Genomic DNA, 95,520 nt, shown 5'->3' with positions numbered 1-95,520 from the left:
ATCATGCTGCGTTGAAAACAGGCTCGGAATGCTCATTTGCAACCAGCAAACTCCGCTTCCTCGCCTGTTTTCGCCTTGCCTGATCGCCGCTCGGCGACTTTTCCTAAAAAGCCTAACGTCGGCGAATGGGCACAGAGTTGCGCATTATCCGAATCATTTGTGAAAAAAACGGCAAATGCCGCCAGCGCGGCGGCACGGCGATGGCTGCAAGGCCATCGCCGCTTCAGGATCAGAGCACGCGGCTTTCGAACCGGCAGACGCCCGGAAGTTCCAGCACCAGCTCGTCACCGACGTTGAACGGGCCCACCCCGGCCGGGGTGCCGGTGAGGATCACATCGCCCGCCTGCAGCGAGAAGCACGCGGCCATGTACTGGATGATCGGCACGATGGGGTTGAGCATCATCGCGCTGTTGCCGTCCTGGCGTACTTCGCCGTTGATGCTCAGGCGCACCGGAATGTCGGTGACATCTTCGAACGAGGCGGCCGACACGAACGGCGGCAGCACGCAGGCACCGTCGAAGCTTTTGCACAGCTCCCACGGCAGGCCCTTTTCCTTCAATTTGCTCTGCAGGTCGCGCAGGGTCAGGTCCAGCGCCGGGGCGTAGCCGGAAATCGCGTCCAGCACTTCTTCCTCGGTCGGTTTGGTCGACAGCGGCTTGCCCAGCAGCACGGCGATTTCGGCTTCGTAATGCACCGAGCCACGGTCGGTCGGGATCTTGAAGCCGCCTTCCAGCGGCACCACGCAGCTGCCCGGCTTGATGAACAGCAGCGGCTCGGCGGGGATCGGGTTGTTCAGTTCCTTGGCATGTTCGGCATAGTTGCGACCGATGCATACCACCTTGCCCAGCGGGAAGTGGATGCGGGTACCGTCTACGTACTGGTGCTGGTAACTCATGGCCGACTCCTGTGAATACTGCTTTTATTCGGGAGCGAAGATCTTACCCGGATTCATGATGCCGTTAGGGTCGAAGACGGCCTTTATCGCCTTCATGCAGGCGATTTCTTCAGGCGAGCGGCTGTAACCCAGGTAGTCGCGCTTGGTCATGCCCACGCCATGCTCGGCCGAGATCGAGCCGTTGTAGCGCTGGACGATCTCGAACACCCATTTATTGACCTTGGCGCACGAGGCAAAGAACTCGTCCTTGCCCATGTGCTCGGGCTTGAGGATGTTCAGGTGCAGGTTGCCGTCGCCAATGTGGCCGTACCAGACCACTTCGTAGTCGGGGTAGTGTTCGCCGACGATAGCGTCGATATCGCGCAGGAAGGCCGGCACTTTCGACACGGTGACCGAAATGTCGTTCTTGTACGGGGTCCAGTGGGAGATGGTTTCGGACAGGTACTCGCGCAGCTTCCACAGGTTTTTCAGCTGCGTCTCGCTCTGGCTCATCACCCCGTCCAGCACCCAGCCCTGCTCCACACAGTGCTCGAAGGTGGCCAGGGCCTGCTCGGCGACCTCTTGCGTACTGGCTTCGAACTCCAGCAGCGCATAGAACGGGCAGTCGGTGGCAAACGGCGCGGGCACGTCGCCCCGGGCCATGATCTTCGCCAGGCCCTTGTCGGAAAAGAACTCGAACGCGGTGAGGTCGAGCTTGCCCTGGAAGGCGTGCAGCACCGGCATGATCGCGTCGAAGTCCGGGGTACCGAGCACCATGGCGGTGAGGTTGCGCGGCGTGCGGTCCAGGCGCATGGTGGCCTCGACCACAAAACCCAGCGTGCCTTCGGCGCCGATGAACAGCTGGCGCAGGTCGTAGCCGGTGGCGTTCTTGATCAGGTCCTTGTTCAGCTCCAGCAGCTCACCCTTGCCGGTGACCACCTTGAGCCCGGCCACCCAGTTGCGGGTCATGCCGTAGCGGATCACCTTGATGCCGCCGGCATTGGTGCCGATATTACCGCCAATCTGGCTGGAGCCGCTGGAGGCGAAGTCCACCGGGTAATAAAGGCCGTGGTCTTCGGCAAACTGCTGCAGCTGGCGGGTGATGACCCCGGGCTGGCAGACCACCGTGCGGTCGAATTCGTTGAAATCGAGAATCTGGTTCATGTAGTCGAAGGCCACGACCACTTCACCGTTGGCTGCCACCGCTGCACCGGAAAGCCCGGTACGCCCGCCGGAGGGCACCAGTGCAACCTTGTGAGTGTTGGCCCAGCGGACGATGGCCTGTACCTGCTCGACGGTCTTGGGCAGCACGATGGCGCTGGGTGCCGGCGGGTAGTGCTTGGTCCAGTCCTTGCCGTAGGCCTCCAGCGAAGCCGGGTCGGTCAGCAGCTTGCCGGGGTCGACAAGGGCACTCAGTTCATCCAGTAATGCACGCTCGGTCATCGCGGGAACTCTCAACTAATTCATAGTGAGCCTGAATTCGTCTCACTGTCTGAAACAGCTCAGTAAGTGTCGCGTATGGTAGCATGGCGCCCCCGCTGTTCGTGCTAATGCCGATGCCGCGCCGCTTCACCCCCTCGCCATTTTTCTCCGGGATACAGGTTTAAGCAGATGAGCAAGACTTCTCTCGACAAGAGCAAGATCAGGTTCCTTCTTCTCGAAGGCGTCCACCAAAATGCCGTGGACACCCTCAAGGCTGCCGGCTACACCAACATCGAGTACCTCACGGGCTCGCTGCCAGATGCCGAACTGAAGGAAAAGATCGCAGATGCCCACTTCATCGGCATCCGCTCGCGCACCCAACTGACCGAAGAGGTCTTTGACTGCGCGAAGAAACTGGTCGCGGTGGGCTGTTTCTGCATCGGCACCAACCAGGTGGACCTGGGCGCGGCCCGCGAGCGCGGCATCGCCGTGTTCAACGCCCCGTACTCCAACACCCGTTCGGTAGCCGAACTGGTGCTGGCCGAGGCCATCCTGCTGCTGCGCGGCATCCCCGAGAAAAACGCTTCCTGCCACCGTGGCGGCTGGATCAAGAGCGCGGCCAACTCGTTCGAGATCCGTGGCAAGAAACTGGGCATCGTCGGCTACGGCTCGATCGGCACCCAGCTGTCGGTACTGGCTGAAAGCGTGGGCATGCAGGTGTACTTCTACGACCCGCTGACCAAGCTGCCGCTGGGCAACGCCACTCAGGTGACCAACCTGAACGAGCTGCTGGGCCTGGCCGACATCGTGTCGCTGCACGTTCCCGAGCTGCCATCCACCCAGTGGATGATCGGCGAGAAGGAAATCCGCGCGATGAAGAAGGGCTCGATCCTGATCAACGCCGCCCGTGGCACCGTGGTCGAACTGGACCACCTGGCCGCCGCGATCAAGGACAAGCACCTGATCGGCGCCGCCATCGACGTGTTCCCGGTGGAGCCGCGCTCCAACGACGAAGAGTTCGAAAGCCCGCTGCGTGGCCTGGACAACGTGATCCTGACCCCGCACATCGGTGGTTCCACCGCCGAAGCCCAGGCCAACATCGGCCTGGAAGTGGCCGAGAAGCTGGTCAAGTACAGCGACAACGGTACCTCGGTGTCGTCGGTCAACTTCCCTGAAGTGGCCCTGCCGGCGCACCCGGGCAAGCACCGCCTGCTGCACATCCACGAAAACATCCCGGGCGTGCTCAGCGAGATCAACAAGGTCTTCGCCGAAAACGGTATCAACATCTCCGGCCAGTTCCTGCAGACCGACGAGAAAGTCGGCTACGTGGTGATCGACGTGGATGCCGAGTACTCGGACCTGGCGCAAGAGAAGCTGCAGCACGTAAAGGGCACCATCCGCTCGCGCGTACTGTTCTGAGCGTGATTGCGGCATGAAAAGGGAGGCCCTGGTGGCCTCCCTTTTTTTGCCTGCAAGATTGGTGTCGCCTGCTTCGCGGGTAAACCCGCTCCCACAGGGCATCACAACATGACAAGGTTGTGCAGTACCTGTGGGAGCGGGTTTACCCGCGAAGAACCCAACGCTTACTTCACCTCGACCGTAATCTTCTTCGACTCGACGCTCGGCTTGAACGGCACGTGATACTGGTCACCCAGCACCAGCTGCAGGGTGTGCTTGCCCGGCGTCAGGGTAATGGTGGCCTCGGTTTGCGCCTTGCCAAAATGCAGCACCTGCGGGCCGGCCGGCAGGGCCACGCCGCTCTCGGGCATCAGGCTGGTGGGCAGCGGCATGTCGGCCACCGGGGCTTTGTCCACGTCCACCAGCAGGTGGTGGTGGCCGGTGTGCGGGGTTTGGTCACCGGCAGGCTTCAAGCCCATGCCCTCGATGCCGAACTTGACGGTGAAGGTCTTGTCGACCGTGGCGCCATCGGCGGGGGAAACGATGAACACCTTGGCGTCTTTCGGGGGTTCCTGGCTCTTCAATGCATCCGCTGCACTGGCCAATACCGAGGCTCCCATCAACAGACCGGCGACGGCAGCACGCGAAAATAGGCTTTTCATTCACTTCTCCTGTGATTCACTTCAATAGAGCGCTATGACTTAAACGAAGTCGTGCGGTAGTTCACCATAGTCCAGCCACAGCACCAGAGGTTCAAAAGCCGCTGCAGAAATATTTGCGTTTCGGTTAAACATAAGCGGCCTTGCAGGGTCATAGGCTGCGTTCGACCGGGGCGGGGAGAAACCCCCGGCGAATGAAATTCATCTGCCAAAAAAGAAAAGGGGCACCCATGCGTTTGACCATTGGCGTACTGCTGGCCGTACTTGTCAGCCCGCTGGCCCAGGCCGAACTGATCGACGAAATCAACGACCGCGGGGAATTGCGCATTGCCGTGCAAACCGACAACTCGCCGTATTCGTTCAAAGAAAACGAGCAACTGACTGGCTTCGATATCGAACTGGGCCAAGCCCTGGCCAAAGAGCTGGACTTGCGCGCCGAGTTCATCGAAACCGCAGCCGCCGAAGTACTGACCGGCGTTGAAAGCGGCACCTACGACATCACGGTCGACAAACGCAGCAGCGAACAGGCCGCCGACTCGCCGCTGACCACCAGCAAGCCCTTTGGCAACGAGAAGCTGGTGATCCCGTTCCAGAAGGACAACCCGGCCTTCGAAAGCGCGCTGAACAATGCGCTGCAGCGAATCAAGGACGATGGCCGGCTGGGGGCGCTGGAGCAGAAGTGGTTCAAGGGACAGACGCAGCAGGCTGCAGAAGGGCACTGAAACCGAGGCAGCCCCATCGCCAGCTCAATGTAGGAGCCGGCTTGCCGGCGATCACCGGCAACGCCGGTGCCAAATGTTACCTGGGCTGGCCCTATCGCCGGCAAGCCGGCTCCTACAGTCGATCGACAGAGCCGGCTCAGACTCAAGCGCCAAGCAACGCCAGCGAGGCCTCTTCCAGCTCCAGCTCACTGAACACCAGCACCCCCTCGCGGCGCAGCAACGCGGCAGTCACCCCTTCACCCGCCACCTTCACACCGCTGAAGCTGCCGTCATAGGTCAACCGGTTGCCGCACGAAGGGCTGCCGGACTTGAGCACCGCCACGCGAATGCCATGCCGACGCACCAGCGCCAGCGCCTGTTGCGCACCGCTCAAAAAAGCATCGCTGACATCCTCACCACCGACCGTGATCACCTGTGCCTGCCCGTCCAGCACCTGGCTGCCCTGCCCGCCGGGGATTTCCGCCGGGGGCCGGGGCGTCGGCAAGCCGCCGGCCACCTCGGGGCACAACGGCACCACCCGGCCCTCGGCCTGCCAGCGTTGCAGCACATCAGGGTGGCCACTGGCGCGCCCGTCGTAGCGCACCGGCTGGCCCAGCAGGCAGGCGCTGACGAGAACCTTGGGCAGCTCAGAACGGGTCATTGCCACGCCGGCGGAACCAACCCGTCAACGACAGCCGCTCACGCCCGGCCGCCAGCACTTCGTGGGGTACATCACCCGACAGGAACACCACCAGGGTGCCGGCCACCGGCTGCACGTCATGCACCTGCTCGCCCTCGAGGAACATGCGCAGCTGGCCGCCGTCCGCGGGTTGCCAGTTTTCGTTCAGGTAATACACCGCCGAGACCATGCGCCGGTCGTCATCGCGAAAGCGGTCGAGGTGACGACGGTAGAAGGCCCCCGGCGGGTACAGGGCGAAGTGGCACTCGAAATCCTCCAGGCCCAGGAACAAGCCCTGGTTGATCGCCTGGCGCAGGCTGTCCATGGCGCCCAGATACTGGTCGCACGGCGCCGACTCGCCCGGGTCGAGCCACTGGATCTGGTCGCCACGAATGGCTTCGCGCACTTCTTGCGCGGTGCCACGGCCCACCCCGGCAGGGTTCAGCTCGCCTTCGGCGTAGCGGCGCCGGCACTCGGCCGCGAGTGCCCGCGACAGTGCGTCGGGCAAAAACAGGGTTTGCTGCGACCAGCCACGGGTGGCCAGGTCGTCGACGATCGCCGACAGCAGTGAATGTTCGAGAGGAGTGTGCATGGCGCATCATAGCCATTCGGCCTGCGCACGCACAGCGCCACTTGGTCAGGAAGCGCCGCGTGCGTCTCGACAAAGCCCCGCCACGCCACGGACAATAGCGGCCTGCCGACAGGAGTCCTGAATGCGCCGTCTGTTTTCCCTGCTTCTGCTGATGATCTGCACCATGCCTGTCTGGGCAGACAACCTCGATCAGCTGTACAAGGCCGCCGGCTGGCCCGACCAGCGCGCCCATTTCAACGATGCCGTGAGCGCCGCCCAGCAGCGCTACCGCAACAGCCTGCCGCCTGCGGTTTACCAGGCGCTGGTCAACAACAGCAACCAGCGCTTCCAGGCCCAGGCCATGGACAAGCGCGCCCAGGCGCAGCTGCGCAGCACCCTGCAGAACCCCGCCCCGGCATTGGCGTTTTTCCAGTCGCCGCTGGGGCGCAAGGTGGTGGCGGCCGAGCTGCTGGCCACGCGTAAAGACCAACTGGCCAAAAACGCCAAGGGCCTGCCGAAGATGCAGGCCAGCGACAACCGCCTGCTGATCGTCGGCCACCTGGCCCAGGCCCTGCCGGCCCGCGAGGCCGGCGCCGAGGTCAGCCTGGCCATCGCTGGCGTTGCCGCCGACAGCCTCAGCTCGATGATCCCCGGCCTGTTCGGCGGCGGCCAGGCCCAGGGCCTGCTCGACGGCCAGCGCCAGCGCCTGATGAACCAGGTGGGCGAAGACCTGAACAACACCTTGCTGTATGTCTACCGCGACCTGTCGGACGCCGAGCTGGAAGAATTTTCGACCTTCGCCGAATCGCCCGAAGGCCAGGCCTACTACAAGGCTGCCGTGGCCGCCGTGCGCGCAGCCCTTGCAGTCGGCCAGCAGGCGTCGGACCTGAACTGATCAGCCCAGGCGCTGGCCGATGAAGTCGAAATAACGCTGGCGGATGCCCGGCAGCTCGTTGGCCAGGTGGTGCCGGGCTTCGGGCAGCATGAGAATCTGCGGCTCGGCGAACTTGGCCTTGAGCACCTGCAGGTTGTACGGCCAGTCCACCGTGCCGTCCGCCTCGCCCTGCACAATCAGCAGTTGCCGCGTACTGCGCGGCGCCACCTCGATACGCCGCACCCACTTCAGCAAGGCCCCCACCCAGGCGGTGGGCAGGCGCCGTGGTTGCAGCGGGTCGGCTTCGAGAAACGCCAGAAACGCCGGGTCGTTGGTGTTCTCGCTGAAACGCCGCTCGATGCCGTTGACGAAGTGGCGCAACACGCAATAGCTGAGCTTCGACCAGTGCCAGGCCCGCGGGCGTACCAGCGGCGCCAGCAGGATCACCTGGCCGTCGGCCGGGCTTTGCCCGTCGCAGTGCAGCAGGTGGTCGATGACGATCGCGCCGCCAGTGCTCTGGCCAAACAGGTGCCAGGGGCGCGGCAAATCGAGCAGCCGCGCCTGATTGAACAAGGCGTCGAGGGTCTGCTGGTACAAGCCGAAGTCCTCGATGCTGGCCCGCTCGCCGCTGGAAAGCCCATGCCCGGGCAGGTCGCAGCTGATCACCGCATAGCCCCGGGCCAACGCCCACTCGATCACATGGCGATACAGGCCCATGTGGTCGTAGTAACCGTGCAGCAGAAATAGCGTCGCCACCGGCTGCTCGGGCAGCCACACCTGCCCCACCAGGTCGAACCCGGCTGCCTGGAAGCCGCCCAGCCAGCTATGCGCCGGCAGGTCGAGGCCGTAGAAACGCTGATAGTCGTGGCCCTGGGCAGGCAACGGCTGGCGTTCGACAAGGGGTGAAAGGCTGGCGCGCAGCAGGTCGGGGTGGAAGGTGACAGGCATCGGGTAGATCCAGAAACGCAGCGGGTATTGATCTGGGATATTCAGGTCTGGGCGATGCCGTGGCAAGCTGCAACACCATTCAACGGCCGGCACGGGCCCTGTAGGAGCGGGTTTACCCGCGAATGCGTCAGTGGCCGCGCCATCGCATTCGCGGGTAAACCCGCTCCCACAGGGTTCCATGCCCACCCCAGGTTTCTCAGGCTGACCATGCCAACCCGAACACTCATCACCGCCATAGCCACCCTGCTCTGCGTCGCCGCGCTGTGGTGGGCCTACGACAGCTTCCAGGCCCGCTACCTGCGCCCCTTCGACAACCAGGCCACGCTGTTCGACGGCAGCCAGCTGCACCTGCCGCCCGAGCTCGCCGGCCCCGGGCCGATCCGTGTGGTGCACTTCTGGGACCCGGCCTGCCCGTGCAACGTCGGCAACCAGCAGCACCTGGGCGAGCTGGTGGCGCAGTTCGCCCCGCTGGGGGTGAGCTTCCATGTACTGCAAAAGCCCGGCAGCCATGGCCAACTGCCGGCCAGCCTCGATGCCCTCAAGCCCCTGGCCAGCCTGCCCGGCAGCGAGCACCTGCCCGCCACCCCCGCCGTGGCGATCTGGGACCATGACGGCCAACTGGCCTACTTCGGCCCCTATAGCGAAGGGGCGGTGTGCAATTCAAGCAACAGCTTCATCGAACCGATCCTCAAAGCCCTGCAGCAAGGGCGCCGGGTGCAGGCCTCCAACACCCTGGCGGTGGGCTGCTACTGCCCCTGGGCCGGCTGACGCACCCGCGCCGGGTTGCCCACCACCACCGCGCCCGCCGGCACGTCACGGGTGACCACGCTGCCAGCGCCGACCACCGCGTTGTCGCCAATGCTCACCCCCGGCAGGATGATCGCCCCGCCGCCAATCCACACGTTGTCGCCGATGCTCACCGGCCGCCCGCTTTCCAGCCCGCTGCGGCGCAGCTCAGGGTCCAGCGGGTGGTCGGCGGTATAGATCTGCACCGCCGGCCCGATCTGGCAGTCGGCGCCAATGCGCACCGGCAGCACGTCGAGGATCACGCAGTTGAAGTTCATGAAGGTGTTGGCGCCCACGCTGATGTTGTAGCCGTAGTCGCAATAAAACGGCGGGCGGATCACCACGCCCTCGCCAACACTTGCGAAGTGCTCGGTCAACAGCCCGTGGCGCGCCTGGTTGAGCAGCTCGACGCTGGTGTTGTAGCGGTGCATCCAGTGCTTGTTGGCGACCTGCTCCACCTGCAGTTCCGGGCAGCCGGCGTGGTAGAGCTGGCCGGCCAGCATTTTCTGTTTTTCGCTGAGGGCCATGGAAACTCCTTGTTGGGGGCTATGCTCAGTGCGCGAATACGCCGATGATCGGACCACAAAATTTCGCTCGAGTGCACAAGGAGTCTCGATGAAGCGCAGCCTGACCCTGCTGGCCGTGGTGATTGCCGTTGCCGCCGCCGGCACCGGTTACTGGTACGTGCAGGGCAAGCAGCCCGTGCGTGACGGCGAGGTGGCCCTGGCCGGGCTGCAGGCACCGGTCAGCGCACGCTTCGATGCCCGCGGCGTGCCGCACCTGCAGGCGCAGAACGAGCCCGACCTGTACCGCGCCCTGGGTTACGTACACGCCCAGGACCGCCTGTTCCAGATGGAGATCATGCGCCGCCTGGCCCGCGGCGAGCTGGCCGAAGTGCTGGGCGAAAAGCTGCTGCCCACCGACACCCTGTTCCGCAGCCTGCGCATTCGCGAGCAGGCAGCATTGATGGTCAAGCGCATCGACCACCAGTCCCCGGCCTGGCAGGCCCTGCAGGCCTACCTGGACGGCGTCAACCAATGGCAGGCCGGCCACCCCAAGCCCATGGAGTTCGACCTGCTGGGCATCACCCCGCGCCCGTTCACCGCCGAGGACACCCTGAGCATCGCCGGCTACCTGGCCTACAGCTTCGCAGCGGCGTTCCGTACCGAGCCTGCGCTCACCTACATCCGCGACCAGCTCGGCCCCGAGTACCTGAAAATCTTCGACCTCGACTGGCAACCCGGCGGCGCCCTGGCCACGCCCCTGGCCGCCGCCGACTGGCGCAGCCTGGAACAGTTGGCCAAGCTGAGCCACGACGCCCTGGGCGATGCCGGCATCCCGCAGTTCGAGGGCAGCAACGCCTGGGCCGTGGCCGGCAACCGTACCCGCAGCGGCCGCCCGCTGCTGGCAGGCGACCCGCATATCGGCTTTGCCGTGCCGGCGGTGTGGTACGAGGCCGAGCTGTCGGCGCCGGGTTTCAACCTGTATGGCTACTTCCAGGGGCTCAACCCGTTCGCGCTGCTGGGGCACAACCGCGACTTCGGCTGGAGCCTGACCATGTTCCAGAACGACGACCTCGACCTGATCGCCGAAAAGACCAACCCGGCCAACCCCGAACAGGTGATGGTCGATGGCCGCTGGCAAACATTGGAAAAGACCGAGCAGACTGTCGCCATCAAGGGTGAAAAACCCGCCACCATCACCCTGCAGCGCTCGCCCCACGGGCCCATCGTCAACAAGGTGCTGGGCGATACTGCCGGCCCCACGCCGATCGCCATGTGGTGGGCGTTCCTCGAAACCGACAACCCGATCCTCGAAGGCTTCTACCAGATCAACCGCGCCGACACGCTGGACAAGATGCGTGAGGCCGCCGCCAAGGTGCAGGCGCCCGGCTTGAACCTGGTATGGGCCAACGCCCGTGGTGATATCGGCTGGTGGGCGGCGGCGCGCCTGCCGATCCGCCCCGACGGGGTCAACCCGGCGTTCATCCTCGATGGCAGCACCGGCCAGGCCGCCAAGCCCGGTTTCTACCCGTTCAGCGTCAACCCGCAGCAAGAGAACCCGGCCAGCGGCTACATCGTCTCGGCCAACTACCAGCCGCCTGCCGTGGTGCCGGTGCCCGGTTACTACAACCTGGCCGACCGTGGCCGCCAACTCGACCGCCACCTGAGCAACCCGGACATCAAGTGGGACACCCAGAACAGCCAGGCCCTGCAGCTGGACACCAGCAACGACTACGGCCCGCGCACCCTGGCGCCACTGCTCGGCACCCTGCGCAACGTGGCCCAGGGCGATGAAGAGAAAGAACTGGTGGAACAACTGGCCGCCTGGCGCGGCGATTACCCGGTGGATTCCACCAGCGCCACGCTGTTCAACCAGTTCCTTTATGAGCTGGCCTACGCCGCCTTGCACGACGAGTTGGGCGACACCTGGTTCCCGGTGCTGCTCAGCACCCGCGCCATCGATGCCGCGCTGCCGCGCCTGGCCGCCGACCCCGCCTCGCCCTGGTGGCGCCAGCGCGGCAGCAACGAACACACCGACCGCACCGCCATCGTGTACCAGGCCTGGCAGCGCAGCCTTGAGCACCTGCGCAAGACCTTCGGCCAGGACCCGGCCAGCTGGCAGTGGGGCAAGGCCCATACCCTCACCCACAACCACCCGCTGGGGGTGCAGAAGCCGCTGAACCTGCTGTTCAATGTCGGCCCCTTCCCCGCCCCCGGCAGCCACGAGGTGCCCAACAACCTCTCGGCGAAAATCGGCCCGGCGCCGTGGCCGGTGACCTATGGGCCTTCGACCCGCCGCCTGATCGACTTCGCCGATGCCGGCGCTGCGCTGACCATCAACCCGGTGGGGCAAAGCGGCGTGCCGTTCGATGCGCACTATGCCGACCAGGCCGAGGACTACATCGAGGGGCGCTACCACAAGGCGCGCATGGGAGTGATCCCGGCGCAGAGCACGTTGCGGTTGGTGCCTGGGCGATGAGCGTCAGGCACATCGCCCCCTGTGGGAGCGGGTTCACCGGAGTGCCGGACCACCGCGAAGAAGCCTGCGCGGTTCTCTGCGCATGGCAAGGGCTTCGCCCTTGTTCGCGGGTAAACCCGCTCCCACAGGGCCCTGCCACGGCAACTGAATTTGTCATGCCATTCAAGAGATAGACCCCATGCAAAAACACTTCATCGAAATCGACGGCGCGCGCATGAGCTACGTCGACCAGGGCCAGGGCTTCCCGGTGCTGCTGGGCCACAGCTACCTGTGGTCGGCGGCCATGTGGCAGCCGCAGATCGAGGCGCTGTCGCAGCACTTTCGGGTGATCGTGCCCGAGCTGTGGGGCCATGGTGATTCCGACGCGCCACCGGCCAGCACCACCGACATGGCCGCGCTTGCCCGCCAGCACCTGGCGCTGCTGGATGCGCTGGATATCCCGCAATGCCACCTGGTCGGCCTGTCGGTCGGCGGCATGTGGGGCGCGCAGCTGGCTATCGACCACCCTGAACGCGTCGACCGCCTGGTGCTGATGGACACTTACCTGGGCGCCGAACCTGAGGCTACCCGGCTGAAGTACTTCGGCTTGCTGGATGCGGCCAGCGCCGCCGGCGCCTTCCCCGACCCGCTGCTGGATATCGTGGTGCCGATCTTCTTCCATGCCGGCGGGCAGACAGTGCCCGAAGTGCGTGAGCAGTTCCGCGCCGATTTGCAGGCCAGCAGCGCGCAGACCATTCGTGAAAGCCTCGACCCGATGGGCCGGGTAATCTTCGGCCGGCCCGACTTGCTCGGGCGGCTGGGTGAACTGCCGGGCGCCAAGACCATCGTGGTCTGCGGTGACCAGGACATTCCGCGCCCGCCCGCAGAATCCAACGAGATGGCGCAGATCATCGGCTGCCTGGCGGCGCAGATTCCGTTTGCCGGGCATATCAGCAGCCTGGAGAACCCGCAGGTGGTGAACGAGTTCCTGCTGAACTGGTTACCGCGTAACCACTGACTGCGCCCCACTCCCCTGTAGGGGCCGGCTTGCCGGCGATCACCTGCGCAGCAGGTGCCATGCACACCTGCACCGGCCCAATCGCCGGCAAGCCGGCTCCTACAAGGGAAGTGCGAACCTCACCCCTGCCACTTGCCGCCTTCGACGATCACGCTTTCAGGCTTGGTGTCATCGCTCAGCTCCTTGCGCACGTACTGGTCATACAGTTTCAGCAGAAACTTCTCCTCGCCCAGCTTGGCCAGCTCGGCGTTGACCCAGTCACGCAGCTCGGTATTACCCTTCTTCACCGCCGGGGCGATCGGCGCCTCGTCACCCAGCAACTGCGGCAGCACGCGGTAGCCCGGGTTCTGCTTGGCCCAGCTGAACAGAATCAGGTTGTCCTGGGCGTAGGCATCGCCTCGGCCATTGGCCAGGGCCGCCAGCGACTCGCTGTTCTTCTCGAACTTGAGCAACTTCCAGTCCGGGTGGTTCTTGGTCAGCCAGATATCCGCCGTAGTGCCGGTGGTGACGATGATGGTCTTGTCGGCCAGGTCGTCGAGCTTTTGCACCGGGCTGCCATCGGCGACGATGGCCTGCACCGCCACGCGCAGGTTGGGGTTGGTGAAGTCCACCGCCTCCTTTCGCTCGGGGGTGACGGTCATGTTGGCGAGGATCAGGTCGACCTTGTCGCTTTGCAGGAACGGGATGCGGCTGGCCGGCTCCACGGCAACGAACTCGACCTTGTTTTCATCACCCAGCAGCTCCTTGGCGAAGCGCCGGCCGATGTCGGTGTCAAAGCCCACGTAGCGCCCGCTTTCATCGACGAAACCGAACGGCGGCTTGTCGGTGAATACGCCAACGATCAGCTTGTCACGGGCCTTGATGGTTTCCAGGTAGCTGCTGGCCGGTGAAGCGGCGGCGGGTTTGGCCGGCTCCTCGGACTTGTTGCAGCCGGCCAGCAGGGCCAGGCCGAGCAGCGGGGCGAGCAGTTTGGCAAAGGGTGCGGTTTTCATGACAGTTCCTTGTGCAGTGTCTTGGGCAGGCTTTCGACGAAAGAGAATTTCTCCAGGAACTGCTGCGCGCGTGCGGTTTGCGGTTGGGTGAAGAAGCGCTCGGGGTGGTTCTGTTCAAGGACCCTGCCGGCCTCCATGAACACGATTCGGTCGGCCACCGCACGGGCGAAGGCCATTTCGTGGGTGACGATGAGCAAGGTCATGCCGTCGCGGGCCAGGCCCTGGATCACCTGCAGCACTTCCTTGACCATCTCCGGGTCCAGGGCGGCAGTGACCTCGTCGAACAGCATCACCTCGGGGTTCATGCACAGCGAGCGCACAATGGCGATGCGCTGCTGCTGGCCACCGGAAAGCTGGCGCGGGTAGGCGTCGCGCTTGTCCAGCAGGCCCACCCGGGCCAGCAGCGCCTCGGCCTGGGCCTGGGCTTCGGCGCGCTGGCGCTTTTGCACCTTCAGCGGGCCGAGCAGCAGGTTGTCGAGCACGCTCATGTGGCCGAACAGGTGGTAGCTCTGGAACACCATGCCCACCCGCTGGCGCACCTGGCGCCAGTCGGTGCCCGGCGCCAGCAGCTCCTGGCCGCCCAGGCGCAGGCTGCCGCCGTGGGCCTCCTCCAGGCCGTTGAGGCAGCGCAGCAGGGTGCTTTTACCGCAGCCGCTGGGGCCGAGGATCACCACCACTTCGCCAGCCTGCACCTGCAGGTCGATACCGGCCAGCACCTGCTGCTCGCCGAAGAACTTGTTGAAACCCTGAAACTCGATCAATGCGCTCATGTGTGGGCCCAGCGGCGTTCCAGCACGCGCGAGGCGGCCGAAAGCGGGTAGCAGACAAAAAGGAAGAACAGCAGCAGCACGCCGTAGATCAGCACCGATTCGTAGGTGCGCTCGATGATCTGCTGGCCGGCCTTGATCACCTCGACCACGCCGATCAGCACCGCCAGCGAGCTGGTCTTTATGATCCGCGTGTAGATGTTGATGGTCGGCGGGGTCATGCGCTTGAGCGCCTGGGGCAGCAGCACGTAGCCATACAGCTGCCAGCCGGCCAGCCCGATCGACAGCCCCGCCTCGCGCTGGCCACGTGGCAGCGAGCGCAGCGCGCCACGCACCACCTCGCCCACCTCGCTTGCGCCCCACAGGCCCAGCACCAGCACCGCGCACCAGAAGCTGGGGATGCTCAGCCCGAAGAAAATCGGCAGGCCGAAGAACACCAGGTACAGCCAGACCAGCACCGGAATCGCCCGGAACAGCTCCAGGTACACCTGCAGCGCGATGTTCAGCAGGCGGTTGCCGAGGCTCGCCAGCACGCCGTAGAGCACGCCGCCCAGGGTGGCGAAGAGAATGCCCAGGGCCGAGATGGCCAGGGTTTGCCCGACGCCGGCCGCCAGTTGCGGCCAGGACACCTGCAGCAGTTCAAGCCCCGTACTGGCCATGTTGCAGCCTCCTCTCCAGATAGCGCAGCAGCAGCGACAGCGGCAGGAAGATCAGCACGCACAGCAGCGTCAGCACGGCGAGCATCTCGTAGGTTTTGTAGTACAGGGCGATGTAGTTCTTGGTGGTGTAGAGGATCTCGGGTACCGCCACCGCCGACACCACGGTGGTTTCCTTGAGCAGGAACACGAAGTTGGCGAACAGCGCCGGCAGGCTGGCGATACCGGCCTGGGGCAGGATCACGTGGCGCAGCAGCTGGCCCTCGGACAACCCGATGGAACGCCCCGACTCCAGTTGCGCCCGTGGCACTGCCTCGACGCCGGCGCGCAGCACTTCGGTGAGGTAGGCGCCGCCCATGAAGGTCATGGTGATGATTGCCGCAGCGAAGCCGGACACCTTCACCCCAAGGCTTGGCAGGGCGAAGTAGACGAAGAACAGCTGGATCAGCAGCGGGGTGTTGCGCGCCAGCTCCACGTAGCCCTTGACCAGGCGCTGCAGGTACGGCGTGCGCAGCACCAGAACGGCTGCATTGAGCACCGCCACCAGCAACGAGGTGGCGATGGCGATCAGGCCGACCTGCAGGGTGACGCCGACGGCCTTGAGGAATGCCGGCAATGTGCTAAGCATGAAAGCGGTGTCGAAGTTCATGGAAGTCGCCTCGGCACCGGCGTTTGGAAGGACGGCATGGGTTATTTCCAGGTCGGCGCGAGGGTCGCTCGGCGCCGTTTCACAGTGGCTGGCGATGTGCCGGTAGGCACCTTGAATAGACTTTAAAGGTATAAAAATATTTTTCTAAATACCTTTATTGCATATCCATATCACTCAGTTCACGTTTCGGAAATTTCCTACGAAAGGTTGGGATCTTTCTAGCGAACGCCTTTTCCAAGCGGTTTCAAACTGTGACTTGCACGGCCCATCAAACCTACAAGGACGATAACGATGAACAGCCCCTGCTCGCCTGCTTCGAACGAACAACTGCTGTGGCTCATGGCTTTGCGCCGGGCGCTGGGTGACAAGCGCCAGGCATGATCCTTTGTAGGAGCCGGCTTGCCGGCGATGGCGTCAGCGGCCATGGTCTGGTGTTCAGGCTGCTGGCCCTATCGCCGGCAAGCCGGCTCTCATAGAACAAAACACAACTCATTGATTTAGCAGGGGCCTGTGGGAGCGGGTTTACCCGCGAAGCAAGCGACGCGCTGCTTGGCACCGGCTTCGCCGGTGTTCGCGGGTAAACCCGCTCCCACAGGGTACGCAAGCGCTCTCGAATTCTGTTCTCTGCGCAACAGCGCAGCCCGAAGGCGCTGGGTGATCTCCTACAGAGGCAGCGCCAGCATGGGTGTACGCCGCACAAACAAAAACGCCGACGCAAATGCGTCGGCGTTTTTCGTTGCGGGCCGCGTATCAGAACGCTGGCAGTACAGCGCCTTTGTACTTCTCGGCGATGAAGGCTTTCACCTCAGGGCTGGTCAGGGCCTTGGCCAGCTTCTGGATGGCTTCGCTGTTCTTGTTGTCCGGGCGGGCAACCAGGAAGTTCACGTACGGCGAGTCGCTACCCTCGATCACCAGGGCGTCCTTGGCCGGGTTCAGGCCGGCTTCCAGGGCGTAGTTGGTGTTGATCATGTCCAGGTCGACCTGGTCCAGCACGCGCGGCAGCATGGCCGATTCCAGCTCGCGGAACTTGAGCTTCTTCGGGTTCTCGGCGATGTCTTTCGGGGTGGCCAGGGCGTTTTTCGGGTCTTTCAGGGTGATCAGGCCAGCCTTCTGCAGCAGCAGCAGGGCGCGACCGCTGTTGCTACCCTCGTTGGGGATGGCAACGGTGGCGCCTTCTTTCAGCTCGGCCAGGGTCTTGACCTTCTTCGAGTAACCACCGAACGGCTCGACGTGCACGCCGATCACGGTTTCCAGGTGGGTGCCCTTGCCTTCGTTGAAGTTCTGCAGGTACGGCAGGGTCTGGAAGTAGTTGGCGTCCAGGCGCTTCTGGTCTACCTGCACGTTGGGCTGCACGTAGTCGGTGAACACCTTGATCTGCAGGTCGACGCCTTCTTTGGCCAGGGTCGGCTTGATCAGCTCGAGAATTTCAGCGTGGGGTACCGGGGTTGCGGCAACCACCAGTTTTTCGGCGGCGGATGCCAGGCCTGCGAAGGACAGGGCAGCGGCCAGGGCGGTGGTCAGCAGGGTCTTTTTCATGGTGATCCTTGTTATGGAGCTGGGCCATCGCTGATGGCGGCAAAGTCGGTTGCCCATCCGTTCGGGTGGGCGTGAAGCGGACGATACCGGGAATTTTTATTCCGTAACAATATCTTTTATTTAGCTGCTTATTCCAAAAACAAATTGCCACCATGGGGTTTGTTTATGAGCCCTGTAGGAGCGGCCTTGTGTCGCGATGGGGCGCGCAGCGGCCCCGGCATTTTTAAGGGCTACCGAGATCCCGGGGCCGCTACGCAGCCCTTTCGCGGCACAAGGCCGCTCCTACAGGTCCAGTGTTGCCAGCGCCGCACGCAATACGCTCCGCAACTCGGCCAGCGTCCGGGCCTCACGGCTCTGTGCCAACTGCCCAAGCTGCCGGGCCAGCGCATCCAAAGGCGCACGCTCCGGCAGGTCGAGGTGTTCCGGCAAAATTTCCTCACCCTCGCTGACCAGCAATGCAAAGTGAATGACGTTCTCCAGCTCCCGGGTATTGCCCGGCCAGGCATGGGCCTCCAGCGCCTGCTGGGCGGCCTCGCTGATCAGCGCCAGCGGCCGGTCCAGGCGCACGCTGTAGATGCCGACGAAGTACTCCGCCAGCGGCAGGATGTCACCGACCCGCTCGCGCAGCGCCGGCAGCTCCAGTTCGCCTTCGTGCAGGTAGTGGTACAGCCGCTCGTTGAAGCGACCCGCCTTTACCGCCAGGGCCAGGTCGATGCTGGAGGCCGCCACCAGGCGCACGTCCACCGGCTGCGGGTGGCTGGCGCCAACCCGGGTCACCTCGCGGTTTTCCAGCGCAGCCAGCAATTTGCCCTGGATCGCCAGGGGCAGGTCGGCGATTTCGTCCAGGTACAGGGTGCCGCCGTTGGCCGAGCCGAACCAGCCGGCGCGGCTGCTGGCGGTACCGCCCTGGGTGCCGGCGCTGTAGCCGAACAGCTCGGCATCGGCATAGGTGGGGCTGATGGCCGCGCAGTTGACCGACACGAACAGCCCGCCGCGATCACTGGCGCGGTGGATCTGCCGGGCCAGCAGCTCCTTGCCGGTGCCGGTCTCGCCGCGGATCAGCACCGGCAAGGGTTGCGGCGCCAGGCGCTCGAGTGCCTGGCGCAAAGCCTGGGAGCGCGGGTCGACGAACACCAGCGCCTTGGCGCGGATACTCAGCGGGCTCTTGTCCAGCTCGGGGAAGGTCAGCAGCGGCTGGCCGAAGGGGGCGTGAAACGTCATGGAATACTCCCGCCCCGACCAGCCGGCCGGGGCTCAAGGCAATACAGTGAAAGGCCGCTGGCTCAGGCGCGGCGCAGCGCGCGCTGGTCGATGCGGGCCTGCAGGCGGAACAGGTAGGCGAAGCCCTGCTCCCAGCGTTCATGGCGGGACTTGACGTTGATATGCCCGGCATTGGCCAGCAGCCCGGCCTCGGCGCCCCAGGCGCGGGCCAGGTGCAGCGCGCGGGGCACGCTCACCGCCGGGTCGTTGTCCGAGCTGACCACCTGGCTTGCGAAAGGCAGCGGCTGCTGCGGGATCGGCGCAAAGTTGCGCAGGGCCGGCGCGCAGGCCGGCCGCTCGACATCCGCCGGGGCCACCAGCAAGGCGCCGCGCACCCGGCGCAGCAGGCTTGGGCTGGCCTGGGCGGCCCAGTGGGCGACGGTAATGCAGCCCAGGCTGTGGGCGATCAGGATCACTGGCGAGGCGTCGGCGGCAATCGCCTGCTCCAACGCCTGCACCCAGTCGCGGCGCTGCGGGGTGAGCCAGTCCTGCTGCTCGACCCGGGCACTGTTGGGCAGGCTGCGTTGCCAGTGACTTTGCCAATGGTTGTCTGGCGATCCTTGCCAGCCCGGCACAATCAGGTAACGAATCGACTCATTGCGCATGGGGACGCCTCCGGAAGTTTGCGTGCTTGGGGTGCAAGTATAGGGAGGGGGTTATATTCGTAAAGGAATAAGAAGCTATTTATTAATAACCAAAGTGTCTTTTGAGTGTGTGGAAGCAATTGGCTTTGCTGCCTGTGCCGGCCTCATCGCCGGCAAGCCGGCTCCTACAGGTACAGCGCAGGGCCTGGGGTTGCTGCGGGCATAAAAAAGGGCCATCCCCTGCCAAGGAAAATGGCCCATAAGCACTTGCCTGAAGAGGGTGTTGCCGGTCAGCGCGCGGTGATCACCGCCAGCTTGCTGATACCGGCGCGTTCGATGGCAGCCATCGCCCGGGCGACTTCGCCGTAGTTCACGCCATCGTCGGCCTGCAGCTGCACGCGCAACTCGGCGTCCTTGCTCTTGGCGGCCTTGAGGCTGGTTTCCAGCAAATCGGGCTGGATCTCGTCCTTGTTGATGAACAGCTTGCCGCTGCCATCGATGCTCACCACCAGCGGGTCCTTCTGCTCCACCGGGGCCACGGCCTCGGTCTTGGGCAGGTTGATGGGGATGGCGTTGGTCAGCAGCGGCGCGGTGACGATAAACACCACCAGCAGCACCAGCATGACGTCCACCAGCGGGGTGACGTTGATTTCACTCAACACTTCATCGCTGTCCTGGGTCGAAAAGGCCATGTCAGGAAGCCTCCTTCACCGGCTGGGTGAACCCGGCCGCCTGGCGTTGGGCTGCGGGGTGCACCAGCACGCGGAAGGCACTCTTCTGCGCCAGGCTGTAGAAGTCGTGGGCAAAATCATCAAGGTCGGCTGCGGTGAGCTTGAGGCGGCGCAGGAAGTAGTTGTAAACCAGCACCGCCGGTACCGCGACGGCAATGCCCACGCCGGTGGCCACCAGTGCCGCGCCAATGGGGCCGGCGACGGTTTCAAGGCTGGCGGAGCCGGCTGCACTGATGCCCTTTAGCGCCTCCATGATGCCCCACACGGTGCCGAACAGGCCGATGAAGGGCGAGGTGCTGCCGATACTGGCCACCACTGCCAGGCCGGTTTCCAGCGAGCGGCGCTCACGCACGATCTGCTGGCGCAGGGCGCGCTCGAGGCGGTCCTGATGGTTGATGGCGTGGCTCAGGTCACTGGCCTGGCCGGGCTCGCCCACGGCAATCGCGGCGTAGCCGGCCTGGGCCACGCGGGCAGCGGGGCCGGGTTGCTCATCGCTGATGCCGGCAGCCGAGTCCAGGCTGGAGGCCGCCCAAAATTTCTGGTGGAAGCGCTTGTCCTGGTTCTTCAGGCGCACGAACTGCACCACCTTGATCAGGGCCAGCGCCCAGGTAGCGACAGAGAAGCCGACCAACAGCCAGATGACGGCGCTTTCAACGGATTCGAGGGGGGATGCCAGCAGGCTCATGATGTAGTCCTTCCTTAAGCGGGGGGCAAATTAACGAAGCTTGAAATCGATCGGTACGCTGACCCAGCCAGCCAGAGCCACGTCGCCCTGCTTGGCCGGCACGAAGCTCCAGCGCTTGACCGCGGCTAGCGCGGCGGCGTCGAGGGCGTCGCGGCCACTGCTTTTCTGTACCTGGATCTGCCCGGGCTTGCCGCTGGGCAGCACCTCCACACGCAGCAGCACGGTGCCTTCCCAGCCGCGGCGCTGGGCCATCTGCGGGTATTCCGGGGCCGGGTTCTTCAGGTACGCGGCGTTGGCCGAAGGTGGCGTCACCGGGGCCGGCGCAGGCGGTGCGGGCGGGGCCGGGGCTGCCACGGGGGCTAGCGGCGGCGCCTCGACCGGTTTGGGTGCAGGCTTGGGTTCGGGCTTGGCCTTGACCACCGGCTTGGGGGCAGGCTTGGGCTTGATTTTGGGCTTGGCAGCCAGTTCGTCGACCACCGGCGGCGGGGGCTCGACCACGGGTGGCGCCGGGGCCGGTGGTGGCGGTTCGACCACTGGCGGCGCGGGGGCGGCGAACTCGATGGTCATCGGCGGTACTTGTGGCGGCACGATCGGCAGCGCTGGGGTGGGCGACTGGCTGATCCAGTAGGCGGCGGCGCCGTGCAGGGCCAGCACCAGCAGGCCCAGCGCCAGCTTGTCGCGGCGCTTGAGGCCACTGGCCGGGGTGCGCTGCAGGCGCAACTGGCCCAGTGGCAGGCGCAACGTGCGCCCAAGCTCGACCAGGTCACCCGCTGCCGGGTGCCATGGCTGGTCGAAGGCTCTGGCGGCCGTCTGGACATTACCCATTTGCTCGAACTCCCTGTGGGCTGGATTCAGGTGTGTGGCTGAATCATCGGGGGTTGAGGCTTATGCTTTGAAGTAATGTTTGAAGTTAAAGTTAGATCTTTTGTGAATATTGTTTTTGGGTGGAAGGCTCAAGGCCGCGTATTTCGGGGGATTCGAAGAGGTGCGCGCGCGGCGATGCCTTGTGGGCATATGAAATATTCGTGCAAGGCATCGGATTGTTGCGAGGGCTGCGCCCTCGATCGCCGGCAAGCCGGCTCCTACAGGGGGCGGCGTTAGCCCGGGCAATAAAAAACCCGGGACCATGCCCGGGTTTTTTATTTGGCAAACAGCGGCTCAGATATCCGCTACCTTCTGCCATACCTTCGGCCGGAAGAACAACGTCTCGCCCCGCGCCAGCCCGGTCAGGCTGTCGTGGTCCTTGACCACTTCGGCCTCGATCAGCTCGCTCTGCCCTTCCACCTTCAGCGTCACCCGGGTGGTGGCGCCCAGCGGGCGGATATCGCGTACTTCGGCGGCGTGGTGGCCTTCGGTTTCGTGGCGTGACAGCGACACCTCGTGCGGTCGGAACAGCACATGGTGGCCTTCGCTCAGGGCCAGGCGGTTGGAATCCCCCAGGAAGTGGTAGACGAAATCGTTGGCCGGCTGCTCGTACACCTCGCCCGGCGAACCGATCTGCTCGATCACGCCCTTGTTCATCACCACGATGCGGTCGGCCACTTCCATGGCTTCTTCCTGGTCGTGGGTGACGAACACGGACGTGAGGTTGATGTCTTCGTGCAGGCGCGCCAGCCAGCGGCGCAGCTCTTTGCGCACCTTGGCATCCAGCGCACCGAACGGCTCGTCCAGCAGCAGCACCTTGGGCTCCACCGCAAGAGCCCGGGCCAGGGCGATACGCTGGCGCTGGCCACCGGACAACTGCTCGGGGTAGCGGTCGGACAGCCAGTCGAGCTGCACCATGTTCAGCAGCTCATGCACCTTCTCGGCGATCTTGCTCTCGCTCGGCCGCTCGCCCTTGGGCTTCATGCGCAGGCCGAAGGCGACGTTGTCGAACACGCTCATGTGGCGGAACAGCGCGTAGTGCTGGAACACGAACCCGACGTTGCGGTCGCGCACATCGTGGCCGGACACATCCTCGCCATGGAACACGATGCTGCCATCGTCCGGGGTTTCCAGCCCGGCGATGATGCGCAAAAGGGTGGTCTTGCCGCAGCCGGACGGGCCGAGCAGGGCCACCAGCTCGCCGCTGTGGATATCCAGGTTGATGTTGTTCAGGGCCTGGAAGCTGTTGAAGCGCTTGCTGACGTTACGGACTTCGATCGACATGAATCATTCCTCCGCGGCGCTGTGGCGCAGGCGGTTAATACGGTTCTCGCTCCACTGCTTGAGCAGCAGGATGAAGAGCGCCAGGATCAGCAGCAGGCTGGCCACGCTGAAGGCCGCGACATGGTTGTACTCGTTGTAGAGGATCTCCACGTGCAGCGGCAAGGTGTTGGTGACGCCGCGAATGTGCCCGGACACCACCGATACCGCGCCGAACTCACCCATGGCCCGGGCGGTGCACAGCACCACGCCGTAGATCAGGCCCCACTTGATGTTGGGCAGGGTCACATGCCAGAACATCTGCCAGCCGTTGGCACCCAGCAGGCGTGCGGCCTCCTCCTCTTGCGTGCCCTGCTCCTGCATCAGCGGGATCAGTTCACGGGCGACGAACGGCACGGTGACGAAGATGGTCGCCAGCACGATGCCCGGCAGGGCGAAGACGATCTGGATGTCGTGGTCCTGCAGCCACGGGCCGAACAGGCCCTGGGCGCCGAACATCAGCACGTAGACCAGGCCGGCGATCACCGGCGACACCGAGAACGGCAGGTCGATCAGGGTCACCAGGATGCTCTTGCCGCGGAAGCTGTACTTGCTTACGCACCAGGCGGCGGACACGCCGAACACCAGGTTCAGCGGCACCGAAATCACCACCGCCAGCAGGGTGAGCTTGAGCGCCGACAAGGCATCGGCCTCGAAGATCGCCTCGAAGAAGGTGCCAAAGCCGTTTTTCAGCGCCTGGGACACCACGATCACCAGCGGCAGCAGCAGGAACAGCGCGAAGACGATCCAGCCAAGGGTGATCAGCACGCGGCGCGAGGTGGCGCTGCCACGCCGGGCGGCGTTGGCGGCGGTGGTCGCGCCAATAGTGGATGAAGACATTAGCGGGCCTCCTTCAAGGGGTTTCGATGCGCCGCTGCAGCAGGTTGATCAGCAGCAGCAGGATGAAGGAAACCACCAGCATCAGCACGCCGATGGCGGTGGCGCCGGTGTAGTCGTACTGGTCAAGTTTGACCATGATCAGCAGCGGCAAGATCTCGGTTTTCATCGGCATGTTGCCGGCGATGAAAATCACCGAACCGTACTCACCCACGCCGCGGGCAAACGCCAGGGCGAAGCCGGTCAGCCAGGCCGGCAGCAGCGCCGGCGCCAGCACGTGGCGGAACACCTGCAAGGGTTTTGCGCCCAGGCAGGCGGCGGCTTCTTCGACCTCGCGGGGGATGTCCGCCAGCACCGGCTGCACCGTGCGCACCACGAACGGCAGGGTGACGAAGGTCAGCGCCAGGGTGATGCCCAGCGGGGTGTAGGCGATCTTGAAGCCAAGATCCGTGGCGAACTGGCCGACCCAGCCCGAGGGGGCGTACAGGGCGGTCAGGGCGATGCCGGCCACCGCGGTGGGCAGGGCGAACGGCAGGTCGATCATCGCATCGATGACCTTGCGCCCGGGGAAGGTGTAGCGCACCAGCACCCAGGCCAGCAGGGTGCCGATCACGCCGTTGATGATGGCGGCGAACAGGGCGGTGCCGAAACTCAGTTTCAGCGCGGCGATCACCCGCGGTGCGCTGATGATGGTCCAGAACTGCTCCCAGGTCAGCTGCGAGGCATGGATGAACATGGCCGCCAGCGGTATCAGCACGATCAGGCTGAGGTACACCAAGGTGTAGCCCAGCGTCAGCCCGAAGCCGGGTATGACGGGGGAAATACGACGTGACATAAAGGTCCCTGGTTGAACGCACGAAGCCCGGAAACGATCCCGGGCTGGTGCTAGCTTCTGAAATCCTGGGGCTGCTTTGCAGCCCATCGCGACACAAGGCCGCTCCTACAGGGGGTCGCGCTTTTCTGTAGGAGCGGCCTTGTGTCGCGAAAGGGCCGCAGAGCGGCCCCCGCTGTTTTCATGGCCGATCACTGCGCCTGGTAAATCTGGTCGAACACACCGCCGTCATTGAAGAACTTCGGCTGTGCAGTCTTCCAGCCGCCGAAGTCCTTGTCGATGGTCACCAGGTCCAGTTTCGGGAACTGCTTGCCAAACTCGGCGGCGACTTTTTCGTCACGCGGGCGGTAGAAGTTCTCGGCGGCGATCTTCTGGCCGGCCGGGCTGTACAGGTGCTTGAGGTATTCGGTGGCGATCTCGGTGTTACCCTTTTTCTCGGCGTTCTTGTCCACCACGGCTACCGGCGGCTCGGCCAGGATCGACAGCGAAGGCACGACGATATCGAACTTGTCGGCGCCGCCGTCTTCTTTCAGGGCCAGGAAGGCTTCGTTTTCCCAGGCCAGCAGCACGTCGCCCTGGCCGTTGTTGACGAAGGTGATGGTCGAGCCACGGGCGCCGGTATCCAGCACCGGCACGTGCTTGAACAGCTCCTGCACGTACTCTTTGGCCTTGGCTTCGCTGCCGCCGGCCTTCAGGCCATAGGCCCAGGCGGCGAGGAAGTTCCAGCGGGCACCGCCGGAGGTTTTCGGGTTGGGGGTGATCACCGAGACGTCCTTTTTGATCAGGTCGCCCCAGTCCTTGATGCCTTTCGGGTTGCCCTTGCGCACCAGGAACACAATGGTCGAGGTGTACGGGGTGCTGGCGTCCGGCAGGCGCTTCTGCCAGTCCTCCGGCAGGGTCTTGCCGAGCTTGGCGATTTCGTCGATGTCGCCGGCCAGGGCCAGGGTCACCACGTCGGCGCGCAGGCCGTCGATCACCGCACGGCCCTGTTTGCCCGAGCCGCCGTGGGATTGCTGGATCTTCACCTTGTCGCCCGGGTGGGCTTGCTGCCAGTGCTTGATGAACTCGGCGTTGTACTGCTGGTACAGCTCACGGGTGGGGTCGTAGGACACGTTCAGCAGTTCGTAGTCCTTGGCGATGGCGGAACCGGCAAAAACGGCACTGGCCAGGGCGGCGAGCGCATAACGGCGGATGGACATGGTGAAGCTCCCGATTGGCATTTTTCTAATTTATGGGTGGTGCGGTGTCAGCCGGCCTTGTTGCCGGGCTGCTGCAGGCGGAACTTCTCCTTGCGCTCGATCTGCACCACCTGGGCGTTGTGCACGGTGATTTCCACTGCGCCAAAGCGCAGGTCGCGCAGGGCGCTCTGGATCTCACGCAGAATGGTGGCTTCGTCCTGACCGTCGATGCTACGCAGCGATGCGCTCATGCTCGTTCTCCTGTGAGTAAGGGTGCCGGGCAGAGGTTCGAAGGGGATTTGCGCCTGGCTTGAGGGCAATAGTAGTGAGGCGCGGATATTCTTAAAAATACTGTTTAAGAATGTTTATATAACCATTTATCCATGTCACCACAGACCCTCTGTAGGAGCGGCCTTGTGTCGCGAAAGGGCTGCGTAGCAGCCCCAGCAATCTTGCATGAGGCAGAGATCCTGGGGCCGCTACGCGACCCTTTCGCGACACAAGGCCGCTCCTACAGGGGGGTCAGTGCTGGGTTTCAGGTTTGTTTTCCGGCTCTTTGATCTTGTACCAGGCCACATACAGCGCCGGCAGGAACAACAGCGTCAGCAGCGTTGCACTGATGATGCCGCCAATCATCGCGTAGGCCATCGGCCCCCAGAACACTTCCCGGGCGATGGGGATCATGCCCAGGCTGGCCGCCGCGGCGGTCAGCAGGATCGGCCGGCGGCGGTGGTTGGTGGCTTCCACCACTGCATCCCAGGGGGCAAAGCCCTGGGCTTCGAACTCGTCGATCTGGGTTACCAGAATCACCGAGTTGCGGATGATGATGCCGATCAGCGCCAAAATGCCGAGAATCGCCACGAAGCCCATGGGCGTGCCGGTGGGCACCAGCGCCAGCACCACGCCAATCAAGCCCAGCGGCGCCACGCTGACCACCAGAAACAGCTTCTGCACGCTGTGCAGCTGGATCATCAGGAAGGTCGCCATCAGGAACAGCATCAGCGGCACCACCTGGCGGATCGGGCCCTGGGCCTTGGCGCTCTCCTCCACGGTACCGCCGGTGGCCACTTCGTAGCCGGCCGGCAGCTTGCTGGCGAACTGGTCAATGGAAGGCTTGAGCTGGGCCACCAGGTCGGTGGGCTGGATCTCGCCGTTGACCGAGGCCTTGATGGTGATGGTGGGTTTGCGGTCGCGGCGCCACACCAGCGGCTGCTCCAGCTCGTAGCGCACGGTGGCGAAGGCCAGCAGCGGGATCGAGGTGCCGTTGGGGCTGACGATCTGCAGGTTCTGCAGGGTGTCGGGGGAGCCGCGCTCGCTGTCCTCGGCGCGGGCGACCACGTTGATCAGGTAGATGTTGTCGTTGACCTGGGTGATCGGCACGCCGCTGACGATGCTGTTCATCACGTTGGCCACGTCCTCGGACGACAACCCCAGCTGGCGCGCCTTGTCCTGGGCGATCTCGACCCGCAACACCTTGCCGGGCTCGTTCCAGTCGTAAATCATCTCGCCGATGTGTTGGTTGCTGTCGAGCAGCGTGGCCAGCTCGATGGCATGGGCGCGCACCTGGTCGATGTCCTTGCCGCTGACCCGGTACTGGATCGGCCGGCCCACCGGCGGGCCCATCTCCAGCGACTGGATGTTGGTGCCGATGCCGACGAAGTCGGTACGCAGGCGCTCCTTGAGCCGCGCCATCAGCTCGCCGCGCACCTCCAGGCCCTTGCTGACGATGACGAATTGGGCGTAGTAGGGGTTTTGCAGCTGCTGGTCGAGGGGCAGGTAGAAGCGGATGGCACCCTGGCCGATGTAGGTGCTCCAGCTGACGATGTCGGGGTCGCCCTTGAAGGTGGCCTCAAAGCGGTCGACCACCTTGCGGGTTTCTTCGATGGAGGCGTTTTGCGGGAGGTTCAGGTCGACGAGGATCTCCGGGCGGTCCGATGACGGGAAAAACTGGTTCTGCACAAAGCGCATGCCCACGACCGACAGCACGAACAGCACGATGGTGCCGATCACCGTCACCCAGCGATGGCGCAGGCACCACAGCAAGCCGTGCTCGAAGGCGCGCCCTACCCGGCCAGGCTCCGCTTCATGGGCCTTGAGTTTCTTGGCGTCGAGAATGTGCACACCGAGCACCGGGGCGAAGAACACCGCAACGATCCACGACACGATCAGCGCCACCGCAATCACCGCGAACAGGGTGAAGGTGTATTCGCCGGCGGAGCTGGCGTTCAGGCCGATGGGCACGAAGCCGGCCACGGTCACCAAGGTGCCGGTGAGCATCGGGAAGGCCGTGGAGGTGTAGGCAAAGGTGGCCGCCTGCTCCTTGGTGTCGCCCATCTCCAACCGGGTGACCATCACCTCCACGGTGATCATCGCATCATCCACCAACAGCCCCAGGGCGATGATCAGCGCACCCAGCGAGATACGCTGCATGGTGATGTCGGTGTACTCCATGAACACGAACACCATGGCCAGCACCAGCGGTATCGAGCAGGCCACTACTAGCCCGGCGCGCACGCCAAGGCTGACGAAGCTCACCACCAGCACGATCACCACCGCCTCGAACAGCGCACTGGTGAAGCCGCCGACCGCCTGCTTGACCACCACTGCCTGGTCGGACACGGTGTGCACCTCGACCCCCACCGGCAGGTCGGCGGTGACCTTGTCCATGCGCTCGCGCAGCAGCTGGCCGAACACCTGCATGTTGCCGCCGGCCTTCATGCCGATGGCCAGGCCAATGGCGGTCTGGCCGTTGTAGCGGAACATCGGTGATGGCGGGTCGACGTAGCCGCGCTCGATGTCGGCGATATCGGCCAGGCGGAAGAAGCGGTCGTTGATGCGCAGGTTGACGGACTCAAGGTCTTTCTCTGACGCGAACTGGCCGGTGGTGCGCACCGAAATACGCTCGGGGCCGGCCTCGATCACCCCGGCCGGGGTCACCGCGTTCTGCGCCTGCAAGGCCTGCATCACCTGGCTCTGGTCGATGCCGAACGAGGCCAGCTTGCGGGTCGAGAAGTTCAGGTACAGCACCTCATCCTGGGTGCCGACCAGCTCGATCTTGCCGATGTTGGGTACATCGCGCACCTCGGCGCGCACCTGCTCCACATAGTCGCGCAGCTGGCGCAGGGTCAGGCCGTCGGCGGTAAAGCCGTAGATCGAGCCGTATACGTCGCCGAACTCGTCGTTGAACGCCGGGCCCTGCAGGCCCTTGGGGAACTGGCCGCCGATGTCCTGGATCTTCTTGCGCACCTGGTACCAGATCTCGGGGATGTCCTTGGCCTTGGTGGTGTCGCGCAGGTACACGTAGACGGTGGATTCGCCGGGGCGGGTGTAGCTTTTCACGTAGTCGAGCGAGTCCAGCTCCTCGAGCTTTTTCTCGATGCGGTCGGTGACCTGCAGCAGGGTTTCTTCCTGGGTGGCGCCGGGCCAGCGGCTCTGGATCACCATGGTCTTGATGGTGAACGAGGGGTCTTCCTCGCGGCCCAGGTTGAGGTAGGAGAACACCCCCATCAGCAGGCTCACGGCCATCAGGTACCAGACGAACGACTGGTGGCGCAGGGCCCATTCGGAGAGGTTGAAGCTTCCTTTCATCGTGCGTCCTCGTCGAAGGTGACCTTCTGGCCGGGCTTGAGGATGTTGACGCCGGCCGTGACCACGCGCTCACCGGGCTGCACGCCCGAGGCCAGGACGATGCGTTCGTCGTTGCGTTCGATCACCTGCACGTCGCGGGTGGCGACGGTCTTTTGCTGCGGGTCCACCACCCACACCTGGGTCTTGCCGTCGCGCTCCAGCAGTGCTGTGCGAGGCAGCTCGCTGCGCGGGGTGACGGCGGAGCTCAAGGTGACGCTGACGGCGGTGCCCAGGTGGAAGCTGTCGGGGGTGCTGGCCAGGGTCAGCCGCGCACGCCGGGTGCGGGTGGTGGCGTCGGCCTGGGGCTCCAGCTCGCGCAGGGTGGCGGTGGTGTCGATGCTCGGTTCCAGTTGCAGGGCGACGGTGAAGGTCAGCCCGGGGGTGAGTTGCTCGGCGAGGTTGGTGGGCAGGTCGATCACCGCCTCTTTTACATCCGGGCGGGCCAGGGTGACCACCGCCTGGCCGGCGCTGACGGTCTGCCCGGCCTCGGCCTGCCAGGCGGTAACTACTGCGGCGTGGTCGGTGCGCAGGGTGCTGTAGTCGAGCTGGTCGCGAGCCTGGCTCACTGCGGACCGGGCTTGCTCCAGGGCCGCACCGGTGGTCTTCAGGTTGGTATTGGCGATATCCAGCTGGGCCTGGGCACCCACGCCCCGGTCGTACAGCTGTTGCTGGCGGCGGGCATCGGCCTGGGCGTTGATCCACTGCGCCTGCACCTTGGCCAGGTCACCTTCAGCGGCGCGCAGCTGGTTCTGCTGGTCGGTGGGGTCGAGGGTGGCCAGGGTGTCGCCCGGTTTGACCTGGGCGCCGACATCCAGCCAACGCCGGGCGATGCGCCCGGACACGCGAAAACCCAGGGTGCTCTCGAAGCGCGCCTGGATACTGCCGGCGAAGCGCCCCAACTGCGACTGCACCTGCGGCTGCACCAGCGTCGACAGCACCGGGCGCACCGGCTCGGCCTGCTCCTTGTCGCTGCCGCAGGCGGCCAGCAGCAAAACCGCCGGCAAGGCGATGATCAGGCGCTTCATGGCTTGGCTCCCGCGCCTTGGGCGGCGACTTTATATACCTGCATGCCCGGGTGCAGCAGTTGCGCACCGCCCACCACCACGGTTTCACCGCCCTTGATGCCCTGGGCGATCACCACCTTGCCGGTGAGGTAGCGGGCCACCTGCACCTTGCGCAGCTCGACCTTGTCGCCCTCACCCACCACCCACACCGCAGGCTCGTGCAAAGCCTTGGTCAGCGCCGCCCAAGGCAGCTCGATGCTCGGGCGGCTCTGGGCGTTGGTGGCGGCGGTCACCGGCGAACCCAGCTGCATGCCCGCCGGCACGTCGCGCAAGGCCACCTTCACCTGCACCGTGCCGCTTTGCGCCGACACCGTCGGGGTGACTTCGCGCACATGGCCATGGGCCTGGATTTTCGGGTTGTCGAGCAGGCTGACCACCACCCCGGCATCGCTCGGCGGGCTGACCAACAGGGATTCATAGACGTTGAACACTGCGTCACGGTCGCCATCCACCGCCAGGCTGAAGATCGGCATGGTCGCCTGCACCACCTGGCCGACTTCGGCCTGGCGCGCGGTGATCACCCCGTCGGCCTCGGACACCAGGGCGGTGTAACCGAGTTGTTCGTTGGCGTTGGCCAGTTGCGCCTGGGCGGCCTTGAGCGCGCTCTGGCTGCTGCGCAGGGCGGCTTGGGCGGAATCGAATTCGCTCTGGCTGGTGTAGCCCTTGGGCAGCAGTTTTTGCTGGCGCACAAAGGCCGCGCTGGTTTGGGCGACCCGGGCCTGTTCGGCGAACACTTCGGCCTTGGCCGAGTCGACGTTGTTTTGCAGGTCTTTCGGGTCCAGGCGCGCCAGCACCTGGTTGGCCTTGACGTGGTCGCCCACATCGACGCTGCGCGAGACGATCTTGCCGCCCACGCGGAACGACAGGTCGGTCTGCACCCGCGCCTGCACATCGCCGGTCAGGGTGACCCGCGCGGCAAAGTCGGTGGGCTGCACCTGCTGCACCACCACCCGGGGCAGTTCTTCGGTGACCTTCTCCTCGCCACAGCCTGCCAGCAGTGCCAGCAACCCCAGGCAAACAACCCTCAGCGCGCGCGTTGGCGTCATGCCGGCTCCTTGCATCGACGAATGGTTTACAGGACGCGATGAAAGCGTAGATCAGGGATGGGTAAACGGCATTGATGTGGGTTCAAGAAAGCGAGGCGGGTTGGTGGAAGCGATGCGCGCGCCCTGTAGGAGCGGCTTTAGCCGCGAACACCGGCGCAGCCGGTGCCATCCACCGCGCTGCCTGCTTCGCGGCTAAAGCCGCTCCCACAGGGATTGCATAGCCTTCAAACCTGCACCGTACCTGTAGGAGCCGGCTTGCCGGCGATGAGGCCGGTTCAGGCAGCACAGCACAGTTGCTCCCACAGGGATTGCATGAGCTTTAGGAACCAACGGCCGTGTCATATCAGGAAACCAACAACAGCACGGCCAAACAACAGATTCGGCTAGGGTCAAATGGCCAATCTTCAAGGATGAATGTCATGCCGCTCGCCTCCTCACACCTGCTACGCCGAGGCCGATGCTCGGAGCCAGGCAGGCTCTACGTGCTCACCACCGTCACCCATCGCCGTACACCACTGTTCCGCGACTGGCGCAACGCTCGCTTGGTGGTGCATCAGATGCGTAGATCCGATCAGGAAAACGCCTGCGTCTCACTGGCTTGGGTAGTCATGCCAGACCATCTGCATTGGCTGATCGAGTTGCGGTCAGTGACCCTGGGCACCTTGATGCGCCGATTCAAATCACGGTCAAGCCTTGCCTTGCACAAGGCAGGGGTAGAGCTGGAGCCGGTATGGCAAGCGGGTTATCAGGACCGGGCCTTGCGGCGAGAAGAAGATGTCAGAAAGGTAGCTCGGTACATCGTTGCCAACCCTTTGCGGGCCGGGCTTGCGAGCAGTGTGAGGCAGTATCCGCATTGGGATGCGGTTTGGCTCTGAGCCGGTGTCGCCTGCTTCGCGGGCAAGCCCGCTCCCACAGGGTACTGCGCAGCCTTCAAGGCATGCGCAGTACCTGTGGTTGGCGAGCCTCAGGCCTGGGCGGTCGCCTGGGCCGGGCGGCGCACCTGGGCTTGGCCGGCGTTGGCGGCGGCACCTTCTTCGATGGCCTGCTGGATCGCCTTGCGGCGGCGCTCTTCGGCGCGGCGGCTGAAGAACCACACCAGGAAGGTCACCAGCGACACCGACAGCAGGATCAGGCTGGCCACGGCGTTGATCTCGGGCTTGACGCCAAGGCGCACGGCCGAGAACACTTCCATCGGCAAGGTGGTCGAGCCCGGGCCGGAGACGAAGCTTGCCAGTACCAGGTCGTCCAGCGACAGGGCGAACGACATCATGCCGCCCGCCGCCAGCGACGGCGCGATCATCGGGATGGTGATCAGGAAGAACACTTTCCAGGGTTTGGCACCCAGGTCCATGGCCGCCTCTTCGATGGACAGGTCCAGCTCACGCAGGCGCGCCGACACCACCACCGCCACATAGGCTGCGCAGAAGGTGGTGTGGGCGATCCAGATGGTGACGATGCCACGCTCCTGGGGCCAGCCGATCATCTGCGCCATGGCCACGAACAGCAGCAACAGCGAAAGGCCGGTGATCACCTCGGGCATTACCAGCGGCGCGGTGACCAGGCCACCGAACAGCGTGCGGCCCTTGAAGCGGGTGACCCGGGTCAGCACGAAGGCTGCCAGGGTACCCAGCGCCACCGCAGCCACCGCCGTGTAGCAGGCGATTTCCAGCGAGCGCATCACCGAACCCATCAGCTGGGTGTTGTCGAGCAGGCCGACGTACCACTTCACCGACCAGCCGCCCCACACCGTTACCAGCTTGGAGGCGTTGAACGAGTAGATCACCAGGATCAGCATCGGCAGGTAGATGAACAGCAAGCCGAGCACCAGCATCAGCTTGGAGAAACTGAAGCGTTTCATGCGCGGCCCTCCATTTCTTTGGCCTGGCTGCGGTTGAACAGCAGAATCGGCACGATCAGGATCGCCAGCATCACCACCGCCAGGGCAGATGCCACCGGCCAGTCGCGGTTGTTGAAGAACTCCTGCCACAGCACTTTACCGATCATCAGGGTTTCCGGGCCGCCGAGCAGTTCAGGGATCACGAACTCGCCCACCACCGGGATGAACACCAGCATGCAGCCGGCGATGATGCCGTTTTTCGACAGCGGCACGGTGATCTTCCAGAAGCTGTTGAAGGTGCTCGAACCCAGGTCGGATGCGGCTTCAAGCAGGCTCTGGTCGTGTTTCACCAGGTTGGCGAACAGCGGCAGGATCATGAACGGCAGGTACGAATAGACCACGCCGATGTACACCGCAAGGTTGGTGTTGAGGATCTGCAGCGGCTGGTCGATCAGCCCCAGCCACAACAGGAAGCTGTTGAGCAGGCCGTTGTTGCTGAGGATGCCCATCCAGGCATAGACGCGGATCAGGATCGCGGTCCAGGTCGGCATCATGATCAGCAGCAGCAGTACCGTCTGGGTCTCTTTCTTGGCGTTGGCGATGGCGTAGGCCATCGGGTAGCCGATCAGCAGGCACAGCAGGGTGCTGAAAAAGGCCATCTTCAGCGAGCCGAGGTAGGCCGACAGGTACAGCTCGTCTTCAGTGAGCAGCCCGTAGTTGGCCAGGTTCAGCACCAGCTGGATCTTGCTCTCGACGTAGGTGTAGATCTCGGTGTACGGCGGGATCGCAACGTCGGCTTCGGCGAAGCTGATCTTCAACACGATGAAGAACGGCAGCATGAAGAACAGGAACAGCCAGATGAACGGCACGCCGATCACCAGGTGCCGCCCCTCCGGGGTAATGCGCTGGAAGGCTCGCTTGAGCTTGCGAAGTTTCATGACCGCAGTACCACGCCGCTGTCGTCTTCCCACCACACGAACACTTCATCGTCCCAGGTCGGGCGGGTGCCCTGGCGCTCGGCGTTGGCCACGAACGACTGGACGATCTTGCCGCTGGGCAGCTCGACGTGGAACACCGAGTGGCCGCCCAGGTAGGCGATGTCGTGGATCTTGCCACGCGACCAGTTGTGCTCGAACTCAGGCTGGGTGGTGGTCACCAGCAGTTTTTCCGGGCGCAGGGCGTAGGTGATGTGCTTGTCCTCGACCGAGGTGGTGATGCCGTGGCCGACGTAGATCTTGCGCTCCAGCTCCGGGCTGGCAATGATCGCGTGGCCTTCGGCGTCGTCGACCACTTCACCTTCGAACAGGTTGACGTTGCCGATGAACTCGCACACCAGGCGGCTGGTAGGCGTCTCGTAGATGTCCACCGGCGAGCCGATCTGGGCGATCCAGCCCAGGTGCATGATGGCGATGCGCTGGGCCATGGTCATGGCCTCTTCCTGGTCGTGGGTCACCATCACGCAGGTCACGCCCACGCGCTCGATGATTTCCACCAGCTCCAGTTGCATCTGCGAACGCAGCTTCTTGTCCAGCGCGCCCATGGGTTCGTCGAGCAGCAGCAGCTTGGGGCGCTTGGCCAGCGAGCGGGCCAGGGCCACGCGCTGGCGCTGGCCACCGGACAACTGGTGCGGCTTGCGCTTGGCGTACTGGGTCATGTGCACCAGCTTGAGCATCTCGCCAACCCGGGCGTCGATCTCGGCCTTGGGCATCTTGTCCTGCTGCAGGCCGAAGGCGATGTTCTGCGCCACGGTCATGTGCGGGAACAGCGCGTAGGACTGGAACATCATGTTGATCGGCCGCTCGTAGGGCGGCATGTCGGTGATGTCGACGCCATCGAGGAAGATCCGCCCTTCGGTGGGGCGCTCGAAACCGGCCAGCATGCGCAGCAAGGTGGACTTGCCGGAGCCGGAGCCACCCAGCAGGGCGAAAATCTCGCCCTTGCGGATTTCCAGGGACACATCGTCCACGGCGACGGTTTCGTCGAATTTTTTCGTGACCCGGTCGATCTTGACCAGCACCTGCTTGGGTTGCTGGCCACCCTCGAGGGCTTTTTTATAGGCACCGGAGGCAACTGCCATGAGTGAAACTCCCAACAAGATTTTTTGTGCCCGCGCGGCCTGCTTTAAAGGCGCCGCGGCGGGCCTGGATAATTACTTGCCCGACTTGACCTTGGTCCAGCTGCGGGTCATCAGGCGCTGCACCTTGGGTGGCAGCTCCGAGTTGACGAACATCTTGTCCAGCACTTCCTGCGGTGGGTAAACCGCGGCGTCAGTCCTCACGGCCTGGTCCATCAGGTCGCCAGCCTTGGGGTTCGGGTTGGCGTAACCGACGTAATCACTGACCTGGGCGATAACCTCAGGCTTCAGCAAATAGTTGATGAAGGCGTGGGCCTCCTTGACGTTGCTGGCATCCTTGGGAATCGCCAGCACATCGAACCAGAGGTTGCCGCCCTCCTTGGGGATGGCGTAGGCCAGCTTCACGCCCTTCTTGGCTTCTTCAGCACGGGCCTTGGCCTGGAACACGTCGCCGGAGAAGCCGGCGGCCACGCAGATGTCGCCGTTGGCGAGATCGGTGATGTATTTGGAGGAGTGGAAATAGGTCACGTACGGGCGCACGGCCAGCAGTTTTTCTTCTGCCTTGGCGTAGTCCTTGGGGTTGCTGCTGTTCGGGTCCAGGCCCAGGTAGTTGAGCACTGCCGGCAGCATCTCGTCAGCCGAGTCGAGGAAGGCGACCCCGCACTTGCTGAGCTTTTTCATGTTCTCGGGCTCGAACAACACGGCCCAGGAATCGATCTTGTCGGTACCCAGCGCGGCCTTGACCTTCTCGACGTTGTAGCCGATGCCGTTGGTGCCCCACAGGTAGGGGACCGCGTACTGGTTGCCCGGGTCGTTCTTCTCGAGGCGCTTCATCAGCGCCGGGTCGAGGTTGGCATAGTTGGGCAGCAGGCTCTTGTCGAGCTTCTGGAACGCGCCCGCCTTGATCTGCTTGCCGAGGAAATGGTTGGACGGCACGACCACGTCATAGCCGGTGCGCCCGGCCAACAGCTTGCCTTCGAGGGTTTCGTTGCTGTCGAAGACGTCGTACTTGGGCTCGATGCCGGTTTCCTTCTGGAACTCGGCAAGGGTGTTCGGGCCGACATAGTCGGACCAGTTGTAGATGTGCACCGTGGGCGCCGCTTGGACGCTGCATGCCAGCGTCAGACCCGCTCCAGCCATCAAGGCCTTGCGAAATACAGAAATAGACAAGTGGGTGGTCCTCACAATCAGTGCCTTTGCGGGCGAAAACTCCTGGCCGCTCACGCAAAACCGGCGCGCAACTTACCTTCACGGCACAGATGCCGCAATCTTATTTGCCGCTCAATGCCTCTGGGGCGGGAAACCCCGGCCCAGAGGGCTTCGCATCAGGCTTACTTGCCCGACTTGATCTTGGTCCAGCTGCGGGTGATGACGCGCTGGGCGGCAGCTTCGGGGGCTGCGATCGCATACAGCTGCTTCTTCACTTCAGCAGGCGGGTAGATGCTTGGGTCGCTGGTGATGTCTTTGTCGACGAACTGGGTCGCGGCCTTGTTGCCGTTGGGGAAGCGCACGGCGTTGGTGATCTCGGCCATGACTTCCGGTTGCAGCAGGAAGTTCATGAACGCGTAGGCAGCGTCTTTATGCTCGGCATCTTTCGGGATGGCGACCATGTCGTAGAAGGTACCGGCGCCTTCTTTCGGAATGATGTAGTCCAGCTTGACCTTGTCGCCGGCTTCGTGGGCACGGGCCTTGGACTGCTCCAGGTCACCCGAGTAGCCGACGGCCACGCAGATGTTGCCGTTGGCCAGGTCGCCGATGTACTTGGACGAGTGGAAGTAGGTGATCGACGGGCGAACGCTGAGGAACAGTGCCTCGGCCTTCTTCAGGTCTTCAGCCTTGGTGCTGTTGCTTGGCAGGCCCAGGTAGTGCAGCGCGGCCGGCAGCATTTCGGTCGGGGCGTCGAGGAAGCTCACGCCGCAGCTCTTGAGCTTGGCGATGTTCTCGGGCTTGAACACGGCATCCCACGAGTCGATCTTGTCTACGCCCAGCGCAGCCTTGACCTTTTCCGGGTTGTAGCCGATGCCGATGGAGCCCCACATGTAGGGGAAGGCGTACTTGTTGCCCGGGTCGCTGGCGTCACCCACGGCCTTGAGCAGGTCTTCGTCGAGGTTCTTCCAGTTGGGCAGCTTGGAACGGTCCAGTTCCTGGTAAACGCCAGCCTTGATCTGCTTGGCCAGGAAGTTGTTGGACGGCACCACGATGTCGTAACCGGACTTGCCGGCCAGCAGCTTGGCTTCGAGGGTTTCGTTGCTGTCGAAGACGTCGTACTTGACCTTGATACCGCTCTGTTTCTCGAACTTGGCGATGGTGTCCGGAGCGATGTAGTCCGACCAGTTGTAGACGTTCAACACCTTGTCTTCAGCCTGAACAGCGGTAGCCATGGCACCCATCAGGGCGGCGGCCAGCAACGTCTTGCCCATTTTACTCATGCGTAATGCTCCAGAATTTATTATCAAAGCCTTCTGTTCAGCAGCCAGGTCCCACGGTTCACGCGCTGGGCGACTGAAACAGCCGTTAGTCTGGCAAGTTACAAGGCGCTGTTTCAACCAAACGAGTGCCTTGTAGCAACTTAATGTCACCTCGCCAGCCTAGCAGACCGTTATCGGATCGCTTCCAGGGTCAAATCCAGGCACTTGCGCGCCTTTTCCACCAGTTCGTCCACCTCGGCGTGGCTGATCACCAGCGGCGGGGCGATGATCATGGTGTCGCCCACCGCGCGCATGATCAGGCCGTTGTCGAAGCAGAAGTTGCGGCACACCATGCCCACGCCCTTGCCTTCGTAACGGCTGCGGGTGGCCTTGTCCTTGACCAGTTCGATCGCGCCGAGCAGGCCCAGGCCGCGTACTTCGCCCACCAGTGGGTGGTCCTGCAGCTCACGCAGACGTTTTTGCAAGTAGGGTGCCACTTCGGTGCGGGCTTTCTCGACGATGTGCTCGTCACGCAGGATGCGCAGGTTTTCCAGGCCCACCGCCGCCGCCACCGGGTGGCCGGAGTAGGTGAAACCGTGGTTGAAGTCGCCGCCCTCGCTGAGTACCTGGGCCACCTTGTCACGCACGATCACACCGCCCATGGGGATGTAACCGGAGGTCAGGCCCTTGGCGATGGTCATCAGGTCAGGCTGCAAGTCGTAGTAGTCCGAGCCGAACCACTCGCCGGTACGGCCGAACCCGCAAATCACCTCATCGGCGACGAACAGGATGTCGTACTTGGCGAGGATCTCCTTGACCTTCGGCCAGTAGGTTTCTGGCGGGATGATCACCCCGCCGGCACCCTGGATCGGCTCGGCGATGAAGGCGGCGACGTTGTCTTCGCCGACTTCGAGAATTTTCTGTTCCAACTGCTCGGCGGCCCATACGCCGAAGGCGTCCGGGGTCATCTCGCCGCCTTCGCCGAACCAGTAAGGTTGCGGGATGTGCACGATGCCCGGGATCGGCAGGCCGCCCTGCTCGTGCATGCCACTCATGCCGCCCAGGCTGGCACCGGCCACGGTGGAGCCGTGGTAGCCGTTGATGCGGCCGATGATGGTCTGCTTGTGCGGCTTGCCCTTCAGCGCCCAGTAGTGGCGGACCATGCGCAGCACGGTGTCGTTGCCTTCGGAGCCGGAGCCGGTGAAGAACACATGGGTCATGCCCTCGGGGGCCACCTCGGTGATCGCCTTGGCCAGCTCCAGCGCTGGTGGGTGGGCGGTCTGGAAGAACAGGTTGTAGTACGGCAGCTCGCGCATCTGCTTCTCTGCCGCCTGTACCAGCTCTTCGCGGCCATAGCCCACCGCCACGCACCACAGGCCGGCCATGCCGTCGAGGATCTTGTGCCCCTCGCTGTCCCACAAATGAACGCCCTGCGCCTTGGTGATGATGCGCGGCCCCTTGGCCTTCAGCTGCTTGTAGTCGCTGAAAGGGGCCAGGTGGTGTTCGCCGCTCAGGGCTTGCCATTCACGGGTTTGCGGGTTGTTGACGCTCATGTGCCTCTCCATTTTCCGGCAGCCGCCCGCAGGCGGCCTCAGGGTTGATCAGACAGCGAACAGCAGGAACTCACGCTCCCAGGAACTGATGACGCGCTTGAAGTTCTCGTGCTCGGCGCGCTTGGTGGCGACGTAGCCGGCGATGAATTTCTCGCCCAGGTACTGCTCCAGTGCGCGGCTGTTTTCCATGCGCTCCAGGGCATCCTCGATGGTCAGCGGCAGGCGCAGGTTGCGCCGCTCGTAGCCACGGCCCTGCACCGGCGCGCTGGCCTGGATGCCTTCGACCATGCCGATATAGCCGCACAGCAGGCTGGCGGCGATGGCCAGGTAGGGGTTGGCGTCGGCGCCCGGCAGGCGGTTCTCGACCCGGCGGTTCTGCGGGCCGGCATCCGGCACACGCAGGCCGACGGTGCGGTTTTCTTCGCCCCATTCGACGTTCACTGGCGCAGACGTATCCGGCAGGAAGCGGCGGAACGAGTTGACGTTGGGGGCGAACAGCGGCAGCGCTTCGGGGATGAGCTTCTGCAGGCCGCCGATGTGGTTGAGGAACAGCTCGCTCATGCTGCCGTCTTCATTGCTGAAGATGTTCTTGCCGGTGGCTGCATCGACCACGCTCTGGTGCAAGTGCATGGCGCTGCCCGGCTCGCCGGTCATCGGCTTGGCCATGAAGGTGGCGGCCACGTTGTGCTTGAGCGCGGCCTCACGCATGGTGCGCTTGAACACCAGGATCTGGTCGGCCAGGTGCAGGGCGTCGCCGTGACGGAAGTTGATCTCCATCTGCGCGGTGCCGTCTTCGTGGATCAGCGTGTCGAGGTCCAGCTGCTGCAGTTCGCACCAGTCGTAGACGTCCTCGAACAGCGGATCGAATTCGTTGGCAGCCTCGATGGAGAACGACTGACGGCCGGTCTCAGGGCGGCCGGAGCGTCCCACCGGCGGCTGCAGCGGGAAGTCCGGGTCTTCGCTGCGTTTGGTCAGGTAGAACTCCATCTCGGGCGCGACGATCGGCTGCCAGCCTTTGTCGGCGTAGAGCTTGAGCACTTTCTTGAGCACGTTGCGCGGCGACAGTTCGACCGGGTTGCCCTTCTTGTCGTAGGTGTCGTGGATCACCTGGGCGGTCGGCTCGATGGCCCAGGGCACGAGAAACACCGCGTTCTCGTCGGGGCGGCAGATCATGTCGATGTCGGCCGGGTCGAGCAGTTCGTAATAGATGTCATCGTCGACATAGTCGCCGGTCACGGTCTGCAGCAGCACGCTCTCGGGCAGGCGCATGCCTTTTTCGGCGATGAACTTGTTGGTCGGCGAGATCTTGCCGCGGGTGATGCCGGTCAGGTCGCTGATCAGGCATTCCACCTCGGTGATCTTGTGCTCTTTCAACCAATCGGTGAGCTGGTCGAGGTTGTTACTCATAAATACCTCAGGAGGTAATGTGGCCCGGTTGACGGCAACCTGCGGCCGTTGACGCCTGGCGTCGTTCAGGGTCGGCGCACGGGGCACCGAGGGGCCTTGAATGGCCCACGCCTTGATTCTGTATGCAGTGCATGGCTAAAGCAAAAACCCCCGCGCAGGACGACAGTGGATACACTCGATAAAAGTGTGTCCGGGCCGTAAACCGAGGGCAGATAGAAAGGAAGAGAGCCGCTAAAGCGTTACGAGGCATGGCCTTTTTGTGCAAACCGTCAATTATTGCGGCCAGTACAACACAGCAGTGTTGCAAGCGTGCAATGACTGGGCGGCAACCGGGAGATATGCCTGAGCGCACCGTGCAGGCGGTGTTTTCAGGTCTCGACAGGCGGACCATGTGACCCTCGTATTATTGTGTTTTGGGTTGTGTCCGAGCTTAGCCTTGTTCATTTTTTTACACAACCATTGCGTAAAAAATAAAAGACGCCCTGCCCGGGATAACCCTTCAACACGAAAATAGCGGATAATGACACGCCCCGATATGCAGCAAATCTGCCGTAGATGTGCCATTTAAGGGCATCATGGGGCTGGCTTGACTTCACCTGGTCTTTCCGATTGACTGGGGTTGCAAGCCCCCCTTGATTGATATTTTTAACAACAAAGGTGTTGCATCATGTCGGTACCCCCGCGTGCCGTTCAGCTTAACGAAGCGAACGCGTTCCTTAAGGAACATCCTGAGGTTCTCTACGTTGACCTTCTGATTGCAGATATGAATGGTGTGGTTCGTGGCAAGCGCATCGAGCGCACGAGCCTGCACAAGGTTTACGAAAAAGGCATCAACCTGCCGGCCTCCCTCTTCGCCCTGGACATCAACGGTTCCACCGTCGAAAGCACAGGCCTTGGCCTGGACATCGGCGATGCCGACCGCATCTGCTACCCGATCCCCGGCACCCTCTCCAACGAGCCCTGGCAGAAGCGCCCTACCGCGCAGCTGCTGATGACCATGCACGAGATCGAAGGCGAACCCTTCTTCGCCGACCCGCGTGAAGTGTTGCGCCAGGTGGTGAGCAAGTTCACCGACATGGGCCTGACCATCTGCGCCGCGTTCGAGCTGGAGTTCTACCTGATCGACCAGGAGAACGTGAACGGCCGCCCGCAGCCGCCACGCTCGCCGATTTCGGGCAAGCGCCCGCAGTCCACTCAGGTCTATCTCATCGACGACCTCGACGAATATGCCGACTGCCTGCAGGACATTCTTGAAGGCGCCAAGGAGCAAGGCATCCCGGCCGACGCCATCGTCAAGGAAAGCGCCCCGGCGCAGTTCGAAGTCAACCTGCACCACGTCGCCGACCCGCTCAAGGCCTGTGACTATGCAGTGCTGCTCAAGCGCCTGATCAAGAACATCGCCTACGACCATGAAATGGACACCACCTTCATGGCCAAGCCCTACCCGGGCCAGGCAGGCAACGGCCTGCATGTACACATTTCCGTGCTGGACAAAGATGGCAACAACATCTTCACCAGCGAGGATCCCGAGCAGAACGCCGCGCTACGTCACGCTGTCGGCGGTGTGCTCGAGACCCTGCCCGCCTCCATGGCGTTCCTGTGCCCCAACGTCAACTCGTACCGCCGCTTCGGCGCGCAGTTCTACGTACCGAACGCGCCGAGCTGGGGCCTGGACAACCGCACCGTGGCCCTGCGCGTACCGACCGGCTCGCCGGACGCCGTACGCATCGAACACCGAGTGGCCGGCGCCGACGCCAACCCGTACCTGATGATGGCTGCGGTACTGGCCGGTGTGCACCATGGCCTGACCAACAAGATCGAGCCGGGTGAGCCGATCGAAGGCAACTCGTACGAGCAGCTGGAGCAGAGCCTGCCGAACAACCTGCGCGATGCCCTGCGCGAGCTGGACGACAGCGAAATCCTCAACAAGTACATCGATCCGAAGTACATCGACATCTTCGTCGCGTGCAAGGAGAGCGAGCTGGAGGAGTTCGAGCATTCGATCTCCGACCTCGAGTACAACTGGTACCTGCACACCGTGTAAACAAAAACGCCGCCCACAAGGGCGGCGTTTTTCATTGCCCCCAACCCACAGATCTCTCTATGTAGGAGCGGCCTTGCCGGGGCGCCGGACCGGTCGGAAAGGGGTGCGAAGCGCCCCCAGGATTTGTGTATCAAGCAGAGATCGCCGGGGCCGCTCTGCGGCCCTTTCGCGGCACAAGGCCGCTCCTACAGGGGCCGAGTAACCTTCAGCCTGCGCTATACCTGTAGGAGCCGGCTTGCCGGCGATGAGGCCGGCACAGGCTTACAACGACTTCTCGAAAATCTTCGAATTGCGCTGGTAGTTGTACAGCGATGCCCGCGCCGCCGGCAGGCGCTCCACACCACTGGGTGCAAACCCCCGCTCGCGGAACCAGTGCGCGGTACGCGTGGTCAGCACGAACAAGGTGTTCAACCCCAACGCCCGCGCCCGGGTTTCGATGCGTTCGAGCAGCTCGTCACCGCGCCCGCCATGCCGGTACTCCGGGTTCACCGCCAGGCACGCCAGCTCGCCGGCCTCGGAGTCGGCAATCGGGTACAGCGCCGCACAGGCGATGATCATGCCCTCGCGCTCGACCACGCTGAACTGCTCGATCTCACGTTCCAGCACCTCCCGCGAACGGCGTACCAGAATGCCCTGCTCTTCCAGCGGGCTGATCAGGTCCAGCAGGCCGCCAACGTCTTCGATGGTCGCCTCGCGCACCACCTCGAACTGCTCCTGGGACACCAGCGTACCGGCCCCGGCCCGGGTGAACAGCTCGTTGAGCAGCGCACCGTCCTCGACATAACTGACGATATGGCTGCGCGCCACGCCGCCCTTGCAGGCCTCGGCGGCAGCATCCAGCAGCTCGCCCTGGTAGTCGCTGCCCAGGCGTTGCAGGTGCGGCGCCACCTGTTGCGGGCGCAGCTCGCGCACCAGGCGCCCCTGGTCGTCCAACAAGCCGGGTTCTGCGCCGAACAGCAGCAGCTTGTCGGCGCCCAGCTCGATGGCGGCGCGGGTGGCGACGTCTTCGCAGGCCAGGTTGAAGATCTCCCCGGTGGGCGAATAGCCCAGCGGCGACAGCAGCACGATGGAGCGTTCGTCGAGCAGCCGGCTGATACCCTTGCGGTCGACCCGGCGCACTTCGCCGGTGTGGTGGTAGTCGACCCCTTCGAGCACGCCGATCGGCCGTGCGGTGACCAGGTTGCCCGAGGCCACCCGCAAGCGCGAACCCTGCATCGGCGAGGCGGCGATATCCATCGACAGGCGCGCCTCGATGGCCAGGCGCAGGGCACCGACCGCGTCGATCACGCAGTCCAGGGTGGCCGCATCGGTGATGCGCAGGCCACGGTGGTAGTGCGGGGTCAGGCCGCGGGCGGCCAGGCGGCTTTCGATCTGCGGGCGCGAACCGTGCACCAGCACCAGGCGCACGCCCAGGCTGTGCAGCAGCACCAGGTCGTGGACGATATTGCCGAAATTCGGGTGTTCGACGCCGTCACCGGGGAGCATGACCACGAAGGTGCAATCGCGGTGGGCGTTGATGTAGGGAGAAGCATGGCGCAGCCAGTTGACATAATCGGGCATGACAAGGCCTGTGGATAAGTGAACGGAGACGGAAAGGCGCACAACGTTCGAAAGTCATCGTCGGAACAGGCTTGCGGTCACGCGCGGTCTCCTCTAGGCAGTGACGAATGAAGTCAGTGGACGTTTAGCTCAGGCAATAGTGCCGCACCAGGTCACGCAATAGACGCACGGTAGGCTCGATACGTGACATTTCAAGGTATTCGCCGGGCTGGTGGGCGCAGGCGATGTCGCCGGGGCCGAGCACGATGGTCTGGCAGCCGAGCTGCTGAAGATAAGGCGCTTCGGTACCAAAGGCCACCGCTTCGGCGCGGTGGCCGGTCAGGCGTTCGGCCAGTTGCACCAGCTCGGCGTCAGCGGCCTGCTCGAACGGCGGCACCTCGGGGAACAGCGGCGCGTAGTCGATCTGCACCTCGAAGCGCTCGGCCAGCGGCACCAGCTTGCTGCGAATGGCCGCACGCAGTTGCTCGACATCCATGCCCGGCAGCGGACGCAGGTCGAACTCCAGGGCGCACTGGCCGCAGATGCGGTTGGGGTTGTCGCCGCCGTGGATGCAGCCGAAGTTCAGGGTCGGGGTTGGCACGGTGAACTGCGGGTTGCGGTATTTTTCCTGCCAGCCGCGGCGCAGGTCCATCAGCTCGCCCATCGCCGCGTGCATGGCCTCCAGGGCGCTGCGGCCCAGGTTCGGGTCCGACGAATGGCCGCTGCGCCCGAGAATATCGATGCGGTCCATGAGGATGCCCTTGTGCATGCGGATCGGCTTGAGCCCGGTGGGCTCGCCGATCACCGCCGCCCGCCCGAGCGGCTGGCCGGCCTCGGCCAGGGCGCGGGCACCGGACATCGAGCTCTCCTCGTCGCAGGTGGCCAGAATCAGCAGCGGCTGCTTGAAGTCGTGTTCAAGCAGCGGCGTGACCGCCTCGATCACCAGGGCGAAGAAGCCCTTCATGTCGCAGCTGCCCAGGCCCACCCAGCGGCCATCGACCTCGGTAAGCTTGAGCGGGTCGCTTTGCCACAGTTGCGGGTCGAACGGCACGGTGTCGCTATGCCCGGCCAGCACCAGGCCGCCGGGGCCGGTGCCGCGGCTGGCCAGCAGGTTGAACTTGCCCGGGGTGACCTGCTGGATCTCGCAGGTGAAACCCAGGTCGCCCAGCCAGCCGGCCAGCAGGTCGATGACCGCGCGGTTGGACTGGTCGAGGGCCGGCTGGGTGCAACTGACCGACGGTGCGGCGATCAGGGCGGCGAACTGGTCTTTCAGCGACGGCAACGGCATGCGCGGACTCCTCAAAAGCATGGAGGGCATCATAACAACCCATTCCCTGCGCAGGGCAAGCCATTCCTGGGGCCGCTATGCGGCCCTTCGCGGGTAAACCCGCTCCTACAGGGTTATCGCCATCCTGTAGGAGCGGGTTTACCCGCGAAGGGCTGCGCAGCAGCCCCAAATCCGGCAGGCGACACCCGACTCCTGTAGACTCACATCCCACGATGCCCCTCCTTCCGAGCCCGCGATGCACAAAGAAACCGAACTCAAACTCCGCGCCAGCCGCGAGACCCTCGCCGCCCTGCGCGAGCACCCCCTGCTGAAAAAGCGCAACAAGTCCGGCTGGCAGACCCGCGAACTGCTCAACCAGTACTTCGACACGCCGGAGCGCGACCTGTCGGCCGCCCGTGTGGCGCTGCGCCTGCGCCGCGACGGCGAGGTCATCATCCAGACCCTCAAGTGCCGCGGCCAAAGCGTGGCCGGCCTGTCCGAGCGCAACGAGTACGAGTGGCAGCTGGACAAGGTCAAGCTGGACCTGAAAAAACTCGACGCCAGCTGCTGGCCCGAGCAACTGGCCGAGCTCGACAAGAAGACCATCAAGCCGCTGTTCACCACCGATTTCACCCGCGAGTACGCCGAAATCTCCTGGGGCCGCGGCAAGGCCAAGGTGGTGATCGAAGCCGCCCTGGACCAAGGCTTCGTGGTGGTCGGCAAGCGCAAGGAAGAAATCAGCGAGCTGGAGCTTGAACTGCGCGAAGGCGACCCGGCAGCCCTGCTGGAGCTGGCCGCGGAACTTGCCGCAAGCGTCGCCCTGATGCCGTGCGACATCAGCAAGGCCGAACGCGGCTACCGCCTGCTCGACGAGGCCAGCTACGAGCTGGACCTGCCGGCCAGCGAGCTGGACGCCGAAATGCCACTGGACGACGCCTACGCCGCCCTGGCCTGGCAACTGCTGGGCAGCAGCCAGCGCCTGGCCGAGCAGTACCGCCACAACGGCCACTGGCGCCTGCTGCAGGACTGGGTACGCTGCCTCGCCGAACTGCGCGCCCTCACCGCCAGCCTTGGCCAGGCGGCACCGCGCCCGGTGACCAAGGCCCTGCGCGCCAGCCTCGACGCGCTGCTGGAAGACTGGCGCCCGCTGGTACAGGCCGGCAATGACGACGAAGACATCCGCCGCGCCGCCCCCGAGCAGTTCGCCGAGGAGCTGGAGGACCCACGCTGGGGCCAGTTCTCGCTGGAAACCGCCCGCTGGCTGACCGCCCGCGCCTGGACCGTGGAACGCAAGGGCCGTGGCGAGCGCCAGGGCAAGGCGCAGCTGGCCAGCTGGCTGCACCATCAGCTGGGTGAAGAAGCCCGCGCCCTGAAGCTGCCACTGTACGTGCAGCGCCCGGAAGACCTGGGTGAGCAGCTGCCGCGCATCGAAGGCATCCTGGCCTGGCTGCACCACGCCCGCCAGGTGCTCGACGTGCCGCAGCAGGACCGCCTGTACGGCGAGCTGAACAAACTGCACGAGCTGGCCGAGCAGCCGCTGGGTGAAGAAGACAAGAGCGAGCTGCTGGAAGCACGCATCGAGCAGGCCCGCGCCATCGAGCAGAACCGCGCCTGGAAGCATTTGCTCAAGGCTTGATGACGCACATCGCGGGGCAAGCCCGCTCCTACCGGTACGGCACTGGCCTGAAGCTTATGCAATCCCTGTAGGAGCGGCCTTGTGTCGCGAAAGGGCCGCAGAGCGGCCCCGGCAATCTTGCATGATGCGCAAATCCTGGGGCCGCTTCGCGCCCCTTTCCGACCGGTCCGGCGCCCCGGCAAGGCCGCTCCTACAGGGAACGCGCCACCCTCAGCGTTGCAACGGCAAACTCGTCGTACTCTTGATCTCGGATAGCGCCACGATCGAATTCACTTCCTGAATACCCGGCACGTTCGACAGCTTTTCGAAGAAGAAGCGCTCATAAGCCTCGATATCCGAGGTGACGATGCGCAGCAAGAAGTCCACCGACCCCATCAGCACATAACACTCCAGCACTTCCGGGAAACCGCGGATCGCCTCGGTGAACTCGGCAAAGTTCGAGCGCCCGTGGGCGTTGAGCTTCACCTCGGCGAAGATCTGCGTGTTCAGGCCCACCTTCTTGCGGTCCAGCAGGGTCACCTGCCCGCGAATCACCCCTTCTTCGCGCAAGCGCTGAATGCGCCGCCAGCATGGCGACTGCGACAGCCCTACGCGCTCGGCGATCTGCGCGCTTGAGAGCGATGCGTCCTCCTGCAGCAGTTCGAGGATTCGACGATCAAAGGCATCCAGCTCGCTTTGCATGATTGATTCCTGAAAATGCGTTCTTGCGAATCATACAATTCGCACAGTGGCCAAATCGACCGAATCATAGCGAAACAATACCCCGTTCAGCGTGCAAGAATTTCCCCACTTTCGCGGAGACCCAGCATGAACGCACTCGAACGGCCCCTCGCCGCCCCCCGCCTCGACGCCTGGGCTGCCAGCACCGCCCACAGCACCGTGCACTACCGCCTGCAGGCCGAGGCCGAGCCAGATAGCCTGTGCCGGGTGCTGAACCTGTTTGCCCTGCAGTTCCTCACCCCCCACAGCGTGCAGGTAAGCCAGCAGGATGACTGGCTTCACATGCAAATCGGCATCGGCGGCCTGAGCTGGCACCGCGCCGAGGTGATTGCGCAAAAACTGCGCAACCTGGTCTGCGTTGCTGACGTGAGCCTTGAGAACATGCCGCCCCTGGCCGAAGTCGCGGCCGGCTGAAGTGGCGCCCGGCAAAGTCCCGAAACCCTTTGCCCGCACGCAGGCAAAGCCATCCGGGTAGCCTTCCAGGTCCGTTCACCTGGCAAGGACTGCCGCCATGTTCGCCAACCAGACCCTCGACCTCGACCTGCACCGCCTGCTCGATGCCTTGCTGGCCGAGCAACGCATTACCGCCCAGGCCGCCCTCGAAGCCCTCGCGCAGGCCAAGGCCAAACCCACCGAACACCCGCTCGAACTGATCGCCGGCCTGGGCCTGGCCGACCCCTGCCACCCCGGCCAGCTGCTGAGCCTGGACACCCTGTGCCAGTGGCTGGCCGAGCAGGTTGGCCAGCCCTTCCTGCACATCGACCCGTTGCAGGTCGACCTGGCTCAAGTCAGCGGGTTGGTGTCTGCGGCCTTTGCCCAGCGACATCACATTCTGCTGGTCGCGGCCGATGCCACCGGCGTCACCGTGGCCAGCGCCCAGCCCTACCAGCGTGAATGGGAGGCCGACCTGTGCCGCAGCCTGGGCAAACCCGTGCACCGGGTGCTGGCCAGCCCCGTACAGATTCGCCAGCTCGCCCCGACATTCTTCGGCCTGGCCCATTCGGTACAGGGCGCCGACCAGCAGCAACCGGCGCGCCTGGGCGAGCTGGAGCAACTGCTGGAACTGGGCTCAGGCCTTAGCCAGGCCAGCGCCGATGATGCACCCATCGTGCACCTGGTGGACTGGATGCTGCAGTACGCCATCGAACAACGTGCCAGCGATATCCACCTGGAACCACGCCGCGAACAGGGCCACCTGCGCCTGCGCATCGACGGCTTGCTGCACAGCGTGTACGCCTTTCCGGCGGGTGTCGCCCTGGCCATGGTCAGCCGCCTCAAGCACCTGGGGCGCATGGACGTGGCCGAAAAACGCCGCCCGCAGGACGGCCGCCTGAAAAGCCGGCTGCCCGGCGGGCTGGAGGTGGAAATGCGCCTGTCGACGCTACCCACGCCCTTTGGCGAAAAGCTGGTGCTGCGCCTGTTCGACGCCCGCCAGCAGCACGAAACGCTGCAAAGCCTCGGCCTGCAAGGCCAGTTACTGGAGCACTGGCAGGCGCTGCTCAAGCAGCGCCAGGGCATTGTGCTGGTCACCGGCCCCACAGGTTCGGGCAAGACCAGCACCCTTTACGCCAGCCTGCGCTTGCTGGCCACGCCCCAGGTGAACCTGTGCAGCATCGAAGACCCCATCGAGCGCCTGGAACCTGCGATCAACCAGCTGCAGGTGCAGCCGGCGCTTGACCTGGGCTTTGCCGACGGTGTGCGCGCCCTGCTGCGCCAGGACCCGGACGTGATCATGATCGGCGAGATCCGCGACCGCGAAACCGCCCAGGTAGCAGTGCAGGCGGCGCTCACCGGGCACCTGGTGCTTTCGACCCTGCACACCAACGATGCCTGCAGCGCCGTGACCCGCCTGCAGGAGCTGGGGGTGGCCAGCTACCTGGTGCGGGCCACGCTGCTCGGGGTCATGGCCCAGCGCCTGGTGCGCACCCTGTGTACGCTGTGCCGCGGCGCAAGCACGCTGTGCTACCAGTGCCGGGGCACCGGTTATCACGGGCGTACCGGGCTGTTCGAGCTGCTAAGCGTCAGCCAAGGCCTGCGCGAACGCATCACCGCCGACACCGACCTGGCCGCCTTGCGCCAGCAGGCGCAGGCCGACGGCATGCTTGATTTGCGCGGCTGCGGCCAGGAGCGCATCGGCCAGGGCGTGACCTCGCTCGAAGAGGTGCTGCGGGTCTGTGGATAACCGACAAATAGCCGGCGGTGCCGGGAACTTGGCCACGGGGGGCAAGATCCAAGTTGCATCATCACAACCCTCACCCACCGAGGTGCTTCATCATGCGTTTCAAGCAAGCCATCGCAGCCGCTGTCCTGGTTTCGCTGCCCGTTGGCGCCGCCATGGCCGACGGTTTCTGGCGCAACATCATTTCGTCGGGCGCCACCACCGCCTCGACCTACCTGACGTTCAAGGACCACAAGCTGATCGTCGCCGCCCAGGATGACGCCGGCAGCTTCGTCGCCAGCGACGGCGCCATTCGCGGGCCGTTCCTGGAGGCCGCGATGCGCCAGGTGCGCGCCGACAACCCGGGCGTGCAGGCCAGCGACATGGAACTGGCCAACGCGATCCTGGCCAAGAACGCCGTCGCCGAGTAAACCCCTATCGCGGGGCAAGCCCGCTCCCACGCAGGTTCGCTTCGTGGGAGCGGGCTTGCCCCGCGATGCGTTCGCCCCTCAGCGATACGCCTCCACCGGCACACAAGCGCAAAACAGGTTCCTGTCCCCATACACGTTGTCGACCCGGTTCACCGCCGGCCAGTACTTGTGCTGGCGCGCGTGAGCGCTGGGGGCGATGCCCTGTTCGATGCTGTAGGGCCGCGCCCACGGCGCCAGCACATCGGCCAGGGTGTGCGGGGCATGCCGGAGCGGGTTGTCCTCCAGCGGCCAGTTGCCCTGCTGCACCTGGTCGATTTCTGCACGGATCGCCAGCATCGCCTCGACGAAGCGGTCCAACTCGGCCTTCGACTCGCTCTCGGTGGGCTCGACCATCAGCGTGCCCGGCACCGGGAACGACATGGTCGGAGCGTGGAAGCCGTAATCCATCAGGCGCTTGGCCACGTCCTCCTCGGTGATGCCGGTCAGCGCCTTGAGCGGGCGCAGGTCGAGGATGCACTCGTGGGCCACACGCTGGTTGCGCCCGCGGTACAGCACCGGGAAGGCATCACGCAGCTGGCTGGCCAGGTAGTTGGCCGACAGGATCGCCACCTCGCTGGCGTCGGCCAGTTGCGGCCCCATCATGGCGATGTACATCCAGCTGATCGGCAAGATGCTCGCACTGCCCCAAGGGGCGGCGCTGACCGCGCTGTTGTTCGGGTCCAGCCCGGGCACCGGCACCACCGGGTGGCTGGCGACGAACGGCTTGAGGTGGGCGCGGATGCCGATCGGCCCCATGCCCGGCCCGCCACCGCCATGGGGGATGCAGAAGGTCTTGTGCAGGTTCATGTGCGACACGTCGGCGCCGATGTCGGCCGGCCGTGCCAGGCCCACCTGGGCGTTGAGGTTGGCGCCGTCCATGTACACCTGGCCGCCATGCTGGTGCACCACTTCGCAGATTTCGCGAATGCCCTCTTCGTACACGCCGTGGGTCGAGGGGTAGGTGACCATCAGGCACGACAACCGCTCACCCGCCGCCTGGGCCTTGGCCTTGAGGTCTTCAAGGTCGACGTTGCCGTCCTCGTCGCACTCGACGATCACCACCTCCATGCCGGCCATCTGCGCCGAGGCCGGGTTGGTGCCATGGGCCGACGACGGAATCAGGCACAGGGTGCGCCCGGGCTGGTGGCGGCTCTGGTGGTAGCGGGTGATGGCCATCAGGCCCGCGTACTCGCCCTGGGCGCCGGAGTTGGGCTGCATGCAGATGGCGTCGAAGCCGGTGATGGCGCACAACCAGCTTTCCAGCTCGTCGATCATCGCCTTGTAGCCCTGCACCTGGGCCGCCGGGGCGAAGGGGTGCGGCTGGGCGAACTCGGGCCAGGTGATGGGGATCATCTCGCTGCTGGCGTTGAGCTTCATGGTGCAGGAGCCCAGCGGGATCATCGACTGGTTCAGCGCCAGGTCCTTGTTCTCCAACTGCTTGAGGTAGCGCAGCATCTCGGTTTCGCTGTGGTGCAGGTTGAACACCGGGTGCTCCAGGATCGGCGTGCGCCGCACCAGCGCACTGGGGATGCCCTCTGGCAGCGCCTGCTGGTCGAGGGCGGCGATGTCCAGGCCGTGGTCTACGCCGAGGAAGATATCCAGCAGTTTGAGCACTGTGGCTTCGTCACAGGTTTCGTCCAGGCTCACCCCCAAGTGCCCGCGACCAAGAATGCGCAGGTTGATGCGCGCGTCCTCGGCGCTTTCGATGATCGCCGCCTGAGTGCCGCCGACATCGAGGGTGAGGGTGTCGAAGAAGTGCTGGTTGAGGCGCTTGATGCCCTTGCTTTCAAGCCCGGCAGCCAGAATGAAGGTCAGCCGGTGCACGCGCTGGGCGATGCGCCGCAGGCCTTCGGGGCCGTGATACACGGCGTAGAAGCCGGCGATATTGGCCAGCAGCACCTGCGCCGTGCAGATGTTCGAATTGGCCTTCTCGCGGCGGATGTGCTGCTCGCGGGTTTGCAGGGCCATGCGCAGCGCGGTGTTGCCGCGGGCATCGCGGGACACACCGATGATGCGCCCGGGCATGGCCCGCTTGTAGTCGTCGCGGCAGGCGAAGTAGGCGGCGTGGGGCCCGCCGTAGCCCATGGGTACGCCAAAGCGCTGGGTGGAACCAAGCACCACGTCCGCGCCCAGCTCGCCCGGCGGGGTCAGCAGCACCAGGCTGAGAATGTCGGCGGCCACGCAGGCCACAGCCTGCTGGCCGTGCAACTGGTCGATCAACGGGCGCAGGTCGCGCACCTCGCCATGGGTGTCGGGGTATTGCAGCAAGGCGCCGAACACCGCGTGCTTGCCGAGGTTATCCACAGCATCGACGATCAGCTCGAAGCCAAAGCCCTCGGCGCGGGTCTTGAGCACCGAGAGGGTCTGCGGGTGGCAGTGCTCATCGGCGAAGAACGCATTGCTCTTGCTGCGCGCCACGCGCTTGGCCAGGGCCATGGCCTCGGCAGCGGCGGTGGCTTCGTCGAGCAGTGAAGCGTTGGCCAGCGGCAGGCCGGTGAGGTCGATGACCATCTGCTGGTAGTTCAGCAGCGCCTCCAGCCGGCCCTGGGCGATCTCCGGCTGATAGGGCGTGTAGGCGGTGTACCAGCCGGGGTTTTCCAGCACGTTGCGCAGGATCACCGTGGGGGTGACGGTGGCGTGGTAGCCCATGCCGATCAGGCTGGTCCACAGCTGGTTTTGTGCGGCGTAACCGGCCAGCTTGGCCAGGGCGGCCTGCTCATCCAGCGCCGGGGGCAGATCGAGCGGGCGGTTGAAACGGATGCCGGGCGGTACGGTCTGCTCGATCAGCTCGCTGCGGCTGCTGACGCCGAGGGCGGCCAGCATGGCCTGCTGCTCCTGGGCATCGGGCCCCAGGTGGCGCTGCAGGAACGGGTTGGCGAGGTGCAGTTGACGCAGGGATGGCGACTGGGACATGGCGAGATCTCTTCCTGGACCAGTTCTCTTGGAGACTTACAAGTCTAGGAAGGATTGCCGGATGTGCGGGGATTATTGCGTTTGCAGTGCCGGCCCCATCGCGGGGCAAGCCCGCTCCCACGATGTTGCGTGGGAGCGGATACCGTTACTCGCCGATGGCGGCCTTGTAGGCAGCAGCGTCTAGCAGCTTGTCCAGCTGCGACTTGTCGCTTGGCTTGAGCTTGAAGATCCACGAATCGTAAGGCTCTTCGTTGAGCAGCTCGGGGCTGTCGGCCAGCCCTTCGTTGACCGCGATCACTTCGCCGGCCACCGGGGCGTAGATGTCGGAGGCGGCCTTGACCGACTCGACCACGCCAGCGGCGTCGCCGGCAGCGAACACCTTGCCGACTTCGGCCAGTTCGACGAACACCACGTCACCCAGCGCCTGCTGCGCGTGGTCGCTGATGCCTACGGTAACGCTGCCGTCGACTTCCAGGCGGGCCCACTCGTGGCTCTCGGCGAAACGCAGGTCGGCGGGGATATTGCTCATGTGTTGTCTTCCTCGTTTGGGTCAGCGGTCGGCCCGCCGTTGAATGTTCAGATCAGGACTTTGCCGTGGCGCACGAAGGTCGGCTTGACCACCCGCACCGGGTACCACTTGCCGCGAATCTCGACTTCGGCGCGGTCGCCGGTGGCCATGGGTACGCGGGCCAGGGCAATGGACTTGCTCAGCGTAGGCGAGAAACTACCACTGGTGATCTCCCCTTCGCCAATGCCGGATACACGGACCACCTGGTGGGCGCGCAATACGCCGCGCTCCTCGAGCACCAGCCCGACCAGTTTTTCCTGCACGCCGCGTTCAATTTCTGCCAGCAGGCCCGCGCGCCCGATGAACTCGCGACCCGCCGGCTCCCAGGCAATGCACCAGCCCAGGTTGGAGGTCAGCGGGGTGTGGGTTTGGTCGATGTCCTGGCCGTACAGGTTCATGCCGGCTTCCAGGCGCAGGGTGTCGCGGGCACCCAGGCCGCTGGGGGCGATGCCGGCGCCGACCAGGTCGTTGAAGAAGGCCACGGCCTGATCGCCGGGCAGGATGATCTCCAGGCCGTCTTCGCCGGTGTAACCGGTGCGGGCGATGAACCAGTCGCCTTCAGCCACGCCTTCGAAAGGGCGCAGTTCGCGGATGACTGCAGCGCGCGCGGGGCTGAGCAAGGGCGCGACCTTGTCGCGGGCCCGCGGGCCCTGGATGGCAAGGATGGCCAGGTCCGGACGTACGTCGAAGGTCACCTCGAAACCTGCGCGCTGCACGCGCAGCCAGTCGAGCACCTTGGCCCGGGTAGCGGCGTTGGTGACCAGGCGGTAGCCCCAGTCGGTGCGGTAGGCGATCAGGTCGTCGATCACGCCGCCGTCTTCGCTGAGCAGCGGGCTGTAGAGGGCCTTGCCGATGCCGTCGAGGCGGGCCACGTCGTTGGCCAGCAGGCGTTGCAACCAGGGCGTGGCCTGGCTGCCGGTGACGTCGATCACCGTCATGTGGGAAACATCGAAGACGCCGCAGTCACTGCGCACCTGGTGGTGCTCCTCGACCTGCGAGCCATAGTGCAGCGGCATGTCCCAGCCACCAAAATCGACCGTCTTGGCGCCAAGCGCCAGGTGCAAGTCGAACAAAAGCGTGCGCTGTCCCATGGGTTTCTCCTTCCGGGCGTGGCGAAGCGGCAGCGGTCGATGACGTTTAATCGTCAGCTCTTCTTGTAGGACCCGCCGCGCGAATGCCGCGCATTGTAGCCGCAAGGACGCGACGTGGCACCCTCAGCGCGGAAGCCCGGGACGATGGGCCGAACGGCGGATCAACCCGATCACCGGCAACAGGCCCACCAGCACCAGGGTCAACGCCGGCAACGAGGCCCGCGCCCACTCGCCTTCGCTGGTCATCTCGAACACCCGCACGGCCAGCGTGTCCCAGCCGAACGGGCGCATCAGCAAGGTGGCGGGCATTTCCTTGAGCACGTCGACGAACACCAGCAGCGCAGCGCTCAACGCGCCGGGCACCAGCAGCGGCAGATACACCTTGAAAAACAATCCCGGCCCGGCCACCCCGAGGCTGCGCGATGCCTCTGGCAGTGACGGGCGGATGCGCTCCAGGCTGCTTTCCAGCGGGCCGTAGGCCACGGCGATGAAACGCACCAGGTAGGCCAGCAGCAACGCCGACAGGCTGCCCAGCAGCAGCGGCTTGCCGGCACCACCCAGCCACTGCTGCAGCGGGATCACCAGCTGGTTGTCGAGGTAACTGAACGCCAGCATGATCGACACCGCCAGCACCGAGCCCGGCAGCGCATAGCCCAGGTTGGCCAGGCCGACACCGGCGCGAATGCCGGTGGTCGGCGCCTGGCGCCGGGCAAAGGCCAGCAGCAGGGCCACGCTCACGGTGACCAGCGCTGCCATGGCCCCCAGGTAGAGGGTGTGCAGCACCAGCCCGACATAGCGCTCGTCCAGGTCATGCCGGCCGCGCTGCCAGCACCACACCAGCAGCTGCAACAGCGGGATCACGAAGGCGCAGGCGAACACCAGCAGGCACCAGGCGCTGGCGGCGAACGCCTTGAACCCGCGCAGGTGGTACAGCGCCTGCCCGCGCGGGCGTTCGTTGGCGCTGCGGCTGGCACCACGGGCGCGGCGTTCGCCGTACAACACCAGCATCACCGCCAGCAGCAGCAAGCTGGCCAGTTGCGCGGCGCTGGACAGGCTGAAGAAGCCGTACCAGGTCTTGTAGATGGCGGTGGTGAAGGTGTCGAAGTTGAACACCGCCACCGCACCGAAATCGGCCAGGGTTTCCATCAATGCCAGGGCGATGCCGGCGCCGATGGCCGGGCGCGCCATGGGCAGCGCCACCCGCCAGAACGCCTGCAGCGGCGACAGCCCGAGCACCCGCGCGGCCTCCATCAGGCCCTTGCCCTGGGCCAGGAAGGCGGTGCGCGCCAGCAGGTACACGTAGGGGTAGAACACCAGCACCAGCACGGTGATCACCCCGCCGGTGGAGCGCACCCGGGGCAGGCGCATGGGCCCGAACACCTCGCGCAGGGCGCTTTGCACGGGGCCGGCAAAATCCAGCAGGCCGACGAAGACGAACGCCAGCACATAGGCGGGAATGGCGAACGGCAGCATCAGCGCCCAGTCCAGCCAGCGCCGCCCGGGGAACTCGCAGAGGCTGGTGAGCCAGGCCAGGCTCACCCCCAGCACGGTGACGCCTACGCCCACGCCCAGCACCAGGGTCAGGGTGTTGCCCAGCAGCCGGCTCATCTGCGTGTCGAGCAGGTGCGACCAGATCTGCATATCGACCGACTGCCAGGACAGCAGCAGCACGCTCAGCGGCAGCAGCACCAGGGCGGCGGTGAGAAAGACCGGGAGGTACCAGCGGCGTTGGGGGGTGTGGGGCAAGGCGGGAGTCTCGGTTGCAGGTTGCGACCGCTGCGCGGTCGTTCGCGGCTAAAGCCGCTCCCACAGGGTTACATAATCTTCAGGCCTGCGCTGCACCTGTAGGAGCCGGCTTGCCGGCGATGGGGCCGGCGCAGGCAGTGCAAAACCTGTGGGAGCGGCTTTAGCCGCGAAGGGGCCCCTGAAGGCCCCGCAAGGATAAGCGCTGAAACTCAGTTCCAGCCAGCCCGATCCATCAGGCGGATGGCCTCGGCCTGGCGCTTGCCGGCCACTTCCACCGGGATGCTGTCAGCCTTGAAGCTGCCCCAGGCCGCCACTTCTGCCGACGGCTTGACCTTCGGGTTGGCCGGGAATTCCTGGTTGATGTCGGCAAACAGCTTTTGCGCCTCTTCACCGGTCATCCATTCCACCAGTTTTTTCGCAGCTTCCGGGTGCGGGGCATGCTTGGTCAGGCCGATGCCCGACAGGTTGACGTGCACGCCGCGGTCAGCCTGGTTGGGCCAGAAAATCTTCACCGGCAGCTTGGGGTTTTGCTGGTGCAGGCGGCCGTAGTAGTAGGTGTTGACGATACCCACGTCGCACTGGCCGGCCTCGATGGCCTGGATCACCGCGTTGTCGTCGGAGAACACGTCGGTGGACAGGTTGTTGACCCAGCCTTTGACCAGCTTCTCGGTTTCGGCCTCGCCGTGGTTTTCGATCATGGTGGCGGTCAGCGACTGGTTGTACACCTTCTTCGCCGTGCGCAGGCACAGGCGGCCTTCCCACTGCTTGTCGGCCAGGGCTTCGTAGGTGCTGAGCTCTGCCGGCTTGACCCTGTCGGTCGAGTAGATGATGGTCCGCGCGCGCAGGCTCAGGCCGGTCCAGTCATGGGACGAGGCGCGGTACTGCGGCGGGATGTTCTGGTCGATGATGCTCGACTTGATCGGCTGCAGGATGCCCATCTGCTCGGCCTGCCAGAGGTTGCCGGCATCGACGGTGAGCAGCAGGTCGGCCACGCCGTTCTGGCCCTCGGCCTTGATGCGCTGCATCAGCGGCGCTTCCTTGTCGGTGATGAACTTGATCTTCACCCCGGTCTTGGCGGTGTAGGCGTCGAACACCGGCTTGATCAGCTCGTCGATGCGCGAGGAGTAGACCACCACTTCGTCCGCCGCCTGGGCAGTGCCACCGAACAGGGTGAGGGCCAGGGCGGCCAGTAGGGGCTTGCGGGGCAACATGGGGGCACTCCTCGCTGATATGAGAGGTGCGAATGGTAGTGAATCCCATTTTGTGGCTCACCCCTCCAGCAGTTACTGGATGTTGCAAGCGGGGGCCGCGTTGCGGCCCTTTCGCGACACAAGGCCGCTCCTACAGAAGAATGCGTTACCCCCTGTAGGAGCGGCCTTGTGTCGCGAAAGGGCTGCAAAGCAGCCCCGGCCATCTCAAGCCCGAGCCAATTCCGGCAGGTCCCCGCTAAGCCCCAGCGCCTGGCGCACGAACAACGCCTTGGCCTCGGGCATCTGCTGCACCAGCTTCAAGCCGCTGTTACGCAGCCAGCGCAGCGGCAGGGGGTCGGCCTGGAACAGGCGCTCGAAGCCTTCCATGGCCGCCATCAGCGCCAAATTGTGCGGCATGCGCCGGCGCTCGAAGCGGCTCAGCACCTTCACATCCGCCAAGCGCTCGCCGCGCTCGCAGGCGCGCACCAGTTCCTCGGCCAGCACCGCAGCATCGAGAAAGCCCAGGTTGACCCCCTGCCCGGCCAGCGGGTGGATGGTATGGGCAGCATCACCGATCAGCGCCAGCCCTTCCTGCACATAACGTTTGGCGTGGCGCTGGCGCAGCGGTACACACACCCGCGGGTCGGCCTCGAGCACCTGCCCCAGACGGCCTTCGAAGGCGCGCTCCAGGGCCTGGCAGAACGCCGCGTCATCCATGGCCATGGCCTGCTCGGCCTGCTCCGGGGTGGTCGACCAGACGATCGAACACCAGCCCTGCTCGCCGCCCCGCTCAAGCGGCAGGAACGCCAGCGGGCCTTCGTCGGTGAAGCGCTGCCAGGCGGTGCTGCGGTGCACCTCGCTGCAGCGCACGCTGGTAACGATGGCGTGGTGCAGGTAATCCCACTCACGGGTCTCGCAGCCGGCCAGGCGGCGCACGGCAGAGTTGGCGCCGTCGGCGGCGATCACCAGCGGCGCACGCAGTTGGCGGCCGTCGGCCAGGGTCAGCAGCCACTCATCACCCGAACGGCGCAGTTGCTCCAGCCGTGCGTTGGCCAACAGGCCTAGGTCGCTGTCGTGCAGGCGCTCCAGCAAAGCGTCCTGCACCACGCGGTTTTCGACGATATGGCCGAGCACCTGGGCATGCACGCTGGCCGCCGAGAAGTGGATTTCGCCGGTGCCGGTGCCGTCCCACACGTGCATGTCCGAATACGGCGACACGCGGCGGGCGGCAATGCCGTCCCAGGCCCCCAGGCGTTCGAGGATGCGCTGGCTGGCCGCCGACAGGGCGCTGACCCGCGGCTCGAACGGCGCCTGGGCGTCGAACGGTTTGACCGACAGCGGGCCGCCATCGAGCAGGAGGATTTCCAGGCCGCTGTGGCGCAGCGCCAGGGCCAGGGCGCTGCCGACCATACCGGCACCGACGATCAGTACATCTGCGCGCATTTCCATGCCTTACGCCTGCCTCGCTTGCGGCTTGAGCCGCACGTATAGGGTTTTGTCGACCCGCGCCACCAGCTCGCCGGCGCCGTCGCGGATCTCCACCTGCAACCGGGGCAGGTACTTCTTGCCGCTGGCGGTCTGCTGGCGGATTTCGTCCAGCAGCGCGTCGTCAACGTGGAATTCGGCGTACACCGGGCCTTTGCCCGGCGAGATGAAATCGATGCTGGCCGCTTTGTCCCAGACGATGTACTCGCGCCCCAGCTGCTCGATCAGCAACAGCATGTAGAACGGGTCGACCATCGAATACAGGCTGCCGCCGAACTGGGTGCCGACGTAGTTGCGGTTCCAGCGGGTGAGCTTCATGCGCACCTTGGCGCTGCGCATGTCCGGGCTGATCGACTGGATGCGAATACCGGCGCCGAGGTACGGCGGGTAGAGGTTCAGCAGCCAGCGCAGCATGCGCGCCCGGCGCGCCAGCTTGCGCGGTTCGCTCATGAACGGCCCCGCGGGTCGGGGCGGGTACCCAGGCCCATGGCCTGGCGGGCGAACCAGCTTTTTGCCGGCGGCAGCAAATCGAGGCCGAGCAGGCCGATATTGCGCCCGGCCGCCATCAACGGCTGGTTGCTGCCGAACAGGCGGGTGACCTGGTCGGAGAAGCCGATGGTCATGGCCTGGTCGAGGCGCTGGCGCTGCTGGTAGCCCTGCAGGGTGGCCAGGTCGCCGGCGTGCTGCGGGCCGGCCAGCAGCGCTTCGGCCAGCGACTGCACGTCGCGCAGCGACAGGTTGAAGCCTTGGCCGGCAATCGGGTGCAGGCTGTGGGCGGCGTTGCCCAGCACCACCAGGTGCGGGCGTACCTGCTCCTGGGCCTCGACCAGCGCCAGCGGGTACAGGTGCCGCGCGCCAACCTGGCGCAGGGCGCCAAGGCGGTAGCCGAAGGCGTCCTGCAGCTCGCGCAGGAAGCTGCGCTCGTCGAGTTCGGCCAGGCGCCGGGCGTCCATCCCCTGGCGGGTCCAGACCAGCGCACAGCGGTTTTCCGGCAGGGGCAGCAGGGCCATCGGGCCTTGTTCGGTGAAACGCTCGAAAGCCTGGCCGCGGTGGGCCTCGCCCGGGGTGATGTTGGCGATCAGCGCGCTCTGGTCGTAGGGCGTGCTGCGCACATGGATGCCCAGCTGCTCGCGCAGGCCGGAGCGGCCGCCATCGGCCAGCACCGCCAGGTCGCATTCCAGCGTGGTGTCGTCGTCCAGTTGCAGGCGGTAGCCGCCGGCGATCGGCTGCAGGGCCTTGACCTCGGCCGGGCAGCGCCAGGTCACCACCTCGCTGTCCAGGGCCTGCCACAGGCACTGGCCGAGCCAGGCGTTCTCGACCACGTAACCGAGTGCCGGCACGCCTTCGTCGCGGGCGTCCAGACGGGTGGCGCCGAAGCGGCCACGGTCAGACACCTGGATCTGGCTGATCGGCTCGGCACGACGGCTGATGGCTTGCCACAGGCCGAGCTGGTCGTAAATTTGCCGGGTGCCGTAGGACAGCGCCGAGGAGCGTGCATCGTAGCTGGGCTGGAAGCTGTCGCCCGGGGCGAACGGCTCGATCAGCATGATTTTCCAGCCGCGCGCCTTGGCCCCGGCCTGCAGGGTCAGGGCCAGGCTGGCGCCAACCAGGCCGCCGCCGATGATCGCCAGGTTGACCCGGCTCATGCCACGTCCTTGCGCGCGGCGAGCATCAGCGCCTCGATTTCGGCGACGGTTTTGGGTACGCCCGTCGTCAGGATTTCACAGCCTTGCCTGGTCACCACCACGTCGTCCTCGATGCGGATACCGATGCCGCGCCATTTTTTCGCGACGTTCGGGTTGTCGGCGGCAATGTAGATGCCGGGTTCCACGGTCAGCGCCATGCCGGGCTCGAGCACCCGCCACTGACCGCCAACCTTGTATTCGCCCACGTCGTGCACGTCCATGCCCAGCCAGTGCCCGGCGCGGTGCATGTAGAAGGCGCGGTAGGCTTCGCTGTCGATCAGTGCCTGCACCTCGCCCTTGAGCAGCCCCAGTTCCACCAGGCCCGCGGTGATCACCCGCACGGTGGCCTCGTGGGCGTGGTTCCAGTGCTTGCCCGGGGCGATTTCGGCAAACGCCGCTTCCTGGGCCGCGAGCACCAGCTCGTAGATGGCCTTCTGCTCGGGCGAAAAGCGCCCGCTGACCGGGAAGGTGCGGGTGATGTCGCTGGCGTAGCAGTCGATCTCGCAACCGGCGTCGATCAGCACCAGGTCACCGTCCTTGAGCGGCGCGTCGTTCTGCTGGTAGTGCAGGATGCAGCCATTGCGCCCGGCGGCGACGATCGAGCCGTAGGCCGGCATCTTCGCCCCGCCCTTGCGGAACGCGTAGTCCAGCTCGGCTTCCAGGCTGTATTCGTGCAGCCCGGCGCGGCAGGCCTGCATGGCCCGCACGTGGGCACCGGCGGAAATGACCGCAGCCTCGCGCATCACCTTCACTTCTGCCGCCGATTTATACAGGCGCATGTCGTGCAGCAGATGATCCAGGGCAACGAACTCGTTCGGCGGTTGCGCGCCCAGGCGCGCCTTGGAGCGGATCACGTTGATCCAGTCCATCAGCCGGCGGTCGAAGTCGGGGTTGCTGCCCATGGCGCTGTAGACCCGCTCACGGCCCTCGATGAGCCCGGGCAGGATCTCGTCGATGTCGCTGATGGGGAAGGCGTCATCGGCGCCGAAGTCGCGAATCGCGCCTTCCTGGCCGGCCCGCAGGCCGTCCCATTGCTCGCGCTCGGGGTTGCGTTCACGGCAGAACAGCACGTACTCGCCGTGCTCGCGGCCGGGAATCAGGGCGATCACCGCCTCGGGCTCGGGGAAGCCGCTGAGGTACTGGAAATCGCTGTCCTGGCGGTACACGTGCTCGACGTCACGGTTGCGGATGGCAACCGCGGCGGCGGGCAGGATGGCGATGCTGTTGGGGACCATCTGCGCCATCAGCGCCTTGCGCCTGCGGGCGTATTCGGCCTTGGGTATGTGGCTCATGGGCAAACGACCCCGTATCGATCAGTGCAGCGATGGCTTGGGCGCAGGTGCGGCGGGCGCGGCGAGCTCGGTGTACAGCAGCAGCGGGGCGACGCGCAGGTACTCCATGACTTCCATGTAGTCGCTTTCGCCGTCCTCGGACTCTTCCAGCGCTTCCTGTACTTGCGAGATGGCTACCAGGTCCTGGAGCACTTCTTTGGCATCGGTGGACAGGTCCTTGCCGCCGGCGTTCAGGCCAAAGCCTGCGATGAAGCCCTGGCACCACTGGCCCAGCGCCGCGGCGCGGTCAGCCAGCGCGGCGTCATCGCTGGGCAGCAGCAGAACGATGGCGACGTCTTCGCCGGTAAGCTCGGCCTTGACCATCTCTTGCAGGCCAACCAGGGCGTTGCGTACGTTATCGCCGGGCTCGGTCTCGAGCAGTTGGGCGGCATCGGCCAACCAGGCGTCGGCGTCGAAGCCGGCACCGGCGCAACTGCGGCCGATCAGCAGGCCGTGCAGCTCGGCAGGGGTGACAGGGTGGCCATTGCTGGAAAGCAGCATGGCGAAAGCAACGTAGGGCGATTGGGTATTGGGCATGGCAGCTAGGCGCCAGACGGCGCAATGACTAGAATGAAGGCCTTGTATCCTAGCACCGGCAGGCGCGCCAAGACCATCAGCACTGGCCGCTTGGCCCCTTGTGCAGGCATGATCGCCAGGTGAGTCGACGACGGAGCGAATCGAGTGCAACCCATGCAAGAGAACGACCTGCAAGCGCTGATGAGCCGGTTCGAGTTGCTGATCGAGCGCGTCGAGCAACTAAAACGGCAAAACGCACTCTTAGTTGCTCAGGAAAAATCCTGGCGCGAGGAGCGCGCACACCTCATCGAAAAGAACGAGATCGCCAAACGCAAGATCGAATCGATGATCTTGCGCCTCAAGGCCCTGGAGCAAGACTCATGAGTTCAAGCAATAGCGTCACCGTCCAGATCCTCGACAAGGAATACTCCATCATCTGCCCGCCCGAGGAGCGCAACAACCTGGTCGGTGCCGCCCGTTACCTCGACGGCAAGATGCGCGAGATCCGCAGCAGCGGCAAGGTGATCGGCGCCGACCGCATCGCCGTCATGGCTGCGCTGAACATCACCCACGAACTGCTGCACCGCCAGGACCGCCCGGAAGCTGCCGCCGGTACCGGCGCCACCCGCGAGCAGGTGCGTGACCTGCTGGAGCGGGTCGACCAGGCATTGTCCGACGACCCGGTTAGCAAAACCGATTGAGATTGGTATACTGGCGCCACTCCCTGGGGGATGCGCCAGTCGGTTATGTCCCTGAGCCGATACGCACAACCACGGGGGTTGCACGCTGGGGCCGGTGTGCATGTCCGCCCGACGGAAAGCCTTAACGCCCCCTGCAATCTCCACCTTGAACTTTCGGGTTCAAGGGCTACACCGATAGCGGTCTTGTCGGGGAGCCTTCTTCAGAACTGCCCGCCTGCATGGCGGGTTTTTCGTTTCTGGCAGCTGCCACCCCAGGGATCGCCCGTGCCATGACCGACACCGCGCCGCTCACCCGCCCACAACTGCGCCGCCTGTTGCGCAACGCCCGCCGCGCCCTCAGCCCCGCCCAGCAAAACCTCGCAGCCCAGGGCTTGTATCGCCAACTGGCGCAGCACCCGCTGTTCCGTCGCGCGCGGCATATCGCCCTGTACCTGCCCAACGACGGTGAAATCGACCCGCGCCTGCTGCTGCGCGAGGCGCACAAGCGCGGCAAGCGCGTGTACCTGCCGGTGCTGCATGCCTGGCCGCGCACGCGCATGGTGTTCCAGCGTTTCGAGCAGGGCGAGCGGCTGCGGCCCAACCGCTTTCGCATCCCCGAACCGCTGATCGAGCGCAAGCGGCAACGGCCCATCTGGGCGCTGGACCTGATCCTGCTGCCGTTGGTCGGTTTCGATGAAGTGGGGGGAAGGCTGGGGATGGGCGGCGGCTTCTATGACCGCAGCCTGGCTTACCAGGGCCGGCGCAAGGCCTGGAAGAAACCCCTGCTGCTGGGGCTGGCCCATGAATGCCAGAAGGTGGAGCGGCTGGCGCAGGCCAGTTGGGATGTACCACTGCGCGGGACGGTCTCGGACCGTGGCTGGTACCTGGCGCCGAAATGAACGGGCGCGCGGCTGAAGGTCAGCGGCGCTGCTGTTGAGCCGGGTCGACCGGGGCCTGCTGGTAGGCGGCGTCGGCCTTGCGTTCCCAGAAACCTTGCGCATAACCGGTGGTGACCACGCCCAGACCGAAAATGAAAGCGAGGATCCAGAGCAGGTCCGGTTTGCGTTGTTTCATGGAATTGCCCCCCTAGGCAACGTGTCCATGCTCGGCGGCTTTCTTGATGGCTGCCGGAGCGTCTAGCTTTAAAATCGGCGCATTTTCCGACAACGTGACGCAACACGCAAACGTTGACGCCAACCGACTGTCGGTTTCATGCAACGAGTTATTTCAAACTCTTTCAGGAGCAGCACCCATGGCCTATTGGCTGATGAAATCCGAGCCCGACGAGCTCTCTGTCGAAGCCCTGGCACGCCTGGGCACCGCGCGCTGGGACGGGGTGCGCAACTACCAGGCGCGCAACTTTCTGCGGGCCATGAGCGTAGGCGACGAGTTCTTCTTCTACCACTCCAGTTGCCCGCAACCGGGCATTGCCGGCATCGCCCGCATCAGCGCCGCGGCCTACCCCGACCCCACCGCCCTGGACCCGCAGAGCCACTACTTCGACGCCAAGGCCAGCAGCGACAAGAACCCCTGGAGCGCGGTGGACGTGGAGCATGTGCGCACCTTCGGCCAGGTGCTTGGCCTGGGGCTGCTCAAGCAGCAGGCGGCGCTGGAGGAATTGCCACTGGTGCAAAAAGGCAGCCGCCTGTCGGTGATGCCAGTGACCGCAGCCCAATGGGCAGCGGTCATCGCACTGGCCCGTTGATCACTGCACGATCAGGTTGTTGAACAGCAGGTCCTCGACGATCGGCTTGCCCTCTTCGGACTCCATCACCTGCTGTACCTGCTTCAGGGCTTCCTGGCGCAGTTTTTCCTTGGCCTCGACATTGCTCATGTCGTCCACGCCCTGCTGGGCGAACAGTGCCACCAGCTGGTTGCGGATCAGCGGTTCCTGGTGTTTTACCGCAGCGGCGGCGGCATCGCCGGTCACCCGCAGGGCGACGTCGGCCTTGTACACGCGCAGCTTCGGGCTGCCGTCGAGGGCATAGTTGCCGACGAAGGGCGGGCTCAAGGTGATGTACGCCACCTTGGGCGCGCCTTCACTGGCTTCTTCGGCCATTGCCGCTGCTGGCAGCATCAGCGCCAGTACCATCAAGATCCACGCTTTCACGAATTCGCTCCTCAAAACAATTGGCGCCAGCTTACCCAGCGCGCCGGCCAAACCCAAGCCCGGGTTTATGCAGGCCTATCAGGGCGGGCCATGCTCGTTGACCCAGGTTGCGGCCCTCCTGTACTTATCGGCCATCACCCGCAAAGGAATAGCCCTGATGAAAGCCTTGTTGTGCAAAGCCCTGGGCCCGGCGCAGGACCTGGTCCTGGAAGAGGTCCAAAGCCCCACACCAAAGAAGAACGAGATTCTGCTCGAGGTGCACGCTGCCGGGGTCAACTTCCCCGACACCCTGATCATCGAAGGCAAGTACCAGTTCCAGCCGCCACTGCCGTTCTCGCCCGGTGGCGAGGCGGCCGGAGTGGTCGCGGCGGTGGGCGAGAAGGCCGGCGCGTTCAAGCCCGGCGACCGGGTCATGGCCCTGACCGGCTGGGGCGCCTTTGCCGAACAGGTGGCGGTGCCGCACTACAACGTGCTGCCGATACCCGCCGGCATGGATTTCACCACTGCGGCGGCCTTCGGCATGACCTATGGCACCTCGATGCACGCGCTGACCCAGCGCGGCCAGCTCAAGGCCGGTGAAACCTTGCTGGTACTGGGCGCCTCGGGTGGCGTGGGCCTGGCGGCAGTGGAAATCGGCAAGGCCATGGGCGCCAAGGTGATTGCCGCCGCCAGCAGCGCGGAAAAACTGGCAGTGGCCAAGGCCGCCGGGGCTGACGAGCTGATCGACTACAGCCAGGCCAGCCTGAAGGATGAGATCAAGCGCATCACAGGCGGCCAGGGTGTGGATGTGATCTACGACCCCGTCGGCGGTGAGCTGTTCGACCAGGCGGTGCGCGGGTTGGCCTGGAATGGCCGATTGCTGGTGGTGGGTTTTGCCAGCGGCACCATCCCGCAGTTGCCGGTGAACCTTGCGCTGCTCAAGGGCGCGGCGGTAATCGGGGTGTTCTGGGGGGCCTTCGCCCAGCGCCAGCCGGAGGATAACGCGGCCAACTTCCGCCAGCTGTTTGCCTGGTTTGCCGAGGGCAAGCTCAAGCCGCTGGTGTCGCAGACTTATCCACTGGCCGAGGGCGGTGCGGCGATCGATCAGCTGGGGCAGCGCAAGGCTGTGGGTAAGTTGGTGGTGGTGGCAAGGTAGGGTATCGCGCACTCCCTGTAGGAGCCGGCTTGCCGGCGATCACCGGCAACGCCGGTGCCAGGCTACAGATCGATGCTGCCTGGGCTGGCCCTATCGCCGGCAAGCCGGCTCCTACAGTTGACCGGCAACGCCGGCTCAGACCTCCCGCAGGTTATGGCAGCGCCTGAAGCGTGCCTCCAGGTTACGGTCGGGCATCTGGTGGCTGCGCAGGGCATTGAGGGTCTGCTCCACATAATCCCGGGTGCTGCCGTAGCGCCCCTTGGCGCTGGCCAGGATCAGGCTGAGCAAGCCGTCCGGCAGGTTGCCGGCATAGCACGGCAGGTGCCGCTCCAGCACGAAGCCCAGGGCCTGCACCTTGCTGCCATCGTTCAACCGGCAACTGAGCCAGTGCGGGCGGTAGGCCGGGTATGGCATCTCCCGTTGCCACAGGGCCATCAGGGCATCGTCCAGGTTGCTTTCGTCCAGGCGGTAGGCAAAACCGCTGCAGGAACCGCCACGGTCCAGGCCGAACACCAGGCCTGGGCATTCCGGGGTGCCGCGGTGCTCGTGGGACCACAAATACAGGCCGCGGTGGTAACCGTGCACCCGCGCCCGCTGGCGCTCCACCGAGCTGCATTCCGGGCGCCAGATCAACGAGCCATAGGCGAACAGCCACACCGGGCCGCCGCTGTGTTGCGCCATGGTTTGCTGCATCGAGCGCTGCAGTTGTTCGCGGGTGAGTTGCTGGCCGAAGTCCAGCGAAGGCGGGTAAGCGATTTGCCAGGATGAACTTTCAAGTGTCGACATGGGCTGCCGCCATTAATTCCTGTGTATTGCCAAGTGCAAATTATGTAGCGCCGGTAGTTAGGCCACTGCGGGCAAGGCCGCCGCTACAGGGTCACGCAAGCCTTGTGGGAGCGGGCTTGCCCGCGAAGGCCTTGACACTAACTTAAGACAGAACACGCGCAACACTCAACCCCGGCTTGCAAATTTCACCCAGGCTTGCGCCGAACGGCAACGACTGTTTCAAATAACGCTAAAGTTATTAACCGAACCGGTAAAAGTTAAGGCTATATATCCAGAGCGAAAGGGAAGGATATATAAGCCCCGGCCCGCCATTGCAGCGCACCGGGGTTTAAGGTCAGCCGCGCGGTGCGTAGGCGAACACGTCGGCGCGCATGCGGTGTGCATCCATACCGGCCTCGACCAGGGCGTCGAGGGTGGCGTACACCATGTTCGGCGAACCGCTGGCGTACACATGCACCTGGTTGAGGTCGCCGATGTCTTCGCAGACCGCCTCGTGCAACAGGCCGCAGCGCCCTTCCCAGACGCACTGGTCGCTGACCACCTTGTGCAGGAACAGGTTGGGCAATTGCTCCCACTCGTGCCAGTGCTCGATGGTGTAGAAGTCTTCAGGGCGGCGCACGCCCCAGTACAGGTGCACCGGGTGCTTGAAGCCCTGGGCGCGGCAGTGCTCGACCAGGCTGTGCATCTGGCCCATGCCGGTGCCGGCGGCAATCAGCACCAGCGGGGCATCCGGCAGCTCGGCCAGGTGGGTGTCACCGAACGGCAGCTCGATGCGCGCCAGGCCATTGCGCTGCAACTGCTCGACCAGCTGCACGGCGCTGCTTTCGCGGGCCAGCACGTGCAGCTCGAGGTCGCGCCCGCCATGGGGCGCCGATGCCAGCGAAAAAGCCGCCTTGCCGGCGCCGGCGCGCTCGATCATCAGGTACTGCCCGGCGTGGTAGCGCGGCGGCTTGCCGGCAGGTGCGCGCAGGCGGATGCGCCAGACATCGCCGCCCACCTCGACGCACTCGCTGACCGTGCAGGCCAGCGTGCGCACTGGCAGCTCGCCCAGGGCCAGCACGCCATCCCACAGCAATACGCAGTCTTCCAGGGGTTCGGCGATGCAGGTGAACAGCTCGCCGTGGTCACGCACCTGGCCTTCCTGGCGCACGCTGCCTTCGACCAGCAGCGCGGCACACACATGGCAATTGCCATTGCGGCAGCTGTTCGGGCAGTCGTAGCCCAGGCGCCGCGCCGCATCCAGAATTCTCTCGCCCGGTTCGACCGCCAGCACCGCCCCGGACGGCTGCAACGTTACCTGCATCAATCTATTCCCAACTGATCCCACAGCTCATCGATACGGCGGGTGACGGCCTCGTCCTTGACGATGACCCGGCCCCATTCGCGTGTAGTCTCGCCCGGCCATTTGTGCGTGGCGTCCAGGCCCATCTTCGACCCCAGGCCCGACACCGGCGACGCGAAGTCGAGGTAGTCGATGGGGGTGTTGTCGATCATCACCGTATCACGCTTGGGGTCCATGCGCGTGGTGATGGCCCAGATCACGTCGTTCCAGTCGCGGGCGTTGATATCGTCGTCGGTGACGATAACGAATTTGGTGTACATGAACTGTCGCAGGAACGACCACACACCCAGCATCACGCGCTTGGCGTGGCCCGGGTACTGCTTTTTCATGGTGACCACGGCCATGCGGTACGAGCAGCCTTCGGGCGGCAGGTAGAAGTCGACGATCTCGGGGAACTGCTTTTGCAGAATCGGCACGAACACTTCGTTCAGCGCCACACCGAGAATCGCCGGCTCATCTGGCGGGCGGCCGGTGTAGGTGCTGTGGTAGATGGGTTTTTGCCGGTGGGTGATGCGCTCGACAGTGAACACCGGGAAGCTGTCCACCTCGTTGTAGTAACCGGTGTGGTCGCCATACGGGCCCTCGGGGGCCATTTCGCCGGGGTGAATCACGCCTTCGAGGATGATTTCGGCGGTGGCCGGCACCTGCAGGTCACTGCCGCGGCACTTGACCAGCTCGGTGCGGTTGCCGCGCAGCAGCCCGGCGAAGGCGTACTCGGAGAGGGTGTCCGGCACCGGGGTGACGGCGCCGAGGATGGTCGCCGGGTCCGCGCCCAGGGCCACGGCCACCGGGAATGGCTGGCCGGGGTGCTTCTCGCACCATTCGCGGTAGTCCAGCGCGCCGCCACGGTGGCTGAGCCAGCGCATGATCACCTTGTTGCGGCCGATCACCTGCTGGCGGTAAATGCCTAAGTTCTGGCGGTCCTTGTTCGGCCCGCGGGTGACGGTCAGGCCCCAGGTAATCAGTGGCGCCACGTCGCCCGGCCAGCAGTGCTGGATCGGCAAGGCACCGAGGTCGACGTCGTCGCCCTCCACCACCACTTCCTGGCACACCGCGTCCTTGACCACCTTGGGCGCCATGGACACGACCTTCTTGAAGATCGGCAGTTTCGACCAGGCGTCCTTCAGCCCCTTCGGCGGCTCGGGCTCCTTGAGGAAGGCCAGCAGCTTGCCGATTTCACGTAGTTCGGCGACCGACTCGGCGCCCATGCCCATGGCCACGCGCTCGGGGGTGCCGAACAGGTTGCCGAGCACCGGCATGTCGAAACCGGTGGGGTTTTCGAACAGCAACGCCGGGCCCTTGGCGCGCAGGGTGCGGTCGCAGACTTCGGTCATTTCCAGTACAGGGGAGATGGGAACCTGGATGCGCTTGAGTTCACCGCGCTGTTCCAGGCCACGGATGAAGTCGCGCAAGTCGCGATACTGCATGCAAGGGCCTCGTGTGGGGGCGTGTCGGTCGGGGGGCAGAGTGTAGCGCCGTTCGGCGTTTTTTTGGGGGCAAAAATGCGTTGGGGCCGCTTCGCAGCCCTTCGCGGGTAAACCCGCTCCCACAGGGATCGTGCGAAACCTGTGGGAGCGGGTTTACCCGCGAAGGGGCGCGAAGCGGCCCCAATTGCTTCCTGAAACTCTGCGCTTACTTGCGCTTCATCGACAGGAAGAACTCGTCGTTGGTCTTGGTCTGCTTGAGCTTGTCGACCAGGAACTCGATGGCGGCGATTTCGTCCATCGGGTGCAGCAGCTTGCGCAGGATCCACATGCGCTGCAGTTCGTCGTCGGCGGTCAGCAGCTCTTCGCGACGGGTACCGGACTTGTTGATGTTGATGGCCGGGAACACGCGTTTCTCGGCGATGCGGCGGTCCAGCGGCAGCTCCATGTTGCCGGTACCCTTGAACTCTTCGTAGATGACCTCGTCCATCTTCGAGCCGGTTTCGACCAGCGCGGTGGCGATGATGGTCAGCGAGCCGCCTTCTTCGATGTTACGGGCAGCACCGAAGAAGCGCTTGGGCTTCTCGAGGGCGTGGGCGTCGACACCACCGGTGAGTACCTTGCCGGAGCTCGGGATCACGGTGTTGTAGGCACGCGCCAGACGGGTGATGGAGTCCAGCAGGATGACCACGTCTTTTTTGTGCTCGACCAGGCGCTTGGCCTTTTCGATGACCATTTCGGCAACCTGCACGTGGCGGGTCGGTGGCTCGTCGAAGGTCGAGGCGACCACTTCGCCGCGCACGGTGCGCTGCATTTCGGTCACTTCTTCCGGGCGCTCGTCGATCAGCAGGACGATCAGGTGGCACTCGGGGTTGTTGCGGGTGATGTTGGCCGCGATGTTCTGCAGCATGATCGTCTTACCGGCTTTTGGCGGCGCGACGATCAGGCCACGTTGGCCCTTGCCGATTGGTGCGCACAGGTCGATGACGCGGCCGGTGAGGTCTTCGGTGGAGCCGTTACCGGCTTCCATCTTCAGGCGCTTGTTGGGGAACAGCGGCGTCAGGTTTTCGAACAGGATCTTGTTCTTCGCGTTTTCCGGACGGTCGAAGTTGATGGTGTCGACTTTCAGCAGGGCGAAGTAACGCTCCCCTTCCTTCGGCGGGCGGATCTTGCCGACGATGGTGTCACCGGTACGCAGGTTGAAACGGCGGATCTGGCTGGGCGAGACGTAGATGTCGTCAGGGCCGGCCAGGTAGGAGGCATCCGCCGAACGCAGGAAACCGAAACCATCCTGGAGAATCTCCAGCACGCCGTCACCCGAGATCTCTTCGCCGCTTTTCGCGTGCTTTTTCAGCAGGGCGAAAATCACGTCCTGTTTGCGCGAACGGGCCATGTTTTCGATGCCCATCTGTTCGGCCATTTCCAAAAGATCGGTAATCGGCTTTTGCTTGAGTTCAGTCAGGTTCATAAGGGGAATGACGTAATCATGTAAGAAGGGAGGAATTAAGCATGTGGCTTAATGAGGCCGCGCCGCTAGATGGCGACAGGATCGCGTACTGATTCGAATTAGGGATGCTTCGGCGACGGCGTGCAGAGGGCACTGGAGAAGCAGTGCGAGGCCGAATGTAACACTTGCTTTTTTCGACGTCTAGTGGTTTTGACCTGCCGATTTGGCGCCTCACTCCACATTGTGGGAGCGGGTTCACCCGCGAAACGGGCAACAGCGCGGCAGGGCACCGGCTTTGCCGGTGTTCGCGGGTGAACCCGCTCCCACAAGGTAGTGTGCGGCCTGAGCTAGGCAAGAAATACCCTACAGCAACAAAAGAAAAGCCCCGCATTTGCGGGGCTTTTTCACATCACAGGTGGGCGTCGAGGAACGCGGCCAGCTGCGATTTGGACAGGGCGCCAACCTTGGTCGCCTCGACGTTGCCGTTCTTGAACAGCATCAGCGTCGGGATACCACGCACGCCGTGCTTGGCAGGGGTTTCGGCGTTTTCGTCGATGTTCAGCTTGGCGACGGTCAGCTTGCCTTCGTAGGTGGAGGCGATGTCGTCCAGCACAGGCGCGATCATCTTGCATGGGCCGCACCACTCAGCCCAGTAGTCGACCAGCACCGGGCCTTGGGCCTGCAGCACTTCGGCCTCGAAGGTGGCGTCAGTGACGTGTTTGATAAGATCGCTGCTCATGGATATCTCCAGGTCGTAAGCAAAAAAAACGTTGCCCATCATAGCTGCACCCCGTCGCTACAGGAAGCCGCAGGCGATTGACTGTATCTATAGTTGTGCAAGACGCCACGAATCGAAACTGTCATGTCGCTGTCATAGGATTGCTATGACATTGCCATGCATCAAGCCCGGCGATGCCGCGCGTTGGCTAAGGGCCACGATCGTGGCACGATTGCCGGGTTAACGACCGAGAACCTCCAGACCATGCCGCAAACCACCGCGAAGAACCTGTCCCTGATCGCCGCCATCGACCTAGGCTCCAACAGTTTCCACATGGTCGTGGCCAAGGCCCACCATACCGAGATCCGCATTCTCGAGCGGCTGGGGGAAAAGGTTCAGCTGGCCGCCGGCATCAACGATGACCGCCAGCTCAGCGAAGAAGCCATGCAGCGGGGCCTTGAGTGCCTCAAGCGTTTCGCCCAGCTGATCAACGGCATGCCGGCAGGCGCGGTGCGCATCGTCGGCACCAACGCCCTGCGCGAAGCGCGCAACCGCAACGAATTCATCCAGCGTGCCGAGGCCATTCTCGGCCACCCGGTGGAGGTCATCTCCGGCCGCGAAGAAGCCCGCCTGATCTACCTCGGGGTGTCACACACCCTGGCCGACACCGCCGGCAAGCGCCTGGTGGCCGACATCGGCGGCGGCAGCACCGAGTTCATCATCGGCCAGCGCTTCGAGCCGCTGCTGCGCGAAAGCCTGCAGATGGGCTGCGTGAGCTTCACCCAGCGCTACTTCCGCGACGGCAAGGTCACCCCGGCGCGCTACGCCCAGGCTTACACCGCCGCGCGCCTGGAGCTGATGAGCATCGAGAACGCCCTGCACCGCCTGACCTGGGACGAAGCCATCGGCTCCTCGGGCACCATCCGCGCCATCGGCGCTGCCATCAAGGCCGGCGGGCTGGGCAACGGCGAGGTCAACGCCGAGGGCCTGGCCTGGGTCAAGCGCAAGCTGTTCAAGCTGGGCGAGACCGACAAGATCGACTTCGAAGGGGTCAAGCCCGACCGCCGGGCGATCTTCCCGGCGGGCCTGGCGATTCTCGAGGCCATCTTCGACGCCCTGGAACTGGCGCGCATGGACCACTGCGACGGCGCCCTGCGTGAAGGCGTGCTGTTCGACCTGCTGGGCCGCCACCACCATGAAGACGTGCGCGAACGCACCCTCAACTCGCTGATGGAGCGTTACCACGTCGACCAGGGCCAGGCCGCGCGCGTGGAGCGCAAGGCGCTGCATGCCTTCGACCAGGTGGCCAAGGCGTGGGGGCTGGAAAACGGAAACTGGCGCGATCTTCTGGGCTGGGCGGCGAAAGTGCACGAAGTCGGGTTGGATATCGCCCACTACCACTACCACAAGCACGGTGCCTACCTGCTCGAGCACTCCGACCTTGCCGGCTTCTCCCGCGAAGAGCAGCAGATGATGGCCCTGCTGGTGCGCGGCCACCGCCGCAACATCCCCAAGGACAAGTTTGCCGAGTTCGGCGACGAGAGCGTGCAGCTGATTCGCCTGTGCGTGCTGCTGCGCTTTGCCATCCTGTTCCACCACATCCGTGGCACCCAGCAGATGCCCAAGGTAGTGCTGCAGGCCGGTGAGGACAGCCTGGAAGTGGTGTTCCCCGATGGCTGGCTGGAGCAGAACCAGCTGACCCAGGCCGACTTCGCCAACGAGGCGGAGTGGCTGGCGCGGGTCGGGTTTGTGTTGAGCGTGCGTTGAAGGTTTGAGATTGCTGGGGGCGCTTTGCGCCCCTTTTGCGACACAAGGCCGCTCCTACAGACGAACGCGATAACCCTGTAGGAGCGGCCTTGTGTCGCGAAAGGGCCGCAAAGCGGCCCCCGGATGCGTCACCTACCGTACGTTCAACACCGGATTGCTCAGCCGCTCCAGCAGCGTCGCCTGGGCGCTGCGGGCGTTCTGGTTGCCGGTCGGCGTGCTGCGCACGTAGCGCCCGTCCGGCTGCAGGGTCCAGGCCTGGGTGTTGTCGGTGAGGTAACCCTCCAGCTCCTTCTTCACCCGCAGCAGCAGCTTCTTGCCCTCTACCGGGAAGCAGGTCTCGACGCGCTTGTCGAGGTTGCGCTCCATCCAGTCGGCACTGGACAGGTAGATCTGCTCGTCACCGCCGTTGAGGAAGTAGAACACCCGGGTGTGCTCGAGGAAGCGGCCGATGATCGAGCGCACGTTGATGTTGTGCGACACCCCCGGGATGCCCGGGCGCAGGCAGCACATGCCACGCACCACCAGATCGATGCGCACGCCCGACTGGCTGGCCTTGTACAAGGCCTTGATCACCTTGGCGTCGGTCAGCGAGTTGAACTTGGCGATGATGTGCGCCGGCTTGCCGTCCAGGGCGAACTGGGTCTCCCGGGCGATCATGTCGAGCATGCCCTTCTTCAGGGTGAACGGCGCGTGCAACAGCTTCTTCATGCGCAGGGTCTTGCCCATGCCGATCAGCTGGCTGAACAGCTTGCCAACGTCCTCGGTGAGGGCATCGTCGCTGGTCAGCAGGCTGTAGTCGGTGTACAGGCGGGCGTTGCCGGCGTGGTAGTTGCCGGTACCCAGGTGCGCATAACGCACGATTTCGCCCTGCTCGCGGCGCAGGATCAGCATCATCTTGGCGTGGGTCTTGAAGCCCACCACGCCATAGATCACCACCGCACCGGCTGCCTGCAGGCGGCTGGCCATCTGCAGGTTGGACTCTTCGTCAAAGCGCGCACGCAGCTCGATCACCGCAGTGACCTCCTTGCCGTTACGCGCCGCGTCCACCAGGGCGTCGACGATTTCGGAGTTGGCCCCCGAGCGGTACAGGGTCTGGCGCACGGCAAGCACGTGCGGGTCCTTGGCGGCCTGGCGCAGCAGGTCGATCACCGGGGTGAACGACTCGAACGGGTGCATCAGCAGGATGTCCTGCTTGCCGATCACGCTGAAGATGTTGTCGGCGTTCACCAGCAGCTTGGGAATGGCCGGGGTGAACGGGGTGTATTGCAGCTCCGGGTGGCTGTCCAGGCCAGTGATGCTGAACAGGCGGGTCAGGTTGACCGGGCCGTTGACCTGGTACAGCTCACTCTCGCTCAGGCTGAACTGCTTGAGCAGGTAATCCGACAGGTGTTTCGGGCAGGTGTCGGCCACTTCCAGGCGCACCGCGTCGCCGTAGCGGCGCGAGAACAGCTCGCCGCGCAGGGCCCGAGCCAGGTCGTCGACCTCTTCGGAGTCCAGCGCCAGGTCGGCGTTGCGGGTCAGGCGGAACTGGTAGCAACCCTTGACCTTCATGCCCTGGAACAGGTCATCGGCGTGGGCGTGGATCATCGACGACAGGAACACATAGTTGTCGCCGGGGCCGCCGACTTCTTCCGGCACGCGGATCACCCGCGGCAGCAGGCGCGGCGCCGGGATGATCGCCAGGCCCGAGTCGCGGCCAAAGGCATCGACACCCTCGAGCTCGACGATGAAGTTGAGGCTCTTGTTCACCAGCAACGGGAACGGGTGGGTCGGGTCGAGGCCGATCGGGGTGATGATCGGCGCGATCTCGTCGCGGAAGTAACGGCGCACCCAGGTCTTGAGCTTGGTTGTCCAGTAGCGCCGGCGGATGAAGCGGATCTGGTGCTTTTCAAGCTCCGGCAGCAGCACGTCGTTGAGGATCGCGTACTGGCGCTCCACCTCGAAGTGCACCAGCTCGCTGATGCGCGCCAGCGCCTGGTGTGGCTGCAGGCCGTCGGCGCCGGCCTGTTCACGGGCAAAGTTGATCTGCTTCTTCAGGCCCGCCACGCGGATTTCGAAGAACTCGTCCAGGTTGCTGGAGAAGATCAGCAGGAACTTCAGGCGCTCGAGCAGCGGGTACGACTCATCCAGCGCCTGTTCCAGCACGCGGATGTTGAACTGCAACTGCGAAAGCTCGCGATGAATGTACAGGCTGCTGTCGTCCAGGCCCGGCACGGCGATTGCCGGCACCGCCGCTGGGGCCGGCGCCTGGGCCTCGACCACAGGCTCCGGCGCAGGCTCGGCGGCCGGCGGCAGGTCCGGCGGGGTCTGCACCATCTCTTCGGGCACGGCCTGGGCATCCTTGATCGCGACAGGGGTGAGCACTTCGTTATTCATCTGACGTTCCTGTGAGGGCGTTACTGCCCTCTCATCAATTGAGCGGCACGCACGGCGAAATAGGTCAGGATGCCATCGGCGCCTGCCCGTTTGAATGCGGTGAGGGATTCGAGGATCACGGCTTCGCTAAGCCAGCCGTTCTGGATGGCGGCCATGTGCATGGCGTACTCGCCACTGACCTGGTAGGCGAAGGTCGGCACCTTGAACTCGGCCTTGACCCGCTGAACGATGTCCAGGTACGGCATGCCCGGCTTGACCATGACCATGTCGGCGCCTTCGGCGAGGTCCAGGGCCACTTCGTGCAGGGCCTCGTCGCTGTTGGCCGGGTCCATCTGGTAGGAGGCCTTGTTGGCCTTGCCCAGGTTCAGCGCCGAACCCACCGCATCGCGGAACGGGCCGTAGTAGGCGCTGGCGTACTTGGCCGAGTAGGCCATGATGCGCACGTTGACGTGGCCGGCCACTTCCAACGCTTCACGGATCGCGCCAAGGCGCCCGTCCATCATGTCCGAAGGCGCAACCACCTGGGCACCGGCCTCGGCGTGGGACAGCGCCTGACGCACCAGGGCGTCGACGGTGATGTCGTTCTGTACGTAACCCTCTTCATCGAGGATGCCGTCCTGGCCATGGGTGGTGAACGGGTCGAGGGCCACGTCGGTGATCACCCCCAGCTCCGGGAAGGCTGCGCGCAGGGCACGGGTGGCGCGCTGGGCGATGCCGTCCGGGTTCCAGGCTTCGGCGCCATCGAGGGTTTTCTTTTCGGTCGGAGTCACCGGGAACAACGCCAGCGCCGGAATGCCCAGTTCCACCCAGCCCTGCGCAGCTTCCAGCAGCAGGTCGATCGACAGGCGCTCGACGCCTGGCATGGACGGTACTTCTTCGCGGCGGTTTTCACCGTCCAGCACGAATACCGGCAGGATCAGGTCATCGACGGTCAGGGTGTTCTCGCGAACCAGGCGACGGGAAAATTCGTCCCGGCGATTGCGACGCAGGCGAGTAGCAGGGAACAGGCGATTGGCGGGGGTAAAGCTCACGGCAGACTCCTGAGCCCGCGCAGGCGGGCTAGCGCGACAGTTATAAGCGGCCATTATGACGCCTGTGTTACACCCTGAGGCAACCCTGCGACTTGTGGCCGCAGCCATTGTCCTTGTAGGAAATGTTCACGTCGAGACACATTTGGACACTTTCCCCCGCGCCCACGAAGGGGTAGGCTGCGCGTTCATTTCGCCAGCACGCCTGAAAATGCTTCAAAATTTCCTGAACGATTTCGGCTACTTTGCCCTTTTTCTCGGCACGTTCTTCGAAGGCGAGACCATCCTGGTTCTGGCAGGTTTTCTTGCGTTCCGCGAATACATGGATATCAAGCTGGTGGTCCTGGTGGCCTTCTGCGGCAGCTATGCCGGTGACCAGCTGTGGTACTTCATGGGCCGCCGCCACGGGCGCAAGATCCTCGCCCGCAAACCGCGCTGGCAGGCCATGGGCGACCGCGCGCTGGAGCACATTCGCCGCCACCCGGACATCTGGGTGCTGAGCTTCCGCTTCGTTTACGGTTTGCGCACGGTAATGCCGGTGGCCATCGGCCTGTCGGGTTACCCGCCGCGCCGCTACCTGCTGCTCAACGGCATCGGCGCCGCAGTCTGGGCCCTGGCCCTGGGCCTGGCCGCCTACCACTTCGGCGCCATTCTCGAAGGCATGCTGGGCAGCATCAAGAAATACGAGCTATGGGTGCTTGGCGGCCTGCTGGTGCTGGGTCTGGGCCTGTGGCTGCGCCGGCGTTTTCGCAACAGCCGCGCCGAGCGCCGCGCGGCGGCACAGGGCCAGGCCGATGATGCTGAGCAGGCCGTAAGCCAGGAGCAGGACCCAGGCCAGGGGCGTAACCACCACTAGCCCCCAGGCCCCAGCCAAATACAGCGCTGGCGCCGCTGACAGCAGCCGCGCCAGCTCCAGGCGCGGCGCCCAGGGCCGGTCTTCCAGCGCCGCCCCCAGCACGAACAAGCCCCACGCCATCAACCCCCAGCCCAGCACCAGGGCCATGGGCGGCAACTGCCCGGCCCGGTCCATCAGGTAGCTGCCCAGCGCCACATACACCGCGAACTGCGCCACCACGTACAGCTGCTGCGCGCCCCCCAGCGGGATGGCGAACTTGCGAAAGCCGGCCAGCTCATGTTTTTGCTGTGGATAACCCGCCAGCACATCCGCCGGGCGCCAGCCGGTGGGCATGAACCAGATGCGCAGCTTGTCGCGCCAACGCGCCGTACGCCGGGCATCACTGAACAACTGCGCATAGAACTGCAGGTTGGCCCACAACGGGTTCCAGCTGGCCAGCGGCGTGGTCACGCCGAACACCACCGGCTCGCGCGGGTCTTCTTCCTGAAAGGTGCCGAACAGGCGGTCCCAGATTATGAACACCCCGCCGTAGTTGCGATCCAAGTACAAAGGATTCTGCGCATGGTGAACACGATGGTTGGACGGCGTGATGAACAGCCACTCGAAGGCGCCAAGCTTGGGTACGTGGCGGGTATGCACCCAGAACTGGTACAGCAGGTTCAGCGCAGCCACGGTGACGAACACCAGCGGCGGCACGCCCAGCAGCGCCAGGGGCAGGTAGAACAGCCACGAAAAAATGAAACCGCTGCTGGTTTGGCGCAGGGCCGTGGTGAGGTTGTACTCCTCGCTCTGGTGGTGCACCGAATGCGCCGCCCACAGCACGTTGCGCTCGTGGCCCAGGCGGTGCAGCCAGTAATAGCAGAAGTCGTAGAGCACGAACGCCAGCGCCCACACCCACCAGGCATCGCCCGGCAGGCGCAGCAGCGCCAGGTGCTCCCAGGCGATGGCGTAGGTGACCAGCCCCACGCCCTTGGTCAAAAGGCCCGTGGTGGTCGACAGCACCCCGGTGCTGAGGCTGTTGATCGAGTCGGCCAGCTGGTAGTTGCGCTGGCCGCGCACACGGTCGGCCACCAGCTCCACGGCAATCAGTACGAAGAAGAACGGCACGGCCAGCAGAATCAGGTCCATGGGCAGCGGTCTCAGGAGTTATCCACAGAGCGTAGGCGCGGCCCGCAGGAAACCCTATGGCGACATCTGCCAAACTAGAGGACATTTAGTGCCTCGACCCTGGAGTAATGAGCATGACAAAAAAAGTTGCGGTGATCCTGTCCGGCTGCGGTGTGTACGACGGCGCCGAAATTCACGAAAGCGTGATCACCCTGCTGCGCCTCGACCAGCGCGGCGCCCAGGTGCAGTGCTTTGCGCCGAACATCGCGCAGTTGCACGTGATCGACCACCTCACCGGTAACGAGATGCCCGAATCGCGCAACGTGCTGGTGGAGTCGGCGCGCATTGCCCGGGGCGAGGTGAAGGATATCCGCGAAGCCAAGGCCGAGGACTTCGACGCGCTGATCGTGCCAGGGGGCTTTGGCGCGGCGAAGAACCTCTCCAACTTTGCCGTCGAAGGCGCCGAGTGCAGCGTGAACGCCGACCTGCTGGCCCTGGCCGAGGCCTTCGCCGAGGCCTGCAAGCCGGTCGGGCTGATCTGCATCTCGCCGGCACTGGCGGCGAAGATCTACGGGCCGGGGGTGGTCTGCACCATCGGCAAGGACGCCGACACTGCCGCAGCGGTGGTGAAGATGGGCGGCACCCATGAAGAGTGCGATGTGCATGACATCGTCGAAGATGTGCAGCGCAAGCTGGTGACTACGCCGGCATATATGGAAGCCAAGTCGATCAGCGAGGCGGCCAGCGGTATCTACAAGCTGGTGGACCGGGTGCTGGAGCTGACCCACGAGAAGGATCAGTAAGCGCTCACCGAACCCTGTAGGAGCGGCCTTGCCGGGGCGCCGTCCGGTCGAGATGGGCTGCGCAGCAGCCCCGACGATGTTGCATGATCCCTGGATCCTGGGGCTGCTACGCAGCCCATCGCGACACAAGGCCGCTCCTACAAGGATCGCGTCAGGCTTTCGACAGCCGGGTCAGAATACGGTCCAGCGAATTGGCGAACGCCTGCTTCTCACGCTCGCCATAGGGCGCCTGCCCGCCGCCCACCTGGCCCTGCTCACGCAGCTCGGTGAACAGGTTGCGCACCGCCAGGCGGTCGCCCATGTTGCGCTCGTCGAACTCGCGGCCACGCGGGTCGAGCGCGGCCACGCCCTTCTTGATCAAGCGGTCGGCCAGCGGCACGTCGCTGCAGATCACAAGCTCGCCAGGCACGGCGTTGTCCACCAGGTAATCGTCGGCCGCGTCCATGCCGCTAGGCACCACGATCAGCCGCACACAGGCGAAGGCCGGCTTGACCTGCGCCTGGCCGGCCACCATCACCACCTCCAGCTTGCGCTTGAGGGCGAACTTGACGATCAGGTCCTTGGCCGCCTTGGGGCAGGCGTCGGCATCGATCCATACACGCATTTAAGTTGTTCCGTTTTGCAGATCACAGAGCGCTAGTGTCTGGCCTGGCCTCTTCGCGGGCAAGCCCGCTCCCACAGGTTGTGCGCAAGTTTATGGCCCGCGCTTTACCTGCAGGAGCAGGCTTGCCTGCGATGGGCCGCGCAGCGGCCCCCTTGTTCAGCCCGCCGCCGCCCGGCGCTTCTCGGCCAGCCAGCTACGCCCATACAGGAACACAATGGCCAGCAACGCCACCGCCTGCGCACTCAGCGAGTAAGCGTCGGCATGAATGCCCAGCCAGTCGAACTCGAAGAACGCCACCGGCCGCGTGCCCAGCACGCCGGCCTCTTGCAGCGCCTTCACGCCATGCCCGGCGAACACCACCGACAGCGCACACAGCAAGGCGGCGTTGATGCTGAAGAACAGCGACAGCGGCAGCTTGGCCGAACCGCGCAGGATCACCCAGGCCAGGCCCACCAGCAGCACCAGCGCCGTGGCGCCGCCGGCCAGCACCGCCTGATGCCCGGCAGGGCCTGCCTGCAGCCACAGGGTTTCGTAGAACAGGATCACCTCGAACAGCTCGCGGTACACCGAGAAGAACGCCAGCATGGCAAAGCCGAAGCGCCCGCCGCCGCTGACCAGGCTGCTCTTGATGTAGTCCTGCCAGGCGGCGGCGTGGCGACGGTCGTGCATCCACACCCCCAGCCACAACACCATCACCGCCGCGAACAGCGCCGTGCAGCCCTCGAGCAACTCGCGCTGGGCGCCGCCCACGTCGATCACATAGGCCGCCACGGCCCAGGTGGCAAAGCCGGCCATCAGCGCCAGGCCCCAGCCGATGTTCACACTGCGCACCGCCGACTGCTGGCCGGTGTTGCGCAAGAAGGCCAGGATCGCCGCCAGCACCAGAATCGCCTCAAGCCCCTCACGCAGCAGGATCAACAGGCCGGAAATGTAGCTCAGCGACCAGCTCAGGCCATCGCTGCCCAGCAGCTTGGCGGCTTGCTCCAGTTTGCTCTTGGCCTCGGCCAGGCGCTGTTCGGCCTGGGCCACCGGCAGGCCGTCCTGCAGCGACTGACGGTAGGCCATCAGCGACTTTTCGGTGTCCTTGCGGGCCTGGGTGTCGATGTTGTCCAGCGAGCTTTCCACCAGCTCGAAGCCTTCCAGGTAGGCCGCCACCGACAGGTCGTAGGCCTGGTCGTGGTCGCCGGCGCGGTAGGCGGCCAGGCTCTTGTCCAGGGTGCTGGAGGTGTACTCCAGCAGCTGCGCCGGGCCGCGCTTGGCCTGCGGCGGCTGCGCGCGCTGGGCGCGGAACGCCGGCACGGCAGCGGCGCCTTCGCTGGCGGCGATCTCCGCCGGGGTCTGCCGGGCCAGGTCGGCGATGTTCCAGGCCTTGTCGCCCTTGGCCGCCTGCGGATCGGCAGTGAAGCTTGCGATATAAGCCGCCACGTCCCAGCGCTGGCGCTCGTCGAGCTGGTCGGCGAACGACGGCATCTCGGTGCCGTCGATGCCCAGGCCCAGAGTGTTGTACAGATCGTACAGGCTCAGCTGGTCGAGCCGCGCGGCATCGCGCAGGTTGGCCGGTGCCGGCTCCAGGCCGACGCCCGCCGGGCCGTCGCCAAGGCCGGTGTCGCCGTGGCAGATCGAGCAGTTTTGCGCATAAAGCGACGCGCCGCGGGCCGGGTCCGGGGTAATCACCGGGGCCTGGCTGACCTCGTAGGCCACTGCCAGGCGAGCACCCAGCTGGCGGGCCTGACGGGCTACTGCGGCACCGTCCTGGCGCTGTTCGATGGCCTGGTGCAGGCGCTGCACCTCTTGCGCCAGCGCCGGCTGCTCGGGGTGGGCAGGCAGGCCCTTGACCAGCTCGGCCAACACCGTACTGAACTCCAGCTGCTCGCGGTATTCGCCGTCGTCCAGCACCTTGCCGGCCTGTACCGTTGGCGGGTAGTCGGCACCGATGTAGTCCAGCAGATGCAGGGCCTTGGTGGCCTCGGCGGGCGCTTCGGCCAGCGCCAGGGTGCTGCACAGTGCCAGCACCGGGCCCAGCACAACGGCAGGCAGCCAGGCGAGCAGACGGGAACGGGAATTCATGGCCAGTCTCGTTGGGAATACGAAAGAGAACATTGTTCACTTCCACTCATTGCCACTCAAGGCTGGCAGGCAGATTTCATGAAAAATTCTGCGACAAATTTCCGGTTGTAAACCGTTCGTCGGGAAACATTCGGATGATGGCCAGGCGCGCAAAAAACAAAGCGTTTGGCCATCACCAGGCTATTGCTTTGGGTATAATCCGCGCCGCCGTAATAGCCAATGGCAATCAAGGCGCCTCTATCCAGAGGTTCTGGTAACCACCAGAGGGACTGCCGCCCCGCCCCCGTGGCCCTCACCGATTCAGGGATGAAGAAGTACGATGGTATCCCGCGCCCTCACCCTGGCGACCCTCGTCGCCGCCGTGCAACTGACCGGCTGCTCGGTGTTCCGTAGCTACGACAGTGAAATGCAGGAAACCAACCAGCAACTGGCCGCCGGCAATGTCGACGCCGCCCTGGCCGTGCTCGAGAGCAACAACAAGGGCGAGCACAAAGACCTGCTCTACTACTTCGAAAAAGGCGAGCTGCTGCGCTCCAAGGGCGACCTGCAGGGCAGCCAGGACGCCTGGCGCTCGGCCGACGGCGTGGTGCTGCAGTGGGAAGACTCGGTCAAGCTCGACACCGCCAAGTACCTCAGCCAGTTCGGCAGCTACCTGGTCAACGACAAGGTGCGCCGCTACGAAGGCTATGACTACGAAAAGGTCATGCTGACCACGCAGATGGCCCTGAACCTGCTGGCGCAGAACGACTTCGACGGTGCCCGCACTGAAATCAAGAAAACCCACGAGCGCGAGGCGCTGATCGCCGAGCTGCGCGACAAGCAATACCTCAAGCGCGAAGAAGAGGCCGAGCAAGAAGGCATCAAGACCGAATACAAGGACCTGCAGGGTTACCCGGTCGCCAGCCTTGACGCTCCTGACGTGGTCAACCTGAAAAACAGCTACCAGAGCGCCTTCAGCCACTACCTGGCGGGCTTCGTCTACGAAGCCCTGGGCGAGAAGGGCCTGGCCGCGCCGGGCTACCGCAAGGCCGCCGAGCTGCGCCCGAACACCCCGCTGCTCGACCAGGCCCTGCTGAACCTCGACAAGAACAGCCCCAAGCCCGGCGAAAGCGACGTGCTGGTGGTGGTGCAAAGCGGCCTGGCGCCAGCCCGCGACTCCATCAGCATTCCCCTGCCGCTGCCGATCGACAACGAACTGGTGATCGTGCCGCTGTCGTTCCCGATCATGCGTGACGACACCTTGGCCGCGCCGCTGGGCCAAGTGCGCCTGGACGACAAGGCCCTGGCCCTGACCGCGCTCAACAGCACCAGCGCCATGTCGCGCCGGGCACTGCGCGACGATATGCCGGGCATCATCCTGCGCACCAGCGTGCGTGGCATCACCCGTGGCGTGGCGCAGAAAAACCTGAACAAGACCAACCCCATGGCCGGCCTGCTGGTAGGCCTGGCCTCGGCGGTGGTCGAAGGCGCCGACACCCGCACCTGGCGCACCCTGCCCGACCAGACCCTGGTCGCACGCCTGCGCCTGGCGCCCGGCGAGCACCAGCTGAGCGTGCCGTCGGCCCTGGGCGGCACCCAGGTCAAGGTGAAGATCGACCGCCCCTACCAGGTGGTCAGCCTGCGGGTGGTCGGCAACCAGGTGTTCGCCGGCGGCCCGGCCGCGCAGGTAATCGCTCCACCGGCCCCGGCCCAGGCCGTTGCCGCTCTCAAATGACTTTCAAGGACTGAACATGCGCAGAACATGCCTCGCCCTGGTTGCCGCCGCCCTTCTGGCCGGCTGCGCCACCCCGCCCCCTGCCCCGGGCAGCGCCGCCAGCAAGGTGGTGACCATGGGCCAGCTGGACGACATCGAGATCGGCCAGATGCGGGTCGCCCGCGAAAACGGCTTTCTCACGGTCAACGTGGCGTTGAACAACAGCAGCCGCAGCAACCAGACCCTGTTCTACCGCTTCGCCTGGCTGGGCGACGACGGTTTCCCGGTGGGTGATGAAGAAGGCTGGAAGGCCCTGCCGCTGTATGGCAAGCAGGCCAAGTTCCTGCCGGCCATTGCGCCGACGCCGCAAGCCACCGACTTCCGCCTCGAAGTCCACACCCGGTAAAACTTTTCAGGAGCACCCTCCATGTTTGCACGCCTTTCCCTCGCCGCCATCGCCATCGCCCTGGTCAGCGGCTGCAGCACCCCTTCGCCAGTTCTCGGCGGCAAGAACATCAGCTACGGCGACAGCAAGGCCGTTGAGCTGATAACCAACGAGTTCGGCTCCACCGACCTGCAGATGATCGCCGAGAGCATGACCCGCTCCCTGGCCCAGTCCGGCGTGCTTAGCGGCCGCCCGGTGGTGCAGGTGTACGACGTGCAGAACAAGACCAGCGAGTACATCGATACCCGCGAGATCACCACCTCCATCAAGACCCAGCTGATGAAGAGCGGCGTAGCGCGCTTTGCCAGCGACAACAACGCCATGCAGAGCCAGGTCGACCAGCTCAAGCTGCAGAACCAGAGCGGCCTGTACAAGAAGAGCACCGTGGCCAAGACCGGCAACATGATCGCCGCCAAGTACCGCCTGGAAGGCTCGATCAGCTCGATCGTCAAGCGCAGCAGCGACTACAAGGACGTGTTCTACAAGTTCAGCCTGCAACTGATCGACGTCGAAAGCGGCCTGGCCGAATGGATGGACGAAAAAGAAATCCGCAAGACCACGGAGCGCTGACCGATGCGTGCATGGATGGCAGTGATTGGCCTGGCCTGCGCGTTCGGCGCGCAGGCGGCCCCCAAGGTGGCGGTGACCGACCTGGCCTACGAGGCCCAGGTGCAGGAGTACATCCACAGCGTCAACGCGCAGAACAGCGCGCAGTCGGGCATGTACCACGCCAACAGCCAGGCGAGCTACAGCGAGTACGAGAGCCTGAACAGCTACATCGAACAGACCGAGCTGCGCAAGTTCGGTGGCGCCATCAAGGGCGAGATCCTCAAGACCGGCGTGTTCGAGCTGGTGCAGGGCCACCCGTATACCGCAGGCGCCAATGAAGACGTGTACGACGTGATTCGCCGCATCAAGGGCGGTGCGTTCCCGGGGGCCGACTACGTGCTGTTCGGCACCCTGTCGGACATCGACTTCCAGCAGGACACCAACGCCCTGGACCACACCGACAGCTATTCGGCGGTGCTGGGCCTGACCGTGGTGGCCGACTTCAGCCTGATCGACACCCGCACCTACCAGATCACCTCGGCGTTCACCGCCATGGGTGAAGGGCAGGACACCAAGCTGGTGAACGGCCGCGACCGCCGGGTGACGCTGAACCGCCCACGGGTGGTGCGTGATGTGTCCAAGGCGCTGGGTGAAGATGTTGCGCAGCAGCTGGCTGAGCAGATCGGTGGCACAGTGGCCGGCAAGCCAGGCCACCCGCGCGGGCAAAACAACCTGCCGCCGGATGAGCCGGCGCGGGTGTTGAACTAAGCAGCAGCCTCGGTCCCTGTAGGAGCGGCCTTGTGCCGCGAAAGGGCCGCAACGCGGCCCCGGCGATCTCGCATGATGCGCAGAACGTGGGGCTGCTGCGCAGCCCATCGCGACACAAGGCCGCTCCTACAAAAGCCAATGCTGCCTGCCGAGGCTACCCTCCCGCCCGATTCATCCCCCGCTCCAGGTCATTGGCCAGCGCCTTGGCCATGTCGCTCAAGATCCGCGCCGCACTCCCCGCCAGCAGGTCGCCTTCCATCTCTGCCTCGGTGGACAGGTGGCGAATGCACCCCAGCAGTACCGCAATTTCGCCCAGTACCCGCTCCAGGGGGATACCCGGCTGCACCCGGAACATATCCAGGCAGGTTTCGCTGCCGACGGTGGTGAAGGTGTGGGTTACCTCGCTCATGCGCCAACCCCCTGCGCCGCGTCCAGGCGCGTCAGTGCATGTTCCACCAGGGCACGGGCCATGTCGGTGCTGTGGGTGGCGTTGGCCAGCATGTTCAGGCCCGGCTCGCCGGCGTGCAGGCGGCAGTGTTCGTCGAGGGTTTCGCTGATGCCGCGCAGCAGCTCGCTGGCGTGGGCCAGGGCGTCGGCGGGCAGGAGGTGGCTTTGGATGGAGAAGAAGGGGGTGTGGGGTGGGTCGGGGACGAGTTTTTTCATTGATGAAGCCTCACGTGGACCTTAAGGAACTACCTTCCTCCCCGTCTCACTGAGTTGGGTGGCAGTCGTACGCAGGTGTGAGACCCGGGCCACATGAGAAACCCGATCAGGCCGAAGCCTGCCCGCGTACGACCGCCATAAGCGGTGTAATTCTCATGTTGCCGGGGGTCTCAATCCCGATCGCCAAAAGCGACCCGAGGACGTTATTCCTGAGGCATTTCCCCGACAACATTGAAACTTCCGCAAAGCGCGTAGGATAGGTCCTAAAGCATTAGGATCTGTAGGATTTGGTTTCAAACTCGGAAATTTCGTACGATTTACGGGTAGATCGACGAAATTTGTGAGGCTGGCAGGGCCTGTCGCTGGACCGCATCACGGCCACCAGGTGTTCGCCGAGGATTCTCCGGCGCCTATCAGATCGAGCGCCGCCCGCGCGGCGCATCGCGACACAAGGCCGCTCCTACAGTTTGTTTCGGGCCAGTCTGTTCTGTGCCATCACCTGGTCCGCCTTGTTGGTTCGACGCGGTTTCAGCGTGGGCATTGTCGCCGCTCCACATGACTCAAGACATGCACCAAGGCAGGCGCCGATACTTTCACAGGCATAACTGGCCCGAAACAGATGTAGGAGCGGCCTTGTGTCGCGATGCGCCGCGCGGGCGGCGCTCGATCTCACAGGCGCTGCAAGGGTTGTGGCGAGCACCTGCATGCCCTGATGCAACCCCACGCCAGGCACCTGCATGCCCTGATGCCATCGATATCCTGGCTCAGGGCTTGCCCTTCCACCCCCCACCCAACGCCAGAAACACCCCGATCTGCCCCATGGCCACCTGGCTGTTCGCCGCCGCCAGCTGCGCCCGCACATCGGTGTAGGTGCGCGTCGCCTGCAAGTCCGCCAAAAACGACTCACGCCCCACCTGGTAGCGCAAATGCGTCTGGTCCGCCGATTCCTTCGCCGAGCGTTCGGCCTCGGCCAGGGCATCGCGCCGGTCCAACAACGCGCTGTACTGCGCCAACCGCGTCTGGGTTTCACGAATGGCGTTCAACACCACCCCGTCAAAATGCGCCAGCGCCGCCTGGGTCGAGGCCTCGGCCATGCGAATGCGTGCCCGGGTGCCGTTGGTGGGGATGCTCCAGCTGATCTGCGGGCCGATGCCCCAACGGTTGGTCGACGCTTCGCCGAGGTTCTCCAGAATACCGATGGTGCCCACCTGGGCGCCGATGCTGATGTCCGGGTACAGCGCGCCGGTGGCCACGCCAATTTCCGCGGTCGCGGCCGCCAGCTGGCGTTCGGCCTGGCGCACGTCGGGGCGGCGCTTGAGCAAAGCGGCGCCGTCGCCTACAGGCACCAGTTGTGTGAGCTGGGGCAGCTCGGCGCAGTCGGCGGTACCGGCAGGCAGTTGCTCGACAGGTTTTGCCAGCAACGCAGCCAGGGTATACAGCCCGGCCTCACGTTCGGCCTTGAAGCGCGGCAGCTCGGCGCGCAACGACTTGAACTGGGTCTGCGAACGGGTCACCTGGGTATCATCACCGCGCCCGGCATCGCGCAGGCGCTGGGTCAGTTGCACGCTCTGCTGCTGCAGGTCGAGCGACTGGTGGGCAATGTGGTACTCCTCGTTGGCCGAGCACACCTGGGTGTAGGCCTTGACCACATCCGCCACCAGGGTGATGCGCGCCGTGTCGGCCGCCGCCTGCACCGCATCGGCGTTGGCCTTGGCGGCCTCGGTGCCGCGCTTGAAGGTGCCCCACAGGTCGAACTGGTACGAAGCACTGAAAATCGCCTCGCCGATATTGGCCACCGGCACTTTCTCCGGCAGCAGGAAGGCTTCGCCGGACTCCTGCAAACGCTGGGCACCGGCCTTGAAGCCACCGTTGAAGCCGCCCTGGGACTCGGCCACTTCGACCTGGGCACGGGCCCGGGCGATGTTGGCGGCGGCCACGCGCAGCTCGGTGTTGGCGCTCAAGGCCTGGCGTACCAATGCGTTGAGCCGTTGATCCTGATACAGCTGCCACCAGTCCTCGGGCACCGGCGCCGACACCACGCTGTCGGCATCCTGGCGCAGCGGGCCGTTGAGGTCGCTGCGTTGCACCGCCGCATCCTTGGGCACCTCATAGTCGGGGCCGACCATCATGCAGGCCCCCAAAGACAGGCACAGCCCGGCCAGGATCAGCTGTTTCATGGGCGCTGGCCCTCGATGATCGACACCGTGGCAGTACGCCCGGCGATCATGCGAAAGTCCTGCGGCACCTCGTCGAAGGCGATGCGCACCGGAATGCGCTGGGCCAGGCGCACCCAGCTGAACGCCGGGTTGACGTTGGGCAGCAGGTTGGCACCGCTGCTGCGGTCGCGGTCCTCGATGCCGGCAGCCAGGCTCTGCACATGGCCGCGCAGGCGGGTGTTGTCGCCCATCACGCGAATGTCCACGGCATCGCCGACGTTGATGCCGCCCAGCTTGGTTTCTTCGAAGTAGCCATCGACGTGGTACGAGGCGCTGTCGACCACCGACAGCACCGGCCGCCCGGCGGTGACGAACTCGTGGTTACGCGGGGCGCGGTCGTTGAGGTAGCCGTCCACCGGGCTGCGCACCACCGAGCGGTCGAGGTTCAGCTGCGCGGTGTCCACCGCCACCTGGGCCTCGCTGACCGCCGAGCGGGCGCGGGCCTCGCGGGACTGGCTCTCTTCCAGTTGCTCGGCCGCTACCAGGTTGCCCAACTTGCGGTTGCGCTGCGCCTCGCGGCTGGCCTGGGCCAGGGTTTCCTGGCGCTCGCCGAGGGTTGCCTTGGCCTGGCGCAGGGCCAGGGTGAAGCGGTCCTGGTCGATGGTGAACAGCACGTCGCCGCGTTTGACGGTCTGGTTGTCGCGCACCTCGACCTGCTGGATCAACCCGGACACATCCGGGGCAATCTGGATCACGTCGGCGCGAATGTGCCCGTCGCGGGTCCAGGGGGCGAACATGTAGTACACCACCATCTGCCACACGAGCACGGTGGCCAGGGTCACTACCAGCAAGGTCAGGACCGCGCGGCCCAAGGTCAGCAAAGGTTTTTTCATGGCAGCATCAGGCTTCGGCAAAAGTGGTCGACCGCGCCCAGCAGCACGGCATACAGGGCAACGTTGAACAGCGCCCGGTGCCAGACCAGGCGGTAGAAATGCAGGCGCACCAGCACCGCGTGCACCCCCAGGAACAACAGGTAGGTGCCAAACATCATCACCAGCAGCGTGGGCAGGAACACCCCGCTGATATCCAGTTCACCGATCACAGGGGCGCTCCGTCCAGGCCGGGGGGCAGTTGCGTTTGTTCGGCAGGCTCGAGCATCACCTCCACCCCCGGCAGCAGCGCCAGGCGCAGGCCCGCCAGGGCATGCAGCAGGTGGGTGCGGGCGTCGCCGCGTTCGTAGAGTTCGTCCAGGTTCAGCGCCAGGCGCGCGCGCTCCATGTTGCGCAGCAGCGCAGCCGGGGCGTGCAGGCGCTCGCCGGCCCGCAGGCAGGCGGCGTAGTGCGCGCCCACTTCCTCGATCACCGTGGTCAGGCGCTCGCGGGCCTGGCCGCCGGCGCGCGGCAGGTAGGCCAGCAGGTCCAGCAGGTTCAGCCCCACGCGCAAATCGCGCAGCGCCACGCCGCTGTCCTGGCCGGTTTGCGACAGCCGCGGCAGGTGCTGCATCAGCCGGTCGAGCATCTGCACGCCAACCTGTCGGTGCTCGGCCAGGGTGGCCGGCTCGGTCATTTCGACGATGTCGCGCCAGGCGAAGCGGGTCATGCGCTTGGCCGCCAGCTCCACGCCGAACGGGCGCATCACCAGGGTCCAGATAAAGGCGAACAGCAGGCCCACGGGGCCGGCCAGGTTGGCGTTGATGAAGGCGAAAAAGTCGGCGTCGTAGGCGCCCTGGATGCTGATGAAGGTCGAGGTGTTGACGATGGTCAGCAGGGTGCCCAGGTAAAAGCGCGGCTGCACGGTCAGGGTGCCGACGCAGATGAACGGCACGGCGAAGGCCAGCACCAGCATCGGGAAGTCGTGCAGGTTGGGCAGCACCAGGAACAGGTAGAGGCTTGAGAAGATCACCGACATCAAGGTCCAGAAGAAGAACCGGTAGATCTGCGGCGCCGGGTCGTCCATGGCGGCGAAGAAGCTGCACGACACCGCCGCCAGAATCACCGCGCTGGCGCCGTCGTTCCAGCCCAAACCTATCCACAGGCCGCAGGCGACGATGATCGCCAGCACCGTGGACACCACCGAGTAGAGCATCAGGCCACGGTCGAAGAACGCCGTCAGCCGGCCCAGGCGCCAGTGCCGGTACACCGCGCGCCAGGGCGTGGGGTCGTCGAGGCGCAGGGCGTGCTGCAGGGTGCAGCAGTCCTGCCACAGGTCGGCCCATTCGGTCAGGCGGTACAGGGCGTTGGACAGCAGCAGCTCGGCACGCTGGTCCAGCGCCGCAGCGCCGGGCTGCAGGCGGTCGATCTGCTCGTGCAGGGCGGTCCAGCGCGCCACCGAGGCACTGTCGGCGGTGCCCTTGAGCCATTCGCGGGCGGCCTGAAGCACCGGCTGAATTTGCGCAAACTGCGCCGGGGCGCGGCCTTCCAACGCCACCAGGGCGTCGTCCAGGGCGTCGATGACCGGCAGCAGATGGATCATCCGCCCACGCAGCTCACGGGCGTTCTTCAGGGTGTGCGGGCCGGCACCTTCGTGGCCGAGCTGGCCGATCATCAGCTCAAGCGAGTTGAAGGTGGCGACCATCGCCCCGCGCATGCCGCCGACCTTGTCGGCGCTGACCTCACGGGCAAGGTAGGTGTCGTTGTAGCGGATCGCTTCGCTGAACCAGTTGCCGGTGGCCCCGACAACTACTGGCGCCAGCCGGCGTGGCCAGAAAATCGCCCCGACCACCGCCGCGCAGACGATGCCCAGGCAGATCTCCTGGGCCCGGGATGAGGCCACGTCGAACACCGCCAGCGGGTTGTCGACCACCGCCAGGGCGATCATCGGCAGGGTGTAGCCGGCCAGCATCAGCACATAGTTGTTGGCGGTGCGCAGGTTCAGCGAAAGGAACAGCAAGATGCCGGTCCACAGCGCGATGGCGATGCTCAGCAGCAGCGGCGACTGCACCAGCGGCGGCACCAGAAAAATCGCCCCGCCGGCACCCAGCAGCGTACCCAGGGCGCGGTACAGGGCCTTGGAACTGGTCGGCCCGACGAACGGGCTGGAGACAATGTACACCGTGGCCATGGCCCAGTAGGGGCGCGGTAGTTGCAGCAACAGGGCGATGTACAGGGCGATCATCGACGCTGCGAAGGTACGCACGCCGTAGAACCAGTCGCGGGCCGGTGGCACCGAGCTGAAAAAGCCGCTCACGGTTGCATTCCGGCGGCTTCGAAGGCCTGGATCACCCGCAGGGTGGCTTCAAGGTCGGCCGGCTCGATGCCCAGCAGCACCTCGCGGCGCAGGCGCACCAGCTCGCCTTCGATGGACTCGGCCAGGGCGCGGCCTTCGGCGGTCAGGCTCAGGGCCTTGGCGCGGCGGTCCAGCGGGTCTTCGCAGCGCCTGACCAACCCGGCCTTGCACAGCTGGTCGAGCAGGCGCACCAGCGACGGGCTTTCCAGGCCCGCGGCCTGGGCCACGGCCACCTGGTGCACGCCATCGCCCAGGCGCACGATCATCAGCAACGGCACCGCGCAGGCCTCGGAAATGCCATAGCCGGTCAGCGCGCCCTGGCACAGGCGACGCCAGTGCCGGGCCGCCACTACCATGCCGCTGCTGATTTTCAGTTGCAGTGCGTCGAGAGACATTGGGGAACCGAATATATTCATAGTTTGCTAACTATCAATATACGCCCCGCCCTCCCCCTGTCGTCAACCGCGGGTGACCGCAGGGGTGGATGAAAGGTTGTTCATCAAGCCAGCCTGTACCGGCCTCATCGCCTTTGGACTGCGCTGTCGCGCAGAGAACAGAATTCGCAAGCGCTTGCGTACCCTGTGGGAGCGGGTTTACCCGCGAACACCGGCACAGCCGGTGCCAAGCACCGCGTCGCCTGCTTCGCGGCTAAAGCCGCTCCCACAGGGACCGCATAAGCTTCAGGCCTGCGCCGTACCTGTAGGAGCCGGCTTGCCGGCGATGAGGCCGGTACAGGCATCCCACAATCAGGTCACGGCTGTATCTGGTCTTCCAGCTTCATGGTCAACGCCAGGGTGCTGCCCAACTGGATCGCCTGGTCGCGCCAGCCCATGTAGCGCGCCGCATCGCGGCGACTGAAATGCACCGCCAGCTCCTCGGCGGCCTGCATCACCCCGGTGGCCGCCGCCAGCTCCAGCCAGTACAGCGCCGCCTTGGTGTCGGGCTCCACATACAGCCCGTGCAGCAACCGGTAGCCCACCTCGAAGCGGCAGCGCGTCTCGCCGCGCTGGGCGCCGCGCAAAAACCATTGGTAGGCCTGCGGCGGGTCCACCTGCCAGTCCTGGTCGCCGTCGCACACCTCTTCCTCGTACAGGTCGCCCAGCGCCGCCGCGGCATGCAGCAGGCCGCGCTCGAAGGCGTGGCGGTAATACTCGGCGGCGTTGGCGTAGCTGATATCCACACCCTTGCCGAAGTAATGCTGCTGGCCCAGGTTGAACCAGGCAGCGGCATTGCCCTGCAGCGCGGCCATGCGCAGCAGGTGCCCGGCCAGCACGGTATCGCCGCGCCAGTACTTGCCATTGAGCCAGATCCAGCCCAGGTCGTTGAGCACCGCCACGTTACCCAGCAACGCTTGCCGGCACAGGTCGGCGTACACCGCGTGCATGTCCACCGCTTCGTCCAGGCGGTGGATCAGGCCGAAGCGCTCGCCGGCCAGCGCCGGCTGGCTGGGCAGGCCGATACCGGCGAACAGGCGATGGCGCTGCCCCGGGCGCGACGGCGCCGGGGCGATGCGCTCGGGCAGCAGCCGCGCGAGCATTGAATGGATATTGCTGGCAGCAGGCATGTTCATCCTCATTGAACCTCACAGCCCTGACCTCGACTGCGCTGAGGCGTGATTCTGCGCGACGGCACGACAAAACCTGTCGCGAACGAACTACCGTTCGGCAACCAATTGCCTCTTCCTTGATCTGAACCGGCTGTGGCCAATTGCCATGACCCGCCCATGCCGCCATCCTAAGCGGCAAGCCTAGACAAGGACGTTCCCTTTTGCCGTTCGCCACCACCCGCGCCACCCTCAGCCGCCAATGGGCCTTGCTGCGCCAACTGCCCGGCCGCTCACCCGGCATCACCAGCGCCGAGCTTGTCTGGCGCCTGCGTGACGTGGGCTTTACCGTGAGCAAACGCACGGTCGAGCGCGACCTCAACGAGCTGTCGCTGATTTTCCCGCTGGAGCGCAACGACAAGAGCATCCCGTTTGGCTGGCACTGGTCGTCCAGCGCCGGCGGCGAGCTGCGCGGCAATTTCGATTTGCAGGCTTACCTGCGTGGGGACTCGCTGCAGCCGGTGCAGGAAGAAGGCATGGAGTTGCAGGCCTGGGTCAGTGACCAGTTGGCCCGCCAGTTGCGCGAGGCGCCGCTGACCGCCGACATGCAGTTGGCCGCCCTGGAGCAGGGCCACCGGCTGCGCGCCACGGTGGTGGATGGCTGGCCGCTGCGCTGGTGGCTGCTGGGGCAAGGGGAAGGCTTAGTGGTGGAACAGCCGGCAGCCTTGCGCGATGAGATCGGCAAGACCCTGGCCAATGCAGCAGCGCAGTACCAGGGCTGAGAGCCTGTACACAGATCTCTGATTCGGCACAGACCTGTAGGAGATCACCCAGCCCTTTCGGGCTGCGCTGTCGCGCAGAGAACTAGTCTCGCAGATGCACCACGGTCTCTGTGGGAAGCGGCCTTGTGTCGCGATGGGGCGCGAAGCGGCCCCAATATCTCGGCTTCATGCAAAGTTGCCGGGGCTGCTGCGCAGCCCATCGCGACACAAGGCCGCTTCCCACGGGGACTGTGTTAAATCAATGAGTTGTAGTTTGTTCTATGAGAGCCGGCTTGCCGGCGATAGGGCC

90 protein-coding genes, 1 other RNA gene and 1 pseudogene are annotated in these 95,520 nt (G+C 64.9%); 26 read left to right on the top strand and 66 right to left on the bottom strand.

Annotated elements, in window-relative coordinates:
• Positions 1-229 precede the first annotated feature (229 nt).
• Both ACI2KK_RS19670 and ACI2KK_RS19665 read right to left on the bottom strand, forming a co-directional pair.
• On the bottom strand, positions 230-895 hold the full coding sequence (locus ACI2KK_RS19670) for a fumarylacetoacetate hydrolase family protein (protein WP_217841297.1): 666 nt from the start codon (positions 893-895) through the stop codon (positions 230-232).
• Between the two features lie 24 nt (positions 896-919).
• Entirely contained in the window at positions 920-2,317 is a 1,398-nt protein-coding gene (locus ACI2KK_RS19665) for an FAD-binding oxidoreductase (RefSeq protein WP_404670200.1), read from the bottom strand.
• Between the two features lie 168 nt (positions 2,318-2,485).
• On the opposite strand from ACI2KK_RS19665, the gene serA reads away from it, so the two are divergent.
• On the top strand, positions 2,486-3,715 hold the full coding sequence (gene serA / locus ACI2KK_RS19660; RefSeq protein ID WP_369989130.1) for a phosphoglycerate dehydrogenase: 1,230 nt from the start codon (positions 2,486-2,488) through the stop codon (positions 3,713-3,715).
• Between the two features lie 164 nt (positions 3,716-3,879).
• Here serA and ACI2KK_RS19655 read toward each other — a convergent pair whose 3' ends face one another.
• Positions 3,880-4,356, bottom strand: coding sequence for a DUF4399 domain-containing protein (locus tag ACI2KK_RS19655; RefSeq protein WP_404670199.1), 477 nt, complete (start codon positions 4,354-4,356; stop codon positions 3,880-3,882).
• A gap of 227 nt (positions 4,357-4,583) precedes the next feature.
• Between ACI2KK_RS19655 and ACI2KK_RS19650 the strand changes: the two genes are divergently transcribed.
• Positions 4,584-5,075 carry a transporter substrate-binding domain-containing protein gene (locus tag ACI2KK_RS19650; RefSeq protein WP_404670198.1) on the top strand — a complete coding sequence of 164 codons (492 nt, stop codon included), beginning with the start codon at positions 4,584-4,586 and terminating at the stop codon, positions 5,073-5,075.
• Between the two features lie 142 nt (positions 5,076-5,217).
• Here the strand turns inward: ACI2KK_RS19650 and ACI2KK_RS19645 are convergent, their stop codons facing one another.
• Together ACI2KK_RS19645 and ACI2KK_RS19640 are read right to left on the bottom strand one after the other, a co-directional pair.
• Complete coding sequence (locus ACI2KK_RS19645; protein ID WP_404670197.1) at positions 5,218-5,715, bottom strand: DUF523 domain-containing protein; 498 nt, start codon at positions 5,713-5,715, stop codon at positions 5,218-5,220.
• Positions 5,702-6,325 carry a 2OG-Fe(II) oxygenase gene (locus ACI2KK_RS19640; RefSeq protein ID WP_404670196.1) on the bottom strand — a complete coding sequence of 208 codons (624 nt, stop codon included), beginning with the start codon at positions 6,323-6,325 and terminating at the stop codon, positions 5,702-5,704. Before ACI2KK_RS19640 ends, ACI2KK_RS19645 begins: the two co-directional genes overlap by 14 nt.
• Positions 6,326-6,446: 121 nt before the next feature.
• On the opposite strand from ACI2KK_RS19640, the gene ACI2KK_RS19635 reads away from it, so the two are divergent.
• On the top strand, positions 6,447-7,199 hold the full coding sequence (locus ACI2KK_RS19635; RefSeq protein WP_217841290.1) for a DUF2059 domain-containing protein: 753 nt from the start codon (positions 6,447-6,449) through the stop codon (positions 7,197-7,199).
• Here ACI2KK_RS19635 and ACI2KK_RS19630 read toward each other — a convergent pair whose 3' ends face one another.
• Positions 7,200-8,126, bottom strand: a complete 927-nt coding sequence (locus ACI2KK_RS19630) for an alpha/beta hydrolase (protein ID WP_404670195.1) — start codon at positions 8,124-8,126, stop codon at positions 7,200-7,202.
• 207 nt (positions 8,127-8,333) lie between these two features.
• On the opposite strand from ACI2KK_RS19630, the gene ACI2KK_RS19625 reads away from it, so the two are divergent.
• On the top strand, positions 8,334-8,894 hold the full coding sequence (locus ACI2KK_RS19625; protein ID WP_404670194.1) for a DUF6436 domain-containing protein: 561 nt from the start codon (positions 8,334-8,336) through the stop codon (positions 8,892-8,894).
• Here ACI2KK_RS19625 and ACI2KK_RS19620 read toward each other — a convergent pair.
• Entirely contained in the window at positions 8,873-9,439 is a 567-nt protein-coding gene (locus ACI2KK_RS19620) for a sugar O-acetyltransferase (protein ID WP_404670193.1), read from the bottom strand. The genes ACI2KK_RS19625 and ACI2KK_RS19620 overlap by 22 nt on opposite strands.
• Positions 9,440-9,527: 88 nt before the next feature.
• On the opposite strand from ACI2KK_RS19620, the gene ACI2KK_RS19615 reads away from it, so the two are divergent.
• A complete protein-coding gene (locus tag ACI2KK_RS19615) occupies positions 9,528-11,894 on the top strand; it encodes a penicillin acylase family protein (RefSeq protein ID WP_404670192.1) in 2,367 nt (788 codons plus the stop codon).
• Positions 11,895-12,072: 178 nt separating this feature from the next.
• On the top strand, positions 12,073-12,891 hold the full coding sequence (locus tag ACI2KK_RS19610) for an alpha/beta fold hydrolase (RefSeq protein ID WP_404670191.1): 819 nt from the start codon (positions 12,073-12,075) through the stop codon (positions 12,889-12,891).
• Between the two features lie 119 nt (positions 12,892-13,010).
• On the opposite strand, the gene ACI2KK_RS19605 is transcribed toward ACI2KK_RS19610, so the two are convergent.
• From ACI2KK_RS19605 to ACI2KK_RS19520, 18 genes are all read right to left on the bottom strand, one after another.
• Complete coding sequence (locus ACI2KK_RS19605) at positions 13,011-13,883, bottom strand: transporter substrate-binding domain-containing protein (protein WP_217841284.1); 873 nt, start codon at positions 13,881-13,883, stop codon at positions 13,011-13,013.
• Positions 13,880-14,653, bottom strand: a complete 774-nt coding sequence (locus tag ACI2KK_RS19600; RefSeq protein WP_404670190.1) for an amino acid ABC transporter ATP-binding protein — start codon at positions 14,651-14,653, stop codon at positions 13,880-13,882. The genes ACI2KK_RS19605 and ACI2KK_RS19600 overlap by 4 nt, the downstream gene beginning before the upstream one ends.
• Entirely contained in the window at positions 14,650-15,309 is a 660-nt protein-coding gene (locus ACI2KK_RS19595; protein WP_404670189.1) for an amino acid ABC transporter permease, read from the bottom strand. Before ACI2KK_RS19595 ends, ACI2KK_RS19600 begins: the two co-directional genes overlap by 4 nt.
• Positions 15,290-15,955: an amino acid ABC transporter permease gene (locus ACI2KK_RS19590; protein ID WP_404670188.1), complete on the bottom strand. Its 666-nt coding sequence runs from the start codon at positions 15,953-15,955 to the stop codon at positions 15,290-15,292. Before ACI2KK_RS19590 ends, ACI2KK_RS19595 begins: the two co-directional genes overlap by 20 nt.
• A gap of 750 nt (positions 15,956-16,705) precedes the next feature.
• The gene (locus tag ACI2KK_RS19585; RefSeq protein ID WP_404670187.1) at positions 16,706-17,491 is read right to left on the bottom strand and encodes a MetQ/NlpA family ABC transporter substrate-binding protein; all 786 of its coding nucleotides are present in this window, start codon (positions 17,489-17,491) and stop codon (positions 16,706-16,708) included.
• A gap of 282 nt (positions 17,492-17,773) precedes the next feature.
• On the bottom strand, positions 17,774-18,712 hold the full coding sequence (locus ACI2KK_RS19580) for a sigma 54-interacting transcriptional regulator (protein WP_404670186.1): 939 nt from the start codon (positions 18,710-18,712) through the stop codon (positions 17,774-17,776).
• Between the two features lie 62 nt (positions 18,713-18,774).
• The gene (locus ACI2KK_RS19575) at positions 18,775-19,356 is read right to left on the bottom strand and encodes an alpha/beta hydrolase (RefSeq protein WP_404670185.1); all 582 of its coding nucleotides are present in this window, start codon (positions 19,354-19,356) and stop codon (positions 18,775-18,777) included.
• Between the two features lie 269 nt (positions 19,357-19,625).
• Positions 19,626-20,027, bottom strand: a complete 402-nt coding sequence (locus tag ACI2KK_RS19570) for a biopolymer transporter ExbD (RefSeq protein WP_217886774.1) — start codon at positions 20,025-20,027, stop codon at positions 19,626-19,628.
• Position 20,028: 1 nt separating this feature from the next.
• Positions 20,029-20,751 carry a MotA/TolQ/ExbB proton channel family protein gene (locus ACI2KK_RS19565; protein WP_404670184.1) on the bottom strand — a complete coding sequence of 241 codons (723 nt, stop codon included), beginning with the start codon at positions 20,749-20,751 and terminating at the stop codon, positions 20,029-20,031.
• A gap of 30 nt (positions 20,752-20,781) precedes the next feature.
• Positions 20,782-21,576 (bottom strand): energy transducer TonB, encoded by a 795-nt coding sequence (locus ACI2KK_RS19560; RefSeq protein ID WP_404670183.1) that lies wholly within the window; start codon positions 21,574-21,576, stop codon positions 20,782-20,784.
• Between the two features lie 333 nt (positions 21,577-21,909).
• Positions 21,910-22,899, bottom strand: coding sequence for a sulfate/molybdate ABC transporter ATP-binding protein (locus tag ACI2KK_RS19555; protein ID WP_217841273.1), 990 nt, complete (start codon positions 22,897-22,899; stop codon positions 21,910-21,912).
• 3 nt (positions 22,900-22,902) lie between these two features.
• On the bottom strand, positions 22,903-23,775 hold the full coding sequence (gene cysW, locus ACI2KK_RS19550) for a sulfate ABC transporter permease subunit CysW (RefSeq protein ID WP_404670182.1): 873 nt from the start codon (positions 23,773-23,775) through the stop codon (positions 22,903-22,905).
• A 13-nt stretch (positions 23,776-23,788) separates the two neighbouring features.
• Positions 23,789-24,607 (bottom strand): sulfate ABC transporter permease subunit CysT, encoded by an 819-nt coding sequence (gene cysT / locus ACI2KK_RS19545; RefSeq protein ID WP_217841271.1) that lies wholly within the window; start codon positions 24,605-24,607, stop codon positions 23,789-23,791.
• Positions 24,608-24,795: 188 nt separating this feature from the next.
• On the bottom strand, positions 24,796-25,803 hold the full coding sequence (locus tag ACI2KK_RS19540; protein ID WP_217841270.1) for a sulfate ABC transporter substrate-binding protein: 1,008 nt from the start codon (positions 25,801-25,803) through the stop codon (positions 24,796-24,798).
• A 47-nt stretch (positions 25,804-25,850) separates the two neighbouring features.
• The gene (gene oscA / locus ACI2KK_RS19535) at positions 25,851-26,033 is read right to left on the bottom strand and encodes a sulfur starvation response protein OscA (RefSeq protein WP_016712582.1); all 183 of its coding nucleotides are present in this window, start codon (positions 26,031-26,033) and stop codon (positions 25,851-25,853) included.
• Positions 26,034-26,304: 271 nt separating this feature from the next.
• Positions 26,305-29,370 (bottom strand): efflux RND transporter permease subunit, encoded by a 3,066-nt coding sequence (locus ACI2KK_RS19530; protein ID WP_404670181.1) that lies wholly within the window; start codon positions 29,368-29,370, stop codon positions 26,305-26,307.
• Positions 29,367-30,434, bottom strand: coding sequence for an efflux RND transporter periplasmic adaptor subunit (locus tag ACI2KK_RS19525; protein WP_404670180.1), 1,068 nt, complete (start codon positions 30,432-30,434; stop codon positions 29,367-29,369). The genes ACI2KK_RS19530 and ACI2KK_RS19525 overlap by 4 nt, the downstream gene beginning before the upstream one ends.
• A complete protein-coding gene (locus ACI2KK_RS19520; RefSeq protein WP_404670179.1) occupies positions 30,431-31,519 on the bottom strand; it encodes an efflux RND transporter periplasmic adaptor subunit in 1,089 nt (362 codons plus the stop codon). Before ACI2KK_RS19520 ends, ACI2KK_RS19525 begins: the two co-directional genes overlap by 4 nt.
• A 419-nt stretch (positions 31,520-31,938) precedes the next feature.
• Between ACI2KK_RS19520 and ACI2KK_RS19515 the strand changes: the two genes are divergently transcribed.
• Positions 31,939-32,394, top strand: coding sequence for an REP-associated tyrosine transposase (locus ACI2KK_RS19515; RefSeq protein ID WP_404670178.1), 456 nt, complete (start codon positions 31,939-31,941; stop codon positions 32,392-32,394).
• Between the two features lie 89 nt (positions 32,395-32,483).
• Here ACI2KK_RS19515 and ACI2KK_RS19510 read toward each other — a convergent pair whose 3' ends face one another.
• The 7 genes from ACI2KK_RS19510 to ACI2KK_RS19480 form a co-directional block, all read right to left on the bottom strand.
• Positions 32,484-33,377 carry an ABC transporter permease subunit gene (locus ACI2KK_RS19510; RefSeq protein WP_217841266.1) on the bottom strand — a complete coding sequence of 298 codons (894 nt, stop codon included), beginning with the start codon at positions 33,375-33,377 and terminating at the stop codon, positions 32,484-32,486.
• Positions 33,374-34,294: an ABC transporter permease subunit gene (locus tag ACI2KK_RS19505; RefSeq protein ID WP_217841265.1), complete on the bottom strand. Its 921-nt coding sequence runs from the start codon at positions 34,292-34,294 to the stop codon at positions 33,374-33,376. The genes ACI2KK_RS19510 and ACI2KK_RS19505 overlap by 4 nt, the downstream gene beginning before the upstream one ends.
• Positions 34,291-35,433, bottom strand: coding sequence for a polyamine ABC transporter ATP-binding protein (gene potA, locus ACI2KK_RS19500; RefSeq protein ID WP_217841264.1), 1,143 nt, complete (start codon positions 35,431-35,433; stop codon positions 34,291-34,293). The genes ACI2KK_RS19505 and potA overlap by 4 nt, the downstream gene beginning before the upstream one ends.
• Before the next feature lie 72 nt (positions 35,434-35,505).
• Positions 35,506-36,600, bottom strand: coding sequence for a polyamine ABC transporter substrate-binding protein (locus tag ACI2KK_RS19495; protein ID WP_404670177.1), 1,095 nt, complete (start codon positions 36,598-36,600; stop codon positions 35,506-35,508).
• Between the two features lie 161 nt (positions 36,601-36,761).
• Entirely contained in the window at positions 36,762-37,859 is a 1,098-nt protein-coding gene (locus tag ACI2KK_RS19490; protein ID WP_404670176.1) for a polyamine ABC transporter substrate-binding protein, read from the bottom strand.
• A gap of 170 nt (positions 37,860-38,029) precedes the next feature.
• The gene (locus tag ACI2KK_RS19485) at positions 38,030-39,391 is read right to left on the bottom strand and encodes an aspartate aminotransferase family protein (protein WP_404670175.1); all 1,362 of its coding nucleotides are present in this window, start codon (positions 39,389-39,391) and stop codon (positions 38,030-38,032) included.
• Positions 39,392-39,439: 48 nt separating this feature from the next.
• Positions 39,440-40,798 carry a glutamine synthetase family protein gene (locus ACI2KK_RS19480; RefSeq protein ID WP_217841260.1) on the bottom strand — a complete coding sequence of 453 codons (1,359 nt, stop codon included), beginning with the start codon at positions 40,796-40,798 and terminating at the stop codon, positions 39,440-39,442.
• Positions 40,799-41,465: 667 nt separating this feature from the next.
• Here ACI2KK_RS19480 and ACI2KK_RS19475 point away from each other — a divergent pair.
• Entirely contained in the window at positions 41,466-42,842 is a 1,377-nt protein-coding gene (locus ACI2KK_RS19475) for a glutamine synthetase family protein (protein WP_110734219.1), read from the top strand.
• A gap of 261 nt (positions 42,843-43,103) precedes the next feature.
• On the opposite strand, the gene argA is transcribed toward ACI2KK_RS19475, so the two are convergent.
• Both argA and argE read right to left on the bottom strand, forming a co-directional pair.
• On the bottom strand, positions 43,104-44,402 hold the full coding sequence (argA, locus tag ACI2KK_RS19470; protein ID WP_404670174.1) for an amino-acid N-acetyltransferase: 1,299 nt from the start codon (positions 44,400-44,402) through the stop codon (positions 43,104-43,106).
• 124 nt (positions 44,403-44,526) lie between these two features.
• Positions 44,527-45,669, bottom strand: coding sequence for an acetylornithine deacetylase (gene argE, locus ACI2KK_RS19465; RefSeq protein WP_217841257.1), 1,143 nt, complete (start codon positions 45,667-45,669; stop codon positions 44,527-44,529).
• A gap of 235 nt (positions 45,670-45,904) precedes the next feature.
• On the opposite strand from argE, the gene ACI2KK_RS19460 reads away from it, so the two are divergent.
• Positions 45,905-47,284: an inorganic triphosphatase gene (locus ACI2KK_RS19460; RefSeq protein WP_404670173.1), complete on the top strand. Its 1,380-nt coding sequence runs from the start codon at positions 45,905-45,907 to the stop codon at positions 47,282-47,284.
• Between the two features lie 210 nt (positions 47,285-47,494).
• Here the strand turns inward: ACI2KK_RS19460 and ACI2KK_RS19455 are convergent, their stop codons facing one another.
• Positions 47,495-47,965: an Lrp/AsnC family transcriptional regulator gene (locus tag ACI2KK_RS19455; protein ID WP_404670172.1), complete on the bottom strand. Its 471-nt coding sequence runs from the start codon at positions 47,963-47,965 to the stop codon at positions 47,495-47,497.
• A 126-nt stretch (positions 47,966-48,091) separates the two neighbouring features.
• On the opposite strand from ACI2KK_RS19455, the gene ACI2KK_RS19450 reads away from it, so the two are divergent.
• The 3 genes from ACI2KK_RS19450 to ACI2KK_RS19440 all read left to right on the top strand — a co-directional run bounded on the left by ACI2KK_RS19450 (position 48,092) and on the right by ACI2KK_RS19440 (position 50,593).
• Positions 48,092-48,418 (top strand): hypothetical protein, encoded by a 327-nt coding sequence (locus ACI2KK_RS19450; protein WP_404670171.1) that lies wholly within the window; start codon positions 48,092-48,094, stop codon positions 48,416-48,418.
• Positions 48,419-48,515: 97 nt separating this feature from the next.
• On the top strand, positions 48,516-50,186 hold the full coding sequence (locus tag ACI2KK_RS19445; RefSeq protein ID WP_404670170.1) for a GspE/PulE family protein: 1,671 nt from the start codon (positions 48,516-48,518) through the stop codon (positions 50,184-50,186).
• Positions 50,187-50,278: 92 nt separating this feature from the next.
• Positions 50,279-50,593, top strand: a complete 315-nt coding sequence (locus ACI2KK_RS19440) for a DUF2388 domain-containing protein (RefSeq protein ID WP_404670169.1) — start codon at positions 50,279-50,281, stop codon at positions 50,591-50,593.
• Positions 50,594-50,671: 78 nt separating this feature from the next.
• Here the strand turns inward: ACI2KK_RS19440 and gcvP are convergent, their stop codons facing one another.
• From gcvP to ACI2KK_RS19390, 10 genes are all read right to left on the bottom strand, one after another.
• Positions 50,672-53,545, bottom strand: coding sequence for an aminomethyl-transferring glycine dehydrogenase (gcvP, locus tag ACI2KK_RS19435; protein WP_404670168.1), 2,874 nt, complete (start codon positions 53,543-53,545; stop codon positions 50,672-50,674).
• Positions 53,546-53,690: 145 nt separating this feature from the next.
• Positions 53,691-54,074, bottom strand: a complete 384-nt coding sequence (gene gcvH, locus ACI2KK_RS19430) for a glycine cleavage system protein GcvH (RefSeq protein WP_404670167.1) — start codon at positions 54,072-54,074, stop codon at positions 53,691-53,693.
• Positions 54,075-54,121: 47 nt separating this feature from the next.
• Positions 54,122-55,204 (bottom strand): glycine cleavage system aminomethyltransferase GcvT, encoded by a 1,083-nt coding sequence (gcvT, locus tag ACI2KK_RS19425; RefSeq protein ID WP_404670166.1) that lies wholly within the window; start codon positions 55,202-55,204, stop codon positions 54,122-54,124.
• A 123-nt stretch (positions 55,205-55,327) separates the two neighbouring features.
• A complete protein-coding gene (locus tag ACI2KK_RS19420) occupies positions 55,328-56,950 on the bottom strand; it encodes an ABC transporter permease (protein ID WP_404670165.1) in 1,623 nt (540 codons plus the stop codon).
• A 209-nt stretch (positions 56,951-57,159) separates the two neighbouring features.
• A complete protein-coding gene (locus ACI2KK_RS19415; RefSeq protein WP_217886796.1) occupies positions 57,160-58,161 on the bottom strand; it encodes an extracellular solute-binding protein in 1,002 nt (333 codons plus the stop codon).
• A gap of 204 nt (positions 58,162-58,365) precedes the next feature.
• Positions 58,366-59,583, bottom strand: a complete 1,218-nt coding sequence (locus ACI2KK_RS19410; RefSeq protein ID WP_404670201.1) for a 2-octaprenyl-3-methyl-6-methoxy-1,4-benzoquinol hydroxylase — start codon at positions 59,581-59,583, stop codon at positions 58,366-58,368.
• Between the two features lie 9 nt (positions 59,584-59,592).
• Positions 59,593-60,075, bottom strand: coding sequence for a DUF4442 domain-containing protein (locus ACI2KK_RS19405; protein ID WP_404670164.1), 483 nt, complete (start codon positions 60,073-60,075; stop codon positions 59,593-59,595).
• Positions 60,072-61,271 (bottom strand): 2-octaprenyl-6-methoxyphenyl hydroxylase, encoded by a 1,200-nt coding sequence (gene ubiH / locus ACI2KK_RS19400; protein ID WP_404670163.1) that lies wholly within the window; start codon positions 61,269-61,271, stop codon positions 60,072-60,074. Before ubiH ends, ACI2KK_RS19405 begins: the two co-directional genes overlap by 4 nt.
• Positions 61,268-62,602, bottom strand: coding sequence for a Xaa-Pro aminopeptidase (pepP, locus tag ACI2KK_RS19395; RefSeq protein ID WP_404670162.1), 1,335 nt, complete (start codon positions 62,600-62,602; stop codon positions 61,268-61,270). Before pepP ends, ubiH begins: the two co-directional genes overlap by 4 nt.
• 21 nt (positions 62,603-62,623) lie before the next feature.
• Complete coding sequence (locus ACI2KK_RS19390; protein WP_217886800.1) at positions 62,624-63,178, bottom strand: YecA family protein; 555 nt, start codon at positions 63,176-63,178, stop codon at positions 62,624-62,626.
• A 153-nt stretch (positions 63,179-63,331) separates the two neighbouring features.
• Here ACI2KK_RS19390 and ACI2KK_RS19385 point away from each other — a divergent pair, with 153 nt between their 5' ends.
• The 4 genes from ACI2KK_RS19385 to ACI2KK_RS19370 all read left to right on the top strand — a co-directional run bounded on the left by ACI2KK_RS19385 (position 63,332) and on the right by ACI2KK_RS19370 (position 64,736).
• Positions 63,332-63,541 (top strand): TIGR02449 family protein, encoded by a 210-nt coding sequence (locus ACI2KK_RS19385; protein WP_217841242.1) that lies wholly within the window; start codon positions 63,332-63,334, stop codon positions 63,539-63,541.
• Positions 63,538-63,858, top strand: a complete 321-nt coding sequence (locus tag ACI2KK_RS19380) for a cell division protein ZapA (protein ID WP_369989081.1) — start codon at positions 63,538-63,540, stop codon at positions 63,856-63,858. The genes ACI2KK_RS19385 and ACI2KK_RS19380 overlap by 4 nt, the downstream gene beginning before the upstream one ends.
• A gap of 17 nt (positions 63,859-63,875) precedes the next feature.
• Positions 63,876-64,055: non-coding RNA, 6S RNA (gene ssrS, locus ACI2KK_RS19375), on the top strand.
• A gap of 72 nt (positions 64,056-64,127) precedes the next feature.
• Complete coding sequence (locus ACI2KK_RS19370) at positions 64,128-64,736, top strand: 5-formyltetrahydrofolate cyclo-ligase (protein ID WP_404670161.1); 609 nt, start codon at positions 64,128-64,130, stop codon at positions 64,734-64,736.
• Positions 64,737-64,755: 19 nt separating this feature from the next.
• Here the strand turns inward: ACI2KK_RS19370 and ACI2KK_RS19365 are convergent, their stop codons facing one another.
• Positions 64,756-64,911, bottom strand: coding sequence for a hypothetical protein (locus ACI2KK_RS19365; RefSeq protein WP_217841239.1), 156 nt, complete (start codon positions 64,909-64,911; stop codon positions 64,756-64,758).
• A 178-nt stretch (positions 64,912-65,089) separates the two neighbouring features.
• On the opposite strand from ACI2KK_RS19365, the gene ACI2KK_RS19360 reads away from it, so the two are divergent.
• Entirely contained in the window at positions 65,090-65,542 is a 453-nt protein-coding gene (locus ACI2KK_RS19360) for an EVE domain-containing protein (protein WP_404670160.1), read from the top strand.
• On the opposite strand, the gene ACI2KK_RS19355 is transcribed toward ACI2KK_RS19360, so the two are convergent.
• On the bottom strand, positions 65,543-65,947 hold the full coding sequence (locus ACI2KK_RS19355; RefSeq protein ID WP_217841237.1) for a flagellar basal body-associated protein FliL: 405 nt from the start codon (positions 65,945-65,947) through the stop codon (positions 65,543-65,545).
• A 157-nt stretch (positions 65,948-66,104) separates the two neighbouring features.
• Between ACI2KK_RS19355 and ACI2KK_RS19350 the strand changes: the two genes are divergently transcribed.
• A complete protein-coding gene (locus tag ACI2KK_RS19350) occupies positions 66,105-67,082 on the top strand; it encodes an NADPH:quinone oxidoreductase family protein (RefSeq protein WP_404670159.1) in 978 nt (325 codons plus the stop codon).
• A 135-nt stretch (positions 67,083-67,217) separates the two neighbouring features.
• Here ACI2KK_RS19350 and ACI2KK_RS19345 read toward each other — a convergent pair whose 3' ends face one another.
• The 5 genes from ACI2KK_RS19345 to trxA all read right to left on the bottom strand — a co-directional run bounded on the left by ACI2KK_RS19345 (position 67,218) and on the right by trxA (position 72,820).
• Positions 67,218-67,868 carry a gamma-glutamylcyclotransferase gene (locus tag ACI2KK_RS19345; protein WP_217886805.1) on the bottom strand — a complete coding sequence of 217 codons (651 nt, stop codon included), beginning with the start codon at positions 67,866-67,868 and terminating at the stop codon, positions 67,218-67,220.
• A gap of 334 nt (positions 67,869-68,202) precedes the next feature.
• The gene (locus tag ACI2KK_RS19340) at positions 68,203-69,171 is read right to left on the bottom strand and encodes a CDP-6-deoxy-delta-3,4-glucoseen reductase (protein ID WP_217841234.1); all 969 of its coding nucleotides are present in this window, start codon (positions 69,169-69,171) and stop codon (positions 68,203-68,205) included.
• On the bottom strand, positions 69,171-70,637 hold the full coding sequence (ubiD, locus tag ACI2KK_RS19335) for a 4-hydroxy-3-polyprenylbenzoate decarboxylase (RefSeq protein ID WP_369989074.1): 1,467 nt from the start codon (positions 70,635-70,637) through the stop codon (positions 69,171-69,173). Before ubiD ends, ACI2KK_RS19340 begins: the two co-directional genes overlap by 1 nt.
• A 205-nt stretch (positions 70,638-70,842) precedes the next feature.
• Positions 70,843-72,102, bottom strand: a complete 1,260-nt coding sequence (rho, locus tag ACI2KK_RS19330) for a transcription termination factor Rho (protein ID WP_011536308.1) — start codon at positions 72,100-72,102, stop codon at positions 70,843-70,845.
• A 388-nt stretch (positions 72,103-72,490) separates the two neighbouring features.
• Complete coding sequence (gene trxA / locus ACI2KK_RS19325; RefSeq protein ID WP_404670158.1) at positions 72,491-72,820, bottom strand: thioredoxin TrxA; 330 nt, start codon at positions 72,818-72,820, stop codon at positions 72,491-72,493.
• Positions 72,821-73,063: 243 nt separating this feature from the next.
• Here trxA and ppx point away from each other — a divergent pair, with 243 nt between their 5' ends.
• Positions 73,064-74,566: an exopolyphosphatase gene (gene ppx, locus ACI2KK_RS19320; RefSeq protein WP_404670157.1), complete on the top strand. Its 1,503-nt coding sequence runs from the start codon at positions 73,064-73,066 to the stop codon at positions 74,564-74,566.
• 132 nt (positions 74,567-74,698) lie between these two features.
• Here the strand turns inward: ppx and ppk1 are convergent, their stop codons facing one another.
• Both ppk1 and hemB read right to left on the bottom strand, forming a co-directional pair.
• Positions 74,699-76,942, bottom strand: a complete 2,244-nt coding sequence (gene ppk1, locus ACI2KK_RS19315) for a polyphosphate kinase 1 (protein ID WP_404670156.1) — start codon at positions 76,940-76,942, stop codon at positions 74,699-74,701.
• A gap of 20 nt (positions 76,943-76,962) precedes the next feature.
• Complete coding sequence (gene hemB, locus ACI2KK_RS19310) at positions 76,963-77,973, bottom strand: porphobilinogen synthase (RefSeq protein WP_217841230.1); 1,011 nt, start codon at positions 77,971-77,973, stop codon at positions 76,963-76,965.
• 208 nt (positions 77,974-78,181) lie between these two features.
• Here hemB and ACI2KK_RS19305 point away from each other — a divergent pair, with 208 nt between their 5' ends.
• Positions 78,182-78,826 carry a DedA family protein gene (locus ACI2KK_RS19305; RefSeq protein ID WP_217886809.1) on the top strand — a complete coding sequence of 215 codons (645 nt, stop codon included), beginning with the start codon at positions 78,182-78,184 and terminating at the stop codon, positions 78,824-78,826.
• 501 nt (positions 78,827-79,327) lie between these two features.
• On the opposite strand, the pseudogene ACI2KK_RS19300 reads toward ACI2KK_RS19305, so the two are convergent.
• Positions 79,328-79,954, bottom strand: a pseudogene (locus ACI2KK_RS19300) (sterol desaturase family protein); the annotation flags it as partial.
• A gap of 113 nt (positions 79,955-80,067) precedes the next feature.
• Between ACI2KK_RS19300 and elbB the strand changes: the two are divergent.
• A complete protein-coding gene (gene elbB, locus ACI2KK_RS19295) occupies positions 80,068-80,736 on the top strand; it encodes an isoprenoid biosynthesis glyoxalase ElbB (protein WP_404670155.1) in 669 nt (222 codons plus the stop codon).
• A gap of 151 nt (positions 80,737-80,887) precedes the next feature.
• Here elbB and ACI2KK_RS19290 read toward each other — a convergent pair whose 3' ends face one another.
• The 3 genes from ACI2KK_RS19290 to ACI2KK_RS19280 form a co-directional block, all read right to left on the bottom strand.
• Positions 80,888-81,340, bottom strand: coding sequence for a YaiI/YqxD family protein (locus tag ACI2KK_RS19290; protein WP_369989062.1), 453 nt, complete (start codon positions 81,338-81,340; stop codon positions 80,888-80,890).
• A gap of 156 nt (positions 81,341-81,496) precedes the next feature.
• Positions 81,497-83,440, bottom strand: coding sequence for an FTR1 family protein (locus tag ACI2KK_RS19285; RefSeq protein WP_404670154.1), 1,944 nt, complete (start codon positions 83,438-83,440; stop codon positions 81,497-81,499).
• A gap of 23 nt (positions 83,441-83,463) precedes the next feature.
• Positions 83,464-83,637: a hypothetical protein gene (locus ACI2KK_RS19280; protein WP_404670153.1), complete on the bottom strand. Its 174-nt coding sequence runs from the start codon at positions 83,635-83,637 to the stop codon at positions 83,464-83,466.
• A gap of 89 nt (positions 83,638-83,726) precedes the next feature.
• On the opposite strand from ACI2KK_RS19280, the gene ACI2KK_RS19275 reads away from it, so the two are divergent.
• The 4 genes from ACI2KK_RS19275 to ACI2KK_RS19260 are packed head-to-tail and all read left to right on the top strand — an operon-like array spanning position 83,727 to position 86,862.
• A complete protein-coding gene (locus ACI2KK_RS19275) occupies positions 83,727-85,121 on the top strand; it encodes a COG3014 family protein (protein ID WP_404670152.1) in 1,395 nt (464 codons plus the stop codon).
• Positions 85,122-85,137: 16 nt separating this feature from the next.
• Positions 85,138-85,506: a YcfL family protein gene (locus tag ACI2KK_RS19270; RefSeq protein ID WP_404670151.1), complete on the top strand. Its 369-nt coding sequence runs from the start codon at positions 85,138-85,140 to the stop codon at positions 85,504-85,506.
• 21 nt (positions 85,507-85,527) lie between these two features.
• The gene (gene lpoB / locus ACI2KK_RS19265; RefSeq protein ID WP_404670150.1) at positions 85,528-86,115 is read left to right on the top strand and encodes a penicillin-binding protein activator LpoB; all 588 of its coding nucleotides are present in this window, start codon (positions 85,528-85,530) and stop codon (positions 86,113-86,115) included.
• 3 nt (positions 86,116-86,118) lie between these two features.
• Positions 86,119-86,862, top strand: a complete 744-nt coding sequence (locus ACI2KK_RS19260; RefSeq protein ID WP_404670149.1) for a penicillin-binding protein activator LpoB — start codon at positions 86,119-86,121, stop codon at positions 86,860-86,862.
• A 154-nt stretch (positions 86,863-87,016) separates the two neighbouring features.
• On the opposite strand, the gene ACI2KK_RS19255 is transcribed toward ACI2KK_RS19260, so the two are convergent.
• From ACI2KK_RS19255 to ACI2KK_RS19220, 8 genes are all read right to left on the bottom strand, one after another.
• Positions 87,017-87,271, bottom strand: a complete 255-nt coding sequence (locus ACI2KK_RS19255) for a DUF3077 domain-containing protein (protein WP_404670148.1) — start codon at positions 87,269-87,271, stop codon at positions 87,017-87,019.
• Complete coding sequence (locus tag ACI2KK_RS19250) at positions 87,268-87,525, bottom strand: hypothetical protein (protein ID WP_404670147.1); 258 nt, start codon at positions 87,523-87,525, stop codon at positions 87,268-87,270. Before ACI2KK_RS19250 ends, ACI2KK_RS19255 begins: the two co-directional genes overlap by 4 nt.
• A 764-nt stretch (positions 87,526-88,289) precedes the next feature.
• Positions 88,290-89,702, bottom strand: a complete 1,413-nt coding sequence (locus tag ACI2KK_RS19245) for an efflux transporter outer membrane subunit (RefSeq protein ID WP_404670146.1) — start codon at positions 89,700-89,702, stop codon at positions 88,290-88,292.
• Positions 89,699-90,574 carry an HlyD family secretion protein gene (locus ACI2KK_RS19240; RefSeq protein WP_217886822.1) on the bottom strand — a complete coding sequence of 292 codons (876 nt, stop codon included), beginning with the start codon at positions 90,572-90,574 and terminating at the stop codon, positions 89,699-89,701. Before ACI2KK_RS19240 ends, ACI2KK_RS19245 begins: the two co-directional genes overlap by 4 nt.
• Positions 90,571-90,783: a DUF1656 domain-containing protein gene (locus tag ACI2KK_RS19235; protein ID WP_016392395.1), complete on the bottom strand. Its 213-nt coding sequence runs from the start codon at positions 90,781-90,783 to the stop codon at positions 90,571-90,573. Before ACI2KK_RS19235 ends, ACI2KK_RS19240 begins: the two co-directional genes overlap by 4 nt.
• Complete coding sequence (locus ACI2KK_RS19230) at positions 90,780-92,867, bottom strand: FUSC family protein (RefSeq protein WP_404670145.1); 2,088 nt, start codon at positions 92,865-92,867, stop codon at positions 90,780-90,782. Before ACI2KK_RS19230 ends, ACI2KK_RS19235 begins: the two co-directional genes overlap by 4 nt.
• Entirely contained in the window at positions 92,864-93,301 is a 438-nt protein-coding gene (locus ACI2KK_RS19225) for a MarR family winged helix-turn-helix transcriptional regulator (RefSeq protein WP_404670144.1), read from the bottom strand. The genes ACI2KK_RS19230 and ACI2KK_RS19225 overlap by 4 nt, the downstream gene beginning before the upstream one ends.
• Positions 93,302-93,657: 356 nt before the next feature.
• Complete coding sequence (locus ACI2KK_RS19220) at positions 93,658-94,470, bottom strand: tetratricopeptide repeat protein (protein WP_404670143.1); 813 nt, start codon at positions 94,468-94,470, stop codon at positions 93,658-93,660.
• Between the two features lie 203 nt (positions 94,471-94,673).
• Between ACI2KK_RS19220 and ACI2KK_RS19215 the strand changes: the two genes are divergently transcribed.
• On the top strand, positions 94,674-95,231 hold the full coding sequence (locus ACI2KK_RS19215; RefSeq protein ID WP_404670142.1) for a WYL domain-containing protein: 558 nt from the start codon (positions 94,674-94,676) through the stop codon (positions 95,229-95,231).
• Positions 95,232-95,520 lie beyond the last annotated feature (289 nt).

The sequence above is a fragment of the Pseudomonas sp. NPDC089406 genome (assembly GCF_044900265.1).
Taxonomy (GTDB): domain Bacteria; phylum Pseudomonadota; class Gammaproteobacteria; order Pseudomonadales; family Pseudomonadaceae; genus Aquipseudomonas; species Aquipseudomonas fakonensis.
The sequence above is the reverse complement of the archived record's forward strand: the minus strand, read 5'-3'. Positions and strand labels throughout refer to the sequence as shown.

What these genes read in the sequence shown, in the direction of transcription:
- gcvH (WP_404670167.1), bottom strand. Translation starts at nt 54,074, where the DNA reads ATGAGCAATATCCCCGCCGACCTGCGTTTCGCCGAGAGCCACGAGTGG.
- ppx (WP_404670157.1), top strand. Translation starts at nt 73,064, where the DNA reads ATGCCGCAAACCACCGCGAAGAACCTGTCCCTGATCGCCGCCATCGAC.
- ACI2KK_RS19605 (WP_217841284.1), bottom strand. Translation starts at nt 13,883, where the DNA reads ATGAAAACCGCACCCTTTGCCAAACTGCTCGCCCCGCTGCTCGGCCTG.
- ACI2KK_RS19255 (WP_404670148.1), bottom strand. Translation starts at nt 87,271, where the DNA reads ATGAGCGAGGTAACCCACACCTTCACCACCGTCGGCAGCGAAACCTGC.
- gcvT (WP_404670166.1), bottom strand. Translation starts at nt 55,204, where the DNA reads ATGGGACAGCGCACGCTTTTGTTCGACTTGCACCTGGCGCTTGGCGCC.
- ACI2KK_RS19370 (WP_404670161.1), top strand. Translation starts at nt 64,128, where the DNA reads ATGACCGACACCGCGCCGCTCACCCGCCCACAACTGCGCCGCCTGTTG.
- argE (WP_217841257.1), bottom strand. Translation starts at nt 45,669, where the DNA reads ATGCCGTTGCCGTCGCTGAAAGACCAGTTCGCCGCCCTGATCGCCGCA.
- ACI2KK_RS19570 (WP_217886774.1), bottom strand. Translation starts at nt 20,027, where the DNA reads ATGGCCTTTTCGACCCAGGACAGCGATGAAGTGTTGAGTGAAATCAAC.
- ACI2KK_RS19530 (WP_404670181.1), bottom strand. Translation starts at nt 29,370, where the DNA reads ATGAAAGGAAGCTTCAACCTCTCCGAATGGGCCCTGCGCCACCAGTCG.
- cysW (WP_404670182.1), bottom strand. Translation starts at nt 23,775, where the DNA reads ATGTCTTCATCCACTATTGGCGCGACCACCGCCGCCAACGCCGCCCGG.
- ACI2KK_RS19285 (WP_404670154.1), bottom strand. Translation starts at nt 83,440, where the DNA reads ATGTTCTCTTTCGTATTCCCAACGAGACTGGCCATGAATTCCCGTTCC.
- potA (WP_217841264.1), bottom strand. Translation starts at nt 35,433, where the DNA reads ATGGCAGTTGCCTCCGGTGCCTATAAAAAAGCCCTCGAGGGTGGCCAG.
- ACI2KK_RS19440 (WP_404670169.1), top strand. Translation starts at nt 50,279, where the DNA reads ATGCGTTTCAAGCAAGCCATCGCAGCCGCTGTCCTGGTTTCGCTGCCC.
- ACI2KK_RS19455 (WP_404670172.1), bottom strand. Translation starts at nt 47,965, where the DNA reads ATGCAAAGCGAGCTGGATGCCTTTGATCGTCGAATCCTCGAACTGCTG.
- ACI2KK_RS19345 (WP_217886805.1), bottom strand. Translation starts at nt 67,868, where the DNA reads ATGTCGACACTTGAAAGTTCATCCTGGCAAATCGCTTACCCGCCTTCG.
- ACI2KK_RS19515 (WP_404670178.1), top strand. Translation starts at nt 31,939, where the DNA reads ATGCCGCTCGCCTCCTCACACCTGCTACGCCGAGGCCGATGCTCGGAG.
- ACI2KK_RS19405 (WP_404670164.1), bottom strand. Translation starts at nt 60,075, where the DNA reads ATGAGCGAACCGCGCAAGCTGGCGCGCCGGGCGCGCATGCTGCGCTGG.
- ACI2KK_RS19655 (WP_404670199.1), bottom strand. Translation starts at nt 4,356, where the DNA reads ATGAAAAGCCTATTTTCGCGTGCTGCCGTCGCCGGTCTGTTGATGGGA.
- argA (WP_404670174.1), bottom strand. Translation starts at nt 44,402, where the DNA reads ATGCCCGATTATGTCAACTGGCTGCGCCATGCTTCTCCCTACATCAAC.
- ACI2KK_RS19665 (WP_404670200.1), bottom strand. Translation starts at nt 2,317, where the DNA reads ATGACCGAGCGTGCATTACTGGATGAACTGAGTGCCCTTGTCGACCCC.
- ACI2KK_RS19275 (WP_404670152.1), top strand. Translation starts at nt 83,727, where the DNA reads ATGGTATCCCGCGCCCTCACCCTGGCGACCCTCGTCGCCGCCGTGCAA.
- ACI2KK_RS19585 (WP_404670187.1), bottom strand. Translation starts at nt 17,491, where the DNA reads ATGAAAAAGACCCTGCTGACCACCGCCCTGGCCGCTGCCCTGTCCTTC.
- ACI2KK_RS19525 (WP_404670180.1), bottom strand. Translation starts at nt 30,434, where the DNA reads ATGAAGCGCCTGATCATCGCCTTGCCGGCGGTTTTGCTGCTGGCCGCC.
- ubiD (WP_369989074.1), bottom strand. Translation starts at nt 70,637, where the DNA reads ATGCAGTATCGCGACTTGCGCGACTTCATCCGTGGCCTGGAACAGCGC.
- ACI2KK_RS19250 (WP_404670147.1), bottom strand. Translation starts at nt 87,525, where the DNA reads ATGAAAAAACTCGTCCCCGACCCACCCCACACCCCCTTCTTCTCCATC.
- pepP (WP_404670162.1), bottom strand. Translation starts at nt 62,602, where the DNA reads ATGAGCCACATACCCAAGGCCGAATACGCCCGCAGGCGCAAGGCGCTG.
- ACI2KK_RS19475 (WP_110734219.1), top strand. Translation starts at nt 41,466, where the DNA reads ATGTCGGTACCCCCGCGTGCCGTTCAGCTTAACGAAGCGAACGCGTTC.
- gcvP (WP_404670168.1), bottom strand. Translation starts at nt 53,545, where the DNA reads ATGTCCCAGTCGCCATCCCTGCGTCAACTGCACCTCGCCAACCCGTTC.
- ACI2KK_RS19505 (WP_217841265.1), bottom strand. Translation starts at nt 34,294, where the DNA reads ATGAAACTTCGCAAGCTCAAGCGAGCCTTCCAGCGCATTACCCCGGAG.
- ACI2KK_RS19565 (WP_404670184.1), bottom strand. Translation starts at nt 20,751, where the DNA reads ATGAGCCTGCTGGCATCCCCCCTCGAATCCGTTGAAAGCGCCGTCATC.
- elbB (WP_404670155.1), top strand. Translation starts at nt 80,068, where the DNA reads ATGACAAAAAAAGTTGCGGTGATCCTGTCCGGCTGCGGTGTGTACGAC.
- ACI2KK_RS19560 (WP_404670183.1), bottom strand. Translation starts at nt 21,576, where the DNA reads ATGGGTAATGTCCAGACGGCCGCCAGAGCCTTCGACCAGCCATGGCAC.
- ACI2KK_RS19480 (WP_217841260.1), bottom strand. Translation starts at nt 40,798, where the DNA reads ATGAGTAACAACCTCGACCAGCTCACCGATTGGTTGAAAGAGCACAAG.
- ACI2KK_RS19520 (WP_404670179.1), bottom strand. Translation starts at nt 31,519, where the DNA reads ATGACGCCAACGCGCGCGCTGAGGGTTGTTTGCCTGGGGTTGCTGGCA.
- ubiH (WP_404670163.1), bottom strand. Translation starts at nt 61,271, where the DNA reads ATGAGCCGGGTCAACCTGGCGATCATCGGCGGCGGCCTGGTTGGCGCC.
- ACI2KK_RS19580 (WP_404670186.1), bottom strand. Translation starts at nt 18,712, where the DNA reads ATGACGTTTCACGCCCCCTTCGGCCAGCCGCTGCTGACCTTCCCCGAG.
- ACI2KK_RS19240 (WP_217886822.1), bottom strand. Translation starts at nt 90,574, where the DNA reads ATGAAAAAACCTTTGCTGACCTTGGGCCGCGCGGTCCTGACCTTGCTG.
- ACI2KK_RS19460 (WP_404670173.1), top strand. Translation starts at nt 45,905, where the DNA reads ATGCACAAAGAAACCGAACTCAAACTCCGCGCCAGCCGCGAGACCCTC.
- cysT (WP_217841271.1), bottom strand. Translation starts at nt 24,607, where the DNA reads ATGTCACGTCGTATTTCCCCCGTCATACCCGGCTTCGGGCTGACGCTG.
- ACI2KK_RS19590 (WP_404670188.1), bottom strand. Translation starts at nt 15,955, where the DNA reads ATGAACTTCGACACCGCTTTCATGCTTAGCACATTGCCGGCATTCCTC.
- ACI2KK_RS19595 (WP_404670189.1), bottom strand. Translation starts at nt 15,309, where the DNA reads ATGGCCAGTACGGGGCTTGAACTGCTGCAGGTGTCCTGGCCGCAACTG.
- ACI2KK_RS19610 (WP_404670191.1), top strand. Translation starts at nt 12,073, where the DNA reads ATGCAAAAACACTTCATCGAAATCGACGGCGCGCGCATGAGCTACGTC.
- ACI2KK_RS19510 (WP_217841266.1), bottom strand. Translation starts at nt 33,377, where the DNA reads ATGAAACGCTTCAGTTTCTCCAAGCTGATGCTGGTGCTCGGCTTGCTG.
- serA (WP_369989130.1), top strand. Translation starts at nt 2,486, where the DNA reads ATGAGCAAGACTTCTCTCGACAAGAGCAAGATCAGGTTCCTTCTTCTC.
- ACI2KK_RS19635 (WP_217841290.1), top strand. Translation starts at nt 6,447, where the DNA reads ATGCGCCGTCTGTTTTCCCTGCTTCTGCTGATGATCTGCACCATGCCT.
- ACI2KK_RS19630 (WP_404670195.1), bottom strand. Translation starts at nt 8,126, where the DNA reads ATGCCTGTCACCTTCCACCCCGACCTGCTGCGCGCCAGCCTTTCACCC.
- ACI2KK_RS19360 (WP_404670160.1), top strand. Translation starts at nt 65,090, where the DNA reads ATGGCCTATTGGCTGATGAAATCCGAGCCCGACGAGCTCTCTGTCGAA.
- ACI2KK_RS19225 (WP_404670144.1), bottom strand. Translation starts at nt 93,301, where the DNA reads ATGTCTCTCGACGCACTGCAACTGAAAATCAGCAGCGGCATGGTAGTG.
- ACI2KK_RS19575 (WP_404670185.1), bottom strand. Translation starts at nt 19,356, where the DNA reads ATGCGCAATGAGTCGATTCGTTACCTGATTGTGCCGGGCTGGCAAGGA.
- ACI2KK_RS19625 (WP_404670194.1), top strand. Translation starts at nt 8,334, where the DNA reads ATGCCAACCCGAACACTCATCACCGCCATAGCCACCCTGCTCTGCGTC.
- ACI2KK_RS19340 (WP_217841234.1), bottom strand. Translation starts at nt 69,171, where the DNA reads ATGCAGGTAACGTTGCAGCCGTCCGGGGCGGTGCTGGCGGTCGAACCG.
- ACI2KK_RS19350 (WP_404670159.1), top strand. Translation starts at nt 66,105, where the DNA reads ATGAAAGCCTTGTTGTGCAAAGCCCTGGGCCCGGCGCAGGACCTGGTC.
- ACI2KK_RS19410 (WP_404670201.1), bottom strand. Translation starts at nt 59,583, where the DNA reads ATGCGCGCAGATGTACTGATCGTCGGTGCCGGTATGGTCGGCAGCGCC.
- ACI2KK_RS19540 (WP_217841270.1), bottom strand. Translation starts at nt 25,803, where the DNA reads ATGTCCATCCGCCGTTATGCGCTCGCCGCCCTGGCCAGTGCCGTTTTT.
- trxA (WP_404670158.1), bottom strand. Translation starts at nt 72,820, where the DNA reads ATGAGCAGCGATCTTATCAAACACGTCACTGACGCCACCTTCGAGGCC.
- ACI2KK_RS19270 (WP_404670151.1), top strand. Translation starts at nt 85,138, where the DNA reads ATGCGCAGAACATGCCTCGCCCTGGTTGCCGCCGCCCTTCTGGCCGGC.
- ACI2KK_RS19555 (WP_217841273.1), bottom strand. Translation starts at nt 22,899, where the DNA reads ATGTCGATCGAAGTCCGTAACGTCAGCAAGCGCTTCAACAGCTTCCAG.
- ACI2KK_RS19260 (WP_404670149.1), top strand. Translation starts at nt 86,119, where the DNA reads ATGCGTGCATGGATGGCAGTGATTGGCCTGGCCTGCGCGTTCGGCGCG.
- ACI2KK_RS19670 (WP_217841297.1), bottom strand. Translation starts at nt 895, where the DNA reads ATGAGTTACCAGCACCAGTACGTAGACGGTACCCGCATCCACTTCCCG.
- ACI2KK_RS19380 (WP_369989081.1), top strand. Translation starts at nt 63,538, where the DNA reads ATGAGTTCAAGCAATAGCGTCACCGTCCAGATCCTCGACAAGGAATAC.
- ACI2KK_RS19385 (WP_217841242.1), top strand. Translation starts at nt 63,332, where the DNA reads ATGCAAGAGAACGACCTGCAAGCGCTGATGAGCCGGTTCGAGTTGCTG.
- ACI2KK_RS19615 (WP_404670192.1), top strand. Translation starts at nt 9,528, where the DNA reads ATGAAGCGCAGCCTGACCCTGCTGGCCGTGGTGATTGCCGTTGCCGCC.
- ppk1 (WP_404670156.1), bottom strand. Translation starts at nt 76,942, where the DNA reads ATGAATAACGAAGTGCTCACCCCTGTCGCGATCAAGGATGCCCAGGCC.
- ACI2KK_RS19620 (WP_404670193.1), bottom strand. Translation starts at nt 9,439, where the DNA reads ATGGCCCTCAGCGAAAAACAGAAAATGCTGGCCGGCCAGCTCTACCAC.
- oscA (WP_016712582.1), bottom strand. Translation starts at nt 26,033, where the DNA reads ATGAGCGCATCGCTGCGTAGCATCGACGGTCAGGACGAAGCCACCATT.
- ACI2KK_RS19245 (WP_404670146.1), bottom strand. Translation starts at nt 89,702, where the DNA reads ATGAAACAGCTGATCCTGGCCGGGCTGTGCCTGTCTTTGGGGGCCTGC.
- ACI2KK_RS19290 (WP_369989062.1), bottom strand. Translation starts at nt 81,340, where the DNA reads ATGCGTGTATGGATCGATGCCGACGCCTGCCCCAAGGCGGCCAAGGAC.
- ACI2KK_RS19640 (WP_404670196.1), bottom strand. Translation starts at nt 6,325, where the DNA reads ATGCACACTCCTCTCGAACATTCACTGCTGTCGGCGATCGTCGACGAC.
- ACI2KK_RS19305 (WP_217886809.1), top strand. Translation starts at nt 78,182, where the DNA reads ATGCTTCAAAATTTCCTGAACGATTTCGGCTACTTTGCCCTTTTTCTC.
- ACI2KK_RS19220 (WP_404670143.1), bottom strand. Translation starts at nt 94,470, where the DNA reads ATGCCTGCTGCCAGCAATATCCATTCAATGCTCGCGCGGCTGCTGCCC.
- rho (WP_011536308.1), bottom strand. Translation starts at nt 72,102, where the DNA reads ATGAACCTGACTGAACTCAAGCAAAAGCCGATTACCGATCTTTTGGAA.
- ACI2KK_RS19645 (WP_404670197.1), bottom strand. Translation starts at nt 5,715, where the DNA reads ATGACCCGTTCTGAGCTGCCCAAGGTTCTCGTCAGCGCCTGCCTGCTG.
- ACI2KK_RS19485 (WP_404670175.1), bottom strand. Translation starts at nt 39,391, where the DNA reads ATGAGCGTCAACAACCCGCAAACCCGTGAATGGCAAGCCCTGAGCGGC.
- lpoB (WP_404670150.1), top strand. Translation starts at nt 85,528, where the DNA reads ATGTTTGCACGCCTTTCCCTCGCCGCCATCGCCATCGCCCTGGTCAGC.
- ACI2KK_RS19600 (WP_404670190.1), bottom strand. Translation starts at nt 14,653, where the DNA reads ATGAGCGCATTGATCGAGTTTCAGGGTTTCAACAAGTTCTTCGGCGAG.
- ACI2KK_RS19445 (WP_404670170.1), top strand. Translation starts at nt 48,516, where the DNA reads ATGTTCGCCAACCAGACCCTCGACCTCGACCTGCACCGCCTGCTCGAT.
- ACI2KK_RS19450 (WP_404670171.1), top strand. Translation starts at nt 48,092, where the DNA reads ATGAACGCACTCGAACGGCCCCTCGCCGCCCCCCGCCTCGACGCCTGG.
- ACI2KK_RS19490 (WP_404670176.1), bottom strand. Translation starts at nt 37,859, where the DNA reads ATGAGTAAAATGGGCAAGACGTTGCTGGCCGCCGCCCTGATGGGTGCC.
- ACI2KK_RS19415 (WP_217886796.1), bottom strand. Translation starts at nt 58,161, where the DNA reads ATGTTGCCCCGCAAGCCCCTACTGGCCGCCCTGGCCCTCACCCTGTTC.
- ACI2KK_RS19365 (WP_217841239.1), bottom strand. Translation starts at nt 64,911, where the DNA reads ATGAAACAACGCAAACCGGACCTGCTCTGGATCCTCGCTTTCATTTTC.
- ACI2KK_RS19650 (WP_404670198.1), top strand. Translation starts at nt 4,584, where the DNA reads ATGCGTTTGACCATTGGCGTACTGCTGGCCGTACTTGTCAGCCCGCTG.
- ACI2KK_RS19390 (WP_217886800.1), bottom strand. Translation starts at nt 63,178, where the DNA reads ATGCCCAATACCCAATCGCCCTACGTTGCTTTCGCCATGCTGCTTTCC.